The sequence below is a fragment of the Spiroplasma sabaudiense Ar-1343 genome (assembly GCF_000565215.1).
GTDB lineage: Bacteria > Bacillota_I > Bacilli_A > Mycoplasmatales > Mycoplasmataceae > Spiroplasma_B > Spiroplasma_B sabaudiense.
On record NZ_CP006934.1, the window covers coordinates 461374 to 576716 of the forward strand.

General features: G+C 27.7%; 93 protein-coding genes (2 of these 93 only partly in view). 56 read left to right on the forward strand and 37 right to left on the reverse strand.

Annotated elements, in window-relative coordinates:
- The 6 genes in view from SSABA_RS02165 to SSABA_RS02190 are tightly spaced (at most 4 nt apart) and all read left to right on the forward strand, a layout consistent with a single transcriptional unit that may run on beyond the window.
- Positions 1-424, forward strand: partial view of an ATP-binding protein gene (locus tag SSABA_RS02165; protein ID WP_025250961.1) — the 3' portion only. The gene continues 1340 nt to the left of window position 1, outside the view; the window shows 424 of its 1764 coding nt (coding positions 1341-1764); its start codon lies off the left edge, out of view; its stop codon occupies positions 422-424.
- Complete coding sequence (locus SSABA_RS02170; RefSeq protein ID WP_025250962.1) at positions 409-1950, forward strand: Z1 domain-containing protein; 1542 nt, start codon at positions 409-411, stop codon at positions 1948-1950. Before SSABA_RS02165 ends, SSABA_RS02170 begins: the two co-directional genes overlap by 16 nt.
- Entirely contained in the window at positions 1950-2852 is a 903-nt protein-coding gene (locus tag SSABA_RS02175) for a PD-(D/E)XK motif protein (RefSeq protein ID WP_025250963.1), read from the forward strand. Before SSABA_RS02170 ends, SSABA_RS02175 begins: the two co-directional genes overlap by 1 nt.
- On the forward strand, positions 2853-4262 hold the full coding sequence (locus SSABA_RS02180) for a phosphoadenosine phosphosulfate reductase domain-containing protein (RefSeq protein ID WP_025250964.1): 1410 nt from the start codon (positions 2853-2855) through the stop codon (positions 4260-4262).
- Positions 4263-4266: 4 nt separating this feature from the next.
- The gene (locus SSABA_RS02185; RefSeq protein WP_025250965.1) at positions 4267-5148 is read left to right on the forward strand and encodes a hypothetical protein; all 882 of its coding nucleotides are present in this window, start codon (positions 4267-4269) and stop codon (positions 5146-5148) included.
- Positions 5139-6692 carry a DUF262 domain-containing protein gene (locus SSABA_RS02190; protein ID WP_025250966.1) on the forward strand — a complete coding sequence of 518 codons (1554 nt, stop codon included), beginning with the start codon at positions 5139-5141 and terminating at the stop codon, positions 6690-6692. Before SSABA_RS02185 ends, SSABA_RS02190 begins: the two co-directional genes overlap by 10 nt.
- Before the next feature lie 151 nt (positions 6693-6843).
- Here the strand turns inward: SSABA_RS02190 and SSABA_RS05220 are convergent, their stop codons facing one another.
- On the reverse strand, positions 6844-6969 hold the full coding sequence (locus SSABA_RS05220; RefSeq protein ID WP_148293490.1) for a DNA/RNA helicase domain-containing protein: 126 nt from the start codon (positions 6967-6969) through the stop codon (positions 6844-6846).
- Between the two features lie 565 nt (positions 6970-7534).
- Here SSABA_RS05220 and SSABA_RS02195 point away from each other — a divergent pair.
- Positions 7535-10588 (forward strand): type I restriction endonuclease subunit R, encoded by a 3054-nt coding sequence (locus tag SSABA_RS02195; RefSeq protein ID WP_025250967.1) that lies wholly within the window; start codon positions 7535-7537, stop codon positions 10586-10588.
- 2 nt (positions 10589-10590) lie between these two features.
- A complete protein-coding gene (locus tag SSABA_RS02200) occupies positions 10591-12108 on the forward strand; it encodes a type I restriction-modification system subunit M (RefSeq protein WP_025250968.1) in 1518 nt (505 codons plus the stop codon).
- Between the two features lie 22 nt (positions 12109-12130).
- On the opposite strand, the gene SSABA_RS02205 is transcribed toward SSABA_RS02200, so the two are convergent.
- Together SSABA_RS02205 and SSABA_RS02210 are read right to left on the reverse strand one after the other, a co-directional pair.
- A complete protein-coding gene (locus SSABA_RS02205) occupies positions 12131-13306 on the reverse strand; it encodes a restriction endonuclease subunit S (protein ID WP_084655741.1) in 1176 nt (391 codons plus the stop codon).
- 18 nt (positions 13307-13324) lie between these two features.
- Complete coding sequence (locus SSABA_RS02210) at positions 13325-14047, reverse strand: tyrosine-type recombinase/integrase (RefSeq protein WP_051464688.1); 723 nt, start codon at positions 14045-14047, stop codon at positions 13325-13327.
- A gap of 70 nt (positions 14048-14117) precedes the next feature.
- Between SSABA_RS02210 and SSABA_RS04965 the strand changes: the two genes are divergently transcribed.
- Entirely contained in the window at positions 14118-15155 is a 1038-nt protein-coding gene (locus SSABA_RS04965) for a restriction endonuclease subunit S (protein WP_025250971.1), read from the forward strand.
- Between the two features lie 399 nt (positions 15156-15554).
- On the opposite strand, the gene SSABA_RS02220 is transcribed toward SSABA_RS04965, so the two are convergent.
- Positions 15555-16367: a DEAD/DEAH box helicase family protein gene (locus SSABA_RS02220; protein ID WP_025250972.1), complete on the reverse strand. Its 813-nt coding sequence runs from the start codon at positions 16365-16367 to the stop codon at positions 15555-15557.
- Positions 16348-16692, reverse strand: coding sequence for a restriction endonuclease PLD domain-containing protein (locus SSABA_RS02225; protein ID WP_025250973.1), 345 nt, complete (start codon positions 16690-16692; stop codon positions 16348-16350). Before SSABA_RS02225 ends, SSABA_RS02220 begins: the two co-directional genes overlap by 20 nt.
- Before the next feature lie 144 nt (positions 16693-16836).
- Here SSABA_RS02225 and SSABA_RS02230 point away from each other — a divergent pair, with 144 nt between their 5' ends.
- The 3 genes from SSABA_RS02230 to SSABA_RS02240 are packed head-to-tail and all read left to right on the forward strand — an operon-like array spanning position 16837 to position 20325.
- Positions 16837-17898: an Eco57I restriction-modification methylase domain-containing protein gene (locus SSABA_RS02230; protein ID WP_025250974.1), complete on the forward strand. Its 1062-nt coding sequence runs from the start codon at positions 16837-16839 to the stop codon at positions 17896-17898.
- Entirely contained in the window at positions 17852-18526 is a 675-nt protein-coding gene (locus SSABA_RS02235) for a hypothetical protein (protein WP_025250975.1), read from the forward strand. The genes SSABA_RS02230 and SSABA_RS02235 overlap by 47 nt, the downstream gene beginning before the upstream one ends.
- Before the next feature lie 29 nt (positions 18527-18555).
- The gene (locus SSABA_RS02240; RefSeq protein WP_025250976.1) at positions 18556-20325 is read left to right on the forward strand and encodes a DUF262 domain-containing protein; all 1770 of its coding nucleotides are present in this window, start codon (positions 18556-18558) and stop codon (positions 20323-20325) included.
- A 266-nt stretch (positions 20326-20591) separates the two neighbouring features.
- Here the strand turns inward: SSABA_RS02240 and SSABA_RS02245 are convergent, their stop codons facing one another.
- On the reverse strand, positions 20592-21275 hold the full coding sequence (locus SSABA_RS02245) for a glycoside hydrolase family 1 protein (protein ID WP_025250977.1): 684 nt from the start codon (positions 21273-21275) through the stop codon (positions 20592-20594).
- Between the two features lie 165 nt (positions 21276-21440).
- On the opposite strand from SSABA_RS02245, the gene SSABA_RS02250 reads away from it, so the two are divergent.
- Positions 21441-25088, forward strand: coding sequence for an AAA domain-containing protein (locus SSABA_RS02250; RefSeq protein ID WP_025250978.1), 3648 nt, complete (start codon positions 21441-21443; stop codon positions 25086-25088).
- A 109-nt stretch (positions 25089-25197) separates the two neighbouring features.
- On the opposite strand, the gene SSABA_RS02255 is transcribed toward SSABA_RS02250, so the two are convergent.
- Positions 25198-25644, reverse strand: coding sequence for a family 1 glycosylhydrolase (locus tag SSABA_RS02255; RefSeq protein ID WP_025250979.1), 447 nt, complete (start codon positions 25642-25644; stop codon positions 25198-25200).
- 191 nt (positions 25645-25835) lie between these two features.
- On the opposite strand from SSABA_RS02255, the gene SSABA_RS02260 reads away from it, so the two are divergent.
- The 14 genes from SSABA_RS02260 to msrA all read left to right on the forward strand — a co-directional run bounded on the left by SSABA_RS02260 (position 25836) and on the right by msrA (position 41732).
- The gene (locus tag SSABA_RS02260; RefSeq protein ID WP_025250980.1) at positions 25836-27071 is read left to right on the forward strand and encodes a hypothetical protein; all 1236 of its coding nucleotides are present in this window, start codon (positions 25836-25838) and stop codon (positions 27069-27071) included.
- A gap of 456 nt (positions 27072-27527) precedes the next feature.
- A complete protein-coding gene (locus SSABA_RS02265) occupies positions 27528-27941 on the forward strand; it encodes a hypothetical protein (protein WP_025250981.1) in 414 nt (137 codons plus the stop codon).
- Positions 27942-27961: 20 nt separating this feature from the next.
- On the forward strand, positions 27962-28522 hold the full coding sequence (locus SSABA_RS04970) for a 3'-5' exonuclease (protein ID WP_025250982.1): 561 nt from the start codon (positions 27962-27964) through the stop codon (positions 28520-28522).
- Between the two features lie 61 nt (positions 28523-28583).
- Positions 28584-29021 (forward strand): hypothetical protein, encoded by a 438-nt coding sequence (locus SSABA_RS02275; RefSeq protein WP_025250983.1) that lies wholly within the window; start codon positions 28584-28586, stop codon positions 29019-29021.
- A 39-nt stretch (positions 29022-29060) separates the two neighbouring features.
- A complete protein-coding gene (locus tag SSABA_RS02280; RefSeq protein ID WP_025250984.1) occupies positions 29061-30395 on the forward strand; it encodes a hypothetical protein in 1335 nt (444 codons plus the stop codon).
- Entirely contained in the window at positions 30388-31218 is an 831-nt protein-coding gene (locus SSABA_RS02285) for a hypothetical protein (RefSeq protein WP_025250985.1), read from the forward strand. Before SSABA_RS02280 ends, SSABA_RS02285 begins: the two co-directional genes overlap by 8 nt.
- Before the next feature lie 125 nt (positions 31219-31343).
- Positions 31344-32099: an MIP/aquaporin family protein gene (locus SSABA_RS04975; RefSeq protein ID WP_025250986.1), complete on the forward strand. Its 756-nt coding sequence runs from the start codon at positions 31344-31346 to the stop codon at positions 32097-32099.
- 12 nt (positions 32100-32111) lie between these two features.
- Positions 32112-32915 carry a MurR/RpiR family transcriptional regulator gene (locus SSABA_RS02295; RefSeq protein WP_025250987.1) on the forward strand — a complete coding sequence of 268 codons (804 nt, stop codon included), beginning with the start codon at positions 32112-32114 and terminating at the stop codon, positions 32913-32915.
- A gap of 99 nt (positions 32916-33014) precedes the next feature.
- Positions 33015-33365 (forward strand): family 1 glycosylhydrolase, encoded by a 351-nt coding sequence (locus SSABA_RS05195; RefSeq protein ID WP_038673631.1) that lies wholly within the window; start codon positions 33015-33017, stop codon positions 33363-33365.
- A gap of 918 nt (positions 33366-34283) precedes the next feature.
- Positions 34284-34931: a hypothetical protein gene (locus SSABA_RS02310; protein WP_025250990.1), complete on the forward strand. Its 648-nt coding sequence runs from the start codon at positions 34284-34286 to the stop codon at positions 34929-34931.
- A gap of 495 nt (positions 34932-35426) precedes the next feature.
- Positions 35427-35756: a hypothetical protein gene (locus SSABA_RS05125; RefSeq protein ID WP_148293477.1), complete on the forward strand. Its 330-nt coding sequence runs from the start codon at positions 35427-35429 to the stop codon at positions 35754-35756.
- A 660-nt stretch (positions 35757-36416) separates the two neighbouring features.
- Complete coding sequence (locus SSABA_RS02320; protein ID WP_025250992.1) at positions 36417-38876, forward strand: hypothetical protein; 2460 nt, start codon at positions 36417-36419, stop codon at positions 38874-38876.
- Entirely contained in the window at positions 38863-41001 is a 2139-nt protein-coding gene (locus SSABA_RS02325; protein ID WP_025250993.1) for a hypothetical protein, read from the forward strand. Before SSABA_RS02320 ends, SSABA_RS02325 begins: the two co-directional genes overlap by 14 nt.
- Positions 41002-41249: 248 nt before the next feature.
- Positions 41250-41732, forward strand: coding sequence for a peptide-methionine (S)-S-oxide reductase MsrA (gene msrA / locus SSABA_RS02330; RefSeq protein ID WP_025250994.1), 483 nt, complete (start codon positions 41250-41252; stop codon positions 41730-41732).
- A 310-nt stretch (positions 41733-42042) separates the two neighbouring features.
- On the opposite strand, the gene SSABA_RS02335 is transcribed toward msrA, so the two are convergent.
- On the reverse strand, positions 42043-42405 hold the full coding sequence (locus SSABA_RS02335) for a winged helix-turn-helix transcriptional regulator (RefSeq protein ID WP_025250995.1): 363 nt from the start codon (positions 42403-42405) through the stop codon (positions 42043-42045).
- 108 nt (positions 42406-42513) lie between these two features.
- Between SSABA_RS02335 and SSABA_RS02340 the strand changes: the two genes are divergently transcribed.
- The 5 genes from SSABA_RS02340 (at position 42514) to SSABA_RS02360 (ending at position 51078) form a co-directional block, all read left to right on the forward strand.
- The gene (locus tag SSABA_RS02340) at positions 42514-43152 is read left to right on the forward strand and encodes an NAD(P)-dependent oxidoreductase (RefSeq protein WP_025250996.1); all 639 of its coding nucleotides are present in this window, start codon (positions 42514-42516) and stop codon (positions 43150-43152) included.
- A gap of 178 nt (positions 43153-43330) precedes the next feature.
- Positions 43331-45166 (forward strand): hypothetical protein, encoded by a 1836-nt coding sequence (locus tag SSABA_RS02345; RefSeq protein WP_025250997.1) that lies wholly within the window; start codon positions 43331-43333, stop codon positions 45164-45166.
- Positions 45167-46286: 1120 nt separating this feature from the next.
- Positions 46287-47540, forward strand: a complete 1254-nt coding sequence (hisS, locus tag SSABA_RS02350) for a histidine--tRNA ligase (protein WP_025250998.1) — start codon at positions 46287-46289, stop codon at positions 47538-47540.
- Between the two features lies 1 nt (position 47541).
- Entirely contained in the window at positions 47542-49269 is a 1728-nt protein-coding gene (gene aspS, locus SSABA_RS02355; RefSeq protein WP_025250999.1) for an aspartate--tRNA ligase, read from the forward strand.
- Between the two features lie 9 nt (positions 49270-49278).
- Positions 49279-51078, forward strand: a complete 1800-nt coding sequence (locus tag SSABA_RS02360; protein ID WP_025251000.1) for a M3 family metallopeptidase — start codon at positions 49279-49281, stop codon at positions 51076-51078.
- Here the strand turns inward: SSABA_RS02360 and SSABA_RS02365 are convergent.
- Positions 51075-51770 carry a hypothetical protein gene (locus SSABA_RS02365; RefSeq protein WP_025251001.1) on the reverse strand — a complete coding sequence of 232 codons (696 nt, stop codon included), beginning with the start codon at positions 51768-51770 and terminating at the stop codon, positions 51075-51077. The two genes, SSABA_RS02360 and SSABA_RS02365, sit on opposite strands and share 4 nt — an antisense overlap.
- An 88-nt stretch (positions 51771-51858) precedes the next feature.
- On the opposite strand from SSABA_RS02365, the gene SSABA_RS02370 reads away from it, so the two are divergent.
- The 7 genes from SSABA_RS02370 (at position 51859) to SSABA_RS02400 (ending at position 62797) form a co-directional block, all read left to right on the forward strand.
- On the forward strand, positions 51859-52791 hold the full coding sequence (locus SSABA_RS02370) for a hypothetical protein (RefSeq protein ID WP_025251002.1): 933 nt from the start codon (positions 51859-51861) through the stop codon (positions 52789-52791).
- Between the two features lie 69 nt (positions 52792-52860).
- Positions 52861-53583, forward strand: a complete 723-nt coding sequence (locus SSABA_RS02375) for a hypothetical protein (protein ID WP_025251003.1) — start codon at positions 52861-52863, stop codon at positions 53581-53583.
- A gap of 25 nt (positions 53584-53608) precedes the next feature.
- Positions 53609-57718, forward strand: coding sequence for an ABC transporter permease (locus tag SSABA_RS02380; RefSeq protein ID WP_025251004.1), 4110 nt, complete (start codon positions 53609-53611; stop codon positions 57716-57718).
- Between the two features lie 15 nt (positions 57719-57733).
- Entirely contained in the window at positions 57734-58690 is a 957-nt protein-coding gene (locus SSABA_RS02385) for a lipoprotein (protein WP_025251005.1), read from the forward strand.
- 21 nt (positions 58691-58711) lie between these two features.
- Positions 58712-59752, forward strand: a complete 1041-nt coding sequence (locus SSABA_RS02390) for a lipoprotein (protein ID WP_025251006.1) — start codon at positions 58712-58714, stop codon at positions 59750-59752.
- A gap of 131 nt (positions 59753-59883) precedes the next feature.
- A complete protein-coding gene (locus tag SSABA_RS02395) occupies positions 59884-60873 on the forward strand; it encodes a lipoprotein (protein ID WP_025251007.1) in 990 nt (329 codons plus the stop codon).
- A gap of 139 nt (positions 60874-61012) precedes the next feature.
- The gene (locus tag SSABA_RS02400) at positions 61013-62797 is read left to right on the forward strand and encodes a PTS transporter subunit EIIC (RefSeq protein WP_025251008.1); all 1785 of its coding nucleotides are present in this window, start codon (positions 61013-61015) and stop codon (positions 62795-62797) included.
- Positions 62798-62949: 152 nt separating this feature from the next.
- On the opposite strand, the gene SSABA_RS02405 is transcribed toward SSABA_RS02400, so the two are convergent.
- Positions 62950-63633, reverse strand: coding sequence for a lipoprotein (locus tag SSABA_RS02405; protein ID WP_025251009.1), 684 nt, complete (start codon positions 63631-63633; stop codon positions 62950-62952).
- A 221-nt stretch (positions 63634-63854) separates the two neighbouring features.
- On the opposite strand from SSABA_RS02405, the gene SSABA_RS02410 reads away from it, so the two are divergent.
- The 6 genes from SSABA_RS02410 (at position 63855) to SSABA_RS02435 (ending at position 69018) form a co-directional block, all read left to right on the forward strand.
- Positions 63855-64709: a hypothetical protein gene (locus SSABA_RS02410; RefSeq protein WP_025251010.1), complete on the forward strand. Its 855-nt coding sequence runs from the start codon at positions 63855-63857 to the stop codon at positions 64707-64709.
- Between the two features lie 180 nt (positions 64710-64889).
- Positions 64890-66197 carry a hypothetical protein gene (locus SSABA_RS02415; RefSeq protein WP_025251011.1) on the forward strand — a complete coding sequence of 436 codons (1308 nt, stop codon included), beginning with the start codon at positions 64890-64892 and terminating at the stop codon, positions 66195-66197.
- A gap of 60 nt (positions 66198-66257) precedes the next feature.
- A complete protein-coding gene (locus SSABA_RS02420) occupies positions 66258-67586 on the forward strand; it encodes a hypothetical protein (RefSeq protein ID WP_025251012.1) in 1329 nt (442 codons plus the stop codon).
- Between the two features lie 12 nt (positions 67587-67598).
- Positions 67599-68198, forward strand: coding sequence for a hypothetical protein (locus tag SSABA_RS02425; RefSeq protein WP_025251013.1), 600 nt, complete (start codon positions 67599-67601; stop codon positions 68196-68198).
- 16 nt (positions 68199-68214) lie between these two features.
- A complete protein-coding gene (locus SSABA_RS02430; RefSeq protein ID WP_025251014.1) occupies positions 68215-68754 on the forward strand; it encodes a hypothetical protein in 540 nt (179 codons plus the stop codon).
- 21 nt (positions 68755-68775) lie between these two features.
- Positions 68776-69018: a hypothetical protein gene (locus SSABA_RS02435; protein WP_025251015.1), complete on the forward strand. Its 243-nt coding sequence runs from the start codon at positions 68776-68778 to the stop codon at positions 69016-69018.
- Between the two features lie 28 nt (positions 69019-69046).
- On the opposite strand, the gene SSABA_RS02440 is transcribed toward SSABA_RS02435, so the two are convergent.
- Both SSABA_RS02440 and SSABA_RS02445 read right to left on the reverse strand, forming a co-directional pair.
- Complete coding sequence (locus tag SSABA_RS02440) at positions 69047-71344, reverse strand: MOLPALP family lipoprotein (protein ID WP_025251016.1); 2298 nt, start codon at positions 71342-71344, stop codon at positions 69047-69049.
- 64 nt (positions 71345-71408) lie between these two features.
- Positions 71409-73652 (reverse strand): MOLPALP family lipoprotein, encoded by a 2244-nt coding sequence (locus SSABA_RS02445; protein WP_025251017.1) that lies wholly within the window; start codon positions 73650-73652, stop codon positions 71409-71411.
- Positions 73653-73758: 106 nt separating this feature from the next.
- Between SSABA_RS02445 and SSABA_RS02450 the strand changes: the two genes are divergently transcribed.
- The 6 genes from SSABA_RS02450 (at position 73759) to SSABA_RS02475 (ending at position 88044) form a co-directional block, all read left to right on the forward strand.
- Positions 73759-78921, forward strand: coding sequence for an ABC transporter permease (locus tag SSABA_RS02450; RefSeq protein ID WP_148293478.1), 5163 nt, complete (start codon positions 73759-73761; stop codon positions 78919-78921).
- A 75-nt stretch (positions 78922-78996) separates the two neighbouring features.
- The gene (yihA, locus tag SSABA_RS02455; protein ID WP_025251019.1) at positions 78997-79602 is read left to right on the forward strand and encodes a ribosome biogenesis GTP-binding protein YihA/YsxC; all 606 of its coding nucleotides are present in this window, start codon (positions 78997-78999) and stop codon (positions 79600-79602) included.
- 68 nt (positions 79603-79670) lie between these two features.
- Positions 79671-82550 carry a cation-translocating P-type ATPase gene (locus tag SSABA_RS02460; RefSeq protein ID WP_025251020.1) on the forward strand — a complete coding sequence of 960 codons (2880 nt, stop codon included), beginning with the start codon at positions 79671-79673 and terminating at the stop codon, positions 82548-82550.
- A gap of 227 nt (positions 82551-82777) precedes the next feature.
- On the forward strand, positions 82778-85414 hold the full coding sequence (locus SSABA_RS02465; RefSeq protein WP_025251021.1) for a valine--tRNA ligase: 2637 nt from the start codon (positions 82778-82780) through the stop codon (positions 85412-85414).
- A 49-nt stretch (positions 85415-85463) separates the two neighbouring features.
- The gene (locus SSABA_RS02470; protein WP_025251022.1) at positions 85464-86012 is read left to right on the forward strand and encodes a hypothetical protein; all 549 of its coding nucleotides are present in this window, start codon (positions 85464-85466) and stop codon (positions 86010-86012) included.
- Positions 86013-86178: 166 nt separating this feature from the next.
- Positions 86179-88044 (forward strand): ComEC/Rec2 family competence protein, encoded by a 1866-nt coding sequence (locus SSABA_RS02475; RefSeq protein ID WP_148293479.1) that lies wholly within the window; start codon positions 86179-86181, stop codon positions 88042-88044.
- A gap of 88 nt (positions 88045-88132) precedes the next feature.
- Here SSABA_RS02475 and rpsT read toward each other — a convergent pair whose 3' ends face one another.
- Entirely contained in the window at positions 88133-88378 is a 246-nt protein-coding gene (rpsT, locus tag SSABA_RS02480) for a 30S ribosomal protein S20 (protein ID WP_025251024.1), read from the reverse strand.
- A 119-nt stretch (positions 88379-88497) separates the two neighbouring features.
- On the opposite strand from rpsT, the gene holA reads away from it, so the two are divergent.
- The 4 genes from holA (at position 88498) to SSABA_RS02500 (ending at position 92665) form a co-directional block, all read left to right on the forward strand.
- Positions 88498-89451 carry a DNA polymerase III subunit delta gene (gene holA / locus SSABA_RS02485; RefSeq protein ID WP_025251025.1) on the forward strand — a complete coding sequence of 318 codons (954 nt, stop codon included), beginning with the start codon at positions 88498-88500 and terminating at the stop codon, positions 89449-89451.
- 9 nt (positions 89452-89460) lie between these two features.
- Entirely contained in the window at positions 89461-90897 is a 1437-nt protein-coding gene (locus SSABA_RS02490) for a hypothetical protein (protein ID WP_025251026.1), read from the forward strand.
- Between the two features lie 47 nt (positions 90898-90944).
- Complete coding sequence (locus SSABA_RS02495; RefSeq protein WP_025251027.1) at positions 90945-91598, forward strand: hypothetical protein; 654 nt, start codon at positions 90945-90947, stop codon at positions 91596-91598.
- Positions 91599-91717: 119 nt separating this feature from the next.
- Entirely contained in the window at positions 91718-92665 is a 948-nt protein-coding gene (locus SSABA_RS02500; RefSeq protein ID WP_025251028.1) for a hypothetical protein, read from the forward strand.
- A gap of 14 nt (positions 92666-92679) precedes the next feature.
- Here SSABA_RS02500 and coaE read toward each other — a convergent pair whose 3' ends face one another.
- From coaE to SSABA_RS02600, 20 genes are all read right to left on the reverse strand, one after another.
- On the reverse strand, positions 92680-93273 hold the full coding sequence (gene coaE / locus SSABA_RS02505; RefSeq protein ID WP_025251029.1) for a dephospho-CoA kinase: 594 nt from the start codon (positions 93271-93273) through the stop codon (positions 92680-92682).
- Positions 93274-93301: 28 nt separating this feature from the next.
- A complete protein-coding gene (locus SSABA_RS02510) occupies positions 93302-94726 on the reverse strand; it encodes a hypothetical protein (RefSeq protein ID WP_025251030.1) in 1425 nt (474 codons plus the stop codon).
- Positions 94727-94758: 32 nt separating this feature from the next.
- A complete protein-coding gene (locus SSABA_RS02515) occupies positions 94759-95802 on the reverse strand; it encodes a hypothetical protein (protein WP_025251031.1) in 1044 nt (347 codons plus the stop codon).
- 26 nt (positions 95803-95828) lie between these two features.
- Complete coding sequence (locus SSABA_RS02520) at positions 95829-96110, reverse strand: hypothetical protein (protein ID WP_025251032.1); 282 nt, start codon at positions 96108-96110, stop codon at positions 95829-95831.
- Between the two features lie 66 nt (positions 96111-96176).
- Positions 96177-97631 carry a polysialyltransferase family glycosyltransferase gene (locus SSABA_RS02525; RefSeq protein WP_025251033.1) on the reverse strand — a complete coding sequence of 485 codons (1455 nt, stop codon included), beginning with the start codon at positions 97629-97631 and terminating at the stop codon, positions 96177-96179.
- A gap of 11 nt (positions 97632-97642) precedes the next feature.
- Entirely contained in the window at positions 97643-98941 is a 1299-nt protein-coding gene (locus SSABA_RS02530) for a Y-family DNA polymerase (RefSeq protein WP_038673638.1), read from the reverse strand.
- Positions 98934-99767, reverse strand: coding sequence for a TlyA family RNA methyltransferase (locus SSABA_RS02535; protein ID WP_025251035.1), 834 nt, complete (start codon positions 99765-99767; stop codon positions 98934-98936). The genes SSABA_RS02530 and SSABA_RS02535 overlap by 8 nt, the downstream gene beginning before the upstream one ends.
- A 9-nt stretch (positions 99768-99776) precedes the next feature.
- Positions 99777-100265: a hypothetical protein gene (locus SSABA_RS02540; RefSeq protein ID WP_025251036.1), complete on the reverse strand. Its 489-nt coding sequence runs from the start codon at positions 100263-100265 to the stop codon at positions 99777-99779.
- 14 nt (positions 100266-100279) lie between these two features.
- Positions 100280-101923: a 1-deoxy-D-xylulose-5-phosphate synthase N-terminal domain-containing protein gene (locus SSABA_RS02545; protein ID WP_025251037.1), complete on the reverse strand. Its 1644-nt coding sequence runs from the start codon at positions 101921-101923 to the stop codon at positions 100280-100282.
- Between the two features lie 18 nt (positions 101924-101941).
- A complete protein-coding gene (locus SSABA_RS02550; protein WP_025251038.1) occupies positions 101942-102157 on the reverse strand; it encodes an exodeoxyribonuclease VII small subunit in 216 nt (71 codons plus the stop codon).
- Positions 102147-103436 (reverse strand): exodeoxyribonuclease VII large subunit, encoded by a 1290-nt coding sequence (xseA, locus tag SSABA_RS02555; protein WP_025251039.1) that lies wholly within the window; start codon positions 103434-103436, stop codon positions 102147-102149. The genes SSABA_RS02550 and xseA overlap by 11 nt, the downstream gene beginning before the upstream one ends.
- Before the next feature lie 8 nt (positions 103437-103444).
- Positions 103445-105829 carry a hypothetical protein gene (locus tag SSABA_RS02560; protein WP_025251040.1) on the reverse strand — a complete coding sequence of 795 codons (2385 nt, stop codon included), beginning with the start codon at positions 105827-105829 and terminating at the stop codon, positions 103445-103447.
- Positions 105830-105842: 13 nt separating this feature from the next.
- A complete protein-coding gene (locus SSABA_RS02565) occupies positions 105843-106241 on the reverse strand; it encodes a transcription antitermination factor NusB (protein ID WP_038673640.1) in 399 nt (132 codons plus the stop codon).
- Between the two features lie 28 nt (positions 106242-106269).
- On the reverse strand, positions 106270-107181 hold the full coding sequence (locus SSABA_RS02570) for a lipoprotein (RefSeq protein WP_025251041.1): 912 nt from the start codon (positions 107179-107181) through the stop codon (positions 106270-106272).
- 87 nt (positions 107182-107268) lie between these two features.
- On the reverse strand, positions 107269-108159 hold the full coding sequence (locus SSABA_RS02575) for a deoxyribonuclease IV (protein WP_025251042.1): 891 nt from the start codon (positions 108157-108159) through the stop codon (positions 107269-107271).
- A gap of 26 nt (positions 108160-108185) precedes the next feature.
- Positions 108186-109106: a riboflavin kinase gene (locus tag SSABA_RS04980; RefSeq protein WP_025251043.1), complete on the reverse strand. Its 921-nt coding sequence runs from the start codon at positions 109104-109106 to the stop codon at positions 108186-108188.
- A gap of 17 nt (positions 109107-109123) precedes the next feature.
- Complete coding sequence (locus SSABA_RS02585) at positions 109124-109363, reverse strand: hypothetical protein (RefSeq protein WP_148293480.1); 240 nt, start codon at positions 109361-109363, stop codon at positions 109124-109126.
- 16 nt (positions 109364-109379) lie between these two features.
- On the reverse strand, positions 109380-110108 hold the full coding sequence (locus SSABA_RS02590; protein ID WP_025251045.1) for an SDR family oxidoreductase: 729 nt from the start codon (positions 110106-110108) through the stop codon (positions 109380-109382).
- A 2-nt stretch (positions 110109-110110) separates the two neighbouring features.
- Positions 110111-110392 carry a hypothetical protein gene (locus SSABA_RS02595; RefSeq protein WP_025251046.1) on the reverse strand — a complete coding sequence of 94 codons (282 nt, stop codon included), beginning with the start codon at positions 110390-110392 and terminating at the stop codon, positions 110111-110113.
- Positions 110385-111089, reverse strand: coding sequence for a hypothetical protein (locus tag SSABA_RS02600; protein ID WP_025251047.1), 705 nt, complete (start codon positions 111087-111089; stop codon positions 110385-110387). The genes SSABA_RS02595 and SSABA_RS02600 overlap by 8 nt, the downstream gene beginning before the upstream one ends.
- A gap of 102 nt (positions 111090-111191) precedes the next feature.
- Between SSABA_RS02600 and plsY the strand changes: the two genes are divergently transcribed.
- Positions 111192-111977: a glycerol-3-phosphate 1-O-acyltransferase PlsY gene (gene plsY, locus SSABA_RS02605; protein ID WP_025251048.1), complete on the forward strand. Its 786-nt coding sequence runs from the start codon at positions 111192-111194 to the stop codon at positions 111975-111977.
- A 77-nt stretch (positions 111978-112054) separates the two neighbouring features.
- Here the strand turns inward: plsY and SSABA_RS02610 are convergent, their stop codons facing one another.
- The 4 genes from SSABA_RS02610 to SSABA_RS02625 all read right to left on the reverse strand — a co-directional run.
- Positions 112055-112273: a YneF family protein gene (locus SSABA_RS02610; RefSeq protein WP_038673642.1), complete on the reverse strand. Its 219-nt coding sequence runs from the start codon at positions 112271-112273 to the stop codon at positions 112055-112057.
- A 63-nt stretch (positions 112274-112336) separates the two neighbouring features.
- Positions 112337-114310 carry a transketolase gene (gene tkt / locus SSABA_RS02615; protein ID WP_025251050.1) on the reverse strand — a complete coding sequence of 658 codons (1974 nt, stop codon included), beginning with the start codon at positions 114308-114310 and terminating at the stop codon, positions 112337-112339.
- 184 nt (positions 114311-114494) lie between these two features.
- Positions 114495-114698 carry a DUF896 domain-containing protein gene (locus SSABA_RS02620; RefSeq protein ID WP_038673644.1) on the reverse strand — a complete coding sequence of 68 codons (204 nt, stop codon included), beginning with the start codon at positions 114696-114698 and terminating at the stop codon, positions 114495-114497.
- On the reverse strand, positions 114698-115343 hold the 3' portion of the coding sequence (locus tag SSABA_RS02625) for an ROK family protein (protein WP_025251052.1). It continues 317 nt past the right edge of the window; the window shows 646 of its 963 coding nt (coding positions 318-963); its start codon lies off the right edge, out of view; the stop codon is at positions 114698-114700. The genes SSABA_RS02620 and SSABA_RS02625 overlap by 1 nt, the downstream gene beginning before the upstream one ends.

The following is a 115343-nucleotide window of genomic DNA, read 5'->3' on the forward strand; positions in this document are numbered from 1 at the left end:
CTTTTTTAGAGAATATAATGACCTACAGAAAAATTTTGAAGTAAAGTTTAAAGAGTGAAAAAAAATCCAAAGCGGGGAAAATAGTAAACTTGATTTAGTTGTGGAATCCAAAAAAAATGAAATTAAGGCTCCTCGGTGCGAAGACAGAATAATTGAAAAATTAGATGGAGTGAATATAGTATATTTTTTTGAAGATTTTTATTCTGATAAATTGATTTCAGATTTTGACATAAAACCCGAAAGTGACACCCTTGAGATTTATCTAAATAAACTATATTTTAACAGTAAAAACATTTCATTTTTTGAAGATTTTGTGAAACTCTTTTTTTTGAAAAATAATTTTATTTCTAATGAAATAAAGGATGAAAAGGATAAACGAGCAGATTGATTAAATAAGAAAGGAATAAAATGAAAGAAAAAATAGCATTTCGAACTTTGGATGAAATAAAGAAAATGTTTGAAGAACAACAAAATAGCAAATTTAAAACTCAAAATTATCACAATGATCATATATTTAATTTTTTTAAAGATTTGAAAAGTGACGAAAATATAGAGTTTAATTTTGAAAATATTAAAAGATCTTTAACTTTAGATAGCTTTAAAGATAACAAAAAGACAATTCTTTTAATTGGTGAGGTTCAATCAGGAAAGACAAGGAATATGTTAAAAATGCTTGATTATGTTTTAAATGAAAAAGATTATCACGATGTTTTTTGAATCTGTGGAACTAACAATAATTTATTATCACAGAGCATTAAAAGATTAAGAGATGAGGAAAACCTTGATTTGCACTCCTATGAAATTGGGTATTTGGAATATTTAAAATCCAAAGAAACCCCAGTTACTTTAAAGCGAGAAATTGAGTTAAGAGATAAAGTTTTGGCAGTTAGCTTGAAAAATAAACTTCAACTAGAAAATTTAAATAGAGGAATTACTTTTGCTGACACACTTTGTTCTGAAAGGAATTTATTAATAATAGATGATGAATGTGATTTTATGTCGCTTTCAAAAGATAATAATTCAAACGAGATTAAAGCTAACCATAAGTTACTTATGAGTTTATTAAATAATAAAGTATATAAAAAAACCGCATATGTCGGTGTTACGGCGACTCCTTATGGAAATTTCAATTATGAGAGAAGCAAAGACCTATTTCCTGAAGAAGTTGTCCTACTAAATCGCAGTAAAACGGAATACACGGGTTTAAATTGATTCAACGAAAGGTCTAAAGATATCTATATTAACCTAAATACTGAAAAAACTGATGAAAATCAATACACAATAGATGTCGCCATTATTAATCATGCACATGCTATATATAAAAATCCTAAAAAATTTTCTGAAATGCTAATAAATATTGATTTAGATATTTTAAACCACGATATTTACAGCTCTAAAGTTAATAAATCATTGAGAAATTGAATAAGATTGTATGAAAATAATTTTCAAACTTTTAAAATTGAATTAAATAAGTGTTTGAAAATTCTTAATCATCCCACAAAAGATATAGATACCGAAGTTTTTTATAAAATCATTAAAGAAATTAAAAAAGATGAGATTTTTATTTTAAATGGAGATAATAGTCAAAATGATAAGTTTCAATCTGGTAGGCAAAATGCAATTATTATCGGAGGCGTAATGGTTTCTAGAGGTTATACTTTTGAAAATTTAAAAACGGAAATAATGATAAATGCACCAAAGGCCGAAAATAAGGTAAACATCGGTGTTCTGTTACAAAGAGCTCGTTGATTTGGTTACAGAAGGGAAAGCGAGAAATACATGAGAATTATTTTGAATTCTAAAATTATTAAATCTTATCATGAAGCAGAAATTGTTCAATCTGAGCTTTTTTCTTTTTTTGGTCAAACAGGTGTTTTTAAGAGACCTCATGAAATAACTGAACATTTGGAAGTAATATCAAGAAAACTAAATTACTTGGAGGTAAAATAATGAAGGAAATTTTTCACAAAAAAGATGATAATATCGAGATACTAATAAGAGGTGAAATTGGTTCAAGAGTTGAGGCCCACATAGCAATGCCCGTTACACAGACTAAAAGAAAAATATCTAAATACAGTAAGTTTTATTATATAAACTGTCTGGAAGTAAGTGATTCAAATCAAGTTCGCTATAACGAACAAATAAGTTTTATTATGGATTCTTTGACAGTTAGCGAAGTAAAAAACATTTACAACTTTATTGTTGAAAGTCTAAAAAAGCCAGAGATAAAGACCCTTAAAGACTGCATTAAACTTGTGATGTCTACATTTGGAAGAGTTTTAGGCCTTACTTATGAAAAAATAGTGGGATTGGCGGGAGAGCTGCTTTTGGTTGACACACTATTTAAAAAAGGGATTGATATAAGTGCCTTTTTTCACGAAAGAGATAACATGCTCTACGATTTTTATTTTGAAAAAAGTTCCTCATATTTGGAAGTAAAATCTACAACAAACCTTAATGAAACACATTCAATTAAGCTAGATCAATTAAGTAAAAATTCTAAAAAGACATCATTTATCACTGTTAAATTTAATGAAGATAGTAATGGGGAAAAATTAATAGAAATTATTGATAGAATTTTAGAAAATAAAAATTTCGATTATGAATTCTTAAATAAACTTGGCGATTTAAGAACCACAGTCGAACCAGACTTAATTGCGCAAGAACATTGCTTTGATACAAAGAACATAGATTTTAAGTTATATGTACCCGAAGTAATTCAGAAAAACATTTCTATACTAAGCCTTTTGTCAGAAAATAAAAACTGAAATCACATTGAAAAAATAACCCTAGACTTAAATTTATCAGGAATTATATCAAATGAAATAGAAGATATCAAAGAGATGATCTAAGTGAAACAATCAACTAAGGAAAAGTCTGAAAAAGCTATTCAGGAAATAAAAAGAATCTACAAAAGAGACGATTCTCCATTCCTTATAGGGTACTCGGGTGGTAAAGACTCCACCCTAACTTTAGAGCTTGTTCTAAACGCTTTAAATCAAATTTATATTTCTGACAGTAATCTTATAAACAAAGTAACTTATGTCATCTCTTCAGATACATTAATTGAAAATCCTTTTGTTGTAAATAGAATAAAGGAATTTGAAATTTTTTCAAATTCTCCAGAAGCAAAAAAGCTAAAAATTGAATTTATAAGCGTTAAACCTGAAGTAGATGAAACCTTTTGAACGCTTTTAATAGGTAGAGGATATCCCTTACCACTCAATAGATTTAGATGGTGCACCAGACACTTAAAAATAAATCCTATTGAAAATAACACCTATAAAATTCAAGAAAAGCATCCCACGGTAATCAATGTACTAGGAATTAGAAGAAATGAATCAGCAGTAAGAAGATCAAGAATCGAAAAATCTCAAATCGATAATGAATATTATTTGTTTCAAAATTTTGAAGAGGAGAGAAATATTATTTTTGCACCTATAATTGATTTTGAAATTCATGATTTGTGAAATTATTTGCGTTTTATAGAAAAAAGCTTTTGAGGATCGAACCTGAACATTTTATATCAAATGTATCAAGACTCTTCAAAGGAATGCCTAAACTCTTTTGATATGAAGCAAGTTGATAATAAAGGGGATTCGTGTGGAAACTCAAGATGAGGGTGTTGAGTCTGCCCACTCTCAAATAAAATTTGAATTGATAACATGCACAGTAATGGTATTCAAAATTTAGAACCCGTTGTCAAGTTTCGAAAGCTATTGTTATCGGAGAGGGATAAACAAATAAATAGATACGCAGGCAAACATGTAAGACGTTCCAATGGTACTTACTCGCTTGGAATAAGAGGTTGACAAAAACTTAAATTTGATGAAGAAAATAATGCTCACTTTATTCCAAAAAAAGGAATTCATAGGGAAAGGGTTGATGTAGTTATAAATGATGTGCTGCAAAAAAAATATAAAATTTTAGAATCTACGGAATTAAATAAGAATCTTGCCAAAAAAATTTACAATGATGAAAAGGGATTAACTTCTGCTCACTTTGTAAAAAAAGTGGAAAATGAATACTTTGTTCTAGCGCCGGGACCATACACTATTAAATATAGGGCTAACATCTTAAGAAGACTCATTGAATTAAGGGAAACTTACAAAGATTTAGAAATAAATTCAGGAATCGAATATGCAAAAATTTCAATTATCTCAGATTCTGAGATATCAAGAATTAAAGAATTACTTTTGTTAAATGCTAAAGCTATTTCAGAAGAAAAACTGAACAAGTTAAAAATCTGGTTGGAGGGGTAGAATTTTGAATTTATTAGAAATATTACAAAAAATTAAATTACTAAAAAAAATTGATTTTTTTTGTCAAATTTCACTAGAGAATTTCGAAAAATTAACTCTTGTGTTTAAATGGAAAGATAATCCTACAGAGGTCGAAGAATTTAAAAACCTTTTGATTGATTTAAACATTATATATTTAAATAATGATGACGACGACGAATTATGGAAATATTTGGAAATAAATAATTTTAAAAAATTTTTGATAGGGATTTTGAGAGATGATTATGAACAATTTATTCATAAGGAAATAATTATAAATTCCATTGAAAAAAAATATGACAGTAGTTTAGAAAAAACGACAGTTACAGAAAATTTCGATCTAAGTCTAGATTGTGATAAACGATTGGAAGATATTTTTGATCGCGAGATTGACAGGGTAGAATCTATGGAATGGTTGTCAAACAGCAATTCTGAGATGAAAGATGAAAATAAAATTGTTGGTGAGGCTCTATGGAAAATTGAAAATAATTTTGTCGAAATTGCAATAATTCCTGAGTACATGAACCTTATATATATAGAGAACTTTGAACAACTCATTGAATTTGTAAAAGGTTATGTTTGAACTATTTATCCATACTTTAATCTTGAGGAATTGATGTATTTTATGAATTATAATGTATTTTTATATGATAATAAAGAAAAAATTAAAAAATTGAAGAAATGCCTTGCTAATTGGGCCAGAAAAAATGATTTAATTTTAATTGATGAAAATTGCTTCTCTAATATCAGTTTTGATTCAGAATACAACTATATAAATAACCAAAAAACACACGCAGGAAGTTTTAGTTGCTCAAGGCTAAATAAGATTAGAAAAGCTTTCACACAAGGAGACTATTTATGAAGTTAGAAAATTTTTACAAATTAAGAATCAGAGATTTTATTTCTATAGAAAAAAAGCACGATTTTTTTGATAAATTTGGTTCGGCTTTTGAAATTCCTGAATTTCAACGAGACTATAGCTGGGGAAATAGTCAGTTGGAGGAATTTTTTGATGACATCATTGAAGCCAAAAATAAACGTGATAATCCAGATTTTTCGTGCCTCGGAATAATCTACTTGTATTATAATAAACATTCTGTCTCTTTTGAAGTTATAGATGGTCAACAAAGATTAACCAGCATTATTTTGTTAGTTGAGGTTTTCAGAAAAATTTTGTTAGAGGAAGAAATAAAACACTCCCTATTTAATAAAAAAACAAAAAGAAGAATAATTAACGGTTATTCAAAAGATTGCGTACTTGAGAAAAAATATGTAAAATTCATGGATAAATATTTAAACAATGAAATAAGTGATGATGAGGAAATTAAATCCGATGATGTGTGCAAAAAGTTTCTATTTACTTATAACTTCTTCTATTCTAAAATAAACGAAACTCATAAGACTAAACAAGAAAAATTAGAACTTTATGAGTTTATTTTGGAAAAAATATTTTTTATTTTTTATGTCGAGAGAGATAATGAGGTCAAATATAACTTGTTTATAAAATTAAACAGCAGAGGATCTGAATTACAATTCACAACACTTCTTAAAAGTCATTTGTATTCAATTGATAATTTCGAAGTTATTGATTCCGAAACAGGAGAAAAGTTTACTCGCCATTTTGCAAGTAAATACGAGAACATGGAAACAAAATGATTTTGTCTCATTTCAAAATTAAAAAATAAAGAGCAAAAGTATAGCAAAATTAAGGAAATGTGTGGTTTTTTTGCTCAAAACTACGGGGCTTACTTTTATTCCAAACTATCAAAACCTTTTCTGAATGAAGCTAATGATAAAAAACTTTTTGCTAAATATAGAGAAATAGTTAAACATTTGTTTGAAGAATACAAAAACGAACTAATAAATAAAAGTATAAGTAAAAATGATTATCAAATAAAACAATTCTTTGAAAAAATGGATACCTATGTTAGAAGGTTTATTAAATATTGCATCGAGGAAGAAAAAGATGAATGTATATTTATGCTAAAAAAAATGGCTATAAAAAAATATTTATCATTAATAATTTATATGGATATTGAATATCCTAAATTTTCAGAGGAATTTAAAGAAAATGTTTTCATGTACTGTTATTTAAGAAAATTAAAAAATTTAGTTGAAAATAACAGATTACCCAGTGGTACAAAAAATGAACAAATAAGCCCTAGAAATCTTCATTTTGAGGAGTCTTTAAAAATTATCGTATCAAAAAGTGAAGATAACTGTAAGAAGGTAATTCAACTCATTCAGGATAAAATAGAGGGTGAAAATTTTGGTGTTTTTGTATCAGAGTTTATTAATAAAAAGGATGAAATTATTGACAATGAAAAATTGAAAAAGGAATTCTTGGTTGTTGATGAATATCACGAAATTTTTGAAAATCTTATGAAAAAATATGGACTTAATTTAAATTAGTTTGCAATTTAGAAAGCAATCCTTTTAAATACTCTCCCAACTCTTTATCAACACAATATATTTAACAACCTTTCATGGCTCGAGTCATTAAGGTTTTATAAGTATTTTTAATAATTTTATCACCAATAAATTGATCCCATAATGGTTCAATTTATTTACTTTTTAACCCTTTAGTGCTAGAATCATTTTTTGAACGTTTCTTAAAGTCAGTCTTTAATTTATTATTTTCATAAAACATGTCATCACCAATTATCACCCCAACATAATCAAACTCAATTCCTTAAGAAGTGTGAATACATCCAACTTGCTCAAAGGAATCTTTTTAAATAGCTCAAGTATCATCTCTAGCTAAGTTTCAGCGTTTTTTAAAAGCTCCAATTTCAATATCAAAAACTTGATCATTATTTTTGATTGTAATCTAACTCTAAGTCTTTTTTGATTTCTAAAGTTTTGTCCAACCAATCAATATAAGCATTACTTCCATTAGTTCTAAACTGTGATTCCAATTCTAGAACAAAATATTTTCTTCATTAATACCGGACTTATTATAAAAATTGAGAATATTAGCAAATTCACCAATATCTTTGGTTGTGAGAATTTATTTATCATCAAAGTTATTTAACATTTCTGACTTCGATTTTAGCTACCAACATTGCATTAATTAATCTGAGTAATATTTAGTCTTAAACCTTGTAGATTAATTACTAAATTGTTTGCTTTAAATATTTCAATTTTCTAGAAATATTATGGTAAAGATAAAATACTTATTTTTTTACAATACACAAAATCAGCATTTATTGATATAATTATATTAATCTTAATGGCTAGAAAGTACTTAAAATATGAGTAAAACAAACGTTATATCAGAGGAATTATTTGAAAATGAAGTTCAAGAGGAACTGGAATTTTTGGGATGAGAAAAAGCAAATTTTAATAGACCCGATTTTAGAGAATTTATTGATTTTAATACTTTAAATGACAAAATTATAGAAATAAATCAAACTAGCCCAGAAATTGCCCAAAATGCGATTAATGAAATAAGGAAACACTTTGAAAATGACTTTTTAAGTTCGAATTTAAACGGTTTCAAAATTTTACTAGAAGGAATTAAAATCTATGATAAAAATAGCGATCTATATTTAACAATTAATTTAATTTCTTCAAACTATAAAGAAAATAAGTATGAATTTGCTAGGCAAATGCAATTTTCAAATGGTAATGAACTGAGAATCCCAGATATTACTTTATTTATTAATGGATTGCCCATTGCTATTATGGAGTTAAAAAATTCTTTAGCAGTTGAAGGGCTTGAAGACGCCTTTAATCAAAATGAATCTTTAAAAAGACATAGTCCAAATTTATGAATGTTTAATGCAATAAATTTTGTTTCTAACAGAGTTAGCAGTAAATATGGTTCAACCAATGCCAACTTTAAACATTTTTATGGCTGAAATTCTTGAGATATTAGTGGATCAAATCCGATTAAGTATTTATTTGACCGTGAATCAATTATTGAAATCATAAAAAACTACACTTTTTACACAAATGAGCAGAAACCCGTTAAATATTTAGCAGCACCTCACCAAATTGAAGCAGTTAAAAATACTATAAAAAACTTGAAGGAATCCCAAGATAACCGGGGTGGGGTTATTTGACACACTCAAGGTTCAGGAAAATCAGTGACGATGGTATTTTTAGCGCGAGCAATTATGAATAATTTTGCAAAATCAACAATTTTAATGGTAACTGATAGAAATGTATTAGACCAACAATTATTTTTAAGATTTTTAAATGCTGAAAATTATTTAAGAAACAAATCGGTTAATATCGGTTCTAGAAAAGAATTAATTAGTGAATTAAACGATAAAAAACACTTCGGAATTTATTTTACAACAGTTCAAAAATTTGCCGAAGAAACTGGAGTCCTTTCTAATCGTGATGATATTTTCATGCTAGTTGATGAAGCGCATCGATCACAAAATAACTTAGATGGAGAAAAAACCCTTTCCAAAGTAACTGAAGAATTTATTGTTAAATTTGGTTATGGCCGTTATATGAGAGATGCATTTCCCAATGCCAAAATTATTGGTTTTACTGGAACCCCACTAATGAAAATGGACAAGGATACTAGATCTATATTTGGTGATTTCACTCATATCTATTCAATGGAAAATGCTGTTCGAGACGGAGCAACTGTTCCTATAAACTATGAAATGCGTCGTACAAAAATCAGTTTGGACAATAAGTACACCGATTTAATGGATCAACTACAATTTGACTATATTAAGACTTTAGACCAAGATGACATTTTATCTGATCAAAAAGTTGATAATCTGATTAAAAATATTAATCACTCACTGATTCTTGAAAATGATGACATTATTAAAGCTAAAGTAATTGATTTAATTCAACATTTTAAGAAACGAGCCAATCTTTTAAATAATAAGGCAATGATTGTTGCAAATAGTCGAAAAGCAGCATTTAAATATTATAAAAACATATTAGCACTCTACCCCGAATACAAGGATAAAGTAATTTTGGTAATGACAGAATCAAATAAAGATACTGATCCAGAAATGACTGAAGCTATTGTTAAAAAAAGTGATGTAAATAATGCTGCCAACGAATTTCGAAAACCCAATTCTAAATACAAAATAGCTATTGTTGTGGATATGTGATTGACTGGTTTTGACGTTCCTGATTTAGATGTCATGTACCTTGATAAGGTTATTAAGTGACATAACTTAATGCAGGCGATTGCTCGAGTTAATCGAACATTTGAAGATCGTGAAACCAGAAAAACAAAAGAATCTGGTTTAATTGTTGATTACATCGGAATTTGAAAACATCTAGCTGATGCCTTGATTCAGTATTCATCGGGAACAGACAATAAATTAGATATTAATATTGAAGATGTTGTAAAAGCCAAAGAGAAGCTAGAAGAAATCTTTCAAATTTTAGATGATAATTATATTAAAGGAATTACCAACTTTTCTAACCTAGATTCAAAAGCTAAGTATAACTTTGTTATCAAGAAAACAGATGAACTGCTAGCTCTTTCAAATGAGGAAAGAAATAAGTTTATTAAGATTGCTCGAAAAGCGAATCGTTTTTTCAAGATTGCTTACTCAAGTATTACTGAAGAAGAATCTACCATTTGCAAGGGTATTCAAATTATTAATTCTTTAATTTTAACAACGTCATTGCAACGCGATGAAAACCTCGTATTAACTATTGATGCAATCAAAAGAGCTGCTGAACAAGCAATCAATGCTAATGCCTCGCAAGTTGAAATTTTAGAATCAAAAATTTCCAAAAATATAAACGATGTTGCCAGAATTCTTCAAACCGAAGCTGAAGGATTGATAAATAGTGCCCCTCGGGTTGCTGCTGAGCTATTTAGACACTCGATTGAAGCCTTAATTAAGGAAACTGAAAGAATTAGACCAGTTTTTGCAAAAAAAGCTTCGGAAAAACTTAAAAAAATAATTCTAAGGTTGCAAGAAAATGAAGATATTGAAAGAGTTATTGAAATGCTAAGACAACTCTCAAAAGAAATTATTAATGAAAATAATAAAGAATTAGAATTTGAAGATATTCAACTACAAGCGTTCTTTGAAGTAGTTGCTGATGATAATTATTTGGGATATAACAACAACTCAGAGACTTTAAGAAGAATTGCAATTGATTTAATGGATAAAGTTAAAGATCATGTCACTGGTCAATTTAATACCAATCCCAAAGTACAAAGCCATGTACTTTTTGAACTTAAAAAATTATTAAAAAATAAATATGGCTATCCCCCTGATGCCCTTGGGGGAGTTTCGGGAATTTTATTTGACAAAATTAAAAATGAAATCAGAATAAATCCAGATTACTTTAGAAAGGATGATTAAAAATGGCAAAGTCAATTAATGATATAGAATCAAAATTATGAGCTGCAGCTGATACCCTAAGAGGAAATATGTCAGCGGAAGAATATATGCATACAATTTTAGGAATTCTATCACTTAAATATATTTCAGACCGTAATCTATTTGGAATTAAAAAATTATCAGAGGAGGGGTTGTCTTTAGACTTTGTAGAACCCGAAGAATTTTATTATAGATATAATGCTTTTATAGTTCCTGAAAAAGCTTCTTGAAATTATGTTATGAAATTTGCAAATTCCCCATCCCTTGGAGAAGTAATTGATAACGCTTTTATTGAACTAGAAGATAATAACGAAATGTTAAGAGGAATTTTCAATAAAAACTTCAACAAAGAAGGGGTCGACCAAATTAAACTTGGTGGAGTTATAAAGATATTTTCAGATGAGGATTTTTCTCACCAAGAAGACGAAGATATTATTGGAAGAATTTATGAATATTTTCTAGGGAAATTCTTTAGAGACAGAGGACAGAGTGGGGGAGAATTCTATACTCCAACTTCAATTGTTAAACTAATGGTTAATTTAATTAAACCTGTTAGAGGAACGATTTACGATCCAGCTTGTGGATCTGGAGGAATTCTTGTTCAATCGAAAAGATATATTGAATCTCATGGTGGAAAAATGGAAGACATAACAGCCTATGGTCAAGAATATAATAATGTTACTTGAAAATTGGCAAAATTAAATTTAGTATTAAATGGTTTTCCAATTGTTGACACTGAGGGTAATGGGGTGATTGGTCAAAGATCTGCGGATACTTTTGCTGATGATCAACACAAAAACAAAAAATTTGATTTTGTTATGGCCAATCCACCTTTTAATGTAAAAAAATGGGGCGCTGAAAATCTTCAAGAAGACCCAAGGTTTAAATGAGGAATTCCTCCCCAAGGTAATGCTAACTATGCTTGACTATCACACATGGTATCTAAATTATCAACAAAAGGTAAAGCTGCCATTGTTTTAGCTAATGGTTCGCTTTCTTCATCAAATCAAGAAAAACTAATGCGAGAAGCATTTGTGAATGATAATAAAGTTGACGCTATTATAGAGTTGCCAGATAAGTTATTTTACACAACAGGAATTCCAGCGTGTATTTGAATTTTTAACAATAGCAAAGTGAATGAAAACATTTTGATGATTAATGCCTCTAAAATGGAGGGCAATATGATTTCTAAAAAACTTAGGGAGTTAAAAGATGAAGACATTGATATCCTCTCTAAGTTCTATGAAAAACACCAAAAAGGAGAACAAGTAAATCAACTTGGGGTAGCTAAAACTATAACAAAAAATGACTTAAAAGACAATGACTTTTCTTTTGTTCCGGGAAGATATGTCGGTTCTGAAGAGGAAATCATTGATAAAGCAGAATTAAAAGAGGAAATCAAAAAGATAGCAGAAGAATTAACTGGACTTCTAAAAGAGTTTAGTGATATGATTCCTGAAGTGGAATCTTCAATAAAAAAAGCCTTAGAATACGAAGAATAAAAAGATGCTAGCGCATCTTTTTCTATTTTATAAGCAATTTTATTAATCTTTCCTTAAGTAAGTTTAATTTGTTTTTAATTGAAATCAACTTTTCGATTTTGTCTACAATATTTTGTTCATTATATTGAAGGGGTTTTTTCATTTTAATTAGTTTTAAATTAGATAAATTTATTGCTTGCATTGTTGTGCCTGAAGAAAGCTTTTCTTTTTGCTCTTTGAAGTGTTTTGACATTAAAAATCCAGCTATTTGATCATTATATAAGGTCTGAAAGTTAAAAAAACCTGTTGAGAATACTTCCTCGGGAGCTTTAGAAAAATAAAACACCTTATTTTCACCGAGTAACTTAGAAATAATAAAACTGTTATTGGCGGGTGAAACATCAGCCCTGGAAGGTTTGATTGAATTAATATCAATAATTTTATTTAAGTCAATTGAAAATTCGCCAATCGCATTAGTTGCTATATATTCACTTTGTTCATTTCACTTATTATTTTGTAAAGTGATAATATCATAGAAAAACACTTCTTCGGTATTTATTGAATTATAATAACTAACTAAATAGTTTTTGATTAAATTAATAATTTTAATTATATAAGATTCAATTTTTTCAATTGGTTCAATAATGTCAATTATATTTTTTAAATCTTTTTTTGTATTATCAAAAGTATCAATTCTAACGCATTGTGAGAATTTTAAAAATAAACTTTCAATTGGTTCAATAATGTCAATTATATTTTGTTGTTCCTCTAGTGAAGGTACATTAAAAATAATTTCCCTTATATCTACAATTTTTATTCTAAAAACTTTTAATCCAGTTGCATATTTATGAAATTTGTTTTTATTTTTTTTAATCAAATAAAATAGGAATTTATCGATAATAAAATTTTCGATACCTTTTATCGATATTTGCTCACCCCCCAATATTCCATATATACTGGAGTTTATAAAATATGAGTGTCCTAAATCTTTAATTGTCTCGGACGTAGAAACTAAAACCGTTGATTGATTAATGACAGATTTTTCATGATAAAATTTTTTATCTACCTTATGAGGGAAGCTTTCATCAACTAATTCACATTTGTATGTCTTGCCATAGTGAAGAGCTAGAAACTCACCGGTCTTTTTAAGGTCTTTTTTTTGAAATTTTCCTCCGCCCCTGCACATTATAGAAATTTCACCAAGTTTATAAATAGCCATTAAAAAACAGTGGTTACATTAAATGTAACCACTGTAAATTTTTCAATTATCTTCTACCGATAGATTAAGATATCTAAAAGTTGTTTCTATTTTTTCATGACCAAGTTGCAACATAACCATTTTTGGACTGGCACCATGAGTAAGTAAATGTGTCGCATGGGATCTTCTTATTGAATGTGGGGTAAACTCACTACCCAAAATTTCTTTGACCCAAGCCCTTAATGTTTTAGTTGTTAGAGTAAACTTCTCAAGTTTTTCGGTTGTTTCAAAACAGTGAAATATTTCTCTAATTTTATTTCCCTTTCCAATAATTACGATTGTTTTACGATTTATTTCAATGATTTTTTTAAGTTCTTCAGCTCTGATGCCTGTCTCAAACAAAAATTTCATTAAAAGTTTTTTTTGAACTAAACTTTTTGAATCAAATTCGTTAATTAATGTTTTTTTTAATAAAAATTCCTTATTAAAAACCGCCCTATATATTTTTGGAATCCTTGGTAATTTAAATTGTTTAAGTTCCTTTATCCGTTTGTCCTTCGATCAATTCATATAAGAGCAAATTATATTAAAGTGTGTTCATGCTGTATTGGGTGAATTAAAATAATTTGAAATGATATGTTTTATTTTTTTCACGTCATTAAATACGTAAAGATACCTATTTAAAACACTTGTATAAGTTTTTACAGTATTTTTACTGTACATATTTAAAATTAAGAAATTCAAGAAATTTTCTATTTTCATATTTTCACCTCCTTTATTTAAGTATTTTACTTAAATATAGTAAAATAGATATAAAGAAAGAGGTGTTTTAATGGCTATTTATAAACTTGGTGAAATTTGTTTTTCAGTAAGCGAAACTTCAAAAGCAGAATTACCAATTTACACTTTAAATACATCGGACTTACTTAGAAATGAAGTGAATCCTGTATTTGAAAATGAGAAAATTCTAGGTCAATTTAAGAAAACTGCGAAAAAGTCTGACATACTTTTTTCCGAAATAAGACCAGGCAATGGGAGATGAGCTTTACTAAATGAGGATTTAAAAAATTGTTTAATATCTACTAAAATTTTAGTTTTAAGGTGTATTTCTAAAATCATTTTACCTAAATTTCTTTATTTATTAATTACTTGTAAAATAAATAAAGAAATTGTTAAAATAGCAGAGAATAGAAGTGGAACTTTTCCTCAAATAACTTTTACAGAGATTTCTAGAATTGAATTAGAAGTACCTTCACTAGAGGAACAACAAAATATAATTGACATTATTGAACCAATTGAAAAAATTGAACGTTTAATTTTGGAAATTAATGAAAAGTTAATTAGTTTAATTAAAAATATGAGAGAGAAAAATGATTTCGAATTAATAAATAATCTAGTAGTGAAAGAGAAAAATGCTAAAAAAAATATAAATCAAATTTCTGCGAAGATTCTAAAAAAACAAAATCCAGTCATAAGTGGTTTTGAGCAACCTAATACATATAAAACTAATAGTTTTTATGCACCGCAAGGAACTTTTTTATTTTGTTCAATAAGAACTTATCAAAAAAAATTTGGAATTATGCCATATGAAGCCGATTATAATGGAACATTATTTGCATATAAGGTAATAAAAAATCAAACCTCATTGCTCCATTCTCTATTAAATAATAAAATTTGACTTGATTTTGATAGTTTATCAAAAGGAACAAAAATGCCGGTTCTCTCTGAAGAAGACTTCCTCAAAAAAATAAAAATACCTCTAGTAGAGTTTGAAATTAAAAATATTTTTGATTTTTTTATTAAAATAAATAGAACACTATTAAAGATTGAATATTTAAAAAATAATCTAATAAAAATTCTTATAAAATAAATTTTAATTATATTAATGGAGCATTGCAATAAATTAAAAATAATATATTTTTTTAATTATATTATATTTTCAATTGTAATAGCATATTTAATTGATATGAAAATTTGAATGATTAAAAATATTATATTTAAAAATTATAAAACTTTGATAATGAGGAAATTGATTTAAGCTCACTCAATTTATTTTTTGTAGTATTTAACTAGTAAATTTAGTCGGTAAATCAATAAAATGTTGAGTAAGATATTATGCCATTAAATCGGTAAAGTCAATTTATAAATGAGCAAGTTTTAAAAATGAATGAAGATTAAAAAAAGCTATTTCAATAATAAAATGCTAAATTCCTAACTTGAAAAAATAATGCAGTAAGCTTCCTAATTTATGAATTTAGTATGATTACACTTAGAAATTGTTTTTTAAAAAATTAATAGGAGATACTGCATTATGTTTTAAAGCGTAGTTTAAACGCATCTCATAAATTGGTTTACCAAATATTGTGGTAATGTCAAATTTATCCATACGTTCAGGAGTTGCTGTCAAAGCTATTTTGTATTGAGCTTTAAAGTAGTTTTCGATTTTGGCCATAATATTTGTCTCACTTTTACCATCTAAATGATGAGCTTCATCAAAATAAATTACTCCAAAATCATTTGGTTCTAACTTTTTTTGGTCAATAAGATTATTTAAACTTTTATCAACCACAAATAAATGGTTACTTTTTAATTCCTTTGGATTCGGAGTTAAGCCTCCCTTAATTAAAGTGGTATTTGTTAATTTCAAGATTTTTTCAAAAGTAGCTTTAGCATTAATAACAATTTCTTGACGATGAGAAATAAATAAGATCCTTTGATTAGCCAATTTTTTTATAATTTCTTGGTACATGAAGGCTGCTAAATAAGTCTTGCCAGTCCCGGTTGGTAAGACAATCAAGTTTTCGGGCTGATTAAGTTTTTTAAAAACATCAATAACCTCTTCTTGATAGGGGAGTGGTTTAAATACCTCAGCTTTAATGACTTGATGATTATCTAATTTCATAAAATCAGTTGGGTCTAATTCGCTAAAATTAATCCATCCATAACGATTATCACAATCATCTCACATGTAGTCAAAGTGATTGTTTAATACCTGAGCTTCCTTATTTTTAACAAAAGAAAAGTTAATTTTTCCGCTTGTTAGTCCTTTGTTGGTCATGTTACTAGAACCTGAAAATTGCATAGATGCCTTCTTTAGTATTAAAGACATAAACTTTCATATGAATCGGGCTTTGGTTATTGATTACTTGAACCTTGATATGGGTATTATTAAATTTATTAATTTGATATAAATCATCAATATTAAAAGAGCTAGCCGCTTTATTACAGGTAGTTGTTAAAATTTGTAACTTTCCATTATTGGCAAAGAAACTTTCAAATTCTTCATAAAAGAGGTTAAAAGCTTGTTTGGTAATAAAGGGTGAAATTATCTTCATTTCGTGGCTTTTTGTAATTAAATCCTTAAAAGTTTTAATTAATTCTTTATGTTCTAAATCTGTAAATATCATAATAATTCCTCTATGGATATTATACTATTAATATATAAATTAAGGTTTTTATATTTCGCGAATATATTGCTTTTTTTATAAAAAAATAATAAAATAAATTTATTAATAAACCAATTTGAATAAAATTTCTAGAGGAAAATAAAAATGAAGAAAAATGAATTAGGTCAATTCTTTACAGTTAAAAGTAGTTGAATTACTAAGCCGGTACTAGATTTTATTAAGGAAAATACAAAAAAAAGAAATATAATTTTAGATCCTTTTGCGGGACAAGGTGATTTATTTGAGTCATTAAGAGGCAGATTAAAAAGAGAGGATTTATATTTTTTAGGTTTTGACATAGATAAAGACCTTAAATGAACTATTAACGACAGTCTTGAAAGAATACCTTTAACACAAGAGGAGAATACTTTTATTGTGACCAATCCACCTTATTTGGCAAAGAATAGCTGTAAAAGAAATGGTTATGAAAGAACATATGAAAATTACTTTGAAAAGTCCGAATGAACAGACCTCTATTTAATAGCAATGCAAAGAATGGTGGATTTAAAAATTCCGGGAGTTGCGATTGTTCCAGAAACTTTTATTAATTCAAAATTTTCTAAGGAATTTATAAATAGAATTGTAATTATTGAACCAAATCCTTTTAATGATACCGAGGTTCCTATATGCATTGTTTGTTTTGATGGATCAAAAAGGCAGGATTGCGTAATTTTTAAAAACAATTCTAAAATAGATTCACTAGAGAACTTAAAATTATTAAATCCAAAAAATGAATCACTAAATTTAAATGACCTTAGATTTAATGATATAGCCGGAAGTATTGCATTAAGGGGGGTAGATTCAACAAACCCTTCTGATAAAATAAGGTTTTTAGATAAAAATGAATTAGGATTAAGTATATTAAAAATAAAGAACTCTTCAAGAGCCATCACCGTACTCAACAGTAGCAAACTATCAAATCTGGATGAAAATCAAATCAAAAAAATCATTGATTTTTCAAATAAATACCTGAATGATTATAGAGAAAGCACTTGTGATGTCTTATTAACTCCATTTAAGGGAAATAACAAGGAAAATATACGTAGAAGGAGATTAGATTTTAAATTGGCCAAAGCAATTATTGAAAAGGCCTATAAAAATATAATATTAGGAGATAACAATGGAACCAAATTACGACTTAAATCTCAAAATGCAGTTGAAAAATAATTTAGAAAATTTTGACATTAATTCAGAAAGTGAAAGATTAAAAATTGAAAAATTTTGTGAAAAATTTAATTTTAAACTAGACGAAGTTTATGATGAAATTAAGAAAAGTAAATTCTTAAAAGCGTTTTTCATAAAAAATCCAACGAAGCAAAATATATACGAAAAAACTGCTTTTGAATTTATATCTTCAATAGAGGGTGTGCATGATGCTGAAAATCTTCCAAACGGAAGTAAAACAAATTCGGTTTATATTTCTGATCAGGAGGTAAGAAAAGGTAGAGACGTACCTATTTCAATAAGAAAAAAAGCAAAATCAATTGATTTTAAATTTATGTATAAAGATTTAAAGACAGAATTTTATGTTTTCCACAAATATACCGGCGAATCTGGCGGCGCTCAAGATAATCAGAAAAACGACATTATTAATTCTATGAATGCTGCAAAAAGCGCTCACCCATGTGACAAGGATTTTGTGTTATTCTATATTTGTGACGGCGCTTACTATAATAAGGAAAAAATGATTGAATTGGGGAACAATATAACCGGGATATCAAATTTCTATCTTTTAAAATCAGGCGATCTTGAAAATAAATTAAAGTCAATTTTTGATGGCTATAAATGTATATAAAAATTATTAAATATTAAAGAGGTAAAATTATGAATAAAAAATATAATCTTGATTTCTTAAAAATATCCGACTTCTTAAAAAGAGAAAATGCTATATTTAAAATACCAGTTTATCAAAGAAATTATTCTTGAAACAAACAAGTCAACACGCTACTTAATGATATTTATGATTCAACTTTAGATTCCGGTTTTTTCATAGGAGTTATTTTTTGTTCAGAAGGCAAGAACGAAGAAATTTTAATTGTAGATGGGCAGCAAAGGTTGGTTACAATCTCTATTATTTTGAGTACAATTTTAAAAATTTTAGATAGAAACCTTAAAGAGGAAGCAAAAAATGAAACGGAAGAAAATAAATCAAAAACAAAATTATTAATGGAAGATATTGAAGAATGCATTTTTAAAAATCAAAAAATAAAAAATAAACTTAAATTACAAACATACAAAGATAAAAATATTTTAGGTAAAGTCTTGGATAAGGATTATTCCCCTAAAAATTTAAGTAATGATGAGAAAAAACACAAACTTGTAGATAGTTCAAAAAAAATTAATGATTTTTTTAAGGACAAAGATACTTCGGATATAATAGAATTTGCTAAAAAATTATTGAAAACAAATTTAGTTTGCTTAAATTTAAGTGAATTTGAAGTAAATAGAAATGAACTTTTTGAAGCCTTCAATTCGAAGAACGAGCCTCTAAAAAATTTTGATTTAATAACAAATTTGATTTTTATGAAAATTGAAAACGAAGAACTTCAAGAAAAAATTTATCGTGAAGAATGGGAAAATCAATTTCAAGATGAAAATGGTGAAGTTTCAGAAAAATTTCTTAGAGATTTTATATCTATGAAAACGCTTAATAAGGCGGTGGACAAAGGTTATGATATTTATGAGCGTTTTAAAAATATGATCTCAAAGTTTGAAGCGAAGAACAATGAAAAGTTGATAGATGAAATAAAAAAATTAATTAGAGAAATGAAGAAATTTTATGAGATTTACAATTTTATAAAGACTGACTCAAGAATTAAAAAAACATATGGAAAATTAGACATTGATGAGCAAAGACTTTTTGAATATAAATTTTTAGGCGTTGATTCCGCTGACTCATTCATAATGTATCTTATCGACAGATTGATAGATAAAAAACTAATTCCAGGACATTTCGATTTGTTAATCAAACACATTACAAATTATCTCTATAAGAAAAAAATTATGGGTCCTACTGCTCAAAATAGAATTTTGTTTATTGAAATTCTTAAAAAATGCAAAGAAGAAGAAAACAATGAAAAAAATAATAGAAACTGAATTTTTGACATATTTACTTCGACTATAAAAAATCACACAGATAAAGGAGATAATTTTAGAAATAATACTAATAAAGAATTTATGGACAGCGTAAAAATCGGTTTTAAGAAACATGAAGATTCCAAACTTTTTTTTGTTTTACTAAATGATAATTTAAAAACAGGCTTCAAACCTAAAACTATAGACGAATTTAAAAATATTACAGTAGAACACATAGTTCCTCAAGCATTTAAAAAAATCCCCGAATGAACCGAATTAATGGCATCAGAAAAAGACACTTTTAATTTAAATAAAATTTCCAATTTAACAATACTTAGTGAGCCCGAAAACTCTAAAACGGGTAGTAAAATTTTTGATAAAAAAATGAAAATAATCCCCACGTCTATCTTTAAAATAAATTTAGAAATGGCTAGTTATAAAAATATTAGTGATCTTGATGAAAAATGATTTAAATATTTAAAAGAAAGATATAGCAAAACTATTTCGGAAATAACATAATATATTTTTAAAATTTTGAAATATTTTTTCCTAATATAAATAAAATATTTTTTTTGATAGAAATTGAGCTTATTGAGCAGTTGCGAAAAATGCGTTTTCGTAATAAATTTATTAATAAAAAGCGATTCGCTCTAAATTTCTAGAAATTATATTTAAAATATTTTTTGACAATCATCAATAAATAAATCACTACAAAAATAATTTACAACCATCCCAACCCCAAACTAAAATCCAAAAACCCAGTTGACCAATCAACTGGGTTTTTGTTATTTAATATTTTTAGCGTTATTTTTAATAAGTTCTTGGTATCAATAAAATGATTTTTTAAAATAGCGTTTCATGTCTTTTAAATTATGTTCATCACGATCCACATAAATAAATCCATAGCGTTTTTGAAAACCTTGATGTGAGGAAACTAAATCAATCGCTGTTCAAGGATTATATGAAATAACTACAACTCCTTCACTAATAGCTTTACGCATTTGGAGAATGTGTTCGTGATAGTATTTTATGCGATAGTCATCTTCAACTGTATTGTGCTCATTTAATTGTTCACGAGTACTTACACCATTTTCTGTAATCATTAATGGTAATTGATATCTTGAGTATAATTCTCTTAAAGTAGTTTTAAAACCAATTGGATCTATTTCTCAACCATACTCATTGGCTAGTAAGTTAGGATTTTTAACACTTTCAAACATTCCTGGAACATCAAATCCAGTTTGTTGATCAAAGCTTTTTTTATTTTGGTATTCAAAGTTAGGTTCAACATACTTAACAGTAAAAGTTGAGTAGTAGTTGAAAGCAATAAAGTCGGGCTTTGCATTACTTAAAATTTCGCTATCTTTTTCTCTAAAATCAATATCTATTTTAGCTTGTTGAAAGTAATTTAAAGCAAATGAGTTATATTTACCAGTAACACAAACATCAATGTATAACAAGTTTCTCATGACATTGGCATTAAAAGCTGAAATAATTTACTTTTAATTTATCATTTTTAGTCCATTGTTTAGTCTTAACTCTTTTTGATAAAATCGATAATCCAAATTAAATTTCCATTTCCAAATATTAATATTTTATGTAATAATTAAATTATAGATAAAAGAGAAAAAAATATGGAAATTAAATATAAAGAAATTTTAAAGGATATGCAAAACAGATTAGTATCAAATAATACAAGAACTAATACTTTTTTTTCAAGCAAAACAAGCTCAGTTGACTTCTTAGATTTATTTAAATATTATTTGATTGAAATACCAGTTAATGAGAACATTTCATATTCAATTGAAAATTTGTTATTAAAATTTTTGGAAATTGGTAAATTCATTGTCAGCTCTAATAAAGAACTAATTCCACTTAACATTAGAAAGACGCAGTGAACAGAGGCTCAAGATAAAACTCGTCTAAGCATTTTTAAGAGATTGAAAAACATATTGAAAGAATGTACAAATGACCGTCAACAATTTTCGATTGAATCCTTGCGAATTGGCTACCCCTTTATAAAGGGAACAATAAACTCATCCAATGAAGCAGCAAACTTTAGAGCACCATTGTTTTTTTATGATTTAAAAGCAGTCAAAGTTACAACCGATCGATTTCAATTTGATATTTCAAAAGATTTTGTAGTTAACTCTTCAATAATTTCCAATGCAGCAGTTTATAATAAAGTTAGCGATTTTAAGTTGGATTTTGAGCAAGTTGAAGTTTTAGATGATGAAAAAAATCTCTATTTAGAAAATTTTAATTTTAATGCCAATTTAAAAGATGAAGATATTATAAAGTTTATTAAGACTAATAAACTTTATAAAAGTAGTGGGATGAGTTTTAGTGAAAGGAATGAAATTTTCAAATTTTTTTCAAATCCAATAAAGATTGAACCACTAAAATTAGTTAACAAAAGAGATTTTAATCTTGAAAATAAATTTACCTTTGATGCCCTGGGAGAATGTGTTTCTAGAATTATGCCAAACGTTGCTATTGGAAGGTATAATTTAACTTCAACTGGAATTTTTGCCAATTATGAAGAATTAAAAAATTTAAGCGATGAAGAACTAGAGGATTTCTTTGCAACTTCAACGAGTTTGGGTTTGAGTCAAAAAGAAGATGAATTTCTTGAAAGTGACATCGAATTAATTTCTAAACTAGATTATTTTCAAAAGTTAGCCATTAGAAAATCACAAAAATCAGATTTAGTTATTGAAGGGCCACCGGGTACTGGAAAATCTCAAACGATTTCCAATATTATTGCCAATATTTTAAATAATAATCAATCTGCGCTATTTCTAACTGAGAAAAAGGTTGCGTCAGAAGTTGTATTTCAAAGAATTGGCCAACTTTCAAATTTGGCATTATGAATTCACAATGTTAACAAAGATAAAGACAGTATCTATCAGCAATTAAAAATTATTACAAAGGATTTGGATGAATATATAAACATTCAAAAGCAGTTTGATTTAAAAAATCATGGTGAAACTATTGATGAAATTTTTTCAAGTATTTCAGATTTTAAAAGGTTAATTAATAGTGAAATTGGTATTAAGTATTTAGAATTTAAAAAGGAATTTAAAAAAATTCTAACAACTAAAAAAGGTGATGAAAACACTTATTTAAAAAATTTTGAACAATTTCAAAAAATGGTTGCTCAACTAAAAGAATTTTCAATTTTAAGTGATATCTCAACTCTTGACAATCCCAATCTGATTAATATAGTTTTTAATTCTCTTGATGATCGCCAAAGTTTTCAAGAAAATTGTCCACTAATATCATCCAGTGATAGACTTCAAAAAGTAATAGCTAGTCAAAAAGATATTGATCAAGATTTATTTGATGTATATTTATTTAATCATCTCTACAAGTCAAAGACTAGTTTAAGAATTGGTATTTTTTCAAAACGAAAATTTAAGAAATTTTTAGAAACCCAATCAAGACAAAAATATAAACTAGAGCTATTATTTTTTAAGGAGAATATTGATTTTGAAAGTTTTCAATTTTTGTTTGAACGTCGCGATGAAAAATCTGTCATTCAGTTACTAAAAATTGCAGATTTGGGAATTGTTGATTTTCAAACCATTGAATTAGTAATTAAATACAATTGATCGAATAAATTTGAGAGCGATAATTTAAAAGTGTTTAAAATAATTGAATCAGACTGATTTTCTAAAATTTCTGAGGCAAACCATAAACAAGTTGATAACACAATTAGTCGAATTTATTGACAATTAATTGACAAAATTTATTCAAAAATTGCCAACGATGAAGTATTAAATGACAAGTATGGAAAATTAAAAAATATTATTAGTAAAGAAAAGGGTCGTCACAATATTCCGCGACTATTTAAGGTTTATCAAGAAATTTTAGAAATCTTATTTCCGATCAAAATCTCTTCTCCAGACACAAGTTCAAATCGATTAATTTTTCCGTGAAAAGAAAAAGATTATGACTTTGTGATTTTTGATGAGGCTTCACAAATTTTTACTGAAAATGCTTTGCCAAGCTTATTTAGAGCTAAAAAATCGATTATTGCTGGGGACTCTAAGCAACTTCGCCCTTCAAATTACTTTGCTTCCAAACGGTTAGGTGCAGAAATTGACGAAGAAGAGTACAATGAAATTCTAGAAGATGAAAATTATGAAGTGATTGAAGAAAAACTTTCGACCCTTCAAGATGAAAGTTTGTTGGATTTTGCTTTGAGTCGATTTCCAAAAACAATGTTAAAGTTTCATTACCGTAGTAATCATAAGGAACTTATCTCGTATTCAAGTGCGGCTTTTTATGATAATGAACTTTACGTTTCAGATAAACCTAATTCTGTGGAATTACCTCTTGAACAAGTTTTGGTTGAGAACGGGATTAAATTACGAAAAGAGGGGATCAATCCAAAAGAAGCTGAGATGGTTGTTCAACTAGTTTTAAAACATATTAAAAGAGGTGAAACCTCAATCGGAGTTATTACCACAAATTCGCAGCAAATGAAATTTATTGAAGATTTAATTGAAGATGAAGCCTTACAAAACCAGAAGTTAGCATTAGCGCTAAATAATAACTCATTATTTATTAAGAATATTGAAAATGTTCAAGGTGATGAACGTGATATTATAATTTTTTCAGTTGCTTTTGCCCCCGATCAAACCGGAAAATTTATTAATGCTTTTGGGCCAATTGGTCAGGCCGGAGGACCCAATCGTTTAAATGTTGCCATTACTAGGTCTAAAATTAAAATGTATGTTGTTAAATCAATTAATTCTGCAATCATTAATAGCCAAAATCAAAATACATTAATTTTCAAAAAATATTTAGAATATGTTGAAAAATTGCAAGAGCACGAATTAGACTCGAAGCTAATTAATGCTGTTCTATCTAGTGTTAATCCAACTGTTAGAGAAAGCAGCCAAGATAGTGGATGAAGTGATTCAGAATTTGAATTAGAAGTTTTTGAGCAAGTAAATAAGTTATTATTTCATTTGCAAGATCGCTTCGAAATTCACCGCCAAGTACAGCAGGCTGGTTATAGAATCGATATGACCGTTTTTGATAAGCAAGAAAAAATTCATATTTTAGCAATTGAAGCAGACGGAGCCCAATTTCATATATCAACTCGAGAACAAAAAATGAATGACTACTACCGTCAAGAGTATTTAGAAAACCAAGGCTGAAAATTTAAACGAATTTTATCAACCCATTGATGAGATTTAGATGGAGTAAAGAGAAAGCAATTTTTAAACGAAGTGCTGGAATTTGTTAATGATTATCTTGAAGATCATTAAAAACCATTAATTAATAAAAAAACATATTCCAAAAGATAGGAATACTAAAAATCTTAAGTATACTTTTGCAATTATAAAATCATTTTTTAAAAAATTATTAAAACCGACCTTAATGGGTCGGTTTCTCTATGTCAATATATCTTGCAACATAAGCTCCTTTGTTTTTAAGCATTATACTTTCAAACATTCCTGGAACATCAAATCCAGTTTGTTGATCAAAACTTTTTTTATTTTGGTATTCAAAGTTGGGTTCAACATACTTAACAGTAAAAGTTGAGTAGTAGTTGAAAGCAATAAAGTCGGGTTTTGCATTACTTAAAATTTCACTATCTTGTTCTCTAAAATCAATATCTATTTTAGCTTGCTTAAAGTAATTTAAAGCAAATGAGTTATATTTACCAGTGACACAAACATCAGTGTACAACCAGTTTCTCATAACATTAGCATTAAAAGCTGCAATAATATCTTCGGGTTTAGAACTAGCTGGATAGGCCATAGAAACGTTAGGAGCTGGACCAATTTTACCTTTTTGTTTAACAAAGTTTTTGTGATACATTTTAATAACCAAAGCTCATAAAGCAATGCTTATTTAAAGTAAACACAATTTTAAAAATGCATTTTTTATAATGCATTTTTATATTTTGTGCAATTGTAGTATATTTAATTTCAATATCTTAATTTAAAAGTTTGCAATTTATATGTTAGAATTATTATTAATAATATTTAATATAAAAGGACTGTTTTAAAATGAAAAAAAATTTTTATGTAATTTTAACAAAAAAACACAAGGGAATATTTAAGGGTCCTTGGGAAGAACATATGTCAAAAATTAAAGATACACCATTTCCTTTTTACAGAGGTTTTATTAAAGAAGATGATGCAAAGGAGTGGCTCGAGAGAATAACATACTTGCTTGAAGTTATTGAAAAAGAAAATATTGAATTGGACTTTGATTTAGTCAACTTAATAAAAAAATGCGCAGACTTAAAAAATGATTTTTCTAACATGAAATCCACTCTCTTAAATTTAATTGAATCAAAAATAGACTCTGAACATTTCGAAACCATTTCGTTTAGCCAGGATGATTTTTGATCAAATAAAGATGATAATCAAAAAAACACTTGGGAAAATTTTAAATCACTTTTAGTAAAATGCTTTGATTTTTATTTCTATGAAAATAAGAATAGCGAAATTACGGGTCATATAACTTATTGAAAAACTATATTAGTACAACAAAAAAAACAAATTTTATTTACCTTACCTCTTGAATGAAAAGAGGTTTGGGATAAATGTTTATATAAATCAACCAATCAAAATATAATTGATTTTAATAATTTTTCGTTAAAATACTGTAGTAAATTAATAAATGAAATATGTAAAAATCAAAATCCATCCATTGAAAAAAATTTGCTAATTTTATTAATTTTATTAGATTCGATAAATTTCATGGAAATAAATTATGAAAAAAAATATTCACAAGATTTGAGATTTAAAGATTTTAAAAAGTTAAAATTGTGTATTATTAAAATACTTGAAACAAAATATGAAGTATCAATTTTATCTAAAGATTATCGAACAAGAATTAGAAATATTGAAAAAAATTTCATTTTTAAAAAAAATTTCAAATCAACCTGGTATCTAAATAAGATAGCCATCGCTATTCTTCAACCATATGATAGAATTTCTGAAGAACAATGAGTATCATTGCTTTCAGGTACATATCATCTTTTTGATAGTGTTGAATTTAAGAGTAAATTCAAAGAAAGTGCCTTTTTTGAAACAATTTGAAAAAGTTGTAATAATATTTTAAATCGATATAAAATTAGACACTCGAAGGAAAAAAATATTTTAAATTATAAAAAATTAAGCGAAAAAGATAAAAGAGAGATTTATGAATTTATTTCATGCAGTTTTCTGTATTTTTATGCTCTCCATGGATTAGATATTGATTTTTCAAACATATCCTCTATTTGCAAGGGTTAGTAAATCAATTTGATTTCCCAGAATATAAACTTTAAGTATACTTACTAAAGATATAAAATATTATTTAAAATAACTTTTAACCATACATGTGAAATATTTAATTAAATTTGAAAGAGATAATTTTTAAAAAAAGTTTATTTAAAAATAAGGAAATATAATAATTAATAAAGGTTCAAAAAAATTTAACTATATAAATTAACTTATTTTTTATTTTCATTTATTTTTCGTATATTCAAATTTCCAAAAAAACTAATTTAAATATATTTAAAGTTTAAAAGTTTAAAAAATAAACATATATTATATAAATTTTGTGGAACTAAAATTTGAGCAAATAATTTGCAATGCGCAGTCTGTAATACTACAATTAATTCACAACTCACCAATTAAAAAATCAATATTAATTCAATTTCTTATGATATTCTTTGTTTTTATTATAAAATATATCTGAGGTGTAATATGAAAAATATTAAATATGTAGCAATTCCAACAAAATATGAGTTTAAACCTCAAAGATTTTATATTGGGATTCTTTACGAAGATGCAGATAATTACTTTTTTATGAGTCGTCAAGCTTGTAAAAAACCAGAAAAAGATAGTGATTTTTATATTGCCAGACTTGATATGAGAAACCATCAAAATCATAAGTTGATTGATTTAGAAACCGAAGAAGAGGTTGGTAAAATATCAGATGCTGATATTTTAACGATTTTTTCAGTTTGTGAAGATAAGAAACTAATTCAGCTAGCTTTTGGTGATGATGACAAGGAAGAAACCAATAATGATGAATTACTAGATCGCATTACTATTCTAGAAAAAGAGCTTGATTTAATGAGGTTAAAATTAGCAACTTTAGAAAAAAAGCTCAAGTAACATTATTGGTGGGAGATAAGATGAAATCATTGATAAATACGAATAGTGAAAAAACTATCGATCTTGATAGGGAAATTGACTTAGAAAGATATGTCTTTTTAGACTTAGAAACAACAGGGTTTAGTTGTGAACGTGATGAAATTATTGAATTTGGGGCTTTAACCTTTGAAGATAATCACTTCATCGAACACAATATCTTAATAAAACCCAAATCACCAATTCCGTTAATGATTTCTAAAATTAATAATATTGATGATGAGACAGTAAAAAATGCCAAATCAATCGAAGAAGAGTTTGAAAGAATCGTTAAGATAATTTCAAATAAAGTAATAGTTGCTCATAATAAAGATTTTGATTTGCGTTTCTTAAATGCAAATGCCAAAAGATTGGGATACTCTGAATTTGACAATTTAAGTTACTGTACTCTGAAAAGAGCGAAGAAAAAACTACCACGTTTAAAATGTCATAAACTTGATTTTTTAGCTAAGCATTTTAAGATTCCATTTGATGAAACTCAATCACATCGTGCCACTTATGATGCCTGGGTTTTAAAAGAGTTGTTTTTAAAAATGGTGTTTTAAATAATTTTATTTATAAATTTAAAATCACACTAGAAATAGTATAATTATATTGAGGTACAAAATGAAAGATTTATTTGAATCAGAAATAATTGGAGAAATAGTTAAAAAATTATCTAATCAGGTAAATTTCTTTTTTGGTTTTTCTGATTTAGATAGTAAAATAAGTGAAGAAGAATTTCATTTGCTTTTATTTGCAATTAGATCGGAATTAGTTATTTTAGAAAATAACAAGTATGAGAGAAACCTAAAAGTTTACAAAAAAATTAACACTATATTTTCATACATTTTAGAGCTTAAGTTAATAGAAAAATTTTATGAAAATAATAAAGATGAATTAAATAAAATAGTGTTTGAACTCTATTTAAAATTGAGAAATTTTCCCTTTTTGATTTCAAAAAAATTAATTAAATTTATTGAAAATGATAAAAATTATTCAAAATACTTGCTGGATGAAGAATGATTAATTCCTGAGCAAAAAAAGCTTTTGAAAAAATTTTAGAGGAAGACATATGGGCACCAATATGAAGTTTTAAGTTTTTTGAATAAGGGGATAGGAATACACAAATCAGAAACCGACGATTTTACAAGAAACATAATTGAATCAGAATTTAAAAATAAAAATATAAAATATTTATTTTGTAGTTCAACGCTTCTACAAGGAGTAAATCTAAATACAAAATATTTATTTATTATTGCCCAAGCCATGCCTAACACAGTTAATAAAAATTTCCAACAATTAGATTCAAAAAATCTCTTAGGAAGAATAGGACGTATTGATACATACCCTCATGGATTTGGTTTCTATATAAACAATAAAATGAATAATCCTCTAAAAGAAGCTGCGATAAATGATGATTTTAAAGCTAACGAGACACTTAATAGGGAATTTTTTTTGAAAAACGAAAAAAAATATCATGATAAATTGAAGTTGGTAGATAATTTTATACAAAAAATAACAAATGATAATAACTTCAATTCGGAGAACACACTTTTTGATAAAAGATTGGTTAATAAAGAAGTGAATACAAATGTTATTGACTACTTCATAACGAATAAAGTGGATTCAAAATTAAATGCAAAAATAAAAGATTTAGGAGAATTACTTAATAATGCAATTCAATGATTATTTTCGAATTTTAAAAATATTGATGATTTAATTTTTAATTCGTGGTTAGAGCAGGTAAAAAAAATTTATATTCAAGATAAATTTAATTCTGAATTTTCATCACCTTATATACAAGATAAAAAATATTTTGTTATATTATTTTTGTTGTATTCAATTAATGAAATATATGAAGTCTGAAATCAAAATTATGTTAAACCTCTTTCTATAACTCTTTTTAATTATATTAGTGGTTTTTCAGTAAAAACTATGTCGATCAAAAAAGCGGACTATTTTGAATGATTCAATAATAATAATTCGGATGAAAAATATGTAATACAAGGCAATAAAATTATTAGGAGTAATAAAAAAGATAACCTGCCCTCATTTAATAAAGAAAATAATTCACATATGACAAAGGTAATCGACAGCATTACAAATGAAATATCTAATGAAATTGAATACAAATTTAAAAGCTATATCACTCATATTGCATATAAAGTTATGTCTGAAAAAGAAATTGAAGAGATTTTTAAAAAAATTCAAACCTTAACTGGAAATGAAAAATTAATTTTTTTGATTGAAAATGGAGTTTCAAAACAGTTTGCAAAAAATGTGTCCACAGATAATTTTGATGAATGTTTTTACAATGAAAAAAATGAAATTTTAAGTTTCCACGCCGTCATAAAAAATATCGTTAATAAAAAAGATAATTCTAAAGGCAAGGAATACATAAATAAATATTTAAGGGGTTTTTTAAATAATGAATAAGACACATTTTGAAAGTAATATATTAAATTATGAAGAAGTCAAAAAAGCTCTAAAAGTTTTAATAAAACACAGCTTAGAAAATAATAATTTTCTTTCTGTTCCTAAAGTTAAAAATACTAAGGAAATTGATAAATTAACATCATATATTTCTGAAATTTACTTTTTTCAGAAAATAATTTTTGAAAAAGCGATGGAAAAATTTAATAAGACAAACATAATTACTCTTCTCGATTTAATTTACGACGTTCCAAATAGAAGAGGCTTCGACTTGCTTTTTCTCGAAAAAAACACAGGTCATTTGATAATAGGGGAAGTAAAATCAACATCAATTTTAGATAAAAATGAGGCATATACAAAAACTATACAAAGAGCTAGACTTTCGTTTTTAGATAATGATAAAACATCTGTTAGGGAAGGGATTGCAAAAAAATTAAGACCTGAGACAGTAGATAAAGAAATTAAAGTGAAAAGTTTAGATAAATGCAGGTTTATTGATCACGGCTCTTTAGGTCTTGACGAGGATTCCATAAATAACTATAGAGATGCCATAAATTCTATCATACAAACCTCATATCAGGAAAATAAAAAGACCGATTTAAGTAAATATAAAAATATTACTTTATTGGTTGCTTCATGAATAAAAACGAACTCAAATTTTAATGAAGATGAAATAGACAAACTTAAAAAATATTTTTTAGATAATTTTGTTAATAAAATATATGAGAATTCACTGAGTCTAACATTTGGCGTTTCGATCACAGAATCTGAATACAAAAATTTATATAATTTTTTTTACGGAGAATATATTAAAAATAGAGAATAAAAATAGAAAATAAAGCAACAGAAATTAAAAACAACTAGTTCCCACTTGGGCAATTAGTTGTTTTTACTTTTCAATTAACTTATTATTTTACCCAAAATTATATAATTAATTTAGCGGGGGTTATCATGGCAAATTGGGATGTTTATTTTTTAAGTGAATTTGTTGGTAGTTTCTTACTGGTAGCTATTGGTAACGGAATTATGGCCAATACTTTTTTAAAAGATTCATATGGTCGCAATGTTAAATCAAACTTATTGCAAGTTGCTTTTGGATGGGCGTGTGGGATTACAATTGGAATTGTTGTTGGTTTAATGCTGGGTGGAGTCAGTCATCTAAACTTCGCCATTACGTTTGCTTTTATTTTTATGGACTGATTAAAATACTTTCCCTCTTATTGGTTGATCCCAATATTTTTAGTGGCCCAAATTTTGGGATATATTCTTGGACAATTAGTAGTGATAATGATCTATTGAGTTAATATGACTATAACTGCTAAATCTGAAGAATCATTTTACTTAAAAATGAGTTTTTGTTCAGCTGCTAAAAACAATAATAGCTTCTTTAGTTTTGCCTCGGAGTTTTTAGCTACAATAATTTTTTTAATTGTTTATGTCTTTATCATTTTTAATTTCAATGATGTTTTAAATCCTCAAACATCATTTATTTTTACCTTTATCGCTATTTTAGCAATTGGATTGTCGTTTTCAGGAACAACTGGTTCAGCTATTTCTCCAACCCGAGATTTAACAATGCGAGTAATGTATCATTTATTACCAATTAAAGGTAAAATAAAAGCAGATTGAAAATATTCATGAATTCCCGTAGCAGCTCCATTATTGGCAGCAATTATTATGGGTACAATATTTTTACTAATTTTATAAAGGAATGAGTATATGCGACAAGTTTTAGAAGATTTAAATAAATACAAAAACCTAGATAAAAATACGCTCTATAAAACCGTGGCGATTTTTTTACTACAAAATGTTCATCAAGTTGGAGACATGAGTATTTCAGATGTAGCTTCTGGTTGTTTTACAAACAAGTCTTCGATAACTAGATTTTGTCAAAGTCTTGGATTTTCAGGATATAAAGATTTTATTATTGTCTTAAAATTAGAAGTTGAAAAAATTACTTTAAATCAAAATAGTATTATCACACCAACAACAAGCGATGAAATATTTAAAGAGTTTCATAAAACTTTTATCGAACAAATCCAAAACATTAACCACCAAATAAATAAAATTGTTAATTTAGCAGAAGCTGTAATTAAAGCCCAAGATATTTATTTACTATCAAGTTATGAAAATATTAATGTCAGTGAAGGTTTGAACGAGTATTTGCTTTCAATTGACAAACCTTGTTGGAATCCCAAAAACAAAAAAACTTTTTCTTTTGTAATAGAAAAAATGAAAGTCAATGACATAATGATTATTTATGTATCGGGAGTTGACAACGAGTATTTAATGAAAGTGTTTGTTAACGTTTATTGACCAGAAAATGTTTATGTGATTTGTTCACTATCACAATCAAAAAAGTTTGAAAACATTGCTCGTGATAAAATTATTATCATTGATCCTGTGGATTCACGATTTGATAGCAACTACAAAGAAATTTACTTTAACTACATTAATCAACAAATAATAAATATCATTAATTCAAAAATAACTAGAGGGAATGAACCAACATTCTTACTCTAGTTTTTTTGACAACAAGTTGCAATAAGCAAAACTTTTTCCCAATAAAATCTTTTTAAATTTTAAAACAATTTTGGAGTAATAATTTAATTGGGTGATGAAATGAAAGAATTAAAAAAAGATTTTTTATGAGGAGCTGGAATTGCTGCCAATCAAGCAGAGGGTTATACCAACGTTGATGGTAAAGGAATTTCAACTGCTGACGCTTGACCAATTGATAAAAATTTTGATGTTAATAATGTCATCGAAGGAATTACAATGACTCAAGAAAAAATAGCTAAGTACTTAGAGGCAACAACCTATCAAATTCCAAAACTTAAAATCCAGCAAGTCGAAAAATATCCTAATAGCAATAAATTATTTAGTAAGATTGGATATGAAATGTTTTTACTGATTTTTTCAATTATCTTAATAGGGTTTTCTTATTTTATCTTCGCTAAAAAATTAAAATAGTTATTATTTAAATTAATAATTTTGAAAAATACTAATAAATTTAAAAACCCTTGAAAATTATTTCAAGGGTTTTTAATGTCTAAATAATTTAAAGAAACGCTTTTAAAAAATGTTAAAAATTAAATTGAAATTTTGCTTTTTGTTGATTGGTATGTAAAAAAATAAATTCACCCAAAAAAAGGCATCAAAAGAAATGCGAATCTTGCATCTTTATAAAACTCAAAAGATTTTCGAAAGATTACTATTATTCAAATAGAACCAGTGATGAAAAGCGCTAAATTTACTAATCCAAGTACTAATAACATATAAATTGTTAAATTGCTTATAGCGACTTGATATATTAAATCAAAAGTCAAATATAAAGTGAATGAAGAAGATCACATCATGACTAAACCAGAAATAATTCACGTTGATATAAAAAATATTTTTTGATTTATTTTAAATTTACCAATATTTATGAAAAAAAAGTTATAGATTTTATTAATTGACTTAGGACACTTGATAGCGTTATTTCTAAAAAAATAAAGAATTGTCATCAATAATAATATTGCCAAAGTAATTAAAATAATCACTATTGACTCCAATCTAAAATTTTCTTGCAATGCAAAAGTTCATCCCAGAGTTAGATTGAATAAAAATATTTGTAAAATTAAGGATATTATAATACTTGAAAATAATTTATTTCTCATATTGTTTTTTCTCCTTTCTTGATTCTTTCTCAAATCTTGAATTAAATTAATTATAATTATAAAAATTAAGTTGTAAATGATATTTCAAAATAAATTAAAAATTTTATTTTTAATTTGACAAATTATAATTTAGTAGTATTCTCTTTTTAGAGAGACATGTGATATGTCAAGAATAGCAATGTCTGCTAAATTTGTTTATTTTAAATTTAGCTAAGAAAAGAGGTATTTAATGAAATTATTACTGCCGTTAGTATTTGTTGCTACGTCTACAATTCATCCAGTTATTAATCTAAATAACATAGCTGAAAAAACCAAGATTATTACGGATGCTGATATTTTTAGTAAAAATATCGTACAATTACAAAAAATAACAAAAGAGGAAATAAAGAGAACTCTTCATTTTGATAAAAAAAACACCGTTTTTAAAATAGATAAAATTTTTGACTTAATGAAATTCAAGGGTGTAATTTACACAGAAAAAATTTTAAAATTTTTTAAAAATTTTACTTTTGAAAATTTAAATATCGAAGAGTCCTTGGAAAAAATGTTTACAGATAAAAAACTTAGATTAAGAGGCCAATTTAGACCAATAACATTTTGATATACATATATTACGGGATATTGAATAGCAAACTTTGATAACGAAATGTCAAAGGAAATTGCCGGAGGAACAGAAATAGGTTCAGACCAAATGGGTATAATATCAGAAGCCACCTCTGCAATTCCCGGAATAGGAGGGGCAAGTTTTTTAACTTCCGCATTTTTATCAGGATTATCTAGTATATTTTCACAAAATAATCAGGGTAATGGTGTATATATAAACTTTCTTATTGCAGTTCCTGTGGGTTGGGGACCATCAACAGAAAGTTGAAGTTAAAAACACCAACTTTTTTAAAAGTAATTATAATTTTTAAGTATAATATCGCTTTTTTCAAAATTTACTAAAGTTGAATAAATATGGTCGACTTCTTTATGTAAAAATATTTTTATTCAACGACCATAATTTATTTAAAATTTTAAATTTTTGTGACTCTTTTAAATAAAATGCTTTATGAATATTTTGGCATTAATAAGTTTTATTTTTGGATTTGCCTCAGATATTAATTCCCAAAATGAATTAGACTTTATACTTTCTGATTTATGGATAAAAAATTCCTTTGAAAACACAAATTTTTGAATTTTATTTATAAAATCTATCTACGACATACTAAAAACCCTTATTTTATGGGGTTTCATAATAATAATTGAAGAAAAAATTGCCAGTTTTAAGACAAAAACCTGCTCTAATCAACCTAAAATTATTGAAACTAAGGGGGTTCTCAAGGAGTTTTTTAAAATAATAGCAATGGAATCAAGGTTTTGAGGAGTTAAAATGGTAAAGATAGATTCACAAAACCAAGACAGTAGAGTAATCATTAAGCAAAATTTCTTATTGGAAAGCGCCGAATCGTTATTTAAAAGTATAAATCCATTTGGCATCTTTAACGTTTTTGTAATATCTTTAATCGCACAAAACTTAGAAATTAACTTTTTGCAAATGGTTTTGTCACTTTTTAAGTTTAATTGAATTATTTACTTTTTAGTATTTACCATGATATTCTTGAATTTAATTGGAAGGTGATCAGATTTTTTATTTAAAAACTGAGAAATTGATTATTCAAAACTAAAAAATTTTAAAAGAGCCAAAATTCAAGTGAGGTAGCAATCAACAGCGAATTTGCAATTTCGATAGTATAATTAAAATAAAATAATTCAAAATAGTTATCTATATCAAAAATTTACGCTGCTTTTGTAGCGTTTTTATTATTATATTACAAATTAAATATGCAAAAAATCTAAATAATTAAAAATTTTTATCAAAATAATTTATTTAAATTGGTTCTGCTTATGTTATTTATTTTATTGTATTTTTTGCTTTAGTTATTTTATTAATTATTATACTTTTAGCAATATTTTAAGATTAACAAATAATTAATTATCATTAAATAAATATTTGCGGCATAAACTTTATTAAATTTTTAAACAAATCAATTATACTAATAGGTTTTATTTTGCATTTAATTATCAAAGAAAATTTATGATTTCAATTTGATAACCGTAAACTAAGATTCAATCTTTTAGCAAATGAATAATTAAATTGATATGTTTTGATAAATTGTTTTACTTTTACTACGTTTTTATTTGTCTAAGTCATAAATAATTTTTATTTTTAATTTAGTTTTGCTATTGTAATTAAGCAAATTGGTGTAATAATCTTTTTGAGCAATTTAATTTTTTAATTTTTATAAGATAGTAGAACATAACTAAGTAAACGATAACTTTGCTTTATTAATTATTTTCATTCCAAAGGAGGTAAAAATAAATGAAAAAAATTTTAAAAATTGCAGTTGCAATTTTTCCTATAATATCTGTTACTTCAATAACGGCATCTTGTGCTAAAAGTGATTTAAATACAAATCAAGTACATTTTGTCTTTGATAATAAAGTTTTTACAAATAGATCAGCTGCTCAAAATTATGCAAGAAGCTTAGTTAAACCGTATAAAGAAAACGATACAGAATTCTTAAGTTATAAAGGACAGGTTTACAAAGATTATGAATCAGAAAAAATGTATGAAGAAATTATTAGTGATTATCCAATAACTTTAAAAAGTACTTTACAGACTTTCGATAACCTTCATTTTGACAGCACTAATAAAATCGAGGGTGAATTGTACGACTTAGAAAATTCCAAAGTAGTTAAAACATATCGAGATGCAAATGGCAAAGCTGTTTTAAATAAAAATGATGCGATCAACAGTTACTTATTAACAAGTAAATGATATCAAAACCAAGATAATACTAAAGAACCATTTGAATTTAAATACCAACTACAAAATTTCTTGTATAATACTAAAAAAGAAGAATTAAAAAAAGGAATTCAAACAAATTGTTATTCAATAAGCAATGGAGTTTGTGGCTCTAAATACGATGTAACTGATTTGATTAAAAAAGAAACTACTAAAAAATTCAATTTTGGTAAATATACTTGGTCAAATAGAGAGATTCCTGATTTTAAAAATTTTGACAATGATTTAATTCAAAAATACATCGACAAATATATTAGAGAATCTAAAGATAATTTAAATGGTTATATTTTAAACTTTAATTCTTATCGCCAAAATTTCTTTGGTGACAGAATAATTTTTACAGAAATTGGAGAAGATTCGATGAGAAGTAAACTTAACAACTGAGAATTAGTTAAATCAGAACCCGTTAACCAAGTTTTTTCCAAAATTATGATTCAATCTCAATTATTAAATTTTATTGCGGATTTGACAGCCAATCACAATAGTGCGAATAAAAATTGAAATACTTTTAATGACATATTTCATGGAGACATTGAAAAATATAATAATTTTAGTGAAATTTATGATCAAGTTTCTTCTAGCAAATGAAATTCAAATAACATTTATGATTTTTTTAATCGTGAACAAGAAGAAACCAAAATAGAAAATTTTGAAATACTTAATAATAAACATAAGTCTTTAATATTTTTGAAAAAAATAATGAATCAAGTTGAGTTATCAACAAATATATATAATGAAAAAAATATGGAAAAATTCGAAAAAATATTTAAAGAAACTATTATTGATGTTTTGACAAGCGATTTACCAAAAGAAATGGAAAAACCAGTGAAGATGCTATTTAATAATGAAAAATTTTTAAGCATTGATTTAATTGATTTAATGCTGACACCAAGTTTGTTTAATAACAAAATGAAAAATAAATTGAATTTGGATGATTATATAAAAGGAATAAGTGATTTAATCAATGGCTTTATAAATCTTGTTGATGAAATTCCGGGAGCTGATGAAATTCCTGTCGTAAAAGAAATTTTAAAGGCTTGAAAAATAACACAAAACTTTTCTTTTTTTGAAAATAAATTAATGAAAATTGATTTTGGAAATAATCAAGTTATTTATTTTAAAGGTAACGACGTAAAAATTCCTGTTGTAAATTATTCTTTAAATTTTAATAACCCAAGTAACTATATTGAATCAAAACAATTTTTAGAAGCAAAAAATTTTAATAATACAGAAAATGGTTATACTTTTTTAAATACTTTGCATAGCACAAAAGAATTAGCTATTAATGCTTTAAAAAACTACATAATTAGTTATCCAGAAAAATTTAAAGAAGTTGAAGCAGAATTAAAATATAGTATAAATGATTCTCCTAAAATGATTGTCAGCAACGAATCGCTAAATAATTTAGATGAAAAATTAAATGAGTATGCAAATAAGATATTTGATTTGAATATAGACAAATACAAAAAAACGACTTTTACAAACGGTTTTGGTCAGATATTCCCAGATAAAGAATCCGCATTGGAGAGTTTAAATAAAAATTTACTAACAGAAAATTTCCAATACTTATTAAAACCTGTTTCTAAAATGCTTTACGAAACTTATTATGAAAATAATAAGCAATTTATGGACGAAAATTTGGAATATATTAAAAATGTTTTGGCTAAGGAAAAATATGTTTTATCAAACGAATTGCTATTATCCTCGAATTTCGATGAATTAAAATCAAATCCAAACGTAATAAACAGTTACTATCAAATATATTTAGATGGGAGATTGATTAATTTTAAAACTTATGATGATGCTAAATACTATTTAGTCAGAAATTTAAAGATATCCAAAGGTATTTATAATACTGATGAAAATTTTATTATTTATCAGAATCATATTTTTAGAAATATTATTGACTTCGATAAGTTCGTTGATAATGACATAAAAGAAATTAAAAAGGAGGAAAATCATGAACAAGTTTAAGATTTACAAAATTTTGACATTTTCTCCAGTTTTATTAGCAACAGTACCACTTGCAAATTTTAAATTAAATTCAAAACAAGAAGATATTGTAAATGAAATAAAAGAAAATTCTCAGCCGATAAATGAAAATGAAAAAATTTATTTTAATAACAAGGAATTCGTCAGCGAAATGTCCTTCGACAGTTATTTAGTGAATAATTTTATTAAGAAGAGAGAAACAATTGAAAAAGTTGAAACAAATAGTGATTATAGCGTAGACTTAAATCAAAATCAGATTGTTAATTGAAACATTGATGATTATCAGCCAAACTACTTTGATTGGGGAAATAAAGCTACAAACTTTGATAGTGCTGCAAAAAGTTATTTAAAAAATGTAAACTGATCTAGAAAATTAAGTTTTGATAGTAAGCATTGATTTGATTCAGGAAAAAAAGCGTTTGACGACTACTTTGATAGAACAAAAAAAATTAAAAAAATCAAAATGTATAAATATAATAATAAATATTTTAATCCCAATAGAGTTAAAGATATGGAAGACTTTCAATTTGGGCTTGAAGAAGTATATGTAATTTTTAAATCTCCTGGGATAGAATTAGATACTAATTATATTTTTGGTACTAAAGAAAGTTTGAAAAATAAAGTCAAAGAAGTTGTTAAAAGAAAATTTTTCAAAAAACCAGAAAATAGTGCTGATTCTGAACTAAAGTTAAATTATTTCAATCACCAAAAAATAGTTGATATTGAATCATTAACTCTTAAGCCAGGAAAAAGAGATCGTTTTGATTTTTTCTATCCTGAAACTAATGGTAAATATGAACGTTATGAACAGGGTGTCAGTGCTAATCTAATTTTTAAAAAAAATGGAACAAATTGACTAGAATATATAAGCAACAAAAGTAATTGAAAGGTTCATGGAGGTATAGAGCCATACTATGAAATAGATGTATTAGATAGTTTGAATCAAAAAGTAAACATTGTTTTTAAAGATGCTCATGCTTTTAAATATGGATCAAGTGTTGATGGAAATTATCCCAACTTTGAAGAAATTTCTTTTATAAATGATAATAAAAAAGGAGTTGGAATTTTTTTAAAAGATGTGTCTGGCTCGTTAATCTCAAGTTGAATTACACCATTTGCAGTCCATTATCCTAGCAGAGATACTAGTAAAATTCCAAATGATTGAGATTATCGAGATAAAGAAAAAGAATTTGAACAAATTTTCGATGATTTTTATGAAAATAATTTAATATCTATGATTGACGATGAATTTAAAAACATTAAATCTGGTGAACCAGCATTTCTCAGTTTTTTAGGCACAAAGGCAAACGTGATAAAAAATGTTGAAGTTACCAAATCAAATGATAGTAATTTTTTAAATAAATATGAAAACATGATTCCTTTAATTGATAGAAGAAAATATGAGTGAAACGAGATTTGACTTAATTTATATAGAAAAGTCTATAGAGCTTTTTTTATAAATTTCAAAGAAGAATTACAAAATTTAGGAATTGATCCCGAAGAATATGTTGAAAAATTATGAAATTATATAGAAAGCCAAATAGAAATAGAAAACAAAATTTTAAAGCCAGTTTGTGATTTCGATGAATATTATGACTATAAAGATTATTTTACTTTAGAAGAAAATGACGATTTTTTTGATAGAGATGGTGTTAGCCTAGCAAAAAATATTAGTGATTTAAAAATAAAATTTTTTAAAAATGAAAAACCATTTATGTATGAAATTTATCAGTCAAGTAATGAAATTCAAGGAAAAAAAATACTTAAAATTGAACTATCAGAAATGGCGAAAAAATATGGTAGTCTATTAAAAATGCAGCATCATTTTGTAAATAAAAAAAACGGGGCTCAATATTTAACAAAAAATAAAATTAAAAACTTTTACAGCTTTAAAAGTGAAAATGGTGAATACAAAAACTATAAATCACTAGATTTGGCTTTAAGAAATCTCAAAGAATATCTTTTTGCAACGAACAAAGCAAAATCAATACCTAGCAATAAGTTAATTTTTTTCTATCATGAAAACAACGAATTACAAAGTTTTATTTATTCTTATGAGTATGAAATCAAAGAATTTGTAAAAAGCCATAATTTCAAAAAATCTTAGTTAATAAAAAAGATAAGATTTATTAAATTCATATGTTAAATAACTTGTAAATGGGTTTAGGAGAAAACATCATAAGCTACAGCAATATTTTTTTACATCAAAGAGCAAATTTTATTAAATAATTTTAATAAATAAATTAATTAGACAATTATTCTTCGAACATAATTTAATTTCCTAAGAAAAATCAACAAAAAATAAAAGTTTGTAGTAAAATTAACCAATAAATGAGATTTGTAGGAGGGTTATTTTTGAAACAGTCTATAGTATTTGCGGGGGGATGCTTCTGGGGAGTGCAAGCATACTTCGATAGTATTGAAGGGGTTATAGCAACTTCGGTTGGGTATGCTAATGGTGATAAGAAACACGTAACATATGAAGAAGTTTGTAGCGGTAATACAGGATTTGTAGAAGCTTGCTTAGTAGAATTTGACGAAAATATTATTTCGCTAGAAGAACTTTTAGATAAGTATTGAAAAATAGTTGATCCAACTTTGAAAAATCGCCAAGGTAATGATTTTGGATCACAATATCGTACTGGAATTTATTATAATGTATCAGATGAATTATGAGCGAAGCCAATTTTATCAAAATCTTTAGCTAATATTTATCAAAGTTATAAGCAAAAAATTGTGACTGAAATCGAGCCACTGAAGATTTACTTATTGGCAGAAAAAAGACACCAAAATTATTTAAAGAAAAATCCTAATGGCTACTGCCATATAAAATTATAGACCTTTTGGGTTTGTAATTTTTTTATTTTTAATAAGACTTGTGAAAGATAATTTTCAAAAGCTTTTGTCGAAAAATTATTTGAAATTATTTACTGTTAAAATATCAGAGCAAACATCATCATCATATTGAATAGATGTCACAAAATTATATCATGGTAATGAATTGCGATATTATTGCAATGAAATTTTGATAAATTATTTATATATATGCTTAATTTTATTTCAAATTTTACTAAAAAATCTTTATACAAATTAATTGGAAGACGGAGAAAAAAAATAAATTTTAAAAACATTATTGGGATATCTTGACTTAGCTTTTATTTGAAACACCAATTTCTTGAGAACTCATTTTTTTAAAATCATTTCCTCACTTACCCAAAGAATCTAAAACTGGTCTCAAGGTTAATCCTAGTTTTGTGAGAGAGTATTCTACTTTTGGCGGCACAATAGGGTAAACCTTGCGATTAATTAGACCATTAAGTTCTAATTTTTTCAGATTTGATGTTAGAACTTTTGGCGATATGTCATTTAAACTTTTCTTCAATTCTCCAAATCTTTTTGTCCCACTAAATAAATCCCTCAAAATTAAAACACACCATTTATTTGAAATAATGCTAAGAGTTAATTCAATAGGACAATCAATTCCACTTAATAGTTCCACATAAACCTCCATAGTATCCAAAAGGTAAGTATTGCACTTTTTAGTGCATACTTTACATAAATATATCTATGAATTATTATATAGGTATTGTGGTAATAAATCACAATATGGAGGCAAAAAATGAATATATTTGTAATTGGGGCCAATGGTCGTCAAGGAAAACTTCTTGTTAAAGAAGCTATCAATCAAGGATATCAAGTAACAGCAGTCACTAAAAGTGAACTAATAGAAAAACACCAAGAAAAAGTCAATGTTTTAAAAAAAGACCTATTTGATTTAACAACCGAAGACCTAAAATTAGCTGATGTAGTTATTGATGCATTTGGAATTTTTGATCCAGAAAAATTAGATCAACATCAGACTAGTTTAAGTCATTTAACAGATATTTTGTCAAAGACCAATAAAAGATTAATGATAGTTGGGGGAGCGGGTTCATTATTTGTAAATCCAGAAAAAACAATTAGATTACTAGATACTCCAGAGTTTCCCAAAGATTACCAACCACTAGCTCAGAGCATGGCGATAGCCTTTGAAAATTTGCAAAAAGTAAATGATGTCAAATGAACTTATTTAAGTCCTGCAGCTATTTTTGATCCTGAAACCCAGGCAACAGGGCAATATCAAATTGGAGAAGATAACGTAATTTTGAACCAAAAAGGCCAAAGTTATGTAACTTACGGGGATTATGCCAAAGCAATGATCGATGAAATTAAAAATCAAAAGTTCATTAACCAACGTTTTACTGTCATTGGAGAATAAATAATTTGCTGCAAACTACAGAAAATTAGTCAATTTAATTAAAATAAAACACCTTTAAGTTGTGTTATTTTTAAAAAATCATTGCATTTTTAAAAATAACACTTATAATATTAATATATTAAAACAATTATAAGTATTTTATAAATTGCTAGATATTAGAAAAAAAGGAAACGAAATTATGAAAAAGTTATTGAGTATTTTATCAGCTTCAATAATAGTTACCTCAGCTCCATTGAGTGTTGTAGCTTGTAAAAAACCAGTTATCGACGAAAACCATGTTGACAACTCTAAGTTATTAAAGGAGTTTATTGACTTATTAGATTCTTTATTTAGAGAACACATGCAAAATCAGTTTTCAGAATTTCAGTTTTTAAATGCAATTGAAGCCAAGGAAAAGTTCGAAGGTTTTGATATTAACAAATTATGAGATTTATTACAAACTAATCTTGAAGGTAATAAGGAGTATATTTTGGACCAAGGTTCAAATGAATTCTTAAACTTTGTAGATTTTTTTACCCAGGTAATTAATCTAAAAACCCTTCAAAGTAAATTAGACCAAAAAATTTTAGAAAAACCAGAGTATAAAGTATTTTTAATTAATAATGCCAATCCTTTTCAAGATTTTATAAATTTAGAAGAAGTTATTTTAGTTGATAAATCAAATCTTGATAATCAAAGGATTGTTTCAATAGAACTTAAAGTTTCTACTGAAATTAATTACTTAAATTCAACCCAAACTCCGGCAAAACAAAAATTTTATTATAGTCCATCTATTACGATTTTAGAAGATGTTGATATTTCTGAAGACGTAAAAACAATTGCTCAAGATTTAACAGACAAAATTACTAGTTCAGAAACTGCAAACAAATTTAATTTTGTTAGTAATTCTGCTAATACTTTCAAGACAGCAAGTGAAATCAATAATCTAACAAATTTTGAAGAAATCTTTAAAAAAGAGATTGCCAGTGAGGTTTTAGAGTCGCCATTATTTACTTTTAATTTAAATGATGTTAATTATGAAAATCCCGACAAATATACAATTTTAGCAGATATTCCCGCGCCAGTTGATCATGTTTTTAAATGATCGCAAGATGAACAAAAAGCTAATCTAATTAAAGCAGCACTAAAAAATGGGGGACAAGATTTAGAAGATTTGGCTATCTTCCACTCTAAAAGAGACTCGATTTTTAATGGTAATTCCCTTTATCCGGAGTTAATTCAATATTTAAAAGAAGATAGTCAATCATCTGAGGTAATAAATCAATACCACTTATGAGAACACTTCAAAAGGGGTAATAAAACGTCTGCCTTCAGAAATATTGTTAGTAGTTTAGGAATAGAACTAGATAAAGGTCATGAGACCCAAGAACAAAGAAGAACAATTGGACTTTTTGGAACACAAATTACCGGTATTAAGCTAGTTTACCAACCAGAAATTGGCCCAGAAATAATATTTGAAATGCCAGAGCAGTTTATTGTTAATAGACAATTAACCTCATTTTCAACCACTCAGGAATTACATAATGAATTTACTCGCGCTAACTTCTTATTTATGAGGGAGGCCTATGGCTTTAATCAAAAAGATGTTTCTGTTAGTGAAGATTTATTTGATTATACTTTTGAATTCGAGCAACCTGAGATCTCTTCAAAAAAAATTACGCCCGGAGAATACTACAATACCAGAGAAGTTTTTAATCAAATCTTTGATAAAACAGTTACAAAACTTGAGTCACAAAAAGATTCTTACAATATAAGTTCATTCAAGGATTTTATAAATGGCTATAGTTTTATTAATAATTCTGAAAAATTCAAAATTAATGATGAAGGTTATATTTTCTTTTATACTAGTTCAAACGTTCTTTTAAGCTCAGTGCAATTGAGTCAATCTTATGGAACCTCAGATCTTCAATGAGGGTTTCAAGGTAGCATTGCAATTAATGTCAGTGCTGGTGTTAGAGACGATATTATTACTAGTGAGTTTGGTAATCAAAAAACACCTTGAAAATTTAAATAATAAAAAAAATTGAGTACAGCTCAATTTTTTTTATGAATCTTGACTTTTATTTTTTGAAAAGCCGATATAAAATATATTTAATAAATTTTTGTCAAAAAAAGCTTTTCAAATAAGCTTGGAAATATCTTGAAGAAAGTTATCATTGACGCTTGCTTCTAAAATAAAAACTGTTTTTTTAACTTAAAATAATTAAATAACAGAAATGTTTAAATTAAAGTATAGTTTAAATAAATAAGGAGATTTAAAAGGTGAAGTAACCATTCTACAAAGGAATTATCTCAACCATAAATAAAATAAATAACTAGAAATTATTCAATTTATCAACGTTAGAATGTTTGATTTTATAAAAAAATAATCAAATATATTGAAAATTAATCGAAATAATTATTTTAATTCATTTCACAATTTTAAGTAATTATTTAATTCTAATACCAAAATGCTGTTTTAAAATCAACCATAATTATTTAATTTTTAATTTCTCCAATGTGTAAAGGTAAAGTTTAATAATTTATCAGCTCGTTTTTAGTTTGCATTTATTAAATACAGATATTTTTAAAAAAATATCTGAAATGTAAGCATAAATATCTTATTTATATTTATTTGAATTATTTATAAAAAAATTATATTTTATAATACTAGGAAAATAAGTTATAAATATATTTAAATAAATAATTTATTGGCAGTATAATAAGTTCGAAAGGAGATGAGAGAATGGATAAATGTGCCAATGAAAATAGCTGCTCTTGCAAAAATTGCGGTTGTGTAACAAATTCGCAAAGTAAACAAGTTTGTAATGATCCTCACCACAAAATTTGCGGGCAATAAAAAAATAACTTTATCTTTAAATTATCTAAATACTTTTAATAATTTATCTTATCTTTTAAAAACTTAAATCAATTAAGTAAATCATGTTAGTCACTGAGAAAACAGTCTTTGCACTAACATGGTTTACTTTTCTTTTTATTTTATAAATTCTTGTTAAAAATTATGAAAAAAACAGCATTATTAATAGCTAAAACATCTAATTAAACATAAAAACATACTTATAATTAATAGTTTTTAATAAAAAATGTTAATTAAGTGCAATATTTGTTGTATTATTTAAGGTAAGAGGTGCAATATGATTAAAAAACCGCGAGGAACTGAGGACATAATTGGTCAAAAATCCAGAGATTTCTTTGCCTTAGAAATGATAATCCGTAATTTGATGGAACTTTACAATATTGGAGAAATTAAGACCCCAATTTTTGAAAGCAGTGATTTATTCGCTAGAACGGCTGGAGAAGACACAGATATCGTTAGCAAAGAAATGTTTATTTTTTTAGACCGTAAAAATCGAAGTTTGGCGCTAAGACCCGAAAATACTGCTGGAGTAGTCCGAAGCCTAATTGAAAATAAAAATTATTTAGACGAAAATTTACCCCTTAAACAATTTTATTTTGGTCCCATGTTTCGATATGAGCGCCCTCAAGCTGGACGTCAGCGTCAGTTTACTCAATTTGGAGTTGAAGTTTTTGGACAAAAATCTGTATCATTAGACGCAGAAATTTTATTGTGTGCCGTAGATATTTTAAATAACATTGGATTAAAAAATTATATTATCAAAACCAATTACTTAGTTTTTGGTACAAATAAAGAAGAATATCTCAAAGTTTTGAAGCTTCATTTGAAAGCACTAAAACTTTGTGAAGACTGTCAAATTCGCCAAAAAAATAACCCTCTAAGAGTTCTTGATTGCAAAGTTGATCAATCTAATTTTGGAGACATTCCAAATATGCAAGATTTCTTATCAGAGGATGAAAAAAAATACTTTCAAGATTATACAAATATTTTAAATAAGCTTGGGGTTAGTACAATAGTTGACAATCATTTGGTTCGAGGACTGGATTACTACACTGGAATTGTTTTTGAAGTAATTTCAAATGATGAAAAACAAGGTAGTCAATCAACACTTCTAGCGGGAGGTCGTTACGATAACTTGGTTTCAGAATTAGGAGGTCCTGAATTATCAGGAGCTGGATTTGGTATGGGAATCGAGAGAATTTTAATTGCTTTGGATAACTTGGAAATTAAAATTAGTGAGCCTTCAATTCTAGATGTTTTTTGTATCCCGCTTTCAGAAAGTGCTGAAATTTTTACTAATTCATTATTGTTAATGTTACGTAAAGCTGGTTTTACAGCAGACACAAGTTACATTAAAAGAAGTTTAAAATCAAATTTCAAAAAAGCTGAGAGTTTTAAAGCAAATAATATTATTTTGATTGGCGATAAAGAATTAAAAGAAAATAATGTAGTAATTAAAAATCAAAAAACAATGAAAGAAACTAAAGTAAGTTTTGATAAAATTTTAGAATTTTTAGAAGAGGGGATTTAATATGAAAAGAACACATACATGTGGGGAATTAACTTTAGACAATAAAGGTGAAAAAGTAATTCTTCAAGGTTGGGTTAAAAAGAATCGAAAGTTGGGTGCTTTGACATTTATTGATTTAAGAGATCGTTATGGAACAACTCAATTACTTATTGATGAAAGTAGTCAAAAAAAATTCCCTGAAATAAAATCCGAATTTGTAATTGAAATTACAGGTGAGGTATTAGAACGTAAGTCAAAAAACCCGGACTTAAAAACAGGTGAAATTGAAGTTAAAGTAATAAATTTAATTATTATCAATGAAGCAAAATTAACGCCATTTGAAATAAAGGATGGTCTTGAAGCTAACGAAGATACAAAAATGACTTTTCGCTATCTGGATTTACGCAGAGAAGAAATGCAAAAAAACTTATTAATTCGCAGTCAGGTAAATAAAATAATTCGTGATTATTATCATAGACTTAATTTTATTGAAGTTGAAACTCCAATTTTTGGAAAATCAACCCCTGAAGGAGCTAGGGATTTTTTAGTTCCAAGCCGAGTAAATGTAAATAAATTTTATGCCCTACCTCAGTCACCGCAGCTATACAAACAACTCTTAATGATTGCTGGGATGGACCGTTATTTTCAAATTGCAAAATGTTTTCGTGACGAAGATTTAAGAATTGATCGTCAACCTGAGTTTACTCAATTAGACATGGAAATGAGTTTTGCAACTCCTGAAGATATTCAAAATAACATTGAAAATTTACTAGCAGAAATAATTTTCAAGGTTAAAAATATAAAAATTAAAACCCCGTTGCCAAGAATAACTTATCAAGAAGCTATCAGTAAATATGGGATTGATAAACCTGATTTGCGTTTTTCTTTGGAAATTAATGATGTAAATGATATTTTTAAAAGTAGTGAAGTCAATTTATTTTGTAATCTGAAAAAAAATGAAAAAATTAGAGCTATAAAAGTTGATAGTCTGCTAGCAAAAAAAGATTTAGAGCAATTAACAGAGGTAGCCAAACAAAATAGTTTAGTTAACCTACCGTTTTTAAAATACTCAAATAATGAGTGAACTGGAAGCTTAGCTAAGAATTTAAGCGATTCTGAAAAACAACAACTGCTTAAAAAATTTGAAATAAAAGGGGATTGCACCATTTTATTTGCGGTAGGGGACTTTGATATTTCAAGTAGGGGACTTGGAGCAGTTCGTAACGAAGCAGCTAAAATTTTAAAACTCTATAAACCCGAAGAAATCAACTTATTATGAGTAGTTGATTTCCCGCTATTTGAGTTTTCAGAAGAAGAAAATCGCTATGTTGCTGCCCATCATCCTTTTACTCAACCAAAAGAGGAGTCACTTCAAGATTTTGATAAGAATAAATCAACCGCATTAGCAGCTGCTTATGATATTGTTATGAATGGGTTTGAAATTGGTGGTGGAAGCCAAAGGATTACAAACGAAAACATTCAAAAGCGAATGTTTAAGGCAATTGAAATGAGTAATCAGACTGTTGAAGATAACTTTGGCTGATTTATTAATGCTTATCAATATGGAGCCCCTTATCATTCTGGATGCGCCCTTGGAATCGATCGAATAGTTATGATTTTAACTCAAGCAAGTTCAATTCGAGAAGTGATAGCATTTCCAAAAAACTCAAACGGAATTGATCCAATGACAAATGCCCCAGATCTTGTTTCAACAAAACAATTAGACGAAATAAATTTAAAGTTAAAGTAGGTTTTTGCGATGAATAGAAACAAAGCGGCAAAAAAATACAAATGAGACTTTTCAAAATTATATAAAACAAAACCTGAATTTTTAGAAGATTTAGAATTTTTGTCGTTAAACTATCGCACACAAACTCTTTTTAAAGGCCTACTAAAAAATTATGAAGATTTTCGTGATTTTGATGTGGTTTCTGAACAAGGAAATAAAATCAGTGCTCGATTAGAACAATACTTAAAAATTTTGGAAGTTGAACCTCATAATAAATTAGCATTAGAACTTCAAGCAGCATATGAAAAAGAGCTTGAAGTATTTGATGGGCAATTTGCATGGATTGAAGAAGAAATTAAAGCTATTGGTGAAACTCAAATTATGGAATGGCTAAAAACTGATCCAAAATGAATTCCTTACGCTAAGTCTTATCAAAAATTTTTTAAAAATTTAAAATATTTATTACCTGAGTCTCAAAGAATATTACTTTCAAAAGTTAGTAAGAGCAGCGAACTGGCATATGAAATGTATGAAACTTTGAAATGAAAAGATAATGATGTTAAATATTTTTTTCACAACCAAAAAAAATATTTGCTTACCCAAAATAATCTAACAAATATTTTAGAAGAAAGTCGCCCAATAGAAGATCAAGAAGTTAGAGCATTAGCGATTCGCAAGTTTCATGAAAATGATTATAACAATAAACATGCTTTGGCAAAAATTTATGAGAACATTGTCAAGGAAGAAACTGAATCGCTTAAATTAATCGGTATGAAACATTTCTCTGAACAATTTTTTGATGATGAAAATATTACAGAAACCGAATTTTTAAACTTGGTTGACTTTGCAAGTAAAAACAGCGATGTTTACTTTGAATATTATAAAATGATAAAAGATGTTCTAGGCTTTCAAGATAAGTTCTATGGTAGCGATGCATCTTTGACTCTTGTCAAAACAAAGGGCAATAAAATAAAATTAAAGTCGGGAATAAAAATCATTAAACAAGCACTGTTGCCTTTAGGAAAAGAATATGGGGAAGCTTTAGCTAATTGTTTTAAAGAAAATAGGATTGATTACTTTGAGAGTCCACATAAATCAAGTGGGGCGTTTACAACTTTCTCATATGATTATGGTTCTTTAATTTCAATAAATTGACAAGATAACTTTTCAAGTTTAATGACCTTGACCCATGAACTAGGTCATGCTGTTCATAGTGAGTTGGCTAAGCAATCACAACCAAAGCCATTAAATTGTTTTAACAATATTATTGCAGAAGTTGCTAGTACTTTAAATGAGCAAATTTTGCTAGATTTTTGACTTAAAAAAAATAAATCAAGTGCGGTAAGAATTAATTTATTAAAAGAACGAGTTGAATTTATTTTTAATAATTTCTTTAGTGGAATTGAAGAATCATATTTTGAGTATCTCTGTTTTCAAGCGGTTGACAAAGAAGAGGTCCTAACATCTGAAAAACTTATTGAAATACAAAAAATTGCTGTCAAAAAAGTGTTTAATAAAAATTCCTTCGATAGTTATGATGATAAAATTAAAGCGATTTCTTGATCTTTTAGCAGTCACATTTTTGAACAACCATTTTATCTATATAAATACGCCTTAAGTTTAGTAATGAGTCTAAAATTATTTCAAGAATATGAAAATAGTAATTTTGAAATAATTAACAACTTTTTAAAGGAAGGTGGCAACTTGCCCCCTCAAGAACTATTTAAAAAATATGGGGTCGATATTAAGGATTCTAAAAGTTATGAACCATTAATAAGTTATTTAAAAAAACTCGTAGACGAAATAAAAACTTACTTCGATGCTAACTAACGAATATTTGATAAAAATGGTTTTAAATAAAATTTTAAAAATGCTGAAAAATTTTCATAAACAAATAATGAATAGTTACTGTTTAGCAAATTTGCTTCAGTAATTTTTTTGTTTTTCTTTAAAAGTCGTAAATATTTTAAAATCTCAATTGAAATTAAAGAAGTATCAAAGAATCGATCATCAAATACTGTCACTTCCTTAAATTTTAAATCAAGGAAGTCATCCGCTCCAATTTCTTGATAAAGTGTCGCTTTGCAATTTTCAAATAACTTCATATTTTTTTCATTAATCAAGGAAATTATGAAATTTGGCTTGTTTTCAATTTCTGTTCTTTCTATTTCCAGATAGAATTTTGTGATTATTTTTATGGCATTACAAATGGCCATAAGTTGAACAGTCTGCTTAATCATTTTGTGAAATTTGTTTAGAATTTTAGCATTTTGCTTAATTGTTTTAATTTTAATGTTATAAAAGTTTTGAAAATTAATGGCATTTGCAATCAATTCAGAAGTTGAGTTGTTTTCTGGTGTTCAAATTTTTAAATATCCTTTATCTTGGGCATTGAAATTTTTTAATCATTTATTCAAATTTTTGACCACTTTAGCAGCTTCTTTTTCTCAATATGGCTTTAAATGAATAAGAGTTTTATTTTCAGCCTCAGTAAGTGGTTCAATTTTTAAAAAGTTAATCATTACTTTTCTCCTTGTTTTTATAATTTTAAACTATTATTTTGAAAAAACCCCGATTTTAGTTCATAATTAATAAGTCAGGGGTGTTAAAATGCACGATTTTACAGAACAAGAAGCAAAAGATATACTTTTATGAATTGAACCAGCGATAAGCACTTTAGCCGTTAATTTATCTTATCTTTTAGAGGAATTTGAAAGAAATGACTTAGAAACAACAAGACTAAAGGGTTTAATCGAAATTATTGAAAACATGGAATATCTAGATGAATACGAAGATTTTACAAAACTTTTTAATAATTTCAAAAGTTCAATGAGTTTAGTTATTAACCAATTATTTTCAAAGGAAAACGACTACAATTTGTATGAGATTTATTCATACCTTTACACAATTGATAATATGATTGTTGCATTAAACGATTGAATTGCGAGTTCAACAACAAATGTAATTAATAAAAAAATGGTAATTAGAAAAAATGATATTAAAAATTTCATAAAAGTAAGCTCTCAAGAAGACTTTGATGAATTTGGAAAAATAGCAACAGAATTTCAATTACTTGGTAAAGATGAACAAAAACTTTTTAATGTTTTGATTGTTGAAGATGATTGAAAAGATCTTGAAGAAGGTTTGAATATTTTCATTGAGTTATATGAAATTGCTCATCCGCTCTCTTTTTTATCAAAAACTTCAAGAGAAGTACAAAATATAGAAACTACAAGTTATTACTTACTTATTAGAATTTTAACTTTGGTAACTTTTTACAATTATTGAACCGAAAACGAACTACAAGAGGGAGAAGAACTCTTTGATGATGAAATATTGGAAGAAATGACTTTTGATCCCAATCCAGAATTTGACAAAAAATCTCTTTTTGGTGATTTTGCAAAACTTGAAGTTCAATTGGATGAATTGCCAGAATACCAACCCGATCCTATAAAAGTGAGTGATGAAGTGGTTGAGGTTGATAATGTTTCAGAGCTTGTCAATGATTTAGAACTAATTCGCAAAAAGCGATTTCAAAAGTAAACTATAAGTTTACTTTTGACTTTTTAAAAATTAGTGTTATTATTATAAAATAATAATAAGGAGTCCATCATGAGAAAAAAGATTAGCTTATTTTCGCCAAAATTAACAGCTTTTTACATTTGTGTTGGTCTCTTTTATTTATTGATTAATTTAATTGAGGTTGTGAAATTTAATCAAATCTCGCTGTTTAATCAAGAAATTTCAATTATTGTAAAAGTCCTATATGCAACACTAACAATGTTAATTGGTATTTACTTAATTGTCCATCTATCTAAGATAATAAAAAACTTTGAAAATTTCAAGAAATTCAAATTTTCTTTTAACTCGGTTGACCGTGTTGTATTTATTTCTACTTGTTTTTGAATTTTTAGCATTTTCATTCAAATATATAATTTTGTAAAAAACATTATTCCACTTGGAGAACTCGAAGTTCTTAATATGAATGATTACTTAATTATAACTATGAAAAATTTTTATATTGCAACATTTACAATTTCGTTATTTCTTTATCTAGCCATTATTGGTTTAGCAATTGCTTACCGCGTTAAAGCTGGTAAAAGTGTCTTTGAAGAGACTGAACTTGATTCATTTAACTTCTGAATTTATGAGTTAATTATTTTAAATACAAATTTTTTATGAATTAAAGACTTTAAAATTAACTCATACTTTGAAAATAATTTAAATAAAGAAATAGCTGAAAATCTAGAGATTACAAATAAAATTCGAAAATATGAATTGCTCATAGAGTTCAAAAAGAGTACAATGCCACCCATCAATCTTGTTATAGACTAAAAACATAAAGAAAAGGGGGATAGCAATGTCTAATAATAAGCTGCTTTTTAAAAATAATTTAAAGAACATATTAAAAAATAAAATTCAGTTTATAGGTTTAGTATTTTTGGTTTTCTTAACCTCGGTAATTTTTACAATAACAGATATCACAAAAACACGAATTCAAAATGTTTATGATAACTTTATTTCTGAAAAAAACAGTAATCAGCATGATTTCATAATAGATTTTGAAGAGACAACATACATTTCTAGAAAATTTGGAAATGCTGAGGATCCGTTTTTAAAAGGAATATCAAATATTGAACAACGCCAAGAATTTATTTTAAATTTCTTAAAAAACAAGTTAGCTCAAGAAGATAAAACGCTTGCATTTAATTTTGATCGAGTTGAAACTAGAACTTTTGCTTTAAATAGCCAAAAAACTCTCAAAACTGTTTCTCTAAATTACAATCAACAAGTTGATAAATTTATGGTACAAGAGGGAATGCCACTTGAATTTTGAAATAGCTATCATGGTTCATTAAATGATTATTCAAAACGATGAGTTTATTTAAATCCAACTTTTGCGCAAGCAAATAACATAAAAATAAATGATATTATCAGAATTGAAGCAGATTCATATGGGAATAGCATTCGAGTTGAAGACGATTTAGATTTATCATTTTATAAAAATAAAGACATAAATACTTGAATTGATGATTCAAAATATTCAAATGAAAATTGATTTCGAGTAGTGGGAATTGGTTCATCAGCTGATTTTGTTACCCCAATTATTGATCAAACAAAACCAATTCCAAATTCAAAAAATGAAGGTTTAATTTATGTTAATCCTGAGCTTTTTGGTAATGGCAAAAGACCAATGACTCTAAATATTGACAATGAAGAGCTAACTTTTGATATAAATGTTCAAAGTTCAAATCAAAATTTACAACCAAAAAGTAGTCGTGATATCGAAACTTATTTTGTTGGAAAGTTTCTCGATCCAACAGACGCACAAAAAAAATCTGAAATTTTAAATAGTTATTTAAACACTGAAGAAGGTGCTGAAGAGATTGGGATTTATTCATTCAATGAAAGAACCAAAGATACATCAAATCGGTTATTAACTTACAAATTTGATTCAGAGTATAAATATTCTTTAAGAACAACTTTTTTAGTTAGCACACTACAATTCTTTAATTTAGGATCTGTAATATTAATGATTGTAATTATGTTGATTTCATTTTTTGTTCTAATTGCTGTAATTAAAAAACAAATTGAAAACACTACTCGCCAAAATGGAATCCTGAGAGCTTTAGGGTGTCGACGCCATCAAATTGTAACCAGTTATCTAGCTTATCCATTAATGATTGCTTTGGCAGGAGGGATTTTAGGTTTCGTAATTGGGATGTCTTTCCAAGAAGTATCGGTTAATTTATTTAAAGTTTATTTTAACTTACCGTACCAAAACTTTATCATCACTTGGACATCTTTATTTACTTGTGTAATTTTGATATTTGGTTTGTTAACTTTGATCACAGTTATTACTTGTTCACTAATGATGCGCAAAACGCCATTAGAAATGATTTATAACGAGGGACGAGCTGGAACTAATAAATTTAAATTGGCAATGAAAAAAGCTTTTACAATTCGAAAAAACTTTGATAGTCGATTTAAAGCAGCATTGTTTTCAAATTCGATTGACAAGATGTTTGGAGTAGCTGCAACTATGTTTGTGAGTACCTCAGTAATTTGCGTTGCTACAATAACACCGTTAATTTTAAGAGATAACATAACATATACTTATAAAAATACTTCTTATAATACTCAAGTTGATTACTACCAACCAATTTACAATATTCCAACAAGCTTCTATAAAACCTATGATCCAACTGTAAAAGCATGAGATGCTAATACTCCAGGTTTCTTTAAAACCGAGCTAGGGGATAACGGAACAAACATGACAGATGATATTGATGAATTAGTAAATCAGTATTTAACTGGTAAAATTAATCCAGAAACATATTCACCAACATTTAACCCTTTGGACTTAACAAACCTACTTTATAAAAATACAAGTAAAGAATTTTTAAAAAGTAACAAAATAAATTTGGCGGAAAACCAACAAATATTATCAAAAATAATTATTGATAGTGCTTGACCAGATTATTCTAAGTTTGGCTTGGCGGAACTAAAAGATAAAAATACAATTATTTCAATGACTAGCACCTATACAAAAGCCAAAGAAAATGCAGCCCAATTGGAAAAATTAAGAAAATTCTACGCAAAATACCGTACAACTGTAGGGCTTGATGTAAAGCGTTCTGAATTTTTTAAAGGCGAAAATGAGTTAAATGGAGACAACCCAAATTTAATTGCTGATGAAGATTTTTATGAAATTAGTGAGTTTCCTGTTAGATTAACAAAAAATGGTAATTTAGTTCGTGAAAACGATTATGATACACCAGTTGAAAAACAATTAGAAACTGAATTGAGTTATTTACGTTTAAGGGCGTTAATGTACTCAATTTGAAATTGAACTAGGGCATATTTTATTGATAATATAAATCAAGCCTTTATTCAAGGAATTTACTTTCAATCTCCATATGAGGTTCGAAAAAATATTAAAACATCTTTTGAATCAAAAACAAGAGACTACAATATTTTATTTGGGGTTGTACCATATAATCCACAAACCGATGACATTGGAACCTACTTCCAAGCAACAAGTGGGGATGTCAGTTTTGGAGTTTATGGAATTAAATCTGATGCCAAGAACCAAGCATTAATTGACAAAAGTACAAATAAAAATTTAATTCCTAATCTACAAAATAACGAAAATGGGATTGTTTTGAATGCGACTTTAGCTAAAAAACTTCACGTTCGAACTGGTCAAACAATTAGTTTAAAACAATTACAAACTGCTTTATATAATGATGATGAAGCAATTCAAACAACTTCTTGGGATGGTTCAGAAATATCTGCAGCAATTCCAGGAGCTCAAAACTATACCAATGGAAAATATATTTATAGTTCTTTAGAAAACGAAGCGATTAAATGAAAAAATAAAGCAATTTCTGAAAATGATTATGTCCTGAATTCAACTGTTAATTTGAATGTCGTTCCAGGATCACCACCAATTAATCCATCCGTTTTAAATGAAAAAGTTGTCAATGGGCAAATCGCTTTAAAAAGTACCTTTAAAGAACAACAAGAATTTGTAATTAAAGGAATTACAAATCAATATGGTGATGCTAAAGCCTGAATTAATGAAGAACAAGCAAAATCCTTATCAAATTATGATGAAAGTGAAGCAATTTTATTTCAGTTATTTTTGAAAGAGTGGTTAAATCCTTATATCAAAGATAGTGACTATTTGTCAAAAGACTTAGTAGCTCGACTAAAAGAAGTGGCTCAAAAAAATCATTTAACTAGCAGAGAAAATTGAGGCTCAAAAGCTGTAGAAATTTTTAACCTTTTTGAAACTAACGCTTCAAATAACCCACTTGATCAAGATATTTTAAAAATGTTCAAAAATGAATACCCAATTTTTAACTACAAACTTTCTGCATCAAAAACAATCGATGATATTGAGGGTGGCTTAACTCAAATACAACAGTTTGGTGACTACTCAGTTCCAGCATTACGTGGTGGTGAATTTAACGGTAAATATTATCCAGCCTTTGGTCAAGAAGCTGCAGCCCAACTATTGCCCAAAGAACAAGTTATTAATACCTTAGAAAGTATTCTAGCGCTTGCCAATGCGGTTTTAGTCTTCATTGCTATTATTTCTGTTGTCTTGAGTTTTATTGTTATTATGTTAACAAGTAACGTAATTATTTCAGAAAATATGCGCATCATTGCCACAATGAAAGTTTTAGGATATAGTAATCGCAGCATTACCAATTTGGTTTTAAGTATGTATCTGCCAGTTGTTGTTGTTACAGCAATCTTGGGATTCTTTGCAGGACTTGGAATTTTAGAAGCTGGAGTTGGAATTTTAGCTGTTAGTGGTAATGTAATCCCATTAATTTTAAAATGATATTGACCACTATTTGTTACTTCAATTGTGTTTGTTTTATATATTATTTCATACTTGATGAGCTGATATTCAATGAATAAGGTCAACCCCTTAAGAGCGATTTATATTGACTAGAGAGTAGGTTTGAAAATGAAAAGATTACTAGCAATGATAGCTACTATATCATTAACAACAACAGCGGCCACTTCGGTTGTGGCCTGTTCTAATTGAGGGGACTGAACAGAAATCCAAGTTCCCCCACCAAAATTTCCTGTTTGAGTTAGTGGTTTTGAAGGGACTTCCCTTAATAAAATTGTTGTTGAGGAAAATCAGAATTTTGAAAAATTACAAAATGATATTAATGAAGCTCTAAAAGGTTCTCATTGAGATGCACCAGAAGCGGTTTCTTGAAGTTACAAAAAAAATAATGTCACTCTTGAAGAAACAGCGCTAGAAAATTTTGATTGGACTCGCAATGCAGATTATCAAGTAATTATCAAATCGAATTTGAAAGAATTTCCCGGAGAAGCAATTTTCTCATATACAGTGTCAAATTCAATGCATATTGCCGACCACTTAAGAACAACTGATTTAGGAACAATTGATGATAGTCGTGATAAGACAATTTTAATTGCCTTAATTTTCCAAAACATGAATTTAATTCCTTATATTAATGAAATTGCCGATCAATATGTCGAAGAAGGGGCTGTTGATAAAATTGTTCTTAAATATGACGAAGATAATAACGCAATTGGGGCAGTAATTGGGAGTGAAGAAACTTCTAAATTAAATCAAAGAACTTTTACAGGTTCAACTGAGGTAACATTTAAAGTTGTTTCCAAAGTTGCCCCTGATGAACCCGAAGATATCGCATCTTTGGTTAAGTCAAGTAGTATTGGAACTATCAATGATAATCGTAAATATACGATCATGATGTTCTTTATAACAGTTAATTTCGCTGCTTACTTGGAAAAACTAAGCGAATTAATCAATGACTTGGATGTCATCAACATCACAGAAACTTCAGCTACTATTAAGGCGATTCCTGAATCGCAGTATTTTAGTGGCAGTGTGGATGTGGTATTCCAAGTTTATCAACCCAGTTAACAATAAAGGAGAAACAAAATTATGAAAAAATTATTAGCTATTTTAGGATCGGCTTCAATTATAGCCACTTCAGGAATAAGTGCTGTGGCATGTGAAACAACAGTCGATGATAAAGACGATCGAATTAAAGAAGGGGCTTTGGATGATGTCTGTAAAATTACAAACATTATCGCAAACCGCCACTATTCAACCTCTGAGCAAGTCAGTGCTGGGGTTGCTGCAGGCTTGAAACCAAACCCAAAACTATTGGGAAACGAAAACGTTACAGAGTTGGATGTAATTGCTGGAATTAACCAAATGAATGGGACAGCAATTAAAGAATCTGATGTTACAATTGAATTTAAGGACAAAGATAAAAAATTAGCAACAGTTACCGCAAATGAGGGGTCAAAATTTACAGGAGAGGCCAATTTTCAAGTTAATAAAGATGCGAAATTTGAAGACTTAATTAAAAACAAGGATTTAGGAACTATTTTTATTCCAGAATCAATGCCTTTCCCCCCAGAACCAAACTCAAGCGGAGTTGTTAAAAAATTAGTTCCCCAACTAACAATTTTAATGGAATTTATTGGAGATCGTAATCGTGAATTAGAATATATCACTGATGCAATTTCGCTTTTAAGCTTTAAAGAAACAATTGGTAATACAAAACAAGTAATTGAAGAAACTAGAGCTGTGGTTACTTTGCCAAAAAACCAAATTATTACAGGTGGTGTTGAATTTAGTTATAAGACTAAAACTGATAACCGTCCAGGAATCAAAGAATTGGTAAAAGTAACAGATTTAGGGGAATTGGCAAATGATGATTCAGAAACAATCATTAAAGCAGTTTATGCTAAGAATAAAACAACTCTAAAATCTTATAAAGAAGAAGAAATCTTAGACGCAATTAATGTTACAATTGAAGCAAAGAAATCTTTTATTGAATTTAAAGCTGGAAACAACAAGTTTTTAGGTCATGACCCAGCATCATTTAGTGTTATTAACGGAGCCCTAGAAGAAGGGGAAAAATTCAAAAGAGAAGATTACCAATTGGATATCACTTATACAGTTAAAAAGTAACAAAATAGCAAAGTAACAAAGTAACAAAATAACAAATAAAATCTATTAATTAAATAATTAATAGTTTTTTTAAAATTATGAACTACACTTAAAAGTTAGTTTATAATTAGATTATTCAAGGAGACAAAAAAATGAAAAAATTACTAGCAATTTTGGGAGTACTTGGAATTAGTACTTCATCAGTGGGGGCAGTTGTTGCTTGCGAAAATAAAAAAGAAAAAGAAGATGATAAAATTACTTCAGGGGATTTATCAGACCCTAAAGTAGTAAGTGTAACAAATATTGTTGTTGATCGTGGTTTTTCAAAAGAAGAACTAATGAATCAAGATCTTGTTCATGACAATAAGAAAGTTACTGAACAAGCGGTTGTTGATGGTCTTAATTTATCAAATAATACAGCAATTGCTCTAAGCGATGTTGAAATTACCTTTTTAAATTCAGATAAAATCTTGGCAACTGTTACAGCAGTTGAGGGGTCAAAATTTACAGGAACAGTTGATGTACAGTTAAATAAAGATGTCAATATTGATGATATTATTAAAGTTACAAATATTGGTAATGTTTATATTGATAAAAAAGTTTGAAACCCAGAGGATGTTGGCCAACTAATCGTTAATGCAACTATGCTGATGGAATTTATCGGAACAAAAAACCCAGTTCTAGAACAGTTAGCAGATCAAATCTTTAAATTGACTATTGCAATATTTAGTGGCAAAAACCCAATTATAATTAGTCAAGATACAATAACGTTGGATTTTTCAGTAGTTGATGAAGGAGTCTTCTTAACAAGTAAAGTCACAATTAATTTTAAATACAATGATGATACTCGATTAACTATCAAAGAAGCCATTAAAACTACTGATTTAGGTCAAATTTCAAATAATGAAAAGGATACTATACTAAAAAAAGTTTATGCTTTAAATAAAGAAAACATGCCAAACATTAGTGAATCAGTATTTATTGAAAATGCAATTTTAAATAAAGATGCTGAAAAACCTGGAACCGCAACAATTGAATTTGTTGCAGGAACAGCTCTTTTTAAAGGCCATGATGCCACTGCTTTAGCATTGTTGGGAATGGAACTAGAAGATATTCAAGTAGAAGTTCAATTTGCTGTTTAAAATTTTCAAAACCACTTTTTAAAAGTGGTTTTTTCATTGTTTACTAGATTTCTTTTTTTTGGTATTTTTTCTATTTAAATAAAATTTATTGTAAAAAAATATTTTTTGTATAAAATTAAATAGAAAGGAAAAAATTATTATGTCAAAAACAGATATTATTAAAAGCGATACTTTAATTGCTGACGAAGCCAAGGTTTCAAGCAAAAAAATATCGAAAAAATTATCTAAAACTAATTCAAGCCAATCTGGTTGAAATAAATTTTTGAGTATGCTTCAAGAGCTTGGTAAATCATTGCAATTTCCAATTGCGGTTTTACCTTTTGCGGCGATTTTAAATCGTTTTGGAGCCTTAGGAATTCAGTTTACAACCGATGCGGCGGGTGAAATTACTAACCAAGCTGGTTATTGAATTTCATTCTTCTTTCAAGCCCCGGGGGGGGTTGTCTTTGATAACCTGCCATTGCTTTTTGCAATTGGGGTAGCATTTGGATTAGCCAAAGATCACCGTGGTGAGGTGGCATTAATTAGTACGGTATTCTACCTAATTATTGTCGCTTTAACAGGTAAAGAGGGCAGTTTGCCAGAAGCAATTTATGGAACATTGTTACCATTTAAAACTGCTGATGGGAAAGAACTATTCTCAAGCTTATTCTACGTACCAGTTTACGAAGAGGGCGTTATTGTTGGAGGAGCTTATGTTTTAAGTGTTGGGGTATTGGGAGGAATTGTCTCAGGATGTTTCTCAGCGTACCTTTATAATCGCTTAAAAGAGATTCAGTTACCTCAAGCACTATCATTCTTTTCTGGGCGACGTTTTGTCCCAATGGTTGCCATGGTTGTTGCCATGGGAGTAGCATTTGGATTTGCAGTTGTGTGACCATGAATTCAATTTGTCTTAATGAAATTTGGAAATTTGGTGGCCAATCCAGAAAATCCAGCCGTAGCCGTTCCGGGAACAGCTGTATTTGCAGCTTTGAACCGTTTCTTACTGCCATTTGGTCTTCACCAAATTTTAAATACCTTCTTTTGATTCCAATTACCAATTAACGGATTTGTAATTGATCCAATTACAGGTAATGCTGGAACTGTTGAAAAATGAGTAAGCGGGGATATTAATGCCTTTGCTCAAGGAATTGAAGGTTCAGGGCTTTTCCAAGGAGGATGATTCCCAATTATGATGGGAGGAATGCCAATGGCGGCTGTTGCGATGATTATGGCAGCCCCAAAAGCTAAACGCCAACAAGTGGCTGGATTCTTAGGAGGAGTTGCTGCAGTATCATTTATTAGTGGTATTACAGAACCAATCGAATTCTCATTTGTATTTATTGCCCCAGTATTATTTGGAATTCATGTTGGACTTAGTGCGGTCTTCTTTGCGGTTTCAACTGCAATGCGTATTCAATTAGGATTTGGATTTAGTGCTGGATTAATTGATTATGTTGTTTCGTTTGCTCAGTCATGAGGGTTCTCACAGCACAACACTGGAGCGTTTAAAGTATTGGCAAACCCATTAATGACTCTAGTCTTAACAGTGGGAGCAGGAGCTGCTTACTACTTCATTTTCTACGGTGTGATTGTTAAAATGAACATTCAAACACCAGGTCGTGAAATTGAAGTTGATGGTGCTGCACCAGTGGCAATAGTGAAAACCGAAAAAACTAAAGGGAAAAAGGATTTTACTGCTAAAGCACAAGCAATTATTGATGCTCTAGGAGCTGACAATATTGAAATTGTTGATAACTGTACAACAAGATTACGTCTAACTCTAAAAGATGCAAATGATGGAAACATCAATGATGCAGCAATTAAAGCTGCAGGAGCTTTTGGTATTAAAAGACTTGGTGACAAATCAATGCAAATTGTTTTGGGACCTGATGTTCAACAAGTATCATCAAAAATGAAAGAATTACTTGGAAAACAATAATTATTAATTTTGTTTTTAAAATAATGATTTATTTAAATATAAAAAAGCAAACCTGCTTAAAACAGGTTTGCTTTTTTTAAGAAAAAACACCACAAAGGTGGTGTAAAATTTTTAAAATGAAGGTTATTTATAACTTAAAATTGACGAATTTATTAATGGTGGGCGTAATCACCATAACTATTGTGGGTGTGGTATGTTTCATAAGTGACAGTAACTTCACCAACTACTAAATTAGCGTCTAAGCCAAAAATTGTTGACTGGTGATTATTGTTAATTACCCCGTCACCATATTTAACAAAGAATTTTTCAAATCCTAAATTTTTTATAGTGTCGGGATTTTTTTCACGAATTTTTTCTCATAGTTCGTGAATTCTTGGGGCTTTATCAAATCCGGCTCCAAAACGGCCTAGCTCAGTATTAATTATTAAGTCTTCTACATTTAGGGGTTTATCCTTATAGGGAATTAGGTTGTAAGTAACTTTTATTTCTCCCTCAAATGAATGGGCTTTAGTATTTGCCATTATGGTTGCCGTTGTAGTGGTACTATCAATACCAGGCTTAAACATAAGATCTTGCAAAGAAAGGTATCTTTTCACATAACTTTCTTGTTCGGGATCTAGGTCAGCGTTTTTTTCCTTTAATGCGATAAAAATCGAATACAATTCCGGGGGAGCGGTAGTGTACTTAACTTGAATATCTCCTAAATCCAAATTTTTTATTACATCACTTAGTTTTGTCTTGGGTCTAGCCACTTTTGTTGTGGTACAGGCTGTCACTACCGTAATTGGGGTTACAAGTAATGAGAATGAACCAAGAACACTCAAGATTTTTTTCAAAATAGCCTCCTTCTGTGTATTACTACAGCATCAACGGTCTATCTTCTTGTATGAACTGGTTAACTTTTGTTAACAAAAATATATTAACACGATTTTTTTAAAAAGGAATAATTATATTTGTAAAAATAATTATTAAATTAAATCTCTAAAAAAATCAAAAAAAACTATTATTTTTCTTTATTTGTAATAAAATTAATTATAAGAAAAGAGTTATTTAAAATATGAGCAAAACCAAAAAGTCTTTGAAAGAATATAAAAATTTTTTATCTCAGTATCGGAAAATTAACTGATTTAATTTATTTTTTTTCATTTTTGATTTAATAATTTTTATTTTGGTTTTTGCAGGGTTTTTAACTACAATTTGTCTTAATGAATTATCACAAAAAGAAGAAAAAATCGTTTCTTACATTGTTTTAGGACTTTCGTTTTATATTCTAATCAAATTTACAGTTACCAATTTTTTTTATAGCAATATTTATTTTTTGAAACTTAATATTTATAAGAAATCAATTGAAATTGATAGCATTGAAATTGAAAAAAATGAAAAAATTGATTTTGTACCATTCTGATTTTTGGTGATATTAATCACTATTAACATTATTTCAACAATTATCATAAATTTTCAAGCTGACACCGTTTTTGAGAATCAACCAGTTATTTCTGCGTGTATTTCAACTATGGCTAGTGTCTTGCTAATTCCTTCATTTTCAGCAATTTTAAACAAAATAACTGAAGTTAAGAAACCAGTAGTTAATAACTATACCAATTTATTAAAACAACAATTTGTTAGTTTTAAGGATTTATTCAAATCTTGCAAACCAGGAGAAAACTTTGAATTCGTTTATTTTAGTGATCTAACACTACAAAGTAAAAGGGGAATATTCATTATTGATAGCACTAAAAAAAATAAAAAAATTAATGATTTTAATCATGAAATTATTGAGATTTATTGTAAAATTTGAGCTAAATACTACGATTTCTTAATGCTAACCAAAAATCAAAATATAAAGTCACGTAGTGCGTATTCTCTTGAAAGAGAATTTGATAAAATATTTATAAATTTTTTAGAGTGGTAATTGTTAAATAATTTTAGACACTTATTGAGCGATTTTAAAATAAATAAAATTAATAAATTTAGCAAATATAAATTAAATTTTGTGCTACTATTTTCAAGAATGTTTTTAGCTATGACCCATATAAGGTTTGGAATTTTAAGATTTTTTTGTTATAATTATTTAAGATATATGAGGTAGATTATGTTACTGAATAAAATTATTGCAAAGAATTTTATAAAACCTGGAATTAAGACTGTGAATTTTATTCCAAATGGAGAATTGCAAAATGCTTCAATTGCTAAAGATAAAAACCATGAAATTAATCAACTTTTAGATATTGTAAATGGTGGCTGATATAGCTATACTATTTCGTTTGAGAAATTTTATCCCAAATTTGCGTTACAAAATAATGATATGGATTTGGAAATTGACGCTCTAGTATCATTAGATGATTTAGAACTAAAAGAACTAAATAAGAATTTGCGCGCAGATGGTTTTATTAGACCAATTAAATCATCAGAATTTCTATTCCAAATTAAAGTTTATTGACCATATTTATTTCCTGTTGTAAGATTAGTACCTCTAACATTTCCAAAAGAACAAACTCTGATTTTAGGAAATCATTATGCAAAATTTATTAAACCAAATTTAACTAAAAAAGAGATTTTGGCAGGAGCAGGAATTAATGCTGTTGCCCAATTTAGAAAAAAATATTTCAAATTAAAAGCTCAAAAAGTTTCAAACAAATACAAAGAACAGCATTTACAATACATAAGTTTAATCAGAGCTACATTCACTCATGATAATAAATTTATTGGTAAGCTTGCAAGATTAGTTTACAATATTGATGATGGAGATATTTTAAATTATGGAGATAATCCAGAGTTCTTCTTTAATAATAAAAATATTAAAAATTGATTGAACTCATTTCAGCTTTTTGTAGATTTTCCAGAATTTAAAATGAGTTTCTTTGAGCTAATTTATGAATATTTTTTATGTGATTTACAATGGCTTTATTCAACAAGAACAATTAATAGCGGTTATGAAATTCAAAAATTACTTTTTGAAAATGAGGCTACAACAGCAATTGACTTTAGTAAGTACCAAAAAATCTTTACTGGTGCCATTTCTCAAAAAGAACGCGAAGAGCGTCGAATGAAATACAATAAAGAACTATTAAATTACAATCAAAAAAATGTTCTTTTTGATAAAAAGTCAATCGAACTATTAGCTAACTTTAAAATTTTAGCTGATCGCCAAGAAAACCTGATTTCAAAACAAATTCAGTTTAGTCCAAGAATTTCAACTAAGCAGCCAGTAAGTCCAAAAGCGCATCAAGATATTAATAAAGAATATTTTTCAGATAGAAATATTCCAGCAATGGTGAAAATGATAAAAGAAGAAGATAGTTCAAGTTATCTTTTCCCACAAAAAGCACAAGTTAAAAAAAGCAAACCGATTATAGAAAATGAAAGTGATTTTTCATTTGACACCAAAATGTTTGATTAAAATATATTTAAAGGCGATAGATATCGCCTTTATTAATTATTTAATAGAAAGAAAGAAAAGATGAGTAATAAGAAAGATATACTAGAAAAAGATTTGTTAAGTGAGATTGATCGCGAAAAATTGTTTAGTGAAATCCAAGATAACCAAATGGGCGAATCAGCTAAAAAAAATTTCTTAGATAACATAATGAATAATTATTTTTTAGATAATGATAACTTTAATTTTTTAGAAGATAATGGGATTAAAATTTGGGAATTTTCAGAAAATGAAAATTGCATTTGCTTAGAACCAAAAAAGTACAAAGATTGTTGCCAGTTAAAGTTGCAACCAAAAAGAAATGAAAACTACATATCAATGGTTGAAAGCTTGGAGAGCAACGATAGTTATAATGAATATATCAAAAAAATGAAACACAGTTTTGATAAGGAAATTGAAAATTTTATTAAAATAGGAAGCTGTTCTTTTTTTGATTGTCATGAAAAGTTAGTAAAAAGCAATCTATGGGATGAAAAAAATTTTTTTGATGAAGAATTTTTTTCTGCATTAAGACAAAATGTTTTTGATACTAGATTCACAATGGGAACAACTTTTTTTAATAAAGTAGATCCAAAAATATTTGATTACTATGGCTTTTGCAAAGAGCATAGTCAAATTGTTTCAAATAATCATTTGAAAATTTCAAGTTCAAATGATCATGAAAAAATTCTTACTCTTAACTTTGCAATTATTGCTTTTAAATACTATTTTGCTAAGAACACATATCAGGTAATGTATGATGAGTATATTAATAATTATTTAAGTATTGAAAAAATTGGTCACAAAGCAATGATGGTATTTCGATTAAGAAAAGTAATAAATAACCTAAAAGAAATAAAAATTAATTTTTTTGAAATTCAAAAAGCACTTCAGAAGCAAGACTGTAGTAGTTTTGAGTTTACCGACTTTGATATGAAAAACCAAAATAATTTCGTCGTAAGAGATATAGTGCAATTTGCAATTACTCCAAAGAATTTTACAGTAATAAATTCTGTCAACAATCCTTTTAAAAAAGATTTAATAGCATTTATGAATGTTTTAGTAATTAATAAAAAAACAGTAGTAAGTTTCATGCACTTAAAATCATCAACAGAACTTAATGATTACTTTAAGGAATGAAAAGAATTAAACTTAGAAAAAAAAGTAGATTGAGAAACTTGAATTTCCAATAATGCTTTGATACTAACTGATGGAATTTTACTGAATTTCAAAAAATGAAATGATTTCAATACCGAAGAAAAAGTACTTTTTAGTGCGTTAAATAAATTTAGATTTGAAAATCCTCAGCCAGGCCAAGAATATTTAAAAATGAAGTTTTTTGCAGGCTTTAATAAAGGTAATAACTTTTTTTAAGGAGTGTTTAAAATGGATATTAAGTGAATCTCCTTATTGGTTATCTCAATTTTATATTTTGCAGCCTTATTAATTTCGGGAATTTTAGCTCTTCGCTATCAAGCAAAGCATAAAACTTTTAAAAAAATTTCTCATGAATTGGAAAATAATATTTTACAATTCAAAAAATCTTTTGAAGAAAATTTTCAAGAAAATAATTTTATAAAAAGTAATTACGATTTACCTAAAAACGAAGGATTATATTTAGAAATTAATAATTTTAGTTGTTATAAAACTACAGTTCCTAAATCCAAAAAAGAAATTTTTACTGATGAAAATGAATCGGAATTCAAAGTTACTTATTTAAAAGAAAATTATACTTTAAAGAATAATAAATTTAAAGTTCCAGATTTTTTTGGAAAATTATATCTCACTAATTTAAGAATTTTATTTCAAAATAGCGAAGGTTTTTTTCAGTTACCTTTATCCCAAATTAACGGTTGCATTATAACTGTTTTAAACATTAATGGTTTTTATAAACCTGGAGTTATAATAAAAACAGCAACTAACTACTATAGAGTTGTAACAGATTCTACTGAAATAGGTTTTTACATAAATAAATTATTAAATTAAAGTAGGTGAAATAATTATGAATCAGCAGCAACTAATTAATATTAGTGGGTTATTAATTTATGTTCTAACAATTGGGGTCTTCCTTTATTTTTTAATTGATTTGCTTTTGAGATTTCATCAAGGAAACAAAGTTGATGACTTTGAAAGAAAATTTTTTAACAAAAAATTATGGATAATTCTAATTTGAGTAAACCCCATCACAATAGTGATCTTATTTATTTTAACGATTTCCGGATTTTCACTTTTTTTTGTGACAAATCTTAACTCTTGAAATATATTCTTTCAAGTATTTTTTATGTTAGGAACTTTGTTTATTTTATTTGAAATATTATTGATAAGTAAAAAAGGCAACGCCTTGCAAATAATTATTACTCAAAAATGGTTAATATTAATAAATGATATGATTGAACTTGCATTAATAAAGAAAATTAATTATGATTATAAACATAAGTTTATTTTTATCGAAATAGGGGAGAACACTTCAATAGATAGGGTAGTTCGCATAAAATACAATCGGAAGATTCGTGAATTTTTAAAAGCGGATTTGAAGAGTTAACTTAAACTTTGGGGGAATTATATGAAAAAAGATACATATTTATCGAAAAAAGAGTGAAAAATAATTGATTCAAAAAATGTCAAAAGGATTAAAAAAGAAAGTTTATCACATTTCTTAGATATTCAAGTAAATATTTTAGACTCTTTGAAGGCAGCTTTAAAAAAAGATGAGAATAATACTTTTATTTCTGAAGCTGTTTTAAAAAAAGAAGAGGAAGTTGCTAGATTAAAAGAAGATTTTATAAAATTTATCAGTAATGAATAAAATAAAAAGTTCTAATATCTAGAACTTTTTATTTTGAAATTTTTTGTGCTCCTTTTAAATATCAGTAAGTACCGTTATTTAATGAGCTTGTAATTGAATCGTTTTGAAAAATAAATTCATAATCTGTTATAACTTTTCCTTTTATGTATTTTAAGGTGAATGAAACTTTTGATGAATTATTATCGGTGATCGCTTCATCACTAATATTTGTAATTTTAAAATTCTTTGAAAAAACAATAGGTTCATATTTGTTTTTTTCTTCCATTATAGATTTATCTTTTAGCTTATTACTTTGAATCTTTATTCCTAAAACTATTTTTTTTAAAAAATCGCCTGTTGTATCATTATTTGCTAAATCATTTTGAAATAGTTTTTCAAGTTTCTCATAAAATGATCCACTTTGAAATTCATTTTCAGCTCCAATTGGTGCTCCTAAAAGATCGGTTGCTTGCAATTTTTTTGTACCATTATTAGAATTTTTTGCATGTCACCCTTTATTGCTGTTTAATTTTAAAAATGCTGGTATTAATGTAACGGGTTCAGGATTCAAACTTTCAATTTTAGTTTCATCATTAACTGAATTATCTAATGAGTTAAATAGAGTATATTCTGCACTTAAACTTACACACAATTCATAAACTTTTTTTAAATTGAATAAATACTTATTATTTAAACTATTATCTTTTTTAACTTCTAGAAAACTTGCGGCAGTATCAATAAGTCTTGAAAATGATTTCTTCTCAAAAGTATTGTCAATAATTTTTGAGTTTATATTAAAGCTACTTAAAATATCTGTTAATGGTGTTGAAAAAATTGATTGAAAATTTTTGAAATTTTGCTTACTTTTATCGTCAAAATCCAATCCAACTAATCCTCAAACTGATGATAAAATATCTCCTGACCACAATTTCAAATAAGCATTATCAAAAATTTTGTTAATTTCATCTGAAATACCTTTCTTAATTACATCCAAAATAATTTTCACAAGTCCTGTTATTTCAAACTTTGATTGGACAACTATTGATTTCGCAATCTTTGGCAAAACGTTTTTTATTCCTGTTTCAGCATATTCATTTAAATGTTTTGTTGCATTTGCGGCTGCGTTAGCAATTGCATTAATTATTGGAAAAAATCCAGCAGTTTCTCTTTTTGAAACAGTAGCGATTGGCCCAGCGTCAGTAAGAGTAACCGAATAGTTTGCTTTTTTTTCAACTTGGAACAAAATTGCCAAAAATTTTTCAAAATTGTAACCGTTTGAATCGCTTTCGGGATTTTGAAAAATCCCTTGGAATACTTTAACAATTTTTTGAATATTTAGGCTACTATTTATATCAAAATTACTTTTTCTTACATTTTTTAATACTTCAATGTTATTTTGGGTTTTTGAAAACAGGTGATCTGAATCAGTGATTTGTGATGGGGGAAGACTTATTATATCTGAAAATGCTTCTAAATGTTTTAAAATAACCATAATTGATTTTACAATTTTTGAAATTCCCGATACCAAAGTGGTAGTATCTTCTGTTATTTTAAGATTTTTTTGAATAATTGCATCGAAGACTCTAGTTAATACAACTGTGCCATCGTTTCCTTTTCTATCATTATCAAACTTAGTACTTGTAGTTAAGTCGCCTTTTCCAGGAATTGAAATACTTTGATTGGTAATTTCTGCAATTCCCAAGATTAGTTGATTTAAACTATAGTGGATTGCATCTTGTTGAGTTTTAACAAATGTCATATCAGAAAAATCAAAAATATTACTAATTGCTAGTAGGTTTTGGTTAGAAAGTATCGCTTTCATTTTAGAATAACCTGAATCATCAACGATATTTTTCATAATATCACTTGTGAGAATTGAAGTTAGTGTTCCAGAAGTTCTAGTGTTAAAACCATTTCCAAAAATTAAAAGGGCGGCCCCAGCCATTGCTGAGATATTTCTAATTTTTGGTTCTGAAGGGTCAAAACCATTTTTCATTGTCAAATTGGTTTCAACTTGAGGTTCAGATAAAAAACCTTTATAGTTTTTATTTTTACCAAAGGTTGCATCCAAAATTGAATTAAAGCTTGCACTTTTTTGGCCTTTATAATTGGTTAAAAGATCAGCTGCCTTGCTGGTTTTGTATCGATTCAACGTATAATCAAAATCAATTCCTTCTTGATCATTTAAAACAACAGCACGACCGTAATAACTAAATATTTCAGTTAAGCTTTTGGTGGCTGCTCTTGCTTTCTTTAAACCATTATCTAGAGTGTTACACGCTATAACAGAAGTTGACGAACTTACAACTAAAGCCATACTTCCAAAAATTGCTAGAATTTTTTTCATAACTCGACCTCACTTTGTTGTTATTATACACCTTCTATTAAAAAAGGCATTAAAAAAAACACATTTAGTGTTTTTTTGAAGTCATTTTAGTCATTTCTCAATATCTAGTTTCCGTGTTTTCATCACTTATTTTAGTAAATATTTTATATTCAAAATTATAATGAATTAATTGATTGGTTAAATGTGATCGATAAATCATTGTGTAACTAATGAATTCATTATTATCTATCATTTCGGTTTTAATATTTTCAGTTTTAAAGTTTTTTGAATTTAAGTAGGGGACAAACTCTGAGTGATATTTATTGGTCATTTGCTTTTTCATGTATCCCATTAACGAGCCAATCCCAATAAAGGTTTTTCTAATGAACAAGCCAGAATTATCTTCTGAATTGTCATCATAAGAGAACAAGTTCTTCAAACTTTCAAATAGAGTATTTGGTAAAATCTGAGTTTTATCACTATTTAGTCCCAAAATTCCTGTCAAATCAAGTCTATTACCATTTTTTTCAGCGTATCATCCTTTATTAACGATTAAATGAAGAATGATATTAATTGCGGTTTGGGGGGCACCATCAAATTGTGGTTCTCCAATTGAATTAAATACTTGATATTTTTCACCAAGTTTTTTAAAAATATCTAATATGTTATCAAATTTAAATAGTAAATCAGTGTCATTGCTGTAATTATCTTTAAAAGCTTTAATTGCATCTCCTAACGAAACATTTACCAATGAATCTAAAATCTGGGGTAAGTTAATATTTAAAAGCTTTAAAAAATCACCGATTGGAGTTTTGAAGATTTTTCTTAAATTAGCAAGTCCTTCAATTAAGGTTGGGTCTAGGTCTGGAACTATCATAGTAATCAAGTCTTTTATGATTGACCCTTTAAAAATTTCAGGAAAAATATTATTCATTTTATTAATAATTTCTGGTTCAGTTATCACATTATAAATATCAGGGGCAAATAATTTAATTTGATTTAAAGTTCCGCTGTTAAAGCCAAATTCACCACTATTTGTAGTTGCTAAAACTATCATTGCTAAAAGCCCTGGCAAAACAGTTCCTAAAATGGCAGGGAAACCTTCCATTTTACCTAAACCAAAACCAATTCCCCCAAGCAATTGCAGTAATCCGTGATTTAAAGATTCTTTTGGGGCTAGCAAAACAAATTCAAAGCGTTCTCGATTGTCAACTTTAAAAAATATTGCCAATATTTTTTGAAGTCCAAACCCGTTTAAATCTGAACTTTGGTCGTTCAAAGCTTGGTCAAAAATTTTCAATAAGTAAGTAATGTTTAACGAACCTTTAGCATTAAATTTGTCTTGACGAACTTTTTGAATTACTTCAAGATCTGATAATTGGTTATCAAATAAATTATTTTTTGAAGTAATAGGTTTATCGGTGTTTTTGTCATAGTTTGAAAAATCCGATACGTATTTAACAATAATCATTAGCGCCTTACCAATTTGAGAAATAGCATTTAAAATACTGTCTATATCAGTATTGATGCTAGCTTCCCCAGCCAGTAATTTTTCAATAATTCGAGATAGTACATGACTACCATCACCCTCAGATCTAAAATTCATGTCTGGAAATTCTGTAAATAAGGTTAATTTATCATCGTTTTTAGAGCTAATACTTTTGTCATCCCCGGTTAAATCAGCTAAACCCAAAATTAATGAATTCATTGCGTAATTTAGGGCTTCTTGGTTGGTGGAACTTTCTAGGTCCGAGAAATCAAAAATTGATCCTAATTTTGTAATATTATCCTCTGATAAAACATCACTAATTGTCTCCAATAATTCAGGACTTAATGCCCCTTTAATTACTTCACTTTGTAAAACAGCTTCTATCAAAGTTGCTTCTTTAACATCAAAGCCATTTTTAACAGCTAAAACTAGTGTACTAATTAGGGAACTAATTTGACTAAAACTATCATCAACTCATGAACGGTTACCATTCAAATTAACAAGACTGCTGTCTAAATTTTTAAATATACCAGAATTGGGAACTTTTTCACCAAAGCTGGAAGCAAATAGTGAGTTAATTTTTGAATTGTTGTTATTAATTCCCGAATCTGGCCAAGCTGTATTTATTGTTTGATCCCCATAGTATTTTAAACTATCATCAATGCTAATGTTTTCAGCATCGCTTAGAATAAATGACTGTGATACAAATTTTGAAAGGTCTAAAAATTTGTTTAAAGACTTATCATTGGTAAAATTATTAATAACACCAGTACAAGCAACAACGCTAACCGAACTCAAACTAATTGAGGTTACCCCCAAAGCCGCTAATAATTTTTTCATAAATACCTCCACTTATTAGTTTACTTTTATATTACACTAAATAGTTGTAATTTCTGAATTATTATATTAAAATAGTTTTTGTAATTAAAAGGGACTGGTGAATTTTTTGAGAAAAAGCAATGGTATTTTACTTCTAAAACAAAGCTTAATAAATATATTAAAATTTAGAGTCCAATTCATAATTGTCATCGTGTTATCGTTTTTATCAGCTTCGATATTAACAGTTTCAATGGGAATTAATAGCACGTTAAACAATAATTTTCAAGAGGTTGTTGGAAAAGGAAATCAATTTGATTTTGAATACCAATATCAATTCAATCAGCGACGTAATGTTGAGGGTCCAAATCAGACTATCCCGCTTAATGCCTTTGTAAATAATAATTATTCAACATTTATAAAAGATTTAAATGAAAAGGACATTAAAGAAGAAAGTGCTTTTAATTTTATTTTGAGTAGCCAATCAAACCCTGAGTCTAATGACAATTTTTTGATTAGAACATACCAAGATCAAAATTTTCAAAACGCAATTTATGAACAATTTAAAAATGATACCTATGGTGTAACAGAAAAACTATTAGTTTATGATTATGATGCAAACCAAGATGAATTTGTATACAATCCAACCGGTTTAGAATGAACATTTGAGCCAGCCTTTAGAAAAACAGCCTATGAAGTACTAACAAGAGAATATAAAAAAGATTTAGGTTGTGGACCTGATGGTCAAGCCACGGCGCTTGATTACACTAGATATACTCCAGCTGGAATTTATACCATGAACAACGGTTGTTCATGAGTGGGTGATGATTCTAATTCACTAAATGTTTACATGAACTATGCCTTCCAAAATTTAATTAAAACAAACTTCACCCAGTTTGGTAATTTTTTTAAATTTCTTGTTGTGGATCAAATCATCAACAAACTTGATGCCAACCAAAAACCTACAAAGCAAATTGTAACTACAAAATTTAATGAAACAAATAATTCTGGAACCTGAAGCGAACTTGACTTTCAAAAAGGGGTTGGAGTTAATTTATATGATGCAGCATCTTTTGAAACTGCAGATAAAGAGGAAAACGCTAGAAAACTAACTAGTTTGTTTTATGAATACATTTTAGGGTATTCAATATACCCAACAAATGTTATTCACAGTAATTTTTTAGGTGATTGAATTAATCAAGTTAAAGCTAGCGAATTGATTTCCCAAAACAAGGAAGAAGATAAAAATTTCTTAAAAACTAATAATGATGTTTACAAATACGGTAGGAGGGGACACATTAACCCAATTGTCATATCTGTAGAAAATAATTTAATTCAGTCAAATAAGTGATTGAATGATCATTGAGCTATGACGGGTTTGCCATTCGAAGAACCAAGTAATACAACCCAAATGAACTTACATCAAAATTTTTATGAGCGACCAAACTTGGAAAGTTTTATTAATCAACCCCAAGATAGTGACTCAGTAAGATCTAGTATGTTTATCAATCACCAAAAATTAATTGGTGAAATTATGGATTTTGATGTTAATTTAAGATCTGAATTATTTTATTTTGATAACGAATCTCAAAGTAAGGTTCGTGCTGTGGCAATTGATGAAAACGAAAAAGATCCAAACTTTACCATTTTAAAAGGTTCGGCTCCAAGAGCAGCCAATGAAATAGCTATTTCGCAGCAATATGCTAGAAAAAACAAAATTAAAATTGGTGATGTTATTTCTGTTGGAGGGGCATCAGCAATTGTTTCTGGATTTGCAACCGACAAATATTCTTACTATCCAATGAGTGATAAAGATGTTCCATTACCTGATAATAAAAATGGTTTAATTATTTTTGGTTTCAAAAGTACTTTGGTCAACATCGGAATTTCTGGATTTGAAAATTATGTAACCTACTATAACTCAATTTTTTTAACCAATAAGGGTGCAGCGGTTTCCAAAGATGCTCGCGCTAATTTATATAGTGCCTTATTGAACAATGTTCCCAATCAAGCATCTAGTTACTACAACTATACAAAAGAATCTTATGACTCAATTTTAAGCGAAAGACCCGAAGATGTTAAAACTTTTTCTGGACACTATGATATGAAATCATTTAAGGACTCAAACTACAGCTTAGGGTGAACGGTTAATGAGTCAGTCTTAAGAATTTATAACATCGTTTCGATCGCTTCGGTTGTAATCATCTTACTTATTTCACTAACTGCAATTGCAATTGGAATTGCCAAAACAATTAGAGCTAATATGGGTCAAACAATTAACCTAAAAGCGTTGGGTGTTAAAACAAGTGAAATTGCTTCATCTTATTTAACTTATGCTATTATTGTCGCTATTGTTGTTCCGATCGCTTGAATATCTGGAATTTTCTTACAAATTCCTTTGGCTAATATTTTTTCAGACTACTTATCTGCTCCATATAATGTTATTAATCCAACTTGAGCCGCCCTGGGAATTGCCTTTTTAATATTTGTTGGTATTGCCGCCATTGTTTCTTTCACAACAGCCTTTATCTTAACAAGAGGAAGTATTTTACAATTACAAGAGCAAAAAAATAAAGTTCATCGTTCAAAAATGATTGATATCATCAAAAATCGATGAATGAAAAATTCAAGTTTTTCAAAACGATTTAGTTTAGAAATGGCATCATCAGGTTCGCGACAAACATGAATGGTTTCTTCAACAATTTTTATTTCAGCATTTTTTATTGGAGGGTCATTAGCACTGCCATCAATTGCCTTGAATTTAAAAGAATCATATTATAAAAATATCAAATATAGTAATGAATATTCAACTTACCAACCAATGACCAATTCTCCGCTTTCAAAAGTTACATTAAATACTTGAAAAGGTCAAAAAGAATTAGAAGCTGACTGAAAAGAAACAGATCAGTTTTCTGAGTATGGCTTGAATGGTTATTATTCAAATTTAAATAATTATACAGCAACTACAAATAACGTTGGAGTGTTACCAAGTTTTATTTATACAAAAGATTCTCAAAATCAAGAAAAAATTGACTGGTCAATTGAGTATTTAATAAAAAACCTTGGAGATTTAGTACCAATTGTTTCAAGTATTTTTGGGACAAACTTTTACAATGCTACGGGACAAGCTTTTTCGATTGGAGAACTTGAACAGTTTATGGCATTTATCCTTCAATCAGCCACAAACCCAGTCTCTAAGAAACCTTGAACAAATGATGAAGAACGTTTAAAATTACTAAAAGAAATTAGTGTCACTCTAACTGAGGGTTTGGGTCCAATATTAAGTTTAGTTATGGGGTCGATTACCGATGATGGTCAAACACCAAGTGTTGATGATGATTGAAAAAAACAAATTCTAGACTCAATTATTTCATCAGTGCCCCCATATGTAAAATCTTATGTAAATAGTAGTGAGAGTCGAAAAAATCAGTTTGCATTTGGTTATTCTTTTGATCAAGTTGTAACCGATAAAGAAACTCTTGCAACAAAACTTAGTTTCAATACACCAAAATATTCTAATTTAGATATCATCGGCTTACCTGAAGATCAAAAAGCATTTTCTGTTGCAAAAAGTGAGTTTAGTCAAACACAATTTTCAGAAGAAACTCATCAAAAGGTCGCTCAAATTGTAAATGGAACTTATCAAGGCGGTGACATTGTTGAAAACGAAACCAAATTATATAATGCTTCTACAAAAGAGTTAAAAATTCCAGTAATTGCTAATCGTCAAGCAGAAGCTGGCTTAAAATTTGGTTTGGGTGATGAATTATCAGATCTTGATTTTGAGACTGCTAGACTAACCTTCAAAGGACGAAGCGGCTATGAGAATTTACCAAAAGGGGCATGAGCATACAATAATTCAGACTACAAGCAAATTAATGCCAAAGCAGCAGATTTTCTAGATCCGTTTGGATTAGATAATAATAAGTTCACTTATAATGAATCTATCAAAGATGGAGTCTTAAAAGATGGGGCGTTTGTCTTTATTGAGTGGGAATATGATGAAAAGGGTAATATCACCGGATCACATTTGCGTCCATACTACAACTATGACAATTTAGAATTATGATTCCCGGAAAACAAAATTAATGTAGAAGAATTCCATAAAAGTGATAACTTAGGAAATCAAGGACCTAATGCGACATGATTTGACAGTAATATCATTTCTGGTTCAAAAAATTCTAGAGATGAAACTATCATTGTCCCAGAATCTGCTAAAATTGCCTGAAACGAGAATGATTCATCAACAAAATGAGTTAGAATCCGCCCTTATGACTTGAGTTTTGATGCTCGATGAAAAAAACCAGAGCGCAATCTTCAAGCAGGAGAATTGCAATACTTATTGAATAAAAATTTATATTTTATGCATTCACAAGTTTCTGGAAACCAAACCACGGTTATTGGAACAGCTCGTGGCTATGATAAAATTAATAATAATAATCTAAATAAAGTAAGTCTTGTAAACGTTGGGCAACTAAATTCTTTTAACTCTAACATTATTTTGGGAGATCAAAATATTGTAAATAGTCTTGGAAATCTTTCTAATACTTATTTCACCCCCTATGACTACAATCCTGTGGGATCAAAAGCAAACACTAGCTTCAAAGGAATTCAAAATTATAACATTTTAGCACCAACTGATTTAGTTAAACGTGAATTGCCAAAACAATTTAGAGACGGTTATAATGGCAAAATTAATTATTGGTGAAATACAAAATATAGCAACATAGATGAAACCTTGGGAATTACATCATATGTTTCATTTATCAATAAGGAACGAACTGGTCAATTTGCCGTTGGTAATGTCAATAGTTTTAAAATAACAACTTCATATGAAACCCAAAATCTTTTAAGTGAAAAAAAAGCTCTAGTTAATCAAATTTCTGGAATGGCTGTTTTAATTGGAGGATTATTAATCACAATGATTATAATAACTTCGTCATTATTTATTATTTTAATTTGTGATTTACTTGTTTCAAAAAATAGTCGTTTTATTATATTGATGAAATCAATTGGTTATTCAAGACGTCAATTGGTTAGTTATACACTTGGGGTTGTTAATATCTTTAGTATTTTAGGATTTATCCTTGGTCTAGGATTTTCTTACTTAGCAATCTGGGGACTAATTAGTTACTTAGGAAGTGCTGGGTTTGCGATTCCATTTGCATTAACTTGATGAGCTCCATTTTTAGCAGTGATTTTAGTTGGTGGTGCTTATGGAATAAGTATCTTTGCAGCAATGTTCAGAGTTATTAATACCTCACCGCACATTTTAACTTCACAACCAGATTAAAAAATATCTTCAAAAGCCTGACAATTAGTTAGGTTTTTTTGAGTTTTTTATCTATACTTATAGGTGAGGTGCTTTATGGAAATTAAACAAGCGGTTTTTATCAAATCAGCAGCAAAAAAAGAAGGGTGAATCAGCGACGATATTTCTGAAGTTTGTTTTGTTGGTCGTTCCAACGTGGGAAAGTCAAGTTTTATTAATGCTCTAACAAACAATAATAAATTAGCTAAAATATCATCAACTCCCGGTAAAACAAGATTACTAAATTTTTTTTCAATTAACAATGACCAGTTTCGTATTGTTGATGCTCCGGGATATGGATTTGCTAAAGTAAACATAAATTTAAAAATTCAATTTGCTGAAATGATGGAAGAATATTTAACTCAAAGAACTAATTTGAAATTCATTTGCCAACTTGTGGACTTGCGTCACAGCCCCAGTAAAGATGATATTGAAATGTATCAATTTTTTAAGCATTACAATATTAAAGTTTTTATGGTTGGAACTAAATTAGATAAACTTAAACGTAATGATATAGCTAAAAACGAAAAAATAATTAAAAGCGATTTACAATTTGATTCTGCCGATCATTTTGTTAAATTTTCGAATAAAGATCGAAAAAATATCCGCGAAATTACAAATATCATGGCAGAACTTTTAGGTTTAGAAGATATTCAAAAATAAGATATTTAAAGTAATTATTTATTTTAAAATAATAAACTGTGTTATAATTCAATAAAAGTAGGTATTTGATGAAAGAAATTTGTACAAAAACAAAGAAAGAATTAGCAAAATCCTTTGAAACCGATTTGGAATCAGGTTTAACCCAAGAAGAAGCCCAAATTAGATTAGAAAAAAATGGTCGCAATGAGCTACCGAAGGGAAAAGTTACCCATTGAGTTGTTATTTTTTTAAAAACTCTTCTAGAACCTTTACAACTAATTTTACTAGCGGCGGCGATAATTTCAGTTGTTACCTCGCTTGTTGCAAGCAATTGAGAGGTATCAGGAGAAACCTTTGTTGATTTTATTGTGATTATTTGCATCGTAATAATAGATGGGGTTTTAGAAACCGTTCAAGAGGTTAAGGCACGAAAGTCAATGGACTCGTTAAAGTCATTCACAAAACCTCATGCAATTGTTATTCGTTCAGGATTGCAACAAGATATTGATGCTAGCGAACTTGTTATTGGTGATTTAGTAGTTTTAGAAGCTGGAAAATATGTTCCAGCGGATTTAATAATTATTGAGGCAAGTGACCTAATGGTTGATGAGTCTATTTTAAGTGGTGAATCTGTACCATCATTAAAAACTAGTCACCATTTAGCTAAAGAAACTGCAATTTTAGCCGATATGAAAAATGCTGCTTTCATGTCAACTTTCACAACTGCTGGAAGAGCAATTGGAATGGTCGTTAAGACCGGAATTCAAACAGAGATTGGAAAAATTGCTGAATCAATTAATGAAAATGATGAAGCTAAAACACCACTTGAAAAAAAATTAATAAAATTTAGTTATTGAATAGCCTTGGCTGCCTTAGTAATTGGGGTTTTAATTTTCTTGACCATGTTTTTGAAAGGAAATAGCAAATTTTGACCTAGTTATTTGATGGTTGCTATTACTTTGGCTATTGGGGTTATCCCTGAATGTTTGGCAGCCGTTGTATCAATTTCGCTTTCATTCTCAACCAAGAGAATGGCTCGCGAAAACGTAATTGTAAAAAAACTAGCCAGCGTTGAAACTTTAGGTAGTGTCAATGTAATTTGTACTGACAAAACTGGAACTTTAACAGTTAATAGAATGACAATTAAAAAAATTATGGAAAATAATGAAGTATTAGATTCCAATGCTTTTTTAAAAAAAACCAACTCAAGTCAAAGAGAATTATTTCTACAAAGTTTAGTACTACCAAATGATAGTGTTACCCAGGGAAAAGAACGAATTGGTGATCCAACCGAATTAGCGTTAGTTGACTTTGCAGAATTGGCAGGCTTAGACGAACAAATTGCTCGTGAGAAATGAACCCGAATTGATGAAATACCTTTTGATTCAGAACGTAAACTGATGACAACTGTTAATAATATCCAAGATAAACCAACAACGTTTACCAAAGGAGCCATTGATGAAATCTTAAAAGTTTGTGACTCAATTTTTATTAATAATAAAATAAGAAAAATTACTGAGGAAGATAAGAGAATTATTTTAAAACAAGCAGATGATTTAAGTCAAGAGGCATTAAGAATTTTAGCTTTTGCATACAACACAAATTATGATAAAACCAAAAATAAAGCCGCTCTTGAAAAAAACTTAATCTATCTTGGGTCGGTTGCAATGATAGATCCAGTTCGAGCTTCAGCAGTTGAAGCAGTTCGTGAAGCACATGAAGCTGGCATAAATGTTGTAATGATAACAGGTGACCACGCAACAACTGCTTTGGCAATTGCCAAAGATTTAAACTTAGCATTTTCAGAATATGAAGTGATTTCCTCAGATCGTTTGGAACAAATGAGCGATTTAGAATTATCAAGAATAATTACTCAAATTAAAGTTTTTGCTCGAGTAAACCCCGAACACAAAGTTAGAATTGTAAAAGCCCTTCAAGATCAGGGAAATATAGTTTCGATGACCGGAGATGGAGTTAATGATGCCCCAAGTTTAAGTAAAGCCGATATTGGAGTTGCTATGGGGATTACTGGAACTGATGTTGCCAAACAGGCAAGTGATGTTATTTTAACAGATGATAACTTTAAAACCATTATTAAGGGAGTAGGGGAAGGACGAAATGTTTATCAAAAGATTCGTCGAGCTATTACTTTTGTAATCAGTGTAAATTTAGCTAACGTTTTGGCAATTTTCATTCTTTCAATTATCAATGATGCCTCTCCTGTTGAAGCAACAAATATTTTATGAATTAACTTAATTGTTGAGTCAGTTTTAGCAATTACAATTGGGATGGGCCCAAATGATTACTCACTTATGAAAATAAAGCCCTTAACTGGGAAACATAGCTTATTTGAAGGACTATGGAAGCCTATGTTTAAAATTTGTTTATTCTCAACTGGGGCTGCTATCGCAGGATTTTATCTAGGAATGTCATTTACTCCAGCAGAATTTTATGAAGGTAAAGATACTTGATATTTATTTTTAAAAGATCAGTCTACTTCATTAAGTGAACGTGTTCGAGTTATGTCATTTGGAAGAACTGCCATGTTCATCGTTATGACTATTAGTCCTTGTTTTTATGTAAATTTAATAAAATTGAGTAACTGAAAAGCTAACCCAAAATTCCAATTCAATCCAAACGTGCCACTTGTTTTTGCAAGTATCTTTGCAGCATCACTAAATATTATTGTTTTATTTATTCCTGGATTGAATGATGTAGTTTTAATGTTAAATCCAATTGAATATTGAAATGCCCATAACTGATATATGATTATTGAAGCACTAGGAATTGCAATGATTCCTGGAGCCTTAATCTTATTAACTGACTCGTTAGTGTTTTTTACCTACCATCATTTACCAAAAAGTTGAGAAAGAAATCGCCGAATTGCTTTTGAAATGGTTCAAAATGATAATAAGAAAAAAGTCAAAAAAACAAATTCAGTAATTGAAAAAGATAAAAAAAATAATTAATTTAAAATTTTTAAGATAAAATAATATTATATTTGAGAAGAGTAGCTAAAAGATTTTTTCAGAGAATTAGCGGTTGGTGTGAGTTAATAAAATCTAGTAGTGAAGGTAGCTCAATTAAAAATTAAATCAAAATAATTAAGTGGACTTTTAGTCAATTAGGATGGTACCGCGGAGAAATTCGTTCCTTGTTAGGAAACGAATTTTTTATTTGTTTAAGGAGAAAAATGATGACTAAAAAATTATCAGAAAAATATTTTGCCAAGGAAGTTGAAGCAAATAAAAATGAATTTTGAATAGCTAATAAGTATTTTGAAGCAAATTTAGAATCAACAGCCCCAAGTTATTCAATTGTTATGCCCCCACCAAATGTAACTGGTAAATTACATTTAGGACACGCATGAGATGGTAGCATTCAAGATTTTTTGATTCGCTATAAAAAATTACATGGCTTTAATACGTTATGAATCCCAGGAATGGATCACGCAGGAATCGCCACACAAGCTAAAGTTGAAGCTCGGTTAAAAGAGCAAGGCTTAAATCGCTATAGTCTTGGGCGTGAAAAATTTATTAATCAAGTTTGGGAATGAAAAGAAGAATATGCAAGCATCATTCGTGAACAATGAGGCAAGTTGGGTTTGGGTTTAGCCTATAATAGTGAGAAATTTACTTATTCTCAAGATTTAAATAAATTGGTTAATTTGGCTTTTGTAAAAATGTATGAACAAGGTTTAATTTATCGTGGGAAACGAATTATTAATTGAGATCCGCAATTAAAAACGGCTTTGAGCAATATTGAAGTTATTTATAAAGAAGTTGCTGGTAAAATGTATTATTTTAAATATCAGATTTTTTCAAGTAATGAATATTTAGTAGTAGCCACAACAAGACCAGAGACAATGTTTGCAGATCAAGCAGTAATCGTTAACCCAAATGATAAACGATATCAAAAATTTATTAATAAGCAAGTAATTAATCCTGCAAATGGTGATCTAATTCCTGTAATTAGTGATAATTATGTTGAGGTTGATTTTGGAACCGGAGCAATGAAATGTACTCCAGCACATGACCCCAATGACTTTGAACTTGGACTGCGACATAATTTAAAAATGCCATTATGTATGAATACCGATGGAACTATAAACCAATTGGGTAATGAATTTAATGGCCTTGACCGTTTTGAAGCCAGAATTCAGTTGGTTGAAAAGATTAAATCAGCGGGAAATTTAGTAAAGATTGAAGAGATTACTCATCAAGTTGGCTTTTCAGAGCGCAGTGATGTGATTGTCGAACCATATTTATCAAATCAATGATTTGTAAAAATGAAGCCCCTTGCAGAATCGGTTTTAAAATTACAGAAAAGTGACAGTAGTATTTCGTTTTTTCCAAAGCGCTTTGATAAAACTCTGGAAAATTGAATGACCGATACTTTAGATTGAACAATCTCTCGTCAAATCTGATGAGGTCATCAAATTCCTGCTTGGTACCATAAAAAAACCAAAGAAACTTATGTTGGGTTAAATCCACCAGAAGATTTTGAAAATTGAATCCAAGACGAAGATGTTCTAGACACTTGATTCTCATCAGCTTTATGACCATTTGCGGCGATGGAATGAAATCCAAACAATGCCTCAGAATTATTTCAAAAGTTTTTTCCGGTTTCAACTTTAGTTACAGGCTATGATATAATTTTTTTCTGAGTCGCTAGAATGATTTTTCAAACAAACAATCTTTTGCAAAAAAAACCATTCGAAGACGTTTTGATCCATGGACTAATCAGGGATGAAAATGGTAAAAAAATGTCAAAATCATTGGGTAATGGAATCGATCCCATGGATGTGATTGATGAGTTTGGAGCTGATAGCTTGAGATTTTTCTTATTAACTAATTCATCTCCTGGTGCTGACTTGCGATTCTCAACAGAAAAAATTAGATCAAGTTGGAATTTTATTAACAAAATTTGAAATGCTAGTCGTTTTGTTTTGCTTAATGTTAATCTAGATAAAAATGATGATGAAATAATTAAAAAAGTTGATGAAAATTCTTTTTTTGAAAATAATTTAAACAAGTGAATTCTAAATGAACTATATGAAAACGAAAAAAAAGTTGATTTGCATATTCAAAATTATGACTTTAATTTAGCAGGAAAAGAAATTTATAACTTTGTTTGAAATACTTACTGTTCTTGATATATAGAATTGGCGAAAACAAATTTAACCTCAAAAGATTTGCAGATTTGTGAACTCACCCAAGCAACATTGATTTATGTTTTAAAAAAAATATTAATTATGTTACATCCCTTCATCCCTTTTGTAACAGAAGAAATTTATCAAACCTTAAACTATAAAAGATCAATTTTAGAAGAAAGTTGAAATCAAATTAAAGTTAATTATGAGAATAACTACCTAAATCAAGTTATTGAAATTATTGAAGTAATTAGAGATTTTAGAGCAAAAAATAATTTAAAAAAAACGCAACAAATTCAATTTAATATAAACAATTTTTCAAGTAAAAATTATGAAAAACTTTTTAAAGACAACCAAAATGATATTAATAAAATATTGTTAAAGAATGTTAACTCTGAAATAAGTTTCAGTAGTTCTAAAAATAAAAAAACGGTTTTAGCTTTAAATAATTTTTCAATTGAAGTTGATAATGATACATTTATAAATAGTGAAGTTGCTATTGAATTATTGACGATTCAACTAGAAGAAATAAATAAAGAAATTTTACGTAGTGTAAAAATTTTGAATAATGAAAACTTTTTAAATAAAGCTAGTAAAGAAAAAATTGATGAAGAAAAAAATAAATACGAAAACTATTTAAAAAAAATGCATACAATAAAAAAAGAAATTGATAATCACTAATTTGGTAATTATCATTTTTTTTTGCGATAAAATAGGGGAGGTAATAAATTTGAATAAAAAAACTTTTATTTCTTTTTTCGTTTTGATAAGTATCGCTGTAACCGGTGTTACTGTATATTTTTTGCAAAATCAAAGCAAAGAATCTTATCAAAGCAAAATAGTTGAGAATAATAAAACTATTTATCTAAATTTCAAAATGTTATTTAAGTATCCCTTATTAAGAGATTTTGAAGTTCCAAAAAGGATAATTGTTAAAAATAAAAATTTATCTATTTTGGAATTGTTAGAAAACAATAATGTACATTTGAAGGAATTTGAAAAAATTCCAACAAAAATATTAAAAAAAGATGTTTCTGAATCAATAACTATTGATCTAATACCAAAAGATTTAACTATTAAAAAAACGAGTCATCTAAAGTGTTCTTATGAGGAATTAGTAAATAATGATGTAACTTTTGAAAATGCTTTAAATACAATTAAAATTATGAAAAATAAAGAAATGAAATTTGAAAAAATATTAGAAAAATTAAAAAATATTTATCAAAAACCAGATGAAAAAAAATTTCTTGAAAAATATATTAAAAAAGTATTTTTTTAAAATTAATCTTTTATTCATTTTCTTTATTTTAATAATTTTAGTAATTTGATTTTTTTTCCAAAAAAATTTATTTTTTAAAATATTGGCTGTTGCATGCTTTATTTTTTACTCATTATATTTGATAAAAATCAATTTTAAATATTGCTTTTATATTATAGCGGCGGTTTTGTTAATAGGTACATCCATAATTAAAAATAACGACTTATCTATATCTAGGTTAGAAAACTCTTATGGTACAATTGCTGAAACTAGTAATAATTACTCAATCATCAATATTAATCATAAAAAATATTTATTAAAAGAATTTGAAAATGAAAAAATAATAGGTCAAGAAGTTTTGGTTTCTTGTGATGTTGAGTTAGTCAAAAATCATTCAAATATTTATCAATTTAACTTCCAAAAATTTTTACTTGGTAAAAATGTGAAACAAGCTTTGAAAAATTGTAGTAAAAACATAATTGTGAAAAATAATTTCCAAACAAATTTTATTAAGAAAAACTATTCGAATAATTTGTGATTACAGTCTGTTATTTTGCCAAAAAATTCAGATAACGAACTAACCTCAACTTATAAAAATTTAGGATTAAATTTTTTATTTAATGTTAATGGATATTTAATTTCCACTGCTTATTATTTAATAGATAAAATATTTTGAAAGTGAAAAAAATGAAATAAATTAAAATCAATATTGTTAATTCCTTTGATTGCAAACATAATAATTTTAAATTTTCCACTTGAAATATTTAGAGTTTTCTTGTCTTGTTGTTTTAATATATTTTCCAGCAATTATAAAATTAAAATAAATTTTTGAAATAAGAATGTTACTATTTGAATTTGTCTTTTATTTTTAAATCCGATGTGATTTTTAAGTACAGGTTTTCTATACAATTTTATAATAGCTTTGTTTGCAAATTTTTACTATAAAAATCGTAAAAATAAAACTTTTTTAAAAAATCTGTTCTTTTGATCATCATTAATTATTCCATTACAAGCATTTTTAAATTATGACATTAAGTTTTTATTGATTTTTTTTCAAATTTTAATTCAACCATTTTTGGCAATTTTACTTTTTATAACAGAAATGACTTTTTTAATTCCAAAGGTAGAAATAATTTATAATTTTTTCTACAATTTAAGTCTTAATGTTGCAAAACTTTTTAGCGCAATAAATCTCACTTGGAATATTGGTTTCATTGAAATTGGTTATTATTTTATTTACTATTGCTTGTTATACTTATTTTTAAAAATAGAATATCGTTTAATTTTAAAAACAAATTTATTTTTAATTCAATTAATTTTAGTTGCTAGCACTATAAATATAAATAAATTTAGAAACAATGAGAATTCTATCACAATGATAAACGTTGGTAACGGGAACAGTTTCTTTTTGCACGATAGTAGGGGGGTCAATATTTTTTTTGATATTGGTTCAGGAATAGGTAAGCCAGTAACCACAGACAAAGACTTTTTAAAATTTTATGGTTTTAACATCATTGATGCAATTTTTATTTCTCATACCGATCAAGACCATAATAACAATATTCAAAGTGTTATGAAAAATAACATTATTAAAGCTATTTATAAAAATGATTATTTTTTTAGAGAAATCAATATAAAACATATAAATATTAAAAATTTTGAATTTTATAATGAAAGAAATCCAAATGACAGTTCTCAAGTTTTATATGTAAATTGAAATAATTTGAAATTACTATTCACAGGCGATTTACCTAAAAGAATTGAACAACAATTAATTAAAGATCAAAATTTTGTAAAGCTTTTTGAATCAAGGGGGGTTGACTTTTTGCAAGTTCCTCATCATGGTAGCAAAACTTCCTCATCTAAGGATTTTATAAAACTAATAAATCCAAAATATTGCTTTATTTCAGGAGAACACAAAGGTCGATTACAATTTCCAAATCAACAAACTATTGAAACACTAAAACTAAATAACTGTCGGACCTATTCCACACTGGGACAAAATACTATTAAATTTCAACCAAATTCAAAAAACAAAATAAAGTTTTTGTAAAAAAGACTTTTAGATTATCTCGAAAATACCTTTTAAAATATTAAAAACCTGGTATAAACCAGGTTTTTAATATTTTATATATTGAGAACTAAGCGCTCATTAAGCGAGATTTCTCGCGAGCTGCCTTATTTGCCTTAAATATACCTTTTGATACACCTTTATCAACTAAACTTACCGCTTCGTTAATTAACTTAGTTTTATCAGAACTGTCAGTTTTTTTTGCAATAAGAGCTTTTTTGATAGCAGTTTTAACTGATGATTTAAAGCTTTTGTTTGCTAGACGAGATTTTTCATTAGTAAGAATACGTTTTTCTTGTGATTTAATATTTGCCATTTTTTCAACTCCTTTTAGATTTTACACACCTAAATTATTATACCAAAAAAGATTTTTTTTTTAATAAAAGTGGTGTTTTTTCTAAAAAATATGCTTTAATTGAGTTAAGAGGGTGAATAATGAATTTAATTATTGGAACTGATGCTTTTTTGGTAGAAAAAGAATTAGAAAAAACTACCAAGATTATTAATAAGAATAAAGATTTTGAAATAATTAGGTTTAATTTGATTGAAGAGGATTTTGAAAATATTGTCAATCAAGCAAATACCTTTAGTTTATTTTCTTCTCAAAAGCTAATTATTATAGAGGAATGCTGATTCCTTACCGAAAAAAAAGTCAATTTAAATAAAAGTTTTTCAGTGGAAAAATTTCAAACATTTATCGAAAACTTCCCCCCAGAAAACTCTTTAATTTTAACCTTAAACGAATCTAAAATTAGTAAAAAATTAAAAATTGGTAAGTTTGTTGAAAGCAAATTTAAGATAATTGAGATACCTGCCTTAAATATAAATACTGCTTATAATTTTATTGAAAAAAAACTAAATCATGAGGGGATTTTGTTTGATTCTAAGGCTATTTGGGAGTTTTTGAATATTGTTCCATTAGATGCTAGAGTTATCAGAAATGAGATTTCTAAACTTATAGGACTAGGTAAGCCAATTGATTTAAATAATGTTAATTCAGTTCTCAATGAGTATTATTTTTATGATATTTTTAAAATTGTAAATTCTTTCTTAAACGAAAAAATTGTAGATTTTATGTCAGACTATTACAAATATATTCAATTAAATAAAGATGTGCTTGGTTTTATCTATTTGATAATAAGCTCACTAATACAAGTTAGAAATATTATAATTTTAAAAAATAAATCATATAATTTTAACCATATCAGCGAGAGACTAGGGATTAATATGTTTAGAATAAATAAATTACTTGAAATAAAAGTTCAGAATTTAGACAAAATTAATGATAAAATTAAGGAAATGTATGTAATTATTTCAAACATTTTAAAAGGTAATTTTGATAGTAAAGTTATACCAGAATTATCTTTTATAAAATTAATGGTAGGGTAGGTGTAGGAAATGAATTTTTCTAAAAATTATGAGGAAATAAGTATTTTGCTAAATAATATTATTCTTGATGAAAAATTAAGAACTAATTTAACAGAAGACGAAAAATTTCAAAATTACTTTATTGATCAAGTAAATAATTTATTGTCAATGGAAATCGATTTTTCGATTGATTATCTTTCAAAAAAGTGAGCAGCAATTTTTGGAAAATCGCTTGTAAACATCACAAAGAAAAAGATTAAATTTACAAAAACAGAAAACAACACAGAAGATAATGTTTTTGCAGATTACTCAATTTTATTGAAATACTTAGAAAATAACTATCAGATAGAGAAAGACAAAATTATTTTATCTGAAAGTGAAATTAACGAGGAAACTATTGGATCATCGACAATAGTAACACCCGAAATGAAAGCTCAGTATTTAAAAATAGATGAAAAAATAAAAGTCGAACCTGAAATTGTTAATGATTCTACTGAAAAACCAAATATTAACGCAAACCAAGGATTCAAAGGAACAATGGGAAACAATGGTGGGGAAAAAAAGCTGCCAACTCATCCAACTCAAGATCCAAGATTCTACCCTTTTAAAACAAAGCCAAAGGGAATAGCAACAATGAAATTGGTAATGTCTAGTTTGTTGTTTTTATTTGCATTATTACTATTTGTTTTTTATATTATTGGTATTTCGAAGCCTTTTATTATTAATGATCAAAGCGAAGAAATCAAAAAATTATTTAATAATTTTAGTTACTATAATAACGAGGGTAATTGGGTAAAAATTGGCACTAATCTAAGTTTAACCAACTTGGCTAATGTAACTGTTAATCCATTTAACTCAGCTTGAATTCAACCCGGAATGCAATTTTGAATTTTAATTATATTTTGTGGATGAAGTGGTTCAATAATAAATCGTCAGCCAAAAAACCTAATTGAAAAATATAGCCTAAGTGGATGAAGTATTTTTTGAAGCTTAATTGCAATTTCTTTTTCATTATCATTATTTTCACCATTTATTTCAGAACCATCATTAAAAAACTTATATTTAACTCACTTTAGAGCAACATTTTCACCAGGTTCTGGAAACTATACTGACGAATTGTTTTTAAAGGATTTCAATTTATTTTGAGATATTTTTTACAAGGATTCATTATTAAACATTATGTCAATTTTCTCAATTATTTTATTGATTTTGGCAGTAGCAATTGTTATTTCTGCTCTATTTGTTTTAATTTTAAATCCAAGAAAAGATCACGAAAAAATTTACAATGCCGACCAAGAGTATCAAAAAGTTTTATTAGAAGCAATGCAAGGAAGAGAATATAAAATTAATCCTTCAATTTATGAAACAGAAGTTTTTATTCCAAAAACTAAAAAAACTATCAAAGACAAAAAAAATAAAAACGATGATAAAGAAGATAGTGATAAAAAAGAAAGCGAAAATCAATAGCTTATTAGAAATTAACGTTCTATTTGCTTTTAAAAAGAAAAATTACTATGAAAAATAATATTTATAATGAAAATATTAGTATTCCTCAGGTATTAGAACAAATTTACATCGCTCACAATTATTTAAATAAAATTCTTTTTGGTGGAGTTCTGAATAAAATTCAAATAACTATTGCTTCGTTTGGTAATAGAAATAAAAGAAAAAAAGTTACTTTAGGACATTTTGATTCAGTCAAGCACTGAGCGGACAATACAAATGAAATAGTTTTACACGGAATTGCTTTCAATGGTGACTGTAATCATATTTTGCAGATCCTAACACATGAAATGGTTCATCAATATTGCTTTGAAAATAATATTAAAGACACCGAAACTAATGGTCGTCATAATAAGAATTTTAAAAATGAAGCAATTAGGTTTGGAATGACAGTTGAAAAACCTATAAGTAAAAATAGCGGTTATACAACATCAATAAATTCCTATCTTGAAAAGGTATATCAAGAGCTGCCAATAGATCATAATATAATAACAAACTTTATAAATCAAAATAGTTTCAAAGCTATTAATACAATCAAAAAAGAAGGGCTAGTTAGAGGTTACAAGTACAATTGTAAGAAGTGTAGTCTTAATTTTAGATCAAAAAATGACATGAATTTAATATGTAAGGATTGCGGTAGTGATTTTTTAAAAAGTGTATATTAATATACACTTTTTAAAACTAAAAGCTTGGATGTTTAATTTTTACTGAAAAATGATAAAATAATTAAAGTAAACCTTATCCCCTATGTTGGTTTAATTTGTAATAGAAAAGGAATGTTTTTATGGCGCTACCTCAATATCCAAAATTTTGTAACATTCATCAAGTTATCCATATTTGCGAAAATATGGATCCAATGTTTCTTGTTAAAAAAGAAGAAGAAAAACTTGCCTCAAAAGTTAGAAGACTGCATGGTAAGCAAACCGAGGAGGAACTCGAAGTTGAGCGATTGAAAAATGCGAAAAATACCGTTAAAAAAGGCTCTCTTGCAGATATTTTAGCCAATGCAAAGAAAAATATAAGTATTGAAAAAAATAAACTCAAAGGAGGGGAAATAGGGCAAGATTCAAGTAGTGATGATGAAGGCAAAATTGATGAAACATCTTTATCGAATCGAATGCTAGCTCTAAGAGCAAAAACATTGGGTGAAAGCGAAGTAACTACAATAAAGCCTGTTTTGAAAAATAAAACCGAAGAATCCCCCACTAAAAATTCAACTAAAGTCCCCTTTTCAAAATTAAATAATTCTAATGAGAATAATCAAATTAATCAATCAAGCAATTCTTCTAGTGGCGGCGATTATCTCACTGAGGTCAAAGAACGCCATCAGAGTATGTATTCAGCTGTAAGAATGAGCGAATTACGTCAGCAACGTCCAAAAGCAGCAATTCATTTGCCAAAGAAACGTTCTTCAGCAAAACCAAAAATTGTTGGAGAAACTAAGGTCGAAACCAATAGTAAGAATATTACTGTAAAAAAAACCGCAAAGATAACAACTCCATCAAAAACTAATTCAACAATAGCCACAAAAAATAAAACCAGTTCTGTAATTAAGCAAGATAAGTCATTGGTTCAAAAGGCTACCAATTCAAGCAAAATTACCAAAAAAGATGACTCTTTAAAAATATCTAAAGAAAAATTAGACAAACCGGTTTTTACTAAGGCTGAAACTAAAAAATTAATTGAAGAAGCTGTAAAAATTGCACTTAAAAAAGTTGGAAAAATTGAATAAAAAAATGCAAACTATTAAAAAGTTTGCATTTTCTTTGAGTAAATATTTTCAATAACTTTATCAAGCTTTCTAAATAGCTCTTCTTTATTAGAGCTATTGTCTATAATATAATCTATGTTGCTTTCTTTGTGCATTGTTTCTTGAATTTTTAATATCTTACGAATTTCTTTATTATCTCTTTGATCTCTTTCATCAATTCGATTTATGTGACTGCCATAATTTTTATTTATTAAATAAATATACTTGTCTATCGGCAATTTCAATAGCGGTAACAGGGCGGCCTCGACTGCAATTTTATCTTTATTGCAAGTTAAAATGTCATCTCGGATTAATCTACTTATATGTGGTCACATAATTTTTCCAAGAGCTAAGTTTAACGACTTTTTGGTAAATATTATACTTCTTAATTTTGATCGATCAACGATATTATTTTCAAAATCAAAAGACTCAGGAATTTTATTTTTAATAAACTCTCTTACTTCTTCATATCCTAGAACAATTTTACTTTTTTTATCAGCATCAATAATATAAAAATTGTGATTTGTTTTTAAATAATCTAAAGCCGTGCTTTTTCCAGTTCCAATGTAGCCAAAAACCCCTAAAACCAACTTTATCACCCCTTCTAATTAATATTAATTATAGTTCCTCAATAAATTTAGTAATTTTATTTTTAATTGGTGACATTTTAATAATTGCATCTTCACAAATTAATTTGTAGCTATCATATTTTTTATTGTCTCTTGCAAAGTCCATTTTTGTAATAATTTGATATTCTTTTTCAATCGAATCAAAGTTATTTACTAATCGGTGTTTAATACAGAAACCAACCTTTGGAATCAAATTTGAAAAATTAAGAGCCATTGCGAATATTTGTTCGATTGCTACTTCGGCTTCGAATAAATCTCAATGTTTAATTCCTGAACGGTATTTACTTATAAGAGTTTTAAAAATGTCTTTATAATCATTTAAAATTCCTGAATCTGCGTTAATTAGATCTTCAATTTTATTTACAAATTTAACATCAGCTTCATTGGTAAAGTCAATATAATCAGAAATACTGGCTTTGACTTCCCCTAGTTTGTAATCAAGAGAATTATCAATTAATGCACTGTAAGTAATTTTAAATTTTTTATACATGTCATTATTTACATTTTTCCCCTTTTCATAAATTTTTATAACCATTTGAAGAAATTTTTCACATTTCTTTTTTAATTCAATATCAAAGTCTTCTAAATCCGAAATTTCCTTGGTTAGATTAATGTTTATTCCATCAACTTTGGTCAATTCATCTCAGTGATTTTTTTCTGCAGCCATTCTTTCGTTGAAATTTTTAAAATCACTGATTGGGCCAATATCCTTTAACTGATCTTTATCATTTGAGTTTTGGTTTCTTGAAACTTTTTTAGCTTTAGATGATTTAGCCTTTAATTCTTCGGTTGTCATCAATTTTTTTGTTGGTAAAATATAATCTGATTTGAAAATACTTACTGGATCTTTTGCAACAAAATTAACTAATATAACAGTCTTAACAAATAAAGTTATCGAAATTATAAAGACTGGTGTTAGCAATAGATATGAAACTACTAATTTAATCATATTATTTATGTCAACTTCTTGTAATAAAGCTGGAATTCATGCAAATTTGAAAATTTCTGAATAATAAGCTATTTGTTGATTCCAATTAATAACTTGAAAAATTGAAATCAAACTTAATAATGCAATTACTATTAGTATCGATGAAGTAAAGGTTATATTTTTAGCTAATTTACTCTCTAAATCATGATCCATATCTTCTCTTGACTTGTCTTTTTGATTTATTTTATATAATAATCCTATAAAAACAAAGAGAGCTGCAGCAATTATCAAAGGCGCTAAAAGTAGGTCAAAAATTAATTTAAAAATCTCATAGTTCATTTCATTTATTTTGATGAAATTAATTAAGTCAAAAGAAAAAAAGAATAAACTAGCTAAAATAGATAAAAATATTCCCTGAACAAGAGCTAAAATAAAAATACTCTTTGCATTTTTATTTTCAAATGCTCAAATATATTTTTTTTGCATTGAAAAACCGCCTCTCTTTTTATAATTATAAACTATTTTTTATTGGTTTGTCTCGTTAAATCGCCAATTGCAATTTTGATACCTTTAATATTTATCGCAAAATTAATTAGTTGAATCTGTTCTTTCCTTAACAACAACGGCTTAAATATAAAACGATTATTTTCATTACTATCTTCCTCGCTCAAAATTACTCGATGATTTGGATGTAAGATACTTGGAATTTTGTCTGTGTTGATTCTATTATTTTGAATATAATCAAATAAGGGTCTAAATTCGCCCTTTCCAGGACCCAAGTTAATAAATCCAATAGCTAAACTTGGATCAACAACCATCAAAGATAATAAAGAAATTTTTGACTTGTCATCAACAAAGTTTCCTGTCATTTGATTATTCAATAAAAAGCTTTCTTCTTCAAAATCAGAAATTTTAAATATTTTCATAAAATTATTATTTACTAACTGGTGAAAGTATAATTCAATGTATCCAAATTCTTGGTTTTCAAAATCTTCTTCCGAAATTAAGATAATTTTTTCATCACCCAAATTAGAATTTTCCTCATACCGATCGATAAATTTTGATAAATCAGCAAAAAGTTGACTTGTAAATAATGAATCATATAATTCAAAAAGTACGTAATTAAGGATTTGAAGTAAGTTATGTTTGAGGTCAAAGTTTAGTTCGTTTTCCAAAATATCTAAAACACAAAAAACTTCTTTAACTTGTTTAACTTTAAAGCGGTAATCACCATTTAGAACAGATATTAAAAAGAAAAAATATCTTAAAAAAAGCAAATCAGAGCCGCTGAGTTCTGGTTGTTTCTTATTAATTATTTTTTCATCAATTATAAATCTTGCTTCTTGAGAAATTTTGTAAAATTGATGTTTAACCTCGTCACCATCAAAACTATCATCCTCTTCAAAAAGTAATTCTACCAAAGGTTTGTTCTCTAAATCGATTCTATATTTTTTATTAGTCTTAAAATTTACATAAGTATATCCGTCTTCATTAAGTCACTTTTTAATAAATTCTTCTGAAAAAATTAGTCCAGATTTTATAAATTTAATTTTTTTATCCATTAAAGATTCCTCCTAATGATTTAATTCTAAATATCTTTATCAATTACTTCAAGTTGTCGGCTAACAGACATTTTAGTAACTGTTACTACTAAATTATTCAATTTATTTACAACAAAAAATAACTCAGATTTAGCAACTTTAATATAAATGTGTCGACTAGTTTCAAATTGATACAAAGAGTTATCAATTAATTTCATACAATGTTCTTTAACCGAAAAAAAATCCATATCTTTAAGGCGAAGACGTTCGCTTGCTCTTTGTAATCCATGATCGGAAAAACTATAATTATGCTTAAAATAGTAACTCATAAAACACCTAATATTATTATATCATAAAATAAGTAATTATTTTGCTCCTTGAAAACACAAGTGATTTTATATGATTAGTACTTTTTCAAAATTATTATACAATTTACTTTTTTCTCCGTATTGATTTTTATAACTATTTAACTGTTTCTCATTATCAAAAAGAAAAGTTTCAATAATTTCATTATTTGTAAAATCATACAAAGCCATTACAATAGTTGAACTAGCGGTTGGAATAATTTTAAATTCAGAATCTTCTGTTTTATTGAAAGCATCTGCATAAAGATAAATTTCTAAAGGAATTTGTTGATAAATTATTTCAATATTATTTAAATCTAATTTTTTACATTCCTCTAACATTTTTTTAATGTTTTCATCTGATTCTCTTGGATGTGGCTTAAATCAAATTGTAAACTGATTTTCACCATGATTGTCTTTGATGTATTCACTAATTGTCTGTATTGCAATTGCGCTATTTTTAATTGAAGAATTTTCTCCCATTTTTCCTCCGCTATAAACAAAGTTTAATCCCGGATTTGCTTTTGGCATTTTAGAATCATCTAATATAAAAACCTTTTTAAATGTTTCCATTGCTCTTAAATTATCTCAACTTTTGACCGCTTGACCAATTCCGGCCCCAACTGAAGAAAAAGTATTTCTTTGTTGTCAAAAATTATGAGAATCATAAAAGTGAACATCACTTATGGATCACGAATTTATATATCTAACATTATAAGAGTTTTTAGCTGTCATTAACGGGAAAAATTTATTAATAAACTTTTGATTTTTTGATTTTGGATCATATTCTCCTTGAAACATTTTTAGAATTTCTTCATCGATTTCAGCTTTTTTTTCATTTGATAAATAAATCAAATCATTGAAGATTGATTCTGAAATAGTATTATGATAGGTTCCATCAGTCATTAAAGTCATAATTTCAACGTTTTCTAATGATTCACTCAAATTAGTAAAATTACTTCCTCTAACGTTTCCGCACATGGCATAATCATCTGTAAATAAATTAAGCTTTGTAATATTAGAATCCTTAGTCTTCATTGTATTCAAAGCCTCTTGAATTATTCATGACTCCATTTTTTCGGTTGAATTTTCTAAATACTCAATGTGAATATTGCTGTATTCATTTTTCAATTCTTCAATATCTAATTGATTTCTTCCTAAAGTATTATTGTCATCAATTTGATCACTTATGTATATAACAATTTGGCGGTCTTTGAATTTTTCAGCTTCAGTTATAGCGCTTGTAAAGGCTTGAACACCTAAAGCAGCTCCAGCTCTTGAAATATAATAAAAGGTTCCGGTATTAATCTGAGCCTCTTCTTGCAATTTTATAGTTTTTAAATAATTATTGATTCCATCATGATCATCTAGCATAACTTTCTCAGCTTCAAATTTATAACGGTCATTTTCATTAATTATTTTGAACCGATCTTGACAGGCAACAACCGACAAGGTTGAACTAGTACTTAGACTAAATGCTGCTAGCATTATTAATAATTTTTTCATATCTAATCTCTCTATTCTTTTCATTCTTTTTTAACATTGGTATTTGATAAATGAACTGAATCATCTTTTATAAATTTTGACTGGGAAATATTTTTTTGTTGTTTTTTAGCCAGTTTACTTCCGGTTATTATTATTTCAGAATTAAGTGAAAAGTTTATATCAGAAATTAATTGTTCAACTTTGCTAGTTTTTTTATTATTTAAAACATCTTCAAAACTAATTTGTTTATGACCTTTTACCTGTGAAATAAAATTCGAAACTCTTACACCAATTAAAACAACTGGCTGGCCCTGTCAAAGATAATCAAAACAACTTCTTGCTGTTGCTAAAATATCTTCTAAATTATTACTACTTACACTCAATGTTTCTTGTCTGGTAACGGTTTTTTTGTGCAACCTTTTATCAAACTTTTCTTGATTTTCTCTTTCAAAGCGTAAAACAACAGCAACAGTTCGAGCCTCTAAAAATCTTTTTTTCATTCTTTCGCTTATGTGTTGACTAATTGAGTAAATGATTTCTTGCAACTCAAATTCATCAGAACTTTTAAATTCTAAAGTCATCTCATTACCAATACTTTTATAATCGTTTGAGCTGACAACAATGTCGTCATCCCCAATTCCTAGTGCTCTTAGTTTAAGATTATAACCATTTTTACCCAAAAGCTTCTCTAAAAATTCTACTTCAGTATTTGCCAATTCACCTATCGTTAAAATATTATTACTCTTTAAAAGTTCTGCTGTTGCAATTCCAACACCATACATTTTTTCAATCTTCATCGGTCATAAAATTGAAGGAACATTTTCTCGAAGCAAAACCATTGTACCATATGGTTTTTTAAAATCAACCGCCGTTTTTGCTAAAAATTTATTACTACTGATTCCAATTGAGCAACTAACATTTAAATCCTTTAATATTTTTGCTTTTATTGCCTCTGCCATTTTAGTTGCAGTTTGAAATTTTTTGTATTCGTTTGTGACATCTATATAACATTCATCGATTGAGGCAATTTCCATTTTTTTTGAAAAATTATTATATATTATGTCAAAAACCTTAGTTGAAAAATCTATATAAGTTTTAAAATCACTTGGTAAAATAATTAAATCTTTTGAAATTTTTTTGGCCTGAAATACAGGCATTCCTGCTTTTATTCCTAATTCCCTTGCTTTATAACTGGATGATGTAATAATTGCTCTGGTGTTTGGAGAAGCAACCCCAACAATCGAATCCATTGGCAAATTATTTTTTGCAATAGAACAAGAAGCAAAGAATGCGTCCATATCTAATAAAAAGATTACTTTTTTATTAGACATTGACATCATCTTTCTTTTTTAATAAAAGTTCATGAGCATTTTTAACAACATTGAAAATTTGATTCTCTGTAATCTTTATTTCCGGGCTTAAAGAAAATTCCAATTTTGTTATATATTCAATGTTACTTTTTTTATTTCCTAAAATGGGTGAAAAATCAATTTCTAAAATTGAAAAGCTATTTTCTAAAGCTGAGGAGAAGACTTTTTTGATGGAATTAATATGATTTTCAACTCCAACTACCCTTCCGTTATTCACAACCCCCCTATCGGATTCAAATTGCGGCTTTATCAATATTACTCCGATAGCTTGTTTTTTTAAAATTGTTTTTAATGCTGGTAGAATTTTGCTAACGGAAATGAAACTGACATCGCAACAAAAAAAATCTATTTCCCCTTTATCAAAAATATCAATAGTAACATTTCTAAAGTTCGTTTTTTCCAATACAATAACTCTAGGATCTTGTCTTAATTTTCAGTCTAACTGATTAGTGCCAACATCAACAGCATAAACTAAGCTAGCTTTATTTTGCAAGCAGCAGTCAGTAAAACCACCAGTTGAAGATCCAATATCCAAACAAATTTTATTATCTAAATTTATATTTCAAATTTTAACTGCTTTATCTAATTTTTTGCCAGCTCTAGAAACAAATTCATTATCAACGCCAATAATATTAATAATTATTTTTTCTGAATCAAATAGTGTTCCTGGTTTGGTTTCTTTATCATTATTTACAATAACTCTTCCATCAATTATTAAGCTGCGAGCCTTACTTCTATTTTCAACTAGTGATTCGTCTAAAAGAATTTGATCTAAGCGTTTCTTCATAATAACCTCTTAACTATTTTCGTAAAGTTTTTCTTCTTCATCAATTCATTCTGCAACTCGTTTCAAAAACTGAGCTCCATAATTATTTTCAAACTCTTGAGTAAAATCTTCTATTTTTTTGATTATATTTCTTGTTTTGCCTGCTAATTTTCTATTTAATTTTAATCGAATAATTCCTAATTCTTGAAACTCATATTCTTCTTGTTCTTCTTTGGAACTAAATTCTAATTCTTTTTTCTCAGATTGCCAATTTTCGACCCCTTTTGGGTTTTTATATTTGTTACCGTATTTATTTAAATTAAAGTTCTCTAATTCTGAAACCAAATCATTTTCACTATTTGAAATGGGAATGCTTTTTTTATTTCGGGTTTTATTTTTGATATGTAGTAATCTTTTTAACTCGTTGACATCATTTACAATATTTTCTATTAGAAAATTTTTACTATCTAGTAAAGGATCTTTCAATATTTTATTTTTAAAAAAATCTTTTTCGTTCACAGTTAGTTACCTCGCTATTTTTTATTTAAAATCTTCTTAACAACTGAGTCGTAGTCTAATTTCAAATCCTTTAGTCAGCTAGTTTCATCTCCGCTTCCAACATTATGGGTTTCCACTGAATAACTAACGATTTCTATTTGTTTTTCTCTAAATAAAGTTGCTAAATTACTTTTAGAAATAACGTGTTCGTAAACAAAGATTTCGGTTTTCATAACTTTTGCTAAAACTTTCTCATCTAATTTATTTAAGAATCTTGCATTAACTAAATTAATTGGTAATTTTTGAGAAAATATTTTTTCTTCAAAAATATTTAAATTTTCTCCGTAAGTAAACAAAGTGGCTTTGTTTTTTTCATTAAAATTAATTAATTCATATTCATTGATTTCAAATTTTTTTTGAAAATTTTTATTTTCTCTCACATTATTTTCTAATCTAATAAAAAAGGGAGCTTTCAAATTATTAAAACTTTGTTCTAACATAATGTTTAATTCAAATTCGCTTCTTGGATGTCCTATAATTGCATTATTAAAAGTTTGACAAATTGCTAAATCATAAATTCCGTGGTGAGAAATTCCATTGTTCCAGCTAAATCCAACTTTTTCAATTAAAAATGTTATGGGTAAATTATTTCTAAATACATCATGAACTAATTGGTCATAAGCTCTTTGAAGAAAGGTTGAATAAATTGAAATAATTACTCGCTGATTATTTAATGCTAAACCCACTCCCAATAGCAAAGCATGTTCTTCGTTTATCCCTACGTCAAAAACATTTTTTGGATACATTTTTTTTAATTCTAAAAGCTTATTTGAAATCAACATACCCGGAGAAATTATACTCAAGGATTTTCCATTTTGCAATTTTTTTAGATAAAAATTTTTAACGACTTGATCTAAATTAGTTACATTCAAATTAGGCTTTTTGTTAATACTGTGATTTAAAGATTCCCTATCACTTCCAAGAAATCCATTACTTTTTAAAGTTTTAAGATGCAAAACCGTACTCTTCAAACTACTCTTAGCAATTTTTAAGTTATCAATAACTTTTTCGATATCATTTCCGCTTTTTTCAAAATGATATTCGAAACCCAAACTTTCAAAAAATTTTTTTGGATTATTTATTTTTAAAAAATTTTCACCAATTCCATGGTCATTATCATTGTAAACTATTATTATTTTTTTATCTTGGTTTGCAATTGCCACTAGCCCTTCCAAAGCTACTCCATTTAATAAAGCTGCATCACCAATAATAACGATGATTTCATCTTCTGGATTGGAAATTTTATGACCAAGTGCAATTGATAGTGCAGTTGAAGAATGACCATTTGAAATGTGATCAAATTCACTTTCAAGATGCTCTTGAAAATTACTTACTTTATTGTTTGATTTTATTTTTTCAAAAGCAAACTTTCTATTGGTCAAAATTTTGTAAAAGTGTGACTGATGTCCTGTATCAAATAGTATTTTTGAATTTTTTAGACCAAAAACATTTATAATTCCAACTGTAATCTCAAGCACTCCTAAATTACTTCCTAAATGGCCGCCATTTTCTTGAACATAATCAATTAAAAAAAATCTTAAATCAGTAATCAAATCATTAAGACATTCTATATTTACATCAAAAATATCATTTCAATCTTTATAGTCAACCAATTTCAAGATATAGAATCCTCTCTTTTAATTTTCAAAATCAATAATTTTGTTATCAGCAATTACTTTTTTAACTTCACCTTTAATTACATCAAGTTTACTTTTTGCTGCAGTAATTGACTCTAAACTTTTTTTAAAAATTTCAACAGCTTCATCCATAGCGATTTGGGGAGAATCTAGTTTATCAATATTTTCTTTTATTTCTTTTAAAAGTTCGTCAAAATTTTTGTCATTACTTGCCATTTAAATTCTCCTCTATATTATTTTTAGTTTTGATAGTAACTCGACCATCAATCATTTCTACATTTATTTTTTCTTGATTTTTCATATTTTTAATATTTTTAATAATCTTGTTATCTTGATCCCTAATTAATGCAAAGCCATTTTCTAGCGGTTTTAGAGGACTTAACAAATTTATTTTTTCTGAAAAATGTTTTAAATTAAAATTTCTCATTTCAACTATACTATTTATTTTTTGAATTTGTTTTTCTTCAACATTTTCTAAATAGTTTTGAATTCCAAAAATTTTTGCATTTATAATTTGTCTTAAATTATTAACCAAATTTTGATAATCACTTTCAGATTTTTGCACTAATTTTTTTGAATTTTTAAAAAAGAATAAATATAAATCTCTTAGTTCTTTTTTGAAGTCATTATGAACTTTAATAACACTTTTTGTTAAATCATTTTTTAGCATTTCAAGATGTCTTCTTAATTCTTCAATGCTCGGGGTTGCAATTTCTCCAGCAGCTGTTGGTGTTGCCGCTCTTAAATCTGATACGTAGTCAGCTAATGTGATATCTGGTTCATGTCCAATTGCAGAAATTATTGGGATATCAGACTTTCTTATTGCTTCCAAAACCACCATTTCATTAAAAGATCACAAATCCTCATAACTACCTCCACCTCTACCAACAATTAGAGTATCAATGGGAGTTTTAAAGTTATTTGCCTGATTAATTTTATCTGCGATATCAAATTGAGCTTGCTCGCCTTGAACTAGGGTCGGAAATATAAAAATATTGACTTGCGGAAAGCGGCGCGTGATTGTCTTAATCAAATCTTGAACGGCCGCTCCAGTACTAGCTGTTACAATCCCAATATTTTTTGGAAATCTTGGGATTGTTTTTTTGATTGATTCATCAAATCAACCACTCTTTTCTAATTCATTTTTTCTTTCATTATATAAAATGTGTAAGTAACCTAGGCCATCAAGTTTAACATCAACAACTTCAAAATTTGTTTTTCCAGAAGGAACATAGTATGTCAGCCTACCTGAAACCGTTAGTTTCATCCCTTCTTTGGGATTAACTGCTTTTAGAATATGGGCCTTATCTTTTCAAATCATACACGAAATTGAAGCACCCTGATCTTTTATTGAAAAATAAATATGACCTGTTTTATTAAAAGTTAGATTACTTAATTCTCCCGTTACATTAATGCTTTTAAAATAATCAATTGATTCTAAATTTTTTTTGATTAAGTTATTAAATTCACTTACCGTTAAAACTTTTGAATCCATAAAATTTCTTAACCTCGTTTTCAATTTGTAATGAGAGTTTGTGCCTCTTCAAATTTGTTTTGAACATGTAAAAATAAAGTATAAATTCTAAGTACAAAGAGACTGTCGACTTGTTTATTATATATTTTATCGAAAACCATCGAACTATTTTCTTTTAGAAAATCATATGTTTCTTCAATATTCATATAACGCAAGTTCTCTTCAAATTTTTTAAACTTATTTTTATCGTATTTTTTTGTTTTTACTTCCAAATTTTCTTTTTGTTTTTGAAATTGATCCATAAAATACTCAAAGTAGACAGCTCAGCGAATTACTTCAGGCAATGTTTTGTTATTTTTTAGATAAACGAAATCTTCTGTAATATCTGTACTTATAGTGCTATCAAAAGTCATTTCAAAAGTTTGATCTATGAAAGTATCATTGATTTGAGAAAAGTCTTCATTTTGAACTTCTAAATTTCTCTCATAAATTCTAGCATTGTTTTGATTTTTTTTATGGCGATTCTGTGATTTCTTCAATTTGCTACTTTTTTGTTTTTTGGAATCTTCTTTATTTTTTTCAAATTCCACTTCAGTAATTTGTTCAGTTATAAATTTTTCAATTGTTTCTTCTTCAACAAGATTATCTACCAAATTAGTGTTTTCTTCCAAATTATTTTTTTCAACTTCAATAATTTCTGTCTTAAAATCACTAAAATTATTTTCTAAGTTTTCTTCTACTGGTTGTTCAAATTCTAAATCGCTTATAAATGTTTCTACAAAATCAAAATCTTCTAAATCTGTTGTTAAACTTTCTTTTGTTTCCTCGTTTGCATCTGAATCAATTTCTTCATCACTTACTGATTCTTTTCCATCTAGAGCGCCGTTCTCTTCAGCCAAAATGATTGCTTCATCGGGAATAACTTCTTTTCAAATTTCTAAAATGTTTTCCCCTGTAAGCTCAAAAGTTTCACTACTTAGTTTATTTTTTATTTCAGTATTTTTTTCCGGTTTGTATTTTATTGAATCTAACTTTTCAATTTCATTAAACTCATTTATAAACTCAACAGTTGGGTCAAAAACTTCAAATTCATCAATGACAATTGGAGCTTGTTGAAAAGCAAACTCTTCTTCAACTCTCTTATCAAAGATTTCTTCGTTAATATTTTTTTCAATTTCAATTTTTTCTTCAATAACATTTTTGATTTCAGGTTTGATTTCAATTTTTTCTTCAATAACTTTTTTGATTTCAGGTTTGATTTCAATTTCTTCTTCAATTTCAGGAAACAATATTTCTTCATCCAAGTTTTTATTTACTAAAGGTATAGTCGAATCCAAAATAGAAGTTTGGTCAAAAGTGATTTTTTCTTCAAAATCTGGGTGTTCATGAAAGTTTTCGATGCTGGTTACTTTTTCTTCAACAACTGCACTTTCAAAAAGTTTTTCTTTCTCCCTGGGTTTTTCATCTTCTTTAATTTTATCTTCAAAAACAACAGTAGAATCTGATAAAGATTCTTGCTTAAGCTCGGGTTTTTTATCAAATAAATCCTGCACTCTTGCAACTTTTTTTATAAAAAAGCAGCTAGTTAGAGAGTGAAAAAAGTTATTTGATGGATTAATTTGAACGATTGGTAGGCAATTTTCAATTAAATTATGATTTATAAAATCATAATTATTTTCCAATAAATCATCGCTCAAATCCAAATTAGTATTATTTTCATTATAAATTATGATTAGTGAATTTTTACTCAGTAAATCTTTCATGTTTGTAATTTTAATTTCATCAAAATTTCAAGTCTTAACAAAATTTCTCATCATCGGCATTACAGCTTCTCTTATAAATTGATCGTATAATTTTTTATAATTGAGACTGTCTTTTATTTTTATTAAGTTTTCATTAACTTTTTTAAATTGGTCAAAATCAAAAACTTTAAATTCTTGTAATTGTTCTTCTAAGTCAAAATTAGCATTATCATTGATTTTTTTATTTTTATTTTTTCTGAATTCAAATTCAACTTTTTTAAATTTTGTTTTCCGATTTCATTCTTTTTTTATTAAATTAAAAATTTCTTTACGCTGTGAATCATTTAATTGACCATTATTTTCGATAAAGCAAACATCTTTGAACTCGTGATTTTTAAAAGCCGGCTTTGCTTCTTTAAGATAATCACTTAAAAAATTATCTTTATTTTTTAGTAAAATTTTAAAATCATTTTCAATTTCTTTTAAAATAAATTTGTTTTTAAAGATTTCATTTAATAAATCTCTTTTAGAATTTATGGCATCATCATTATGTAGTTTTTGTTCGTAATTAAAAATTGCATTAACAAAGGTTCTTAGTAATGTATTATTATCTAAGCTGTTTTTAATCACTTTTAAATTATGAAATTCATCTGCAAATGTCGTTATGTTCATGTGGCGCTCTTTTCTAATCTATTTTATCCAAAATTGCATTTATAAATTTTGAATCTAAATTTGGTTGATAACTTCTTGATAAGTTAACCATTTCATTAATTACTACGGTCTTTGGAACTTCTAAATCCTTAATTTCAAAAATTCCGGTAATTATTATAGCTTTAAAAATATTTGGTATTCGATTTCAGGTTCAATTATCTGAGAGAAGCTGACTTGCTAAATCTTCATATTCTAAACGTTTATTAAATAATTCAAGTGAGACTTTAATTGATTCTTCATCAAATTCTAATTGAAAATTATCCAAAAGCTCTTGTTTAATTCGTTGATCTTCGCAATTTAAAATATAAAAGCGATATAAAATTTTAATTAAACCTTTACGTCTAGCTATATTACTCGTAGTTTTAATTTCCATTAGCTATTCTCCTATTTTGTTTTATAATTTATGCAACAAAAAATCTTACTTGTGTTCCAAGAATAGTTATTGGTGCTATTTCTTCTTTGGTTTGAATCTGAATTAATAAATTTTGTAAATCTTTGTTTAATTGATCGGTTTCATCATTTGTTGGCGAATATTTCAATCTCAAAAGTTCATTAAAATCAGGATAATACGAAATCCCTTGATATTCAAACCCTTTGATATAATTTTTTGGACTGAGTTCGTTATTAATTCCATTAAAAATTTGTCTTTTTCATCTTGTTAATTGAGTGCTTTCATTACCCTTATCTGTGATTCAATTTTTTGGGTCAGAAGTAGAAAAAGTATCAACAACAATACTTGTAATAGGAACTTGTATCACTGCTTCAAGACCTTGATTTGGCTCAAGACTCAAATCATCTGCATTAACAACCACGGGGTTTTTGTCAATCATTGTAAACTTTAAAAAATTTGTAGATTTTTGCTCTTCTTCATTAAAGAATCGAACAAAATAATTACCTATATTTGGACGATATTCGTTACTTTGATTTTTAGAAAATAGCCCCGAAGAAGAAACAATATCACTATCGCTTATTAATGTATCAGCACGATTTAAACGATACATTTTAATTTCAAGTTTATTTATTTTTTCAAATAAATTGGCTTCAGCGGTATTATTTGAAAATTTTATTGCGGTTTGATAAACAATCTGTTCTTCAACAAATTTTCTAATTTCACTACTTTGCACATCACCATCACTCTTCAATGATTCTGGGATGTTTCCAACCGAAACTAACTTAGCGTCGTTTCAAGCCTCATTAATTGAATCAATATTTTGAAATGTAAACTTTTCCAATTTCGTAACACAAGCTACCACTGTTGTTGCAACAACCGATGATAGAGAAATTGTTCCTAAAATACTTAGTAATTTTTTCATATTTCCCCCTTATTTTAAATCTTCTCTTTAAATATACACTATTTTTTAGTATTTTTATAGTTAAAAGCGGAGTAATTTACCCCGCTTTTAGCCATTTAACTCTGGAAAATTATCAATAAAAACACCATTTTTTAGCATTTCTATTTCTGGTCCGTAGGGACTAACATCATTTACTCATGGAGTTTCCAAAACAACTGGAACTTTTCTAATTAAAGGGTGCTGCAAAACCTTTAAGAGTGATTCAAAACCAATTTTACCATAACCAATATTGGCATGACGGTCTTTTCGAGCCCCCTCTTCATTTAAGGAGTCATTTAAATGAACAGCGAAAAGCTTATTAATTCCAACTATAGCATCAAATTCTTGAATTACTTGGTCAAAATTATTTTTTATTGAATATCCAGCATCATTTAAATGACATGTGTCAAAGCAAACCCCAACATATTCTGGATGATCAAGTCGTTCAATAATGTATTTAAAATCTTCGAATTTAGTACAAATTTCGTTTCCTTTTCCAGCCATTGTTTCAAGGGCGATTTTGACTTTTTGCCCAGGAACAATAACTTTATTTAACCCCAAGATTAGTTGGTCTAAAGCTTGATTTAATGGAACTCCCAGTGAGCTACCTGGATGCAAAACAAGGGTTGGAATACCAATTGCACTAACTCTTTGAATTTCTTCGGTTAACATTTTTACACCAAACTCAAAGGTTTCAGGCTTTAAAGAATTTGCTAAATTTATTGTATATGGTCCATGAACAATTAAATTATTAATATCAATTTTATTTTCTAAAAGTAGCTGCTGAAACTCATTTATGAAAAGTTGTTCGACTGGTGTTCGACGGTTATTTTGAGGTGCTCCTGTAAAAATCATAAATGTGTTTGCCTTTACTTTGAGCGCTTCTTTAACCGAGCCTACAAGATAATTTCCTGGTTTATTCATGCTTACATGACAACCTAAAAGATATTTTGATTCCATATAATTTTCTTTCTATTGAACTATGGTTATAATTCACTATTTTTTTTCTGATCTATAGTTGCAATAATTTTATTGGCATTTTTTAAATCTTTTTCTAATAAAATTTTTAATTCTTCTAGACTACTGATTTTTTGATTTGCTCGAAGGTATTTAATCGGCTTTACCCTAACTAGCCAGCCATAAATTTCTAAATCAAAATCAAGAATAAAAGTTTCGAAAAGACTTTCACCTTCATTGTTAGTTCAATAGTCACTTAAGCCATAAAATTTTTTAGGTTCTAAAGTTCTAACTTCGATTTCTGTTAAATAAACCCCCTCAATCAATGGGAGTTTCTTATCAATTTTTTGATTAGCAGTTGGAAAGCCAATTTTTCTTCCCAGTTGCTTTCCTGTTAAAATAAATTCCTCAAAAGTATAGTTAACTCCAGTTTTTTCAAAAAATTTATCGAACTGATTAGTTTTTAAAAGTTTTAATAAATCATTTTTTTCTTCATTAATAACTTTTGGTAGAATTAAACTCTCTTGTTCAAAACAAGACACTCAATGAGGTTTAATTAAACCTTTATCAAATAAAGTAAAACTCTCATCATATAAACAGCCTTTTGTATTTAAGTTTATTTTCATTAAATTAAATTCATCAAGTCATTGCTGCGCCTCAGAATTGAAAAATAATTTGTTGTAGTAGTAAATTATTAAATAATCCACTTTGCTTTGATGAAATTTTTCTACCAAATTTTTTTCGTTTCATAAGCGATTTGATTCTATATAGTCTTTTTTGAAAATAACAACGGCTGTTTTTAAATTTCTTTTTTTACCCTCTTCGTATAACTTATCAATTTGTTGATTATGATTATTTGTTCAATTTCCCAAATCAGAAATCAAGACTAAATTTGGTTCCAAATTATATAACATTCTCGCTAAAGGATTATAATAAATAACTGTTTGCATAATAATCTCCTATGCTACTATCTTGACCCAAAGACTATACGATTTTTTCAAGCATTAAATCTCTTTTTATCATTTAAATCAAATAATAAATCACAAACCACGCAACTATAAGTTGCTGGGGGGTTATTTAATTTTAGTTCAAAATGTTGACAAGAATTTAGTTGTTTATTTACAGTATATGGGGTTGAAAAATTAGGTATCTCTACTTCTCTTTTGGTTGGTAAATTGCAGATATAGTTTATATTTTTTTTCTTCATATTATTAAGCACTCTCTTATATTTTCTGATTGACATGAGAAATCACCAACTCTTTAATGCAGACATGTTGTGGTAATTGATACATGTAATAAATTTGATCGGCAATTTCAGCACTAGTCAAACCATTATTTATTTCTTTTTTGATATTTTTATATTGCAAAACTAATTCAGGGTTTTTGCTAGTATCTAGTAAATTAGAATCAACAATTGCTGGGGCAATAATTGAAATTCTAACTCCACTTCCAGAAACTTCTCTTCTAACAGCCTCGCTAACAGCGTGCACCCCAAATTTTGAAGCATTATACACCGCTCGTCAATCACTAGTTCAACGCCCAGCTACCGAGCCAACGTTTATTATTGTTCCTAAATGATTTTCTACCATTTTTGGCAAGACAGCGTCCATTCCGTTTATAATACCCTTTAAATTAATATCGATCATATCCATTTTTTCTTGTCGATCTTGTTTCAAGTATCAATCGATTGGCATTATTCCTGCATTGTTAATTAAAAGTTCCACTGGCCCAAAATCAATTTCCGCATCTTTTATCGCCTTGCTAAGTTCATCAAAATTTCTAACATCAACTTTTGAGCAAATAGAATTTGGTAAATTCAAACTTTGCAATATTTCCAATCGCCTTGCCATTAAAAGAACAGGGAAACCTTTTTGCGAAAAAAGTTTAGCACATTCTAATCCAATACCACTACTAGCCCCAGTAATGGCAATTAAAGGTTTATTGTTTTTCATATTTACTCCTCCATTTTTTCTTGGTTAGATTTGTAAAATAACAATTGTAATTCTAGAGTTGCAATTTCCTCTTTTGCTTTTCGCAAAGGAATTTGAAAAACAGGGTCAGAATTGCGCTTTTGTATCATAAAGTAATAAATTAATAAACCTATGAATGGAAGCAAAAATCAAAGTCATAATTTTCCGCGCTTCAGTTTTTCTAATTTTTTTTCTTGGTCATATAATTCTGCTAAACGATTCTTGATTTGAGCCAATTCTTCTTGCGATAAATTTTTCTTAATCATTGGCAACTTCGACTACTTTTTTCAAAACTCGCTCAACTAAAATATCAAGAGATTGTAAAACAATTTTAAGTTCATTAATTTGAGTTAAAAAAATCTGTTGTTCAGAACTCATTTCTAAATCCTTTGTGATTTGATTTGTAAAGCTATTTGTTTGCATTCAAACTACCATTTCTTCAACTAAAGCAATTTTTTTAATAAAATCACTTTCTGTGATTATTGAATTAATTTTTTGATGCAATTCTTTTGAAAAATCATCACTTCATTTCTGAATTTCGCTTTCCTTAATTATTTCCAAAAAATTTTCAAAATAAAAATCTATTTGCTTACTAAAAAATGGAATAAAAATTGTTTCAAATGTTGTTGCCGGTGCTGATATTTCATCTGCTGAAATTGGATCTGTGAAATTATTATAATTTACATAGGTTTGATAAAAATAGTGGTATCTTTGAATAAATTGTGAAATAACCATTGCCTCATTGAAATTTTCTTCTTTTGCCATTTTCTCAAACAACATTTCCAACTGATTTAAATATTCCTTGGGTTCTTTACCAGTTGAAATTTTTTGAAATTCCTTAATTACATTTTTATTTATTGCAAAATCTTTGTTATCATTATTTTTTAAAGATTTATAGTCATCACTGATAATTTCTCCTATGATAACTTTCATATCGATTACCTCATTAAACTTTTGACTCATTTGATAATTCTCCCTTTTTTCATTACTTTATTATTTTAACTCATTTATTTAAATAACTTCATTTTTTATTGTAAAATAATCTTATTATAAAAGGAGAAAAATATGATTTGAGGAACAATTTTGGCAAGCATTATCGCTTACTTGCTTGGGAGTATTAGTTTTTCAATAGTTTTTGTAAAATTTAAAACAGGCGGCGATGTCAGAAAAAGCGGAAGCAATAATGCTGGAGCAACAAATGCGAGTAGAATTTTAGGGAAAAAATGGGGACTTGTAATCGTCTTTCTAGATTTAATGAAAGTTGTTGTAGCATCTTTTATTGCTCTAGCGATTAGTGCAATCCCGATTTTTGAGAAAACGTCATTATTTATTCCAGCATTATTTGCCCTAATTGGGCACTGTTATCCAGTCTATTATAAATTCAAAGGCGGGAAGGCAGTTAGTTGTTTTATCGGATTAATTTTGGTAGCTAATGGTTTTTACGCAGTAATTTTCACAATAGTGTGATGAACAACAATTTTCATTTTTCGTAAAATTAGTGTTTCATCACTTCTAGCAACAGTTTTAGTTTTAGCTCTTGCTTGAGTTCCTCAAATTTCTAGTTTGACGTTCCCAAGTATTAATGGACATGATTTTCAAGAAATTTACTTCCAAAATGATTTTGTTAGTCGTCAGACATGAATGAATTATTTGCATAGTTTAACAAGCACCGATTTTTTTGAAAGTTGATTAATTATTAATATTGTTGTAACACTTGGAGGAATTATCTTAATTATTAAGCACCACCAAAATATTGCAAGATTAATAAAAGGCACAGAACCATATTACTTCACTTACAGTAAAAAAGTAAAACAATCAGAAACAAAAAATAAACAAGAAGAAACAAAATAAAAACTCAAACTTATTTGTAATAGCATTGCTTTCACAATAGTTCGAGTTTTTTTAATCTTAAAAAAATTTTATAAATGCTAGGCTCCTTTTTTAACCGCATTCATTGTACGTTTAATATCCGCTTCGCTTGGTTTACGCCCCATGCTCATGTACATTGCTCGTATTTGAGCTTCATTAATTGGAGGGTTGTCTCTCAATTGTTTTTTTACTATTTTTTTTGTAATAAAAAATCCAGAAAAACCACCAACAACCAAAGCTAAAATTACTATTATTAAAACTCAATATCATTCTAACATTTTTTGTGTTCCCCCTTCTCTATGATTGCTATTTTTAAGAATAACATATCTTTAAAGAAAATATTATTTTAATTTATCAATTATTTTTTTGGTTAAATTTTCAACAGTGAAACCAAATTCTTTTATTACTTGATCACCTGGTGCTGAATGACCAAATCTATCTATTCCAAATGCAAAACCATCATCTCCAAGATATTTTCCTCAACCAAAAGTTGTTCCCATTTCAATTGAAAATCTTTGGGTATTTCTTTGAATTATTGTGTCTTGGTATTTTTTTTCTTGACGATCAAAAATATTCATTGAAACCATTGAAACCACATTGACGGCTAACTTCTGGTTTTTTTCAAGTTCATCTTTAATTTTTAAAGCCAGACTAACTTCGCTTCCTGTTGCAATTAATGTTACCTGAGCATTTTTTGATTCTGAAATTAGATAAGCACCTTTACCAACATTTTTGACAACATCTTTGTGAGCTAATTCAGGCAAATCTTGACGAGTCAAGATAAAAGCACTCGGTTTATTTTTATCATTTAATGCAGTCAAATACGAAGCATAAGTCTCTTGGAAATCTGCAGGTCTAAAGACGTTTAGTCCTGGAATACTTCTAAGCATTGCCAATTGTTCTACTGGTTCATGTGTTGGACCGTCTTCACCAACAGCCACAGAATCATGAGTAAATACATAAAAACTTTGCAATTCCATTAAGGCTGCTAGACGAATTGCTGGTTTCATATAATCTGAAAAGACAAAGAATCCCCCCGCAAATGGTAACAGACCAGAGTGGGCAGCAATTCCGTTATTAATAGCAGTCATTCCAAATTCACGCACACCATACATAATGTTACGACCTTGCAAATTATCTTGATAAAAGTTCCCATCAGCCCCTTTGGCTTTAGTGGACGCTGTTAGGTCAGCACTTCCTCCAATAAACGATGGTACTAGACTGCTAATTTTATCCAAAACCTGTCCTGAAGAAACTCGTGTTGCTTGAGGTTTTGAAGGAATCATTGCTTGAAAGTCAGCTTCTGTTACTTGGTATTGTTTTAAAATCCCCGCTTCGAGTTGAGAAAATTCTTGTGGATAATTTTGCTTGTATTTATTAAAAATTTTATTTCATTGATCATATGCTTCGTGACCACGGTCACCAACAGTTGCTTTATAATGAGCATAAACTTCCTCATCGATTGTAAATTCTGGATTTGTTCAATTGTAATATTTTTTGACATTGATCAAATCATCTTTTACTGGTTCTCCATGAACAGCACTTGTTCCTTGCTTTGTGGCTCCAAGACCAATAATTGTCTTTACTTCAATATAAGTTGGCTTAGTAGATTTTTTAGCACTTTCAAAAGCTTTTGAAATCTGCGCTAAATCTTCGCCGTCTTTTACTAAAATGGTATTTCAATTTGCTGCTAAAAAACGTTCTTGCATTTTTTCAGATTGCGCAATTTTAACTGGTCCATCTAGTTGGATATCATTTGAGTCGTGTAGCACGATTAATTTATTTAAACCATAATTACCCGCAAAAGAGATTGCCTCCTGGGCAATTCCTTCTTGTAAATCTCCATCTCCAACTAAAACGTATGTAAAATGATTAACAACTTCTAGTTCAGGTTTATTAAATTTACCAGCTAAGTGTTTTTCTGCAACAGCCATTCCAACAGCAGCCGCTAAACCTTGACCCAAAGGACCTGTTGTAACTTCAACTCCATCTGTCATCCCAAATTCTGGATGTCCTGGTGTTTTTGAATTTAGTTGACGAAATTTCTTTAAATCATCAATTTCAACACCAAAACCACTCAAGTGTAAAATTGAATATAGCAAGCCACTCCCGTGACCAGCTGATAGAACAAATCGATCGCGGTTAAACCACTTCGGATTGCTTGGGTCAATATTTATATGTTTTGTATAAAGTTCATAAACCATTGGGGCTGCACCCAAAATGATTCCGGGGTGACCAGAATTAGCTTTGTTAACAGCTTCAACTCCTAAAATTCTTAAACTATTTAGAAATTTGTTTTTTTTATTATCTACCATTTCATAAATCTCCTTATCACTTATTATTATATATCTATTTTAACTAATTTCTAAAATTTCCAAATTTTAATTATTTTTATTTTTATTTTCCAAAATAAAAATTAAATCTAAAAACCTGTTTCTCAAATAAAAAAACCATTATTTTATTGTAATGGTTTTTTTAATATTGAAATTTTAAATAAAATTACTTATTGATTTTTTTAGGAGTAATATCTTCGCCTTTTTCATTGACAACTTTTAAATTATCCAATTGATTTTTAAAACCTTCACGAAAGTTTTTTAAATACTCTTGGCGAAGATTGTCTCGCTCAATTTTTTCGTCGGGGGTTAAATCACGAGTTTTGGCAATTTTACTTAATTCATTTATTCTAGCAATCAAATTTTGCATTATTCACCTTCAATTATTTTTTTGGCAAAATAGGCGGCCCCAATAATTCCTGCATCATTTCCCAACTGCGCTGTTTCTAATTTTAAGTCCTTGAAGTAAATTGGCAAAATTAAAGGTTTCAATCCGCAACTAATAATGTCTAAAAGTGCCCTACCCATTTTGCTACCTCCCCCACCAATTAAAATAGCCTCAGGATCTAAAGCCTTAATCATTAAAGCCATATGATTTAATAACGGCTTATAAATTTTAATTATTAATTCTTTTAAATCTTGGGGGTTATTATTTTCAAAATAAACTCTTGCAATATCAACCATTTCAACATTCTGCGGGTTTTTAAAATATTTTATTGTCGAATCTTGGGGATGTTTTTTTCAATATAACTTTATCGCTTTACTCAATCCAACAGCACTTGTGGTTGGCTCAATACAATGTTTTAAACCACAGTTGCAATCAATATCATGTTGCATATCACCACCATGACCAAATTCACCAGCATAACCATGTTGACCCTCAACAAGATTACCATTTATAATGATAGCCCCACCAATACCTGTTCCTAAAGTATAAAATAATACTGATTTATATTTTTTTCCAGAACCAATTCAGAACTCTCCTAAAGCGGCAGCATTTGCATCATTTAAAACG